This is a genomic window from Gordonia paraffinivorans NBRC 108238 (assembly GCF_000344155.1).
Classification (GTDB): domain Bacteria; phylum Actinomycetota; class Actinomycetes; order Mycobacteriales; family Mycobacteriaceae; genus Gordonia; species Gordonia paraffinivorans.
This window is the reverse complement of sequence record NZ_BAOQ01000023.1, coordinates 1-110,063: the sequence shown is the minus strand read 5'-3', so window position 1 is coordinate 110,063 and position 110,063 is coordinate 1. Positions and strand designations below refer to the sequence as shown.

General features: G+C 68.6%; 91 protein-coding genes, 8 tRNA genes, 6 pseudogenes and 1 riboswitch. Of the genes and pseudogenes, 39 read left to right on the top strand and 66 right to left on the bottom strand.

Features of this window, described 5'->3' with window-relative positions; translation table 11 throughout:
- Window positions 1-25: 25 nt before the first annotated feature.
- Window positions 26-580 carry a YceI family protein gene (locus GP2_RS12175; protein WP_006900809.1) on the bottom strand — a complete coding sequence of 185 codons (555 nt, stop codon included), beginning with the start codon at window positions 578-580 and terminating at the stop codon, window positions 26-28.
- Window positions 581-866: 286 nt separating this feature from the next.
- On the opposite strand from GP2_RS12175, the gene GP2_RS12170 reads away from it, so the two are divergent.
- A complete protein-coding gene (locus GP2_RS12170; protein WP_131735368.1) occupies window positions 867-1,376 on the top strand; it encodes a cupredoxin domain-containing protein in 510 nt (169 codons plus the stop codon).
- 72 nt (window positions 1,377-1,448) lie between these two features.
- Here the strand turns inward: GP2_RS12170 and GP2_RS12165 are convergent, their stop codons facing one another.
- On the bottom strand, window positions 1,449-2,051 hold the full coding sequence (locus GP2_RS12165) for an NUDIX hydrolase (RefSeq protein ID WP_006900807.1): 603 nt from the start codon (window positions 2,049-2,051) through the stop codon (window positions 1,449-1,451).
- A 231-nt stretch (window positions 2,052-2,282) separates the two neighbouring features.
- Here GP2_RS12165 and GP2_RS20945 point away from each other — a divergent pair, with 231 nt between their 5' ends.
- The gene (locus tag GP2_RS20945; protein ID WP_006900806.1) at window positions 2,283-2,924 is read left to right on the top strand and encodes a DUF6928 family protein; all 642 of its coding nucleotides are present in this window, start codon (window positions 2,283-2,285) and stop codon (window positions 2,922-2,924) included.
- Window positions 2,925-2,978: 54 nt separating this feature from the next.
- A complete protein-coding gene (locus GP2_RS12155; RefSeq protein WP_006900805.1) occupies window positions 2,979-3,530 on the top strand; it encodes a hypothetical protein in 552 nt (183 codons plus the stop codon).
- Window positions 3,531-3,537: 7 nt separating this feature from the next.
- On the opposite strand, the gene GP2_RS12150 is transcribed toward GP2_RS12155, so the two are convergent.
- Together GP2_RS12150 and GP2_RS12145 are read right to left on the bottom strand one after the other, a co-directional pair.
- Window positions 3,538-4,596: a hypothetical protein gene (locus GP2_RS12150; RefSeq protein ID WP_006900804.1), complete on the bottom strand. Its 1,059-nt coding sequence runs from the start codon at window positions 4,594-4,596 to the stop codon at window positions 3,538-3,540.
- A gap of 170 nt (window positions 4,597-4,766) precedes the next feature.
- On the bottom strand, window positions 4,767-5,585 hold the full coding sequence (locus GP2_RS12145) for an SDR family oxidoreductase (protein WP_006900803.1): 819 nt from the start codon (window positions 5,583-5,585) through the stop codon (window positions 4,767-4,769).
- Between the two features lie 186 nt (window positions 5,586-5,771).
- On the opposite strand from GP2_RS12145, the gene GP2_RS12140 reads away from it, so the two are divergent.
- Window positions 5,772-6,590 (top strand): GntR family transcriptional regulator, encoded by an 819-nt coding sequence (locus tag GP2_RS12140; protein ID WP_006900802.1) that lies wholly within the window; start codon window positions 5,772-5,774, stop codon window positions 6,588-6,590.
- A 59-nt stretch (window positions 6,591-6,649) separates the two neighbouring features.
- Here GP2_RS12140 and GP2_RS12135 read toward each other — a convergent pair whose 3' ends face one another.
- The 7 genes and pseudogenes from GP2_RS12135 to GP2_RS12100 all read right to left on the bottom strand — a co-directional run bounded on the left by GP2_RS12135 (window position 6,650) and on the right by GP2_RS12100 (window position 10,254).
- Window positions 6,650-7,399 (bottom strand): maleate cis-trans isomerase family protein, encoded by a 750-nt coding sequence (locus tag GP2_RS12135; RefSeq protein ID WP_006900801.1) that lies wholly within the window; start codon window positions 7,397-7,399, stop codon window positions 6,650-6,652.
- A 75-nt stretch (window positions 7,400-7,474) separates the two neighbouring features.
- A pseudogene (locus tag GP2_RS12130) lies at window positions 7,475-8,008 on the bottom strand (FCD domain-containing protein); the annotation flags it as partial.
- A 192-nt stretch (window positions 8,009-8,200) separates the two neighbouring features.
- Window positions 8,201-9,255 (bottom strand): annotated as a pseudogene (gene moaA, locus GP2_RS12120) (GTP 3',8-cyclase MoaA).
- A gap of 46 nt (window positions 9,256-9,301) precedes the next feature.
- Window positions 9,302-9,688 (bottom strand): hypothetical protein, encoded by a 387-nt coding sequence (locus GP2_RS22455; RefSeq protein WP_368077942.1) that lies wholly within the window; start codon window positions 9,686-9,688, stop codon window positions 9,302-9,304.
- A 260-nt stretch (window positions 9,689-9,948) separates the two neighbouring features.
- Window positions 9,949-10,025 (bottom strand) — tRNA-Phe (locus tag GP2_RS12110).
- Between the two features lie 32 nt (window positions 10,026-10,057).
- Window positions 10,058-10,131, bottom strand: a tRNA-Asp gene (locus tag GP2_RS12105).
- Window positions 10,132-10,181: 50 nt separating this feature from the next.
- Window positions 10,182-10,254 (bottom strand) — tRNA-Glu (locus tag GP2_RS12100).
- Window positions 10,255-10,561: 307 nt separating this feature from the next.
- Here GP2_RS12100 and GP2_RS12095 point away from each other — a divergent pair.
- Window positions 10,562-10,634: transfer RNA gene (locus GP2_RS12095), tRNA-Lys, on the top strand.
- A gap of 1,714 nt (window positions 10,635-12,348) precedes the next feature.
- Here the strand turns inward: GP2_RS12095 and GP2_RS12090 are convergent.
- Entirely contained in the window at window positions 12,349-13,251 is a 903-nt protein-coding gene (locus GP2_RS12090) for an alpha/beta fold hydrolase (protein WP_006900797.1), read from the bottom strand.
- Between the two features lie 30 nt (window positions 13,252-13,281).
- Here GP2_RS12090 and GP2_RS12085 point away from each other — a divergent pair, with 30 nt between their 5' ends.
- On the top strand, window positions 13,282-14,199 hold the full coding sequence (locus tag GP2_RS12085) for an alpha/beta fold hydrolase (RefSeq protein ID WP_006900796.1): 918 nt from the start codon (window positions 13,282-13,284) through the stop codon (window positions 14,197-14,199).
- A 33-nt stretch (window positions 14,200-14,232) separates the two neighbouring features.
- Here the strand turns inward: GP2_RS12085 and GP2_RS12080 are convergent, their stop codons facing one another.
- The 4 genes from GP2_RS12080 to GP2_RS12065 form a co-directional block, all read right to left on the bottom strand.
- A complete protein-coding gene (locus GP2_RS12080) occupies window positions 14,233-15,120 on the bottom strand; it encodes a CopD family protein (RefSeq protein ID WP_006900795.1) in 888 nt (295 codons plus the stop codon).
- A gap of 1 nt (window position 15,121) precedes the next feature.
- Window positions 15,122-15,688: a copper resistance CopC family protein gene (locus tag GP2_RS12075; protein WP_006900794.1), complete on the bottom strand. Its 567-nt coding sequence runs from the start codon at window positions 15,686-15,688 to the stop codon at window positions 15,122-15,124.
- Window positions 15,681-16,412 carry a YcnI family copper-binding membrane protein gene (locus tag GP2_RS12070; protein WP_006900793.1) on the bottom strand — a complete coding sequence of 244 codons (732 nt, stop codon included), beginning with the start codon at window positions 16,410-16,412 and terminating at the stop codon, window positions 15,681-15,683. Before GP2_RS12070 ends, GP2_RS12075 begins: the two co-directional genes overlap by 8 nt.
- Before the next feature lie 78 nt (window positions 16,413-16,490).
- On the bottom strand, window positions 16,491-17,012 hold the full coding sequence (locus GP2_RS12065) for a hypothetical protein (protein ID WP_006900792.1): 522 nt from the start codon (window positions 17,010-17,012) through the stop codon (window positions 16,491-16,493).
- Between the two features lie 200 nt (window positions 17,013-17,212).
- On the opposite strand from GP2_RS12065, the gene GP2_RS12060 reads away from it, so the two are divergent.
- Both GP2_RS12060 and GP2_RS12055 read left to right on the top strand, forming a co-directional pair.
- Window positions 17,213-18,058 carry a GNAT family N-acetyltransferase gene (locus GP2_RS12060; RefSeq protein ID WP_006900791.1) on the top strand — a complete coding sequence of 282 codons (846 nt, stop codon included), beginning with the start codon at window positions 17,213-17,215 and terminating at the stop codon, window positions 18,056-18,058.
- Window positions 18,055-19,236, top strand: coding sequence for an alkaline phosphatase family protein (locus tag GP2_RS12055; RefSeq protein WP_006900790.1), 1,182 nt, complete (start codon window positions 18,055-18,057; stop codon window positions 19,234-19,236). Before GP2_RS12060 ends, GP2_RS12055 begins: the two co-directional genes overlap by 4 nt.
- Before the next feature lie 34 nt (window positions 19,237-19,270).
- On the opposite strand, the gene GP2_RS12050 is transcribed toward GP2_RS12055, so the two are convergent.
- A complete protein-coding gene (locus GP2_RS12050) occupies window positions 19,271-20,386 on the bottom strand; it encodes a DNA polymerase IV (protein WP_006900789.1) in 1,116 nt (371 codons plus the stop codon).
- 41 nt (window positions 20,387-20,427) lie between these two features.
- The gene (locus GP2_RS12045) at window positions 20,428-21,165 is read right to left on the bottom strand and encodes a hypothetical protein (protein ID WP_006900788.1); all 738 of its coding nucleotides are present in this window, start codon (window positions 21,163-21,165) and stop codon (window positions 20,428-20,430) included.
- A 318-nt stretch (window positions 21,166-21,483) separates the two neighbouring features.
- On the opposite strand from GP2_RS12045, the gene GP2_RS12040 reads away from it, so the two are divergent.
- The gene (locus GP2_RS12040) at window positions 21,484-22,053 is read left to right on the top strand and encodes an Rv1733c family protein (RefSeq protein ID WP_006900787.1); all 570 of its coding nucleotides are present in this window, start codon (window positions 21,484-21,486) and stop codon (window positions 22,051-22,053) included.
- 85 nt (window positions 22,054-22,138) lie between these two features.
- Here the strand turns inward: GP2_RS12040 and ppsA are convergent, their stop codons facing one another.
- Together ppsA and GP2_RS12030 are read right to left on the bottom strand one after the other, a co-directional pair.
- Window positions 22,139-24,469 carry a phosphoenolpyruvate synthase gene (gene ppsA / locus GP2_RS12035; RefSeq protein ID WP_006900786.1) on the bottom strand — a complete coding sequence of 777 codons (2,331 nt, stop codon included), beginning with the start codon at window positions 24,467-24,469 and terminating at the stop codon, window positions 22,139-22,141.
- A 34-nt stretch (window positions 24,470-24,503) separates the two neighbouring features.
- Window positions 24,504-25,397, bottom strand: coding sequence for a universal stress protein (locus GP2_RS12030; RefSeq protein WP_006900785.1), 894 nt, complete (start codon window positions 25,395-25,397; stop codon window positions 24,504-24,506).
- Window positions 25,398-25,621: 224 nt separating this feature from the next.
- On the opposite strand from GP2_RS12030, the gene GP2_RS12025 reads away from it, so the two are divergent.
- The 4 genes from GP2_RS12025 (at window position 25,622) to GP2_RS12010 (ending at window position 29,471) form a co-directional block, all read left to right on the top strand.
- A complete protein-coding gene (locus GP2_RS12025; protein ID WP_040526880.1) occupies window positions 25,622-26,587 on the top strand; it encodes an AlbA family DNA-binding domain-containing protein in 966 nt (321 codons plus the stop codon).
- 124 nt (window positions 26,588-26,711) lie between these two features.
- Window positions 26,712-27,086 (top strand): VOC family protein, encoded by a 375-nt coding sequence (locus GP2_RS12020; protein WP_006900783.1) that lies wholly within the window; start codon window positions 26,712-26,714, stop codon window positions 27,084-27,086.
- 70 nt (window positions 27,087-27,156) lie between these two features.
- Window positions 27,157-28,413 (top strand): glutaminase A, encoded by a 1,257-nt coding sequence (gene glsA, locus GP2_RS12015; RefSeq protein ID WP_006900782.1) that lies wholly within the window; start codon window positions 27,157-27,159, stop codon window positions 28,411-28,413.
- A gap of 59 nt (window positions 28,414-28,472) precedes the next feature.
- On the top strand, window positions 28,473-29,471 hold the full coding sequence (locus GP2_RS12010) for an alpha/beta fold hydrolase (protein WP_040526878.1): 999 nt from the start codon (window positions 28,473-28,475) through the stop codon (window positions 29,469-29,471).
- A 62-nt stretch (window positions 29,472-29,533) separates the two neighbouring features.
- Here the strand turns inward: GP2_RS12010 and GP2_RS12005 are convergent, their stop codons facing one another.
- The 16 genes from GP2_RS12005 to rplJ all read right to left on the bottom strand — a co-directional run bounded on the left by GP2_RS12005 (window position 29,534) and on the right by rplJ (window position 51,960).
- Entirely contained in the window at window positions 29,534-33,490 is a 3,957-nt protein-coding gene (locus GP2_RS12005; RefSeq protein ID WP_006900780.1) for a DNA-directed RNA polymerase subunit beta', read from the bottom strand.
- Window positions 33,491-33,580: 90 nt separating this feature from the next.
- The gene (gene rpoB, locus GP2_RS12000) at window positions 33,581-37,069 is read right to left on the bottom strand and encodes a DNA-directed RNA polymerase subunit beta (protein ID WP_006900779.1); all 3,489 of its coding nucleotides are present in this window, start codon (window positions 37,067-37,069) and stop codon (window positions 33,581-33,583) included.
- A gap of 345 nt (window positions 37,070-37,414) precedes the next feature.
- Entirely contained in the window at window positions 37,415-38,278 is an 864-nt protein-coding gene (locus GP2_RS11995) for a hypothetical protein (RefSeq protein ID WP_006900778.1), read from the bottom strand.
- A complete protein-coding gene (locus tag GP2_RS11990) occupies window positions 38,278-38,943 on the bottom strand; it encodes a hypothetical protein (RefSeq protein ID WP_040526876.1) in 666 nt (221 codons plus the stop codon). Before GP2_RS11990 ends, GP2_RS11995 begins: the two co-directional genes overlap by 1 nt.
- 88 nt (window positions 38,944-39,031) lie before the next feature.
- The gene (locus GP2_RS11985; protein WP_006900776.1) at window positions 39,032-40,273 is read right to left on the bottom strand and encodes an MCE family protein; all 1,242 of its coding nucleotides are present in this window, start codon (window positions 40,271-40,273) and stop codon (window positions 39,032-39,034) included.
- Window positions 40,270-41,604: an MCE family protein gene (locus GP2_RS11980; protein WP_040526874.1), complete on the bottom strand. Its 1,335-nt coding sequence runs from the start codon at window positions 41,602-41,604 to the stop codon at window positions 40,270-40,272. The genes GP2_RS11985 and GP2_RS11980 overlap by 4 nt, the downstream gene beginning before the upstream one ends.
- A complete protein-coding gene (locus GP2_RS11975; protein WP_006900774.1) occupies window positions 41,604-42,998 on the bottom strand; it encodes an MCE family protein in 1,395 nt (464 codons plus the stop codon). Before GP2_RS11975 ends, GP2_RS11980 begins: the two co-directional genes overlap by 1 nt.
- Window positions 42,998-44,086, bottom strand: a complete 1,089-nt coding sequence (locus tag GP2_RS11970; protein ID WP_040526906.1) for an MCE family protein — start codon at window positions 44,084-44,086, stop codon at window positions 42,998-43,000. The genes GP2_RS11975 and GP2_RS11970 overlap by 1 nt, the downstream gene beginning before the upstream one ends.
- 5 nt (window positions 44,087-44,091) lie before the next feature.
- Window positions 44,092-45,174: an MCE family protein gene (locus tag GP2_RS11965; RefSeq protein ID WP_006900772.1), complete on the bottom strand. Its 1,083-nt coding sequence runs from the start codon at window positions 45,172-45,174 to the stop codon at window positions 44,092-44,094.
- Window positions 45,171-46,502, bottom strand: a complete 1,332-nt coding sequence (locus GP2_RS11960) for an MCE family protein (RefSeq protein ID WP_006900771.1) — start codon at window positions 46,500-46,502, stop codon at window positions 45,171-45,173. Before GP2_RS11960 ends, GP2_RS11965 begins: the two co-directional genes overlap by 4 nt.
- A 2-nt stretch (window positions 46,503-46,504) precedes the next feature.
- Entirely contained in the window at window positions 46,505-47,332 is an 828-nt protein-coding gene (locus GP2_RS11955) for an MlaE family ABC transporter permease (protein ID WP_051997211.1), read from the bottom strand.
- Window positions 47,333-47,388: 56 nt separating this feature from the next.
- Window positions 47,389-48,195 carry an MlaE family ABC transporter permease gene (locus tag GP2_RS11950; protein WP_040526872.1) on the bottom strand — a complete coding sequence of 269 codons (807 nt, stop codon included), beginning with the start codon at window positions 48,193-48,195 and terminating at the stop codon, window positions 47,389-47,391.
- Window positions 48,192-49,409 (bottom strand): ABC transporter ATP-binding protein, encoded by a 1,218-nt coding sequence (locus GP2_RS11945; RefSeq protein WP_006900768.1) that lies wholly within the window; start codon window positions 49,407-49,409, stop codon window positions 48,192-48,194. The genes GP2_RS11950 and GP2_RS11945 overlap by 4 nt, the downstream gene beginning before the upstream one ends.
- A gap of 353 nt (window positions 49,410-49,762) precedes the next feature.
- Window positions 49,763-50,719 carry a hypothetical protein gene (locus GP2_RS11940; RefSeq protein ID WP_006900767.1) on the bottom strand — a complete coding sequence of 319 codons (957 nt, stop codon included), beginning with the start codon at window positions 50,717-50,719 and terminating at the stop codon, window positions 49,763-49,765.
- 239 nt (window positions 50,720-50,958) lie between these two features.
- A complete protein-coding gene (gene rplL, locus GP2_RS11935; protein ID WP_006900766.1) occupies window positions 50,959-51,351 on the bottom strand; it encodes a 50S ribosomal protein L7/L12 in 393 nt (130 codons plus the stop codon).
- Between the two features lie 84 nt (window positions 51,352-51,435).
- Window positions 51,436-51,960 carry a 50S ribosomal protein L10 gene (gene rplJ, locus GP2_RS11930; protein WP_006900765.1) on the bottom strand — a complete coding sequence of 175 codons (525 nt, stop codon included), beginning with the start codon at window positions 51,958-51,960 and terminating at the stop codon, window positions 51,436-51,438.
- A gap of 281 nt (window positions 51,961-52,241) precedes the next feature.
- Between rplJ and GP2_RS11925 the strand changes: the two genes are divergently transcribed.
- From GP2_RS11925 to GP2_RS11910, 4 genes are all read left to right on the top strand, one after another.
- A complete protein-coding gene (locus GP2_RS11925; RefSeq protein WP_040526904.1) occupies window positions 52,242-53,429 on the top strand; it encodes a glycoside hydrolase family 76 protein in 1,188 nt (395 codons plus the stop codon).
- Window positions 53,430-53,644: 215 nt separating this feature from the next.
- The gene (locus GP2_RS11920; protein WP_006900763.1) at window positions 53,645-55,693 is read left to right on the top strand and encodes a CocE/NonD family hydrolase; all 2,049 of its coding nucleotides are present in this window, start codon (window positions 53,645-53,647) and stop codon (window positions 55,691-55,693) included.
- A 160-nt stretch (window positions 55,694-55,853) separates the two neighbouring features.
- Window positions 55,854-57,122, top strand: a complete 1,269-nt coding sequence (locus tag GP2_RS11915; protein WP_006900762.1) for an oxygenase MpaB family protein — start codon at window positions 55,854-55,856, stop codon at window positions 57,120-57,122.
- 150 nt (window positions 57,123-57,272) lie between these two features.
- A complete protein-coding gene (locus GP2_RS11910; RefSeq protein ID WP_040526900.1) occupies window positions 57,273-58,391 on the top strand; it encodes a transporter substrate-binding protein in 1,119 nt (372 codons plus the stop codon).
- Here GP2_RS11910 and GP2_RS11905 read toward each other — a convergent pair.
- Window positions 58,332-59,861 carry a helix-turn-helix domain-containing protein gene (locus tag GP2_RS11905; protein ID WP_006900760.1) on the bottom strand — a complete coding sequence of 510 codons (1,530 nt, stop codon included), beginning with the start codon at window positions 59,859-59,861 and terminating at the stop codon, window positions 58,332-58,334. The genes GP2_RS11910 and GP2_RS11905 overlap by 60 nt on opposite strands.
- A 318-nt stretch (window positions 59,862-60,179) precedes the next feature.
- Between GP2_RS11905 and GP2_RS11900 the strand changes: the two genes are divergently transcribed.
- From GP2_RS11900 to GP2_RS11890, 3 genes are all read left to right on the top strand, one after another.
- Entirely contained in the window at window positions 60,180-62,231 is a 2,052-nt protein-coding gene (locus GP2_RS11900) for a hydantoinase/oxoprolinase family protein (protein ID WP_006900759.1), read from the top strand.
- A 33-nt stretch (window positions 62,232-62,264) separates the two neighbouring features.
- Window positions 62,265-64,277, top strand: a complete 2,013-nt coding sequence (locus GP2_RS11895) for a hydantoinase B/oxoprolinase family protein (protein ID WP_006900758.1) — start codon at window positions 62,265-62,267, stop codon at window positions 64,275-64,277.
- 117 nt (window positions 64,278-64,394) lie between these two features.
- Window positions 64,395-66,017 (top strand): purine-cytosine permease family protein, encoded by a 1,623-nt coding sequence (locus GP2_RS11890; RefSeq protein ID WP_006900757.1) that lies wholly within the window; start codon window positions 64,395-64,397, stop codon window positions 66,015-66,017.
- A gap of 166 nt (window positions 66,018-66,183) precedes the next feature.
- On the opposite strand, the gene GP2_RS11885 is transcribed toward GP2_RS11890, so the two are convergent.
- From GP2_RS11885 to GP2_RS11870, 4 genes are all read right to left on the bottom strand, one after another.
- Window positions 66,184-66,702, bottom strand: a complete 519-nt coding sequence (locus GP2_RS11885; RefSeq protein WP_040526898.1) for a TIGR04338 family metallohydrolase — start codon at window positions 66,700-66,702, stop codon at window positions 66,184-66,186.
- A 10-nt stretch (window positions 66,703-66,712) separates the two neighbouring features.
- Entirely contained in the window at window positions 66,713-67,543 is an 831-nt protein-coding gene (locus GP2_RS11880; RefSeq protein ID WP_006900755.1) for a DUF2786 domain-containing protein, read from the bottom strand.
- Between the two features lie 304 nt (window positions 67,544-67,847).
- Window positions 67,848-68,120, bottom strand: a complete 273-nt coding sequence (locus GP2_RS11875) for an excalibur calcium-binding domain-containing protein (RefSeq protein WP_006900754.1) — start codon at window positions 68,118-68,120, stop codon at window positions 67,848-67,850.
- A gap of 190 nt (window positions 68,121-68,310) precedes the next feature.
- Window positions 68,311-69,264 carry an L-lactate dehydrogenase gene (locus GP2_RS11870; RefSeq protein ID WP_006900753.1) on the bottom strand — a complete coding sequence of 318 codons (954 nt, stop codon included), beginning with the start codon at window positions 69,262-69,264 and terminating at the stop codon, window positions 68,311-68,313.
- Window positions 69,265-69,388: 124 nt separating this feature from the next.
- Window positions 69,389-69,572: riboswitch (cobalamin riboswitch) on the top strand.
- 41 nt (window positions 69,573-69,613) lie between these two features.
- Here GP2_RS11870 and GP2_RS11865 point away from each other — a divergent pair.
- From GP2_RS11865 to GP2_RS11855, 3 genes are read left to right on the top strand one after another with little or no spacing between them, the layout of a single operon-like run.
- Window positions 69,614-70,693: a FecCD family ABC transporter permease gene (locus GP2_RS11865; protein ID WP_006900752.1), complete on the top strand. Its 1,080-nt coding sequence runs from the start codon at window positions 69,614-69,616 to the stop codon at window positions 70,691-70,693.
- Entirely contained in the window at window positions 70,690-71,520 is an 831-nt protein-coding gene (locus tag GP2_RS11860; RefSeq protein WP_040526868.1) for an ABC transporter ATP-binding protein, read from the top strand. Before GP2_RS11865 ends, GP2_RS11860 begins: the two co-directional genes overlap by 4 nt.
- A complete protein-coding gene (locus tag GP2_RS11855; RefSeq protein ID WP_006900750.1) occupies window positions 71,517-72,581 on the top strand; it encodes an ABC transporter substrate-binding protein in 1,065 nt (354 codons plus the stop codon). Before GP2_RS11860 ends, GP2_RS11855 begins: the two co-directional genes overlap by 4 nt.
- Window positions 72,582-72,678: 97 nt before the next feature.
- On the opposite strand, the gene GP2_RS11850 is transcribed toward GP2_RS11855, so the two are convergent.
- The 16 genes from GP2_RS11850 to GP2_RS11775 form a co-directional block, all read right to left on the bottom strand.
- Window positions 72,679-73,638 (bottom strand): 5-oxoprolinase subunit C family protein, encoded by a 960-nt coding sequence (locus tag GP2_RS11850; protein ID WP_006900749.1) that lies wholly within the window; start codon window positions 73,636-73,638, stop codon window positions 72,679-72,681.
- Window positions 73,635-74,579, bottom strand: a complete 945-nt coding sequence (locus GP2_RS11845; RefSeq protein WP_006900748.1) for a carboxyltransferase domain-containing protein — start codon at window positions 74,577-74,579, stop codon at window positions 73,635-73,637. Before GP2_RS11845 ends, GP2_RS11850 begins: the two co-directional genes overlap by 4 nt.
- A gap of 233 nt (window positions 74,580-74,812) precedes the next feature.
- Complete coding sequence (locus GP2_RS11840) at window positions 74,813-76,144, bottom strand: bifunctional adenosylcobinamide kinase/adenosylcobinamide-phosphate guanylyltransferase (RefSeq protein ID WP_006900747.1); 1,332 nt, start codon at window positions 76,142-76,144, stop codon at window positions 74,813-74,815.
- A gap of 13 nt (window positions 76,145-76,157) precedes the next feature.
- On the bottom strand, window positions 76,158-76,973 hold the full coding sequence (locus tag GP2_RS11835; RefSeq protein WP_006900746.1) for an ABC transporter ATP-binding protein: 816 nt from the start codon (window positions 76,971-76,973) through the stop codon (window positions 76,158-76,160).
- The gene (locus GP2_RS11830; protein WP_006900745.1) at window positions 76,970-77,971 is read right to left on the bottom strand and encodes a FecCD family ABC transporter permease; all 1,002 of its coding nucleotides are present in this window, start codon (window positions 77,969-77,971) and stop codon (window positions 76,970-76,972) included. Before GP2_RS11830 ends, GP2_RS11835 begins: the two co-directional genes overlap by 4 nt.
- 101 nt (window positions 77,972-78,072) lie before the next feature.
- Entirely contained in the window at window positions 78,073-78,993 is a 921-nt protein-coding gene (locus tag GP2_RS11825; protein WP_051997210.1) for an ABC transporter substrate-binding protein, read from the bottom strand.
- 108 nt (window positions 78,994-79,101) lie between these two features.
- Window positions 79,102-79,821, bottom strand: a complete 720-nt coding sequence (gene rplA, locus GP2_RS11820; protein WP_006900743.1) for a 50S ribosomal protein L1 — start codon at window positions 79,819-79,821, stop codon at window positions 79,102-79,104.
- Window positions 79,822-79,911: 90 nt separating this feature from the next.
- Window positions 79,912-80,343 carry a 50S ribosomal protein L11 gene (rplK, locus tag GP2_RS11815; protein ID WP_006900742.1) on the bottom strand — a complete coding sequence of 144 codons (432 nt, stop codon included), beginning with the start codon at window positions 80,341-80,343 and terminating at the stop codon, window positions 79,912-79,914.
- Between the two features lie 83 nt (window positions 80,344-80,426).
- On the bottom strand, window positions 80,427-81,260 hold the full coding sequence (gene nusG / locus GP2_RS11810; RefSeq protein WP_006900741.1) for a transcription termination/antitermination protein NusG: 834 nt from the start codon (window positions 81,258-81,260) through the stop codon (window positions 80,427-80,429).
- A gap of 66 nt (window positions 81,261-81,326) precedes the next feature.
- Window positions 81,327-81,794, bottom strand: a complete 468-nt coding sequence (gene secE, locus GP2_RS11805; protein WP_006900740.1) for a preprotein translocase subunit SecE — start codon at window positions 81,792-81,794, stop codon at window positions 81,327-81,329.
- A 39-nt stretch (window positions 81,795-81,833) separates the two neighbouring features.
- A tRNA-Trp gene (locus GP2_RS11800) sits at window positions 81,834-81,906 on the bottom strand.
- Window positions 81,907-82,609: 703 nt separating this feature from the next.
- Window positions 82,610-83,707 (bottom strand): fused (3R)-hydroxyacyl-ACP dehydratase subunits HadA/HadB, encoded by a 1,098-nt coding sequence (locus GP2_RS11795; RefSeq protein ID WP_006900739.1) that lies wholly within the window; start codon window positions 83,705-83,707, stop codon window positions 82,610-82,612.
- A gap of 330 nt (window positions 83,708-84,037) precedes the next feature.
- A complete protein-coding gene (gene rpmG / locus GP2_RS11790) occupies window positions 84,038-84,205 on the bottom strand; it encodes a 50S ribosomal protein L33 (RefSeq protein ID WP_003929651.1) in 168 nt (55 codons plus the stop codon).
- A 93-nt stretch (window positions 84,206-84,298) separates the two neighbouring features.
- Window positions 84,299-84,372 (bottom strand) — tRNA-Met (locus GP2_RS11785).
- Window positions 84,373-84,392: 20 nt separating this feature from the next.
- A tRNA-Thr gene (locus tag GP2_RS11780) sits at window positions 84,393-84,465 on the bottom strand.
- 118 nt (window positions 84,466-84,583) lie between these two features.
- Window positions 84,584-84,664, bottom strand: a tRNA-Tyr gene (locus GP2_RS11775).
- Between the two features lie 227 nt (window positions 84,665-84,891).
- Here GP2_RS11775 and GP2_RS11770 point away from each other — a divergent pair.
- Complete coding sequence (locus GP2_RS11770; RefSeq protein ID WP_006900738.1) at window positions 84,892-85,383, top strand: YajQ family cyclic di-GMP-binding protein; 492 nt, start codon at window positions 84,892-84,894, stop codon at window positions 85,381-85,383.
- Window positions 85,384-85,677: 294 nt separating this feature from the next.
- Window positions 85,678-86,541, top strand: coding sequence for a zinc metalloprotease HtpX (gene htpX / locus GP2_RS11765; protein WP_006900737.1), 864 nt, complete (start codon window positions 85,678-85,680; stop codon window positions 86,539-86,541).
- A gap of 15 nt (window positions 86,542-86,556) precedes the next feature.
- Here the strand turns inward: htpX and GP2_RS11760 are convergent, their stop codons facing one another.
- A complete protein-coding gene (locus GP2_RS11760) occupies window positions 86,557-87,573 on the bottom strand; it encodes a polyprenyl synthetase family protein (RefSeq protein ID WP_006900736.1) in 1,017 nt (338 codons plus the stop codon).
- A 120-nt stretch (window positions 87,574-87,693) separates the two neighbouring features.
- Between GP2_RS11760 and GP2_RS11755 the strand changes: the two genes are divergently transcribed.
- Both GP2_RS11755 and GP2_RS11750 read left to right on the top strand, forming a co-directional pair.
- A complete protein-coding gene (locus GP2_RS11755; protein WP_006900735.1) occupies window positions 87,694-88,992 on the top strand; it encodes a geranylgeranyl reductase family protein in 1,299 nt (432 codons plus the stop codon).
- A gap of 163 nt (window positions 88,993-89,155) precedes the next feature.
- Entirely contained in the window at window positions 89,156-90,166 is a 1,011-nt protein-coding gene (locus GP2_RS11750; RefSeq protein ID WP_006900734.1) for an oxygenase MpaB family protein, read from the top strand.
- Between the two features lie 46 nt (window positions 90,167-90,212).
- Here GP2_RS11750 and GP2_RS11745 read toward each other — a convergent pair whose 3' ends face one another.
- Window positions 90,213-90,920 carry a demethylmenaquinone methyltransferase gene (locus tag GP2_RS11745; protein ID WP_006900733.1) on the bottom strand — a complete coding sequence of 236 codons (708 nt, stop codon included), beginning with the start codon at window positions 90,918-90,920 and terminating at the stop codon, window positions 90,213-90,215.
- 43 nt (window positions 90,921-90,963) lie between these two features.
- On the bottom strand, window positions 90,964-92,118 hold the full coding sequence (locus GP2_RS11740; protein WP_006900732.1) for a glycosyltransferase family 4 protein: 1,155 nt from the start codon (window positions 92,116-92,118) through the stop codon (window positions 90,964-90,966).
- A gap of 128 nt (window positions 92,119-92,246) precedes the next feature.
- On the opposite strand from GP2_RS11740, the gene GP2_RS11735 reads away from it, so the two are divergent.
- Window positions 92,247-92,867 (top strand): Type 1 glutamine amidotransferase-like domain-containing protein, encoded by a 621-nt coding sequence (locus GP2_RS11735; RefSeq protein ID WP_006900731.1) that lies wholly within the window; start codon window positions 92,247-92,249, stop codon window positions 92,865-92,867.
- 1 nt (window position 92,868) lies between these two features.
- On the opposite strand, the gene GP2_RS11730 is transcribed toward GP2_RS11735, so the two are convergent.
- Together GP2_RS11730 and menD are read right to left on the bottom strand one after the other, a co-directional pair.
- On the bottom strand, window positions 92,869-93,441 hold the full coding sequence (locus GP2_RS11730; RefSeq protein WP_006900730.1) for a DUF3592 domain-containing protein: 573 nt from the start codon (window positions 93,439-93,441) through the stop codon (window positions 92,869-92,871).
- Window positions 93,442-93,558: 117 nt separating this feature from the next.
- On the bottom strand, window positions 93,559-95,235 hold the full coding sequence (gene menD, locus GP2_RS11725; RefSeq protein WP_006900729.1) for a 2-succinyl-5-enolpyruvyl-6-hydroxy-3-cyclohexene-1-carboxylic-acid synthase: 1,677 nt from the start codon (window positions 95,233-95,235) through the stop codon (window positions 93,559-93,561).
- 62 nt (window positions 95,236-95,297) lie between these two features.
- On the opposite strand from menD, the gene GP2_RS11720 reads away from it, so the two are divergent.
- From GP2_RS11720 to GP2_RS11705, 4 genes are all read left to right on the top strand, one after another.
- Complete coding sequence (locus GP2_RS11720; RefSeq protein ID WP_006900728.1) at window positions 95,298-95,915, top strand: class I SAM-dependent methyltransferase; 618 nt, start codon at window positions 95,298-95,300, stop codon at window positions 95,913-95,915.
- 86 nt (window positions 95,916-96,001) lie between these two features.
- Window positions 96,002-97,126 (top strand): AbrB family transcriptional regulator, encoded by a 1,125-nt coding sequence (locus GP2_RS11715; RefSeq protein WP_006900727.1) that lies wholly within the window; start codon window positions 96,002-96,004, stop codon window positions 97,124-97,126.
- Window positions 97,127-97,170: 44 nt separating this feature from the next.
- Complete coding sequence (locus GP2_RS11710) at window positions 97,171-98,463, top strand: saccharopine dehydrogenase family protein (RefSeq protein ID WP_006900726.1); 1,293 nt, start codon at window positions 97,171-97,173, stop codon at window positions 98,461-98,463.
- Between the two features lie 159 nt (window positions 98,464-98,622).
- The gene (locus GP2_RS11705; RefSeq protein WP_006900725.1) at window positions 98,623-99,075 is read left to right on the top strand and encodes an Hsp20/alpha crystallin family protein; all 453 of its coding nucleotides are present in this window, start codon (window positions 98,623-98,625) and stop codon (window positions 99,073-99,075) included.
- A gap of 136 nt (window positions 99,076-99,211) precedes the next feature.
- Here GP2_RS11705 and GP2_RS11700 read toward each other — a convergent pair whose 3' ends face one another.
- The gene (locus GP2_RS11700) at window positions 99,212-99,862 is read right to left on the bottom strand and encodes a PaaI family thioesterase (RefSeq protein WP_006900724.1); all 651 of its coding nucleotides are present in this window, start codon (window positions 99,860-99,862) and stop codon (window positions 99,212-99,214) included.
- A gap of 151 nt (window positions 99,863-100,013) precedes the next feature.
- Here GP2_RS11700 and GP2_RS11695 point away from each other — a divergent pair, with 151 nt between their 5' ends.
- On the top strand, window positions 100,014-100,985 hold the full coding sequence (locus tag GP2_RS11695) for a 1,4-dihydroxy-2-naphthoyl-CoA synthase (RefSeq protein WP_006900723.1): 972 nt from the start codon (window positions 100,014-100,016) through the stop codon (window positions 100,983-100,985).
- A gap of 32 nt (window positions 100,986-101,017) precedes the next feature.
- Here GP2_RS11695 and GP2_RS11690 read toward each other — a convergent pair.
- The 3 pseudogenes from GP2_RS11690 to GP2_RS22155 form a co-directional block, all read right to left on the bottom strand.
- Window positions 101,018-101,906, bottom strand: a pseudogene (locus GP2_RS11690) (DUF4012 domain-containing protein); the annotation flags it as partial.
- 137 nt (window positions 101,907-102,043) lie between these two features.
- Window positions 102,044-102,632, bottom strand: a pseudogene (locus GP2_RS22415) (arsenate reductase/protein-tyrosine-phosphatase family protein).
- Window positions 102,626-105,154, bottom strand: a pseudogene (locus GP2_RS22155) (AMP-binding protein). Before GP2_RS22155 ends, GP2_RS22415 begins: the two co-directional pseudogenes overlap by 7 nt.
- 155 nt (window positions 105,155-105,309) lie before the next feature.
- On the opposite strand from GP2_RS22155, the pseudogene trhA reads away from it, so the two are divergent.
- The 6 genes and pseudogenes from trhA to GP2_RS11645 form a co-directional block, all read left to right on the top strand.
- A pseudogene (trhA, locus tag GP2_RS11670) lies at window positions 105,310-105,984 on the top strand (PAQR family membrane homeostasis protein TrhA).
- Window positions 105,985-106,021: 37 nt separating this feature from the next.
- Window positions 106,022-106,534 carry a hypothetical protein gene (locus GP2_RS11665; RefSeq protein ID WP_006900716.1) on the top strand — a complete coding sequence of 171 codons (513 nt, stop codon included), beginning with the start codon at window positions 106,022-106,024 and terminating at the stop codon, window positions 106,532-106,534.
- Window positions 106,535-106,676: 142 nt separating this feature from the next.
- Window positions 106,677-107,717 (top strand): 2-hydroxyacyl-CoA dehydratase, encoded by a 1,041-nt coding sequence (locus GP2_RS21195; RefSeq protein WP_006900715.1) that lies wholly within the window; start codon window positions 106,677-106,679, stop codon window positions 107,715-107,717.
- 20 nt (window positions 107,718-107,737) lie between these two features.
- Window positions 107,738-108,532: an acyl-CoA dehydratase activase gene (locus GP2_RS11655; protein ID WP_006900714.1), complete on the top strand. Its 795-nt coding sequence runs from the start codon at window positions 107,738-107,740 to the stop codon at window positions 108,530-108,532.
- 172 nt (window positions 108,533-108,704) lie between these two features.
- Window positions 108,705-109,505: an SDR family NAD(P)-dependent oxidoreductase gene (locus GP2_RS11650; RefSeq protein WP_006900713.1), complete on the top strand. Its 801-nt coding sequence runs from the start codon at window positions 108,705-108,707 to the stop codon at window positions 109,503-109,505.
- Window positions 109,506-109,530: 25 nt separating this feature from the next.
- Window positions 109,531-110,063, top strand: a 533-nt coding sequence (locus tag GP2_RS11645; RefSeq protein WP_006900712.1) for a MarR family winged helix-turn-helix transcriptional regulator, incomplete at its 3' end; no start/stop codon positions are given.

Here is a 110,063-nt window from a genome sequence, read left to right as displayed (position 1 = left end):
GGGCCGAGCCGGAGTGCGTGCTGGATCAGGCCTGCAGAGCGGCCTCGATCTCGAGGGTGATGGTGATCTTGTCGCCGACGACGACTCCGCCGCCTTCGAGCGGCATGTCGATGTCGATGCCGAAGTCCTTGCGGTTGATGACGGTCTTGGCCTCGAAGCCGGCGACCTGGCCCTGGCCCATGCCCGGGTTGGTGCCGTTGAACTCGAGGTCGAGGTCGACCTTCTTGGTGACCCCCTTGAGGGTGAAGTCGCCCTCGAGCACGTAGTCGTCGCCGTTCTCGCGGACCGCGGTCGACACGAAGGTCGCGGTCGGGAACTTCTCGGCGTCGAAGAAGTCGGCGGAGCGGATGTGCGCATCGCGCTGGTCGTTGCGGGTGTTGATCGAGTTCACGTCGATCTCGGCGCGCACCGACGGGACACCGTTCTCGTCGACGGTGATGGTTCCCGAGAACGTGTCGAAGGTGCCGCGGACCTTGCTGACCATGAGGTGCTTGACGGAGAACCCGATGGTCGAGTGGACGGGGTCGATGGTCCAGGTACCTGCGGGAATAGGTGCCTTGACAGTGGTGGCGGAGGTCATGTTGCGTCCTTCCAGACGAGTCGGGCCGGTCACGGTTCGCATGGGTCTTCGCGACCCATCGACAGATTAAACGGACCGCGGTCCGATTGTATTCCCGATGCCGCCCCCGCCTCCGTGATCCCGGTCACACGACGATGGCCGTCGGCATGCGACGAATCCTCCCGCCTCACTGTTCCCCAGACCGCCCTCCGGTCGATCCACATATCGACAAAGCAGCCACATGCCATTCTCTGCCGCACACACTGGAAACAATGGACCGGAGAATTCCATATAGGAGGTAATGGCCATGCGAATCCGTTTCCGGAGCGCGCTCGCGATGATCGTGGGCCTACTGGCGACAGCGGCGACGATCGTCGCGGTGGAATCACCCGCATCGGCCGGACGGGACAGCGTGCTGGCATATCCACCCCAGGTTCGGGGCCATAACGTGACGGTCACCTTCGCCAACACCACACCGAATCCGAAACTGTGCACCATCGAGGCACTGCCGGTCCCTCGGCAGCCACGGCAAGGAGACCCGACGTTCGACCAGAACCCCGACGACTCCTTCGAGGCCGGAGTCGGCAGGACAACGAGAAACCTCGTGCTCGACCGCGGTCGATACAACATCTACTGGGTGTGCACAGGTTACGAGAGCCTCGATGACGAGTACCTCGGCCGGGGTTGGACGGTGTGGGGCACCAGGCCCCCGGTGCCGATCTCGAGCTACGGGCAGTCGTTCAAGCGGCAGTACACCAGCGACCCGCTACCGGTCACGGTGACCGCGCCGAACTGCTTCCTGGGGGGTATCTGCTGACCGATAGGCCACCAGAAGAAGCCTGAACCGGCGTCGAGCCGATACACGTACGCCGTCCCGGCCACATGCCTCCTATTTCCAGGCGAACACCGGCTGTTCGAACTCGTCGACTCGCGTCGGCCTGTCGCGCAACACGACCTCGGCGAACTGATAGATGACCGCGGCGGTCGGCGCATGCACGAGAGACCCGACGATCGGCAACTGGATCACCGGGCGGTCCGATTGCGGAATGGTCAGGAATCGCGGGGCGACGGCCAATTCCTCGAAGGTGACGAAGAACAACTGCGCGACCTCGGCGGGATTGGGCGTCGGCTCCTGGAATTCTTCCGCCCAGCAGACGATGGGGGTGATGACGAACCCCGAGCGGGTCGGATAGTCGTCGAGGGCGCCCAGCACCGAGTCCGGACCGAGCCGAACGCCGAGCTCCTCGTCGAGCTCGCGCAGCCCCGCGGCGACATGATCCTCCCCCGGGTCGAGTCGACCGCCGGGGAGAGCGAACTGCGCGGCGTGGCGCCGCATGGTGGGCGGTCGTTTGCACAACCAGATGCCCTGCTTTCCGCCCTTCTCGGCGATCACCAGCGCGACCGCCGCCGCCGCGGCGCCCGCGACCTCGACGGGCCGGCGTTCGAATCGCTCGATCCGCTCGGCCGCCACGATCCGATCCAGGTGAGTCACCCCTCCAGTTGACCACGCCCGTGACGCATCACGGGACCCGGCGGACATCCGCCCACGCGCGATGCCGGCCAAGCCAACCCACCTACCCGTAGTATTCGTTTTCGTAATTCGGGGGTTCACGGAAGGCAATTTGCATAGGGTGGGGAGTCACGGGGGACATTCGCCGATCGGGGGTTCGGACGATCCGGGCGCCGACGGCCGTTGCGGTCGCGGCAGGCCCGGTAACCGGCAGTGGGGACCACATACTCGCTGCTGACCTACGACCACGGGGGCGCCCCCATGGTGTTCGGCGCCGAGCCTCAGATCGATGTCGCGGCCACCGACCAGATGGTGGACAGCCTGTTCACCGGCGCCCGGTTCGTCGAGGAGTCCGACCTGGGCGGGCACGCGTGTCCCGACCCGTGGATGGTCGGCGCGGCGGTGTTCGCTGCCGGGACACCCGACGAGGTCGCAGTGCTGGCCTCGGAAGAGGTGGCGCTGGACCGCCCGTCGGAACTCGACCAGACGTTCCTCGTCGCGGCACGAGGCCGCACGACGCGACTGTTCACCATGAGCAGCAGAGCAGCCTTCGGCGCGTTTGCGGCATGGGACGCCACGGGCACCCTGCAACGAGCCGTCAGCGCGTGTGGTGCGGACGGGATCCTCGAAGACCTCGGCGCTCCACTGGCGTTCGAGGACACGGGACCCGACAAGGGGGAGGAATCCGCGACGAGACGCGATTTTCTCGACCCTGTCGGCCTCGTCGAGCGGGCGCTCGCCACCACCGTCGGGTTCGCATACGGGCGTGAGAACAACTGCAGCGCAGTGTCTCCCGGCGACATCCCGATTCGCCTCTACCGTGTCGGCGAGCTCCGCACCGGCATGCGCGGGTGACGCCGGCGTTCGCCGGCCGCGTCAACGCTCGACCGCAGTTCGGGGGACATTTCGATGTGTGACGAGCAGCAACCCGCGAAAAGGATCATCGACTTCTTCGATCCACGGGGCAACACATCCTACGTGGAGACCGACACGGTCGGGATCATCAACGTCACCGCACAGAAGCGGCGGATCCGCGAGTTCCTGGAGCGGGTGCACCTGCAACCCGAGCTGACCTTCGCGACGGTGGATCTGCTGCCGGTCGAAGAGATCGCCGCGATCCTTCGCACCGGGCGCACCGCCTCGGTGCTGCTGGAGATGGCCGACGCCGGCCAGGGGATCCTCGTGCGCAACTGGCCCGAGGACTGGGTGCGGACCCCGTTGGAACCGGATTTCGACGTGCGGGAGTTCATCGACACCGGTGTGACGATCTCGACCGAGGCCAACGCCGCGGTCGTCGCAGCCATGAACTCCGCCATCGACGGTCCCGCGACGCTGTGTGACCTCGAGCGCCGACTCACCGACGACGACCTCGTGGAGGCCTACATGGGCTATCTCGTCGCGTTCCGGGTACGGGTGCTCATGTTCCGCAGGGCCCGCGGGGAATCCGGCGACGATCGCTGAGAAACCGTCACACCCGGACCTGGTCGGCCACCGGCTCTGCCCCCTCCCCCGACGCCGACACCGCCCGCCCGAGGTGGTAACTCACGACGCTGAGCGCGAACAGGCCGATGCCCAGATTGACGAGCCCACCGAATCCCTCGAGCGCGAAGTCGACGAGTGCATTGCTGAGCAGGAAGACCAGTGCGGCGATCCGGAGGGCCCGCAGCGGCCACACCCCGGCGAGACCGCGACTGCGGGCCAGCATCGCGGGGGCCGACACCGCAAGCGTGGCGACGCCGCTGAGGAAGAGAATCCACGTGGCGACGGCGTTGTCGGCGAGTTCGATGTAGATGTCGATGTCGTCGAACCTGTCCTCGGTGAAGACGAAGCTCAGCGAACCGACGACGACGGTGACCGCCGAGAACACGACCAGGCTCCACCCCACGATCGACACCCACCGGGGGCTGCGGAAGAAGTCGGGGATCAGCGCGACCGCCCGGGCACGCAGCGCGATGAGCCGGTCGGGGGTGTCGCGGCTGGATTCGAGGACCGCCCGTATGTGGCCGATGGTGTCCGCGTCGAGACCTTGCTCGCCGGCGGCGGCCAGGTACTCCTCGGCCAGGCGTCGACGACGCTCGGGCAGTCCGTGCGCGACGCCCTCCGCAGCGATCGAGGCGGCGTTGGCGAGAGACTCTGCGGCCGTGGGGCGACGGAAATCGCGGACGATACGGCTGATGAGCAGGATCAGCACCACGAGCACGTACATGATCTCTGCGGACGGGCCGTAGAAGTAGTCGTTGTCGCGGGTGACGAACTTGCCGACCTCGTCGAGGAAGAGCCCGAAACCGATGCCGCCCATGATGACTGCGGTCACGCGCGCACCGGCGCCCAGGAAGAGCCAGCCGGTGATCAGCGCCAGCATCATCAGCGCACCGCCCCACAGCGCGTGGGCGATGTGGAGGGTGCCGCCGCCGACCTGCGGATAGCCCGTGGCGGCCAGGTAGGCGCGGGTGACCAGGATGGTGGCGATCGCGAGGATGAGGAACCACTCGACCGCCGCCGTGCCGTGGGCGCTGCGGATGATCACCGAGGTCGTGCGAGCTCTCATGGGAAGAGTATGGCGGGGCGAGGGGCCGACCGCGCCGACAATCCGTCTGCGGGATCTCGGTTCTCGGACCGGAAACGACGAACACCGCACCACGCCAGCCGGATCGACCGGGGCTGTCGTGGTGCGGTGCCGGGTGTCTGTCGCCTGTCTCAGGCCTCGAGGAGATCGGGGTCGAGGTCCCGCCCGCCGGCCGGGCTGCCGATGCCGCGAATACCGAAACCGCTGTCGGCCCAGAGGCATTCACCGGTCACCACCCGTGCCGCGTCGGAGGCCAGGTACACGAAGCCCTCGGCGTAGTCGCGCGGTTCCGGGATGAAACCGAGCGGGATGACCTCCTCGGCGCCGGGCAGCACCGCGTCGAGCGGTTCCTGGCCCAGGGCCGCCAGGCCCTCCATCTTGGTCCGCGCCACGCCGATGGCGACGCCGTTGACCCGGACCTTCGGAGCGAACTCGAAGGCCAGGCCGCGCACGATGCCCAGGTTGGCGTGCTTGGTGGACACGTAGAGGGTGCCGTCGTCGACCGCGCGGTAGCTCGCGATCGAGCAGGAGAAGATCATGTTGCCGCCGGTGCGCAGAAGCGCGGGCAGCGCCGCGCGGGCACCGAGCAGGTATCCCTTCACGTTGATCGCGTAGATCTCGTCGATCGCCGCCTCGAGCTTGTCGAGCGGGACCTCGGCGAGCGAGAGATTGCCCGCCCCGACACCGGCGTTGCCGACGAACACGTCGAGCTTGCCGAAGGCCTCGACGGTGTCGGCCACGGCGCGCTGGTTGTCGGCGAGGTTCTCCACGGAACCGAGGGTGGTGACGACGTCGTCACCGAAGGTCTCCGCGACCTCGCGCAGGCGCTCCTCGTCGCGATCGAGCACCGCGACCTTCGCACCCGCCTCGACGTATCCTTCGACGACCGCGCGCCCGATCCCACCGGCGCCGCCGGTGACGAGTGCGACCTTTCCGTCCAGTGTTGCCATTCGATGACTCCTCTCAGGCACTGACCGCGCCTCCGTTGATGTCGATGACCGCGCCGGTCGTGAAGGCCCCCTGTTCGGAGGCCAGGAAGAGACGGCTCGATTCTCACCCGTCCGTCATGCCGACTTTTTGTTACTTTGGGGACAATGTTGGATACAACCTGTGCTGGAGCATAGGGAGGAGGCTCTGTGGCCACGAGTGCCAAGACGCGGTCCGGAACCACCGTCGATGAGCTCTGCACGGCACTTCGGGAGCGCATCGTGTCCGGGGAGTACTTCCCCGGACAGCGCATGTCGCAGGAGCAGCTCGCCGCCGAGTTCAAGGTCAGCCGGACCCCGCTCCGCGAGGCGTTCAAGCGCCTCGAGGCCGACGGACTCCTGGTCGCCACCGCCAACCGCGGTGTGCACGTCGCACCGATCAGCAACTCCGACACCGAGCAGAACTATGCCCTCCGCATCCTGATCGAGCCGCCGATCGTCGCCACGCTGACCGAACAGCTCACCGACACCGAGATCGAGCAGATGCAGACCGCGCTGGCCGACATGCGCAAGTACCGCGGCCACCGCAAGAACTTCCAGAAGGCACACAAGGCCTTCCACGACGTGATCCGCGCCCGGTACCCGAAGTCCTTCGCCGACCTCACGCACAACCTGTACACCATGATCCACCGGCATCAGAGCGTGTACCTCTCCCACCAGCGGACCCCGGAGGACTTCATCGATCTGGACCAGGATCTGATCGACGCGATCGTCGAGGGACGGCCGGACTCGGCCCGTCGGATCCTGGAGTTCCACCTCATCGACGCCGCGCTCGGCCTGGTGCTCGACGCCGACCCCGACCACGAATTCGACTCGTTGCTGGTCACGCTCCGCGGCCGCGACATCGTCATCGAACACGATGAGACGGGCCACATCCCGCGCCCGGCACGCATCTACTGGCGCCAGCACGACGACGTCCTGCCGGCACGGACCACGTCGAACCTCATCCTCACCTACGCACCGAAGTAGAACCCAGCCCGAGATGCGCCGCGGTCCCCGGTTCGACCGGGGACCGCGGTTCACACGTGTCAGGGTGCGAGCAACGCACCGGCACGCGGGACGACCGGATCGAGACCGAGCCGGTTGAGGATCCGCCAGGTGGTGGCGGCGGAGGCGGTGACCACCGGGATGTCGAACTGCTGCTGCACGGTGTCGAGCACCGGCAGCGACGGCATCTGCACGCAGGCGCTGAGCACCAGCGCGTCCGCGTCGGAGGTATCCACCTTCTTGACGTGCTCGAGCAGGTTCTGCGGGTCCAGTCGACCGACCTCGAGGTTGTCCGGGACCTCCAGGCTCAGCGAGTCGACGACGCTGAATCCCTCGTGCTCGATGTAGTTGCACACCGTCTCGGTGAGCGGCTTCATGTACGGGGTGACGACGGCGATCTTCTTGACCCCCAGGTGCGCCAGGGCCTCGGTGAGCGCACCGGCCGAGGACAACACCGGGATGTCCTCGCCGCTCTCCTCTTTGGCGACCTGTGCGAGCTTCGGCTCGGAGGTGGCGTGGTAGCGCAGGCCCTGCGACATGATCGCGACCAGGCAGGCGTAGTCCATCACGTCGACGCGCGCGTCGGCCAGCTCCGCCGCGCAGCGCAGGGAGTCGTTGTCCATCGCGGTCAGTTCTTCGGGCGTCACCTTCTGCATGCGCATACGCGAGGAGTGGAAGGTGAAGCGCTCGGGCCGGATCTCCTCGCGGGCGCGGAGCATGGCCGGGATCTCGGTCTCCATCGTGGTGTTGGAGCTCGGAACGATCATCCCGATGCGGAAATTGTTCGTCATTGTGCCTGCCTAACAGAAACTTTCATTACGGACCGACCCTTTTCGGGCCAGCATGGACTTGCGTTGCCCACACCCTCAGACGACCTGCAGGTGCGTGGTCTGGAGTTCTCGGACGACGTCTGCCGGGGACCCGCACCAGGAGATCTGCGCACGCTGCCCCTCCCCCAGTTCGTCCAGCCCCTCCAGCCCGATCGCCTGTCCTCGGACCGCGATCGGCAGCGTGCAGAAACGGTGGCCCGGGTCCTGGGTCGCGATGACGCCCAGCGCGATGTCGAGCAGGTGGAAGGTGAGGATGTCGCGGGCGGCGTCGGCGTCGCCCGCCTCCACGGCGTCGAGGAACTTGGCGTCGGTGGCCGTCATGTCCGAGACCGCGACCGCACGCGAGAAGTAGAGTCGCTGGTGCCGATCGATCTGCGTGAGCTGGGATTCGATCATCGTCTGGAACCCCGTCGGGCACCGCCGCAGGATCACCCGGTGGAAGTCCCAGTGCGCCAACTGGAACTCGCGTGAGCTCTGGTCGCTGGCACGCATGGCCGCCAGCGCCTCGCGCATCTCGCCGACATCGGCGGAATCCACCCGGTCGACGACGGCCGCCACCACCGCGGGTTCAGCGACTACCCGGAGTCCCTGGAGCGCGCGGTCGCACTGGCCGAGGGCAAGAACACCACCTCGACCGACCGGGTGCGTCGCGGCATCGGCTACTCGTCGTCCGCCCGCGCGGTCACGTGTACGACCTCCGACCTGATGCCGGTGGCGGCCTCCGCCGCCGCGAAGTAGTGCACCTCGACCGCTTTCGTGCCCTCAACCACCGATGGCTCCCATACTCCGTTGCGGGGGAACGAAATCCGCTGCCGCGACTCCGTGCCCCGCCCACTTGTTCCACATCGCCGCACGCCACAGGTCGGCGATCTCGTCGTCGCCGGCGCCCGAGCGCAGCGCCTCGCGCAGGTCCGTCTCGTCGTCGCTGAACAGGCACGAACGCACGGTTCCCTCAGCGGTGAGGCGGGTCCGGTCGCAGTCACCGCAGAACGAGCGGGTCACCGACGCGATGATGCCCACCGTCGCCGGTCCGCCGTCGACGAACCATCGCTCGGCGGGAGCCGACGGGTCCTCACGCCCGGCTTCGGTGAGCGCGAACCGCGTACCCAGTACATCCAGTAGTTCCTGTGCCGGAACCATCTGCTCGCGGGTCCACGCCTGGTCGGCGTCGGGGGGCATCTCCTCGATGAACCGCAGTTCGACACCCTCGTCGAGGCACCACCGGAGCAGGTCCGCGGCACCGTCGAGGTTCTCGCGCATGAGGACCGCGTTGACCTTCACCCGCCCGATGTGCCGCTTGGCGGCACGGATGCCCGCGAGGACCGAGTCGAGGCGGTCACGCCGCGTGAGCGCGGCGAAGTGCGCGCGATCGACGGTGTCGAGGGAGATGTTGATTCGGGTCAGCCCGGCCCGCGCGAGGCCCTGCGCGCGGTGCTCGAGACCGACCGCATTGCTCGTGATGGCAAGCGGCACATGGGGAGCGACGCGGGTACAACCCTCGATGATGTCCTCGAGGTCGCGACGCATCAACGGTTCCCCGCCGGTGAAGCGCACCTCACATACACCGAGGCGATGCACCGCGATGCCAACCAGGCGGACGAGTTCGTCCGCGGACAACAACCGCTCACGCGGGATCGCGGGCAGCCCCTCTGCCGGCATGCAGTAGGTGCATCGCAACGAGCACTTCTCGGTGATCGAGACCCTCAGGTCGCGCGCGACGCGGCCGAACCGATCGACGAGACCGTCGACCGGGGCCGGCCGGAAACGTCCGGCATGCGCGTCCGCACGGACGGTATGCCCATCACCACCTGTCCCACGAAGCCACCGCCCGGTCCCTCAGTCTGATTACATCCAGAATTGTATTCAGTTGATTCTCACTGGTCGTCCGGTCTTTCGCAACCGGTGTGCGTCGGGCTCACGACGCCGGCCGGCCGCGGATTGCGGAACCGCCCTGTCACCCGTGTTCACCAGGCATGACGTGGGCACACAGTTCCACGAGCAGGCGGCGGTCCCGGCGTTCACGGCGGGCACTTCGAGGATGTTCTCGCCGTGTTCGTTGCGCAGACTCGGGGTCCGCACCGGGCGTCTTTCGGCACCCTGATCATCGGTGGTACGCCTGCCGCGACCGGCCCTCCTGATCGGCTCCCTCAGCGGGGTGTTGTCGTGGTCGTTGCGGGCGTTGACGTCGGCACCGTACTCGGCCAGCAGCCTGGCCACAGCGACGGTGTCGTCCTGTGCGGCGAAGTGCAGCGGAGTCCGGTCGGCGATGGTCGCGCACGTCAGGGTCTGTGTCTGCGTGCAGCAGCTCCGTCACGAGCGGCTAGTTGAGGGCTGCGTAACGGAGGTTGTCCCGGCCCATCGGGCCGCGGGTGGCCGCCAAGTCGTGTTCTCCCCTGCTGTGTCCGCGGAGCCGGTCGCCTGCCGACATCGAGGAGGTCGTCGTCCGCCGCAGGAGATGGCGGACAAATGAAAACAGCCCCGGAAACCGGGGCTGTTTTTCTGGCTGTATCTGGTGGCCAGGGCCGGGATCGAACCGGCGACCTTCCGCTTTTCAGGCGGACGCTCGTACCAACTGAGCTACCTGGCCAGACGGTGCCGGTGCTGATACCGAAACCTTTGCGACCCTGACGGGGCTCGAACCCGCGACCTCCGCCGTGACAGGGCGGCGCGCTAACCAACTGCGCCACAGGGCCTCGATTTAGTTGTGTCCGACCGACCCTCATCACTGAGTGCCGTCCAGGCGTACCCCCTACGGGATTCGAACCCGCGCTACCGCCTTGAAAGGGCGGCGTCCTAGGCCGCTAGACGAAGGGGGCCGGTCTCGCTTCTCCGCTGGGAGCTCGCATAGCTTATGACAGGTCTTGCGCACAACACAAATCGGCTGGTCAGAGCAATAAACCGGTGGTTTCCGCGAGGCAGCCGGCGAGCGCCGCCAAGGCGCGCGTGGGCAGCATTCACCGTCCCGTCGGAGCACGTTCGCCGGCGCCTCTCGGGGCCCGCTCCGAGCGTCGGAAGTGACCGCTCCGAGGGCGCCAACGCGCCGGGCCGACACACCCGCGGGCCCCCGCTCGCAACTCCTCGGGACGCTGTAAACTCGTCGGCACCCCGACCGGTTCGGGGTACGCCCCTATAGCTCAGTTGGTAGAGCTACGGACTTTTAATCCGCAGGTCCCAGGTTCGAGCCCTGGTGGGGGCACCGCTCCGATCAGGCGATCCGTCGAAGAGATGGGTCGCCTGAAGTGCTTCCATCGCGCTTGGTTGTCGGCGCTGTTTCGGACTCCCGTGGCCATGCCGACGGCTTGACCAACGCCCTCGCACGACCGACGACGCGGTGCGCAACACATACGACCCTGCCTCGCCGAGCGAGTACCGACCCGAGAAGCACGAACTCGATCCGGGCAGGACCGATCAGCCGCCAGGCGTATGTCGGCGACCGAGCGAGCCTCGACCGTGACGAGGTTCACGACCTTGCCGGTCACGGCGGATGGCCTCGGCACCGTCGAGGCTGGCCTGCATCTGTTGACGCCGGTGCTCGGCGACGCGGTTGCGACCTGCCGGAGATGCCCCCGTCCCCAACCTCCACCCACCGTGTCGACGCCGGCGAGCAGGAAGGTTCACATGCGCCGGTCGGCGGCCGCCTCGATCGAGGGCGATGACCGGTTCCCAGAGGGTCGGCCGATTCGCCGACATGCCATCCGACCGATCACGAAGATCGCCCGACCGGAGCGGTGCGACCGCAAGACCAATCCAGCTACTCCGCAACCACGAATTCTCCTTGTGGCACAAACGTTCTCAGCCAGGGGAAAACGAGGACCAGGGTGTGACGCTCCGACGTCCCGACCAACTCCCGCCGACCTACAAACGAGGCACGCTGTGCTTGTCAGACGCTGCGGGTACAACCAAAGTCAGCCGATGCCACATCTGTTCGGCCCACCGACGACGACTCCGCACACACGACGCTTCGGCCTCCCTGCCGGCAATCGTCGGCCGAAGTTCTTGTCAGACCCCTCGTGTACAACGGGTGTCACCGAATTGTCGATGACTGTGCAGCCGACGACGCCGCTCCCTTGAACGCCGCGACCCCCTCGTCCCGCCAGCGTGAAAGCAGCAGTCATGACCAATCTTCTCGAGGAGATCCTCGACCTCCTGATCCAGAAGCGGCCACCGGCCGACGACCCCACCGGTCAAGCCACCCTCACCGCCTGGATCGAGGTCCACGACATCGCAGGACGCCAGATCTTCACCCACACAGCCATACTCACCCCTCCTCCAACAGGCCGGCACAAGACCTCCAAACGCTCGACACCCTCGGCTGCCCACCCACAGCCCCCAAGCGATTCGCACACAACGCCACCCGCCTCGACACCCTCCACACCACCACGGATCGACCATCTCCCTCGGCCACGACCGCCACCCCGGCTCACCCCACCGCCGACGACCCACAACAACGCCCACAAACGGCGCACCAAGACACTCGACGCCAACCGCCTGACCCCAACCCACCGCCCATGGTCGAGTAACACCGTCGTGGCGCGGCGAAGGCCCAGAAGTCAGACCTCGAACGCCGCGGTCCACGCCGGACCGCACACGACCTTTGAGAACTCAACAGTGGAAAGCCAGAGCGCGAGGCCCCATCGGATGCGTTCCCGCCCATCGTCCCGCGAACATCCGCGTCGCATTTCTGTTGGGCGGGAGCGCAACCGGCGAACGCACCCGGTTGTGCGGTGCGGGTCGCCCGTCGGACGAGACGAAGGTGGAAGAGTGCCGCACCGACGACAATCGAAAGTTGCTGCGCGGGAACGAATGGACAGCGGTGCGGGCGACACCCGCCTGCGACGCGAGAAAAGCCCGCGAAGCCGAGTCCTCAGCCGGCCACCCGCGCGTACCAGCGGGACCGGTGAGGCCGACACTCAGTTCGCGCGCGGAACCCCCAACGCAGCCGCACGCGCACTCACCGCATCGAGCGCCTCGGTGAACGGCGGGATGAAGTGTTTTGCGCCGAGCACGCAACACGCGTGCCCTCCGTCCACCTCGAACCGTTGCGCGCCGGGAATCCCGTCGACCAGGAGTTGCTGACGCTCCGGCTCGACGACCTTGTCGCAGATGGAGACCACGACGGAGGTCGGGACGTCGATCTCGTGGAGCCAGTCACGGGAATCGAACTCACCCAACCCGGTGCCGAAGTCGCCCAGGTGTGACAGCGGCGTGGAGAAGAACTGTCGTAGCGCCCAGACCGATGTGTGGGACGTCGTCTTCTCCAAGCTCTTCTCCGACACGCGCGGGACGAGGCGGTACACCGGCCGAAGGATGCGGGCGGTGCGTTCGGACGACTGGCGATGCTTCGGGTCGCGCGTACTGAAGTACGGACCCGTCGAGCACAGCACGAGCCCTGCGACTCGATCCCGATGCCGGCGCCACACGAGCTGGGAGATGCCTCCACCCATCGAGAACCCGGCGGCGATGAACCGGTCGATGCCGAGCACATCGGCGGCAGCGGCCACGTCGTCGGCACAATCGCGGAGATCGAAGCGGTCCGACCTGATGCCGCGACCATGCCATCGCGCATCCATGGTGATCACCCGGTAACGATGGTTGATGGCCGGGATCGTCGGATACCAGCACAGCAGTCCGGTGGTGAGCACCGAGTGCAGCAGGAACACGGCCGGCGCATCCTGAGGACCCGAATCGGTCACATACGCGTGGCCTCGGCCCGGGAGCTCGAGCATGTGCCCTTTCGGGATGTCGTTGGCCGGGTAGGGGTCGAAGACGTGCTGCACCGTGCGCGCGGCGGTGTTGACGAACTCGGGTATCACACCATCAAATTTACGTGAGATGCTGATCACATGATCGACATCGCCCGTCCGAAGATCGAGGGGTCGATCGCCGTTGCAGGCGGTGATCGTCGTATCGGGTTCGCCGAATACGGTTCGGCCACCGGCCGAGCCATCATCTGGCTGCACGGCACGCCCGGAGCACGCCGGCAGATCCCGGTCGAGGCCCGCGGCTACGCGGCCGAGCGGCACGTCCGCCTCATCGGGCTCGACCGTCCGGGAGTCGGCTCGTCGACCCCACACCGCTACGAGAACGTCGCCGCCTTCGCCGGCGACCTCGAGGAAGTCCTCGAGGCACTCGGCATCGAGGACTTCGCGGTCATCGGATTGTCCGGCGGCGGGCCATACACCCTCGGCGTGGCACACGCGATGCCCGACCGTGTGGTCGCCGCGGGGATCCTCGGGGGCGTCGCGCCCACCGTCGGCCCCGACCGCATCCCCGGCGGCGCGATGACGCTGGGCTCGTTCGTGGCACCTGCGGTTGATGGCGCGGGGCCCCAGATCGGTCGAGTCATCAGCGTCGCGCTGCGATTCGCCCGGCCCATTGCCGACCCGGCCATCGGCATCTACGGCCGCTTCTCCCCCGAGGCCGACCGGGAACTGTTGGCGCGCCCCGAGTTCCGGGCCATGTTCCTCAACGACCTGCTGCACGGCGGCCGCCGCGCGATGGAGGCCCCGTTCGCCGACATCGTCGTGTTCGCCCGCGACTGGGGCTTCCGCGTCCACGACGTCCAGGTGCCGGTCCGCTGGTGGCACGGCGACCACGACCACATCATCCCGTACGAGCACGGCGAGCACATGGTGTCGCTCCTCCCGGACGCCAAGCTGTTCTCGCTGCCCGGTGAGAGCCACCTGAGCACGCTGCACATGGCGACCGACATCATCGACGAGTTGCTCGCGATCTGGGATCAGTCCGAGACGCCGAAGTAGTAGCCGCCGGGCGCTCGCACGGGCAGCGAAGCGCTACGGCGCCGTCGCCGACAATCCCGCGGCGAGGCCCAGCACGACTGCCATCAGGACGATCTCGATGACGGCGTTGCGAATGGACGAGTCCTCGGTGGTGCGGTGTCTCTCGACCGCGGGCAGCCAGCGCCGGCGATGCCACATCGCCACCGCGATCAGCACGGCCAGCACCAGCGCCTTGGCGATCAGGATGCGGCCATAGCCCGTCGTCACCAGCGCGGACACGGCGTCGAGCTGGGTGAACGCAGCCGCCACCCCGCTCACCGCGATCACGCCGACCGCCCAGATCGCGTACCGCGAGAACGTCGGCAGGCTGCGCGCCCAGCCGGAACGGCCGCGCACCGAGAGCGCCATCGCGGCGAGCACCCCGCACCACCAGGCGGCCGCGAGTGCGTGGGCGCCCACGAGGACCGGACCGATCGCAGTGTTGCCGGCGTGACCGGCGATCGCCGTGGCGAGCACCCCGATCCCGGCGAGCGCACCGACCACCAGAACCGGGATGTCGACCCCGGTCAGGAGGTCGAGCGCCGCCCACACCACGATGAGCAACCCCACCACCAATGCGACGATCTCCGACGTCCCCGATCCGAGGACCTCGGCGAAATCGCCGGCGGTCACGTCGGGGAGGTCGACACCGGCCCGGTCGGCGGTACGCACCCACGCACTCAACAGCGTCGCCACCACCCACACCCCGGCGAGCGCCCCGATGAGTCGAACCGACGGCTCGGCGTCGACGGTCGGCAGGAACCCGAGACCGAGAACCAGCACGGAGACTCCGAGTGCGAGGGTCGCGGGCAGGGCGACCGGATCGGGACCGTCGGGCCGGGCGAGCAACCAGCTCGCCAGCAACCCGGCGAAGAGCACCGGGAAGCCCGCGACGACCCTCACGTCAGCTGCTCTTGGAGCGACGCGTCAGCCAGAAGACGATGCCGAGACCGATGGCGAGCACCACCACGGCGCCGACGATGTAGTACCAGACGGGAGTTCCGTCGTTCTCGAACGTCGCGGAGTCGTCGGCGAGCGCCCCGGGCCTGCCGTTCCCGGCCACCGTCAGCTCGAAGGTGCGTTGCCCACTGATGACGTGCCCGTCGGCGGATGTGACGCGGTAGTTGACCGTGTACTCGCCGGTCGGTCCGAGCTCTCCTACGGCGACCCGGACATCCTTGCCGTCGACCACCGGTTCCCCGGACTGCCAGAAGTGATTGTCCGGCCCGACCACGTTGACCACGGCGTATGCGCTCTGAATCGGCTCGTTGAAGGTGAGGGTGACCGCCTGCGGTCCGGCCGAGAGGCTCGCACCGTTCTCGGGATCGGAGGAGACCAACCGGGAATGCGCCGAAGCCGCCGGAGCCGACCAGGTGCCGACCACGCCGAGGCATGCGATCGCGGCCAGGATCAGAAGCAGCGGCCGGCTCACCAGCACCGAACGGCGGGACGTACGTGCGGGCTCACGCATCGAATCGTCCGTTCTTCCGCACGACCCTCAGCGCCGCGACGCTGAAGACGACGCCGAGCACGCCGACGAGGAGTCCGATCCCGCCCAGCCAGCGGGCGGCGGAGTCAGCGGTGCTCGAGGAGTCGTTGGAGGATGACGGTGCCGCCTGGGGAGTGGCGGTCGTCGCGGCCTGATGCGCGTCGCCGTGTGCGCCGCTGCCGGTGGCGAGGGTGAGAACCGGCGCAGGACGGTCGGGTTCGGTGCCGTTGGCCGGGGTCGGCTCGTTCCAGTCGACCTTCTCGCCGTCGGCGAAGACCTGCAGGGTCGGCAGCGTGACGGTCTCCTGCTCCGGGAACGGACCACCGGAGAAGCTGAACTGCGCGAACTGGCCGACCGGGATCCCGGCCGATCCGGGATCGGCGGTCCAGGTGATCTCGGTGACACGGTCGTCCTTCTTGGTGACGACCGCTTTCCAGCCGGGGGTGGTCTCCGGCCGCGCCGACGCCAGGCCGTCGCCGGGCATCGTGACGCGCAGCTGGGTGGTCGCCGCGGCGTCGGACTCGTTGGGGACGGCCAGCGTGACGACGCCGTATCCGCCCTGGGTGACGGTCGGCGCGAAGGCGCTGACGTGGGCGGACGCGGCACCGGCGCCGGTCAAGGAGGCGGCGCCGACAACGACTGCGGCCGCGGCGGGCAGGACAAGACGTCGGGTGATTCGGGCCCGCGTCGACGAGGAGTTCTTCATGGGGTTCCTTCGTGGTCGGATTCTGGTCGTCGGCGCCACACGGTGCCGCCGAACCCCCTGGGTTCGACGCTCGTGTGGTCAGAAACCGGCCGGAGGCCCGCGAACTCCTGCACCGCCGACAGCGGGTCCGGCGGCGGCCGGCGACTGAGTCCTGAGAAGCAGCACGGACGCGGGAACGCGGGCGATGGTCGAAGACGTCAGCGACCTGACCACCGAGCCGACGACGGCCAGCAGTTGCGCACCGACGACGATCAGCAAGGCGCTCACCGGGATCGCAACGAGGTGCGTGACCAGCATCCCGACCGGAGCGCCACCGTGCGCCACATGGGTCGCGTCCGCGGCGAGCGCCCCGTGGATTGCGACCTGCGCGGAGGTGAGAACCGCGACCGCCGCTGCCGTAGCGGGCCAGAGTCGTCGTCCTCGCGTCAGGATCTCGAGGAGCCCAGCGGCCACCAGGCCGATCGCCGCCGCCAGCACCACCCCACCGGACCCGGGCATCTCGCCCGAGGCCGTTGCGTGCGCGCCGACGGCGACCGCGGGCACCACTCCGCACGCAGCGACACGCGTGAACGCGTCGGGGGTGTGGGAGGTGCGGGACATGCCGCCCATCCTAGGGAGCGGCCCCACGAGACCGGACCTCGCCCACCGAGTGGCACCGCGCTGTCCTCGGCGTATCCCTCGCGCGACGCATCGAGCCGGTCCCCGCCCGCGACCTCATCCGTGCCGGAGGCGGTGCTGCGGGCTCGCCGGAGTCGGCCAAGCCGGACCGCGCTGTCGACGAGCGGTGACAGAATCGGGGCATGTCGCTCTCACCGGGCCCTGTCGCGGTACGCGAGGTCGAGATCCGCGAGTTGTCGTCGCCGGACGAACTCGAGGAGCTGATCCGCATCTTCGACGACGTGTGGCGGCCCGACCCGACACGACGGCCCGTAGGGGTCGACATGCTCCGGGCGTTGTCGCATTCGGGGAACTACGTGGCGGGCGCCTTCATCGGCGACCACCTCGCCGGGGGCAGCGTGGCGTTCTTCTCGTCTCCGGCCGGTGAGTCCCTCCACAGCCACATCACCGGTGTCACCCGGCGCGGCCGCGGCCGCCATGTCGGGTACCTGCTGAAGATGCATCAGCGACGCTGGGCCCTCGAGCGCGGACTGTCGACGATCACGTGGACGTTCGATCCGCTGGTCGCCCGTAACGCCTACTTCAACATCACCAAGCTCGGCGCGACGCCGACCCACTATTACGAGGACTTCTACGGCGAACTCGGCGACGAGCTCAGCGGCGGGTCGGACTCGGACCGGGTGTTGATGTCGTGGTCGCTGCGCGAGCCGATGCCCGAGAACACCGACGGGGCCGGCAGCGTCGAGGCCCTGCTGGCCGAGGGTGCGGTGTCGGCGATCGACCACTCCGACCGTGCGCGCCCGCTCCCCCACCACGACCGCGTGACACCGGAGGCCTCGGTGGTGGTGCCGGTACCGCGGGACGTCGAGGCGATGCGGGCCGCTCATCCGCTCGAAGCCGCGAGGTGGCGCCTCGCCCTGCGGGACGCGTTGTCGCCGTTGCTTGTCGACGGCGCCTCGCGACGGTCGGTGCGGTTCTTGAGGTCGGGTCATTACGTCTTCGGTCCGGCCGGATCGGGGGTGCGGTGAGCGCCGAGCTGACCCCCGACGAGTGGGCCCGCCACCCACACACGCTGGCCGATGTGTTGCCGTCGGTGTCCGATGCGCTCGGCGCATCCTCCGGACGGTCGACGGATCTTGTTGTGCCACCCGGCGACTCGGTGGTGGTGCTGCTGATCGACGGGTTGGGGGCACTGCTGCTGGAGGAGCACGCCGGGGCCGCGCCGACGCTGCACGAGCTGACGGCCACCACCCTGCGGGTCGGGTTTCCCGCGACCACCGCGACCAGCATCCTGAGTCTGACGTCGGGGACGCCGGGCGGGGTACACGGCATCGTCGGGTACAGCTTCCGGCCCGACGACGACTGCCGCACACGGGGTTCGCGGCGCGTGCTGAACTCACTGCGGTGGAGTCTGGACAATGCACACGGACCGTCGGCGCTCGTCACCTACCCGCCGTCGCTGGTGCGCACCGAGCCGGGAACGCTGGAGGACCTTGCCGACGAGGGCGTGAAGGTGACCTACGTGATGCCCGGCGAATTCCGAGGCACCGGGCTGACACTCGCCGCGTTCCGCGCGCCCGGACGGTACGTGCCCGCCAAGACGCCCGACGAGGTGCGCGACGGCGTCCTCTCCGCGGTGCGCGGCCGGAGTCGCGCGCGCCGCTTCGTGTACGCGTACTTCAGCGAGTTGGACACCGCCGGTCACATCCACGGCCCGGGATCGGAGCAGTGGCTGGACAAGTTGCGCGTCGTCGACCGCCTGGTCACGGAGCTGGTTGCCGAGCTCCCCTCGGGCACAACGTTGCTCGTGACCGGAGATCACGGCATGATCACCACGGACAGATCCGTCGACATCGATTCCGCGCCGGAACTGCTCGACGGCGTCGAGGTCGTGGCCGGTGAGGCGCGAGTACGACACGTGTACACCGAGGCCGGCGCCACTGACGACGTGCTCACGACATGGCGCAGGTTCCTCGGCGACGCCGCCCACGTCGTCTCGCGCGAGCAGACCCTCGACGAGGGATGGTTCGGGCCGGAGGTGACGGACACGATCGCACACCGGATCGGCGACGTGGTCGCCGTGGCCCGCGACTCGGTGACGCTCACCCGTTCGAAGAACGAGGAGTTCGAGTCGAAGATGATCGGCCATCACGGCGCCTGGACGTCCGCCGAGCAACTCGTGCCGCTCGTGGTCGCGACCGGATAGCAGCCGGCGTCACTCCTCGGTCACCAGATCAGCGTCACTCCTCGGTCACCAGATCCAGTCGCACACCGAGTAGCCGGACCGGGCGATCGACGTCGAACCGCGTGAGCAGGTCGGCGACGACGGCCTCGAGTTCGTCGTGGTCGAGACTCGGCGCCGGCAGTTTCCTCGACTTGGTACGGGTGTAGAAGGTCGCGGTGCGAACGGTGACCGCGACGCGGAACGGGAGCCGTTCCTCGGCGACCACCTGGTCGAGCAGTTCACGCAGCAGTTCCGCTGCGGCCGCGCGCATCTCGTCGGGCTCGGTCAGGTCGGTGGCGAAAGTCCTCGACTTGGAATGGGATCGGGCCAGCCAGGGTTCGGCGGTGATCGTCGGGTCCCCTTTGCCGCGGCAGAGCACGTACAGCCAGTTCCCCTGGTGCGGACCGAAGGTCGCGATGAGGTCGTCGCGCGGGGTGGCGATGAGGTCGTCGACGGTCTCGATGCCCTTGGCGGCGAGTTTGGCCGACGTCTTGGGACCGACGCTCCACAGCTCACGGGTCGGCTTGTCCCCCATCAGTTCCAGCCAGTTCCGGTCGTCGAGCAGGAACACCCGCGGGGAGTCGTCGGCATCGGGTGAGGACCCGGGCGGGCGTTTGGCGAACCCGGTGGCCATCTTGGCGCGCTGCTTGTTGTCGGAGATCCCGACGCAGCAGGTGAGTCCGCACCGGTCGAGGACGTCGTGCCGGATCGTCTCGGCGAACTCGCGGATGGCGGCGTCGTCGAACGGTTCAACCTCCGCCCCGGGTTCGCCGACACCGAGGTACGCCTCGTCCCAGCCCCACACCTCGACGGGGTGACCGGTTGCCCGCAGGACGTCCATCACCTCGGCGGACGCGGCGTCGTACGCACCCATGTCCAGCGGCAGGTACACCGCGTCGGGCAGCTTGCGGTACGCCGCGCGCAACGGCATCCCGGCACGCACACCGTGGTCACGCGCCTCATAGGAGGCGCAGGTCACGACCTTGCGCGCCTCGGTGGGGTCGCCGTTGCCGCCGACGATGACCGGGACGCCGACGAGCTCGGGACTGCGCAGTCGCTCGACCGACACCTGGAACTGGTCGAGGTCGACATGCAGCAGCCACCGATGGCGCCGGGCAGCCGAGGTGGTCACCCTGCCGAGGGTAGTGCGGGCTCAGCCGGGTGAACGCCGACTCAGGAAGCGGAGCGGGCCTCGATGTCGCCGAGACCGATCGTCCGGCAAGCGGTCCGCAGCGAGTGCGGGTTGTACCGGACCACCCACAGCTTGGAACCCGGCCCGGGCACGTACGGCTCGAACGACTCACCGGCCTCACCGATCGCGGCCAGGAGAACCGATCGCCGCGCGGCGTCGAAGGACTCCACCGCACGGGACAGTACATCCTCCAGCAACGCGCGATCGCGATGCAGCGGCGGCGGGACGAGATTCAGTGAGGGAGAAGAGGTTCCGCAGTTCGTCGGGTCAGTGACGGCGTGCATCGCGACGAGCAGGAAGCCGACCGCGGCGATCACCTTCGACTCTGTGCTCGCCTGGGCACCCTGCCGGGTCTGCATGGATCGGTAGGCCTGCACCGGCTGCGGCCATGCGCCGGCGAAGGGCGCCTGCCCGCTCCGGCCCACCGCCCCGGGCGCGGCCACTGCCTCCCGCCTCGGCGTCGCGGAGAGTTCTGCGGCGACGGCGTCGGAGTACATGCGACGCAACCGCTCCACGATGGCCCGGTGACGCCGCCATGCCTCGCCGACCTGGTGAAAGTCGTGATTGGTCAGACCGAAGACGGCCGGATTGGTGCCGAGTGCCCGATAACCGGGCAACACGATGGCTTCCTCGATCGCGACCGCCTCGGCGATCGCTGCCGGTTCGGGGAACTTGCGGACGCTTCGCCGCGAGGCGCGCGTCGAGAGAGCGCTGGTCAACTTGAGTCCTCCACACAAACTGCTGGTGCTTCGGAACGGAAATCCCGCCCCTGATGTGTTGACCCCCTACGCCTCGAGCACCCCCTGCGATGCCGTTAACGAAGCGCACGACAAATATAGCGTAGATCACACGATTTGCAGGCAAACGAACGAACAACGCCGCCTGCGCATTTGCCCACTCCTCTTCGGGACGAATGACCCAGTCCTACCCTGGTATCGGGTACATCGGCCCCACCGAGAACCACCTAAGACCCTTGTCGACGCCACCACAGACCGATTGACTGGCATCGAAGGTGATCCGAAAGGAGTCGGGACGTCATGTTGCGGTTCCTCGCCCGCGAATTGCACATGTGGCGCCTCATGCACGCGTCGTCCAACGGCCTCGTGCGCACGACCGATCGGGTCGAGAGCCTCGTCTTGGCGACGGTGTCGCTCGCCGCGTTGGTCGGCCTGATGATCGCGCTGACCGTCGGCGCCGACACCTACGCCTCCCACAAGGAGCAGGTCGACGCCCAGGAGTCACGGCATTCGGTCAGCACGACGGTCGTGGACATACCGGTGCCGACCACCGACGCTCCGCCGCACGTGGTCGTCGAATGGAAGGGCGCCGACGGCGGGAAGTCCACCGCGCAGATCCCGCGAGACCGCTTCGACCGGATCGGCCGGGAACGCGTGGTGTGGCTCGACGACGAGGGCGAAGTGGTGGACCCGCCCTTGACGACCGCCAACGCGGTGGTCGAAGCCTTCCTGGCGGGTCTGGCGATCATCGTGATCACCGTGCTGGGCTGGTGTGGTCTGACCGCGTTCGTCCGGTCACTCGCCGATCGGCGGCGCTACCGCCAGTGGGACCTCGAGTGGCGAGAGCTCGACATCGACAGCCACCGGTGAGTCCCGCGGCGTGCGCGCCCGTCGGCATCCGGGGGTTCCCACCCGGGCCCGGCCGGCCGGATCACCCCGAGTGCGCCCGACCGGATCACCCCGAGTGCGCCCGGGCGGATTCGACGAGCAGCCGACGCTCGGCCCGGGCGACGTGAAGGCGCGTTGCGACCACGGCGTCGGGATTGACCGACACCGAGGTGATCCCCATCCGCACCAGGTGCTCGGCATATTCGGGGTTGACCGAGGGGGCCTGGCCGCACAGTGACGACGTGATGCCGCAGCGGCGGGCGGTGTCGACGATCTGCGAGATGGCGTCGAGTACGGCCGGGTCAGCGCCGTCGAAGAGTTCGGCGCAGGTCTCCGAGTCCCGGTCGACGCCGAGGATCAGCTGGGTGAGGTCGTTGCTCCCGATCGACACCCCGTCGATGCCCGCATCGACGTACGCCGGCAACCAGTACAGCACCGAGGGCACCTCGGCCATGACCCACCTGTGCAGGCCGCGCTGGCGCCCGAGGGGGCTGTCGTCGATGAGTTCGAGGCATCTCTCGAGCTCCCAGCGGGTGCGGACGAACGGCAGCATCACGTGGAGGTTCGGGTGGCGTTCCCGGGCCCGCGCGAGCGCGTTGAGCTCGAGGCGGAAGACGTCGGGCTCCTTGACGTATCGGTAGCAGCCGCGGAACCCGATCATCGGATTGCGTTCCTCCGGCTCGAACTCGCGGCCGCCCTCGAGGTTGCGGAACTCGTTGGTCCGCAGGTCGGTCGTCCGGTACACGACCGGCCGCTTGCCGAAGGGCGCGGCGACCTTGGCCAGGTTGTCGGCGAGAGCGGAGACGAAGGCCTCCGATTCCCCGGCGGCGATGACCGCGCGCGGATGACGTCCGGACAACGCCTCCGACAGCATGAACTCGGCGCGGAGGAGCCCCACACCGTCGACGTCGGTGGCCCCGATCTCGGCGGCGCGCTCCGCCGATCCGAGGTTGACGTAGATCTTGGTGGCGGTGACCGGATCCGAGTGCTGTTGCGCCGGTGCGGCAGTCGCGGGCGAGGCGACCGCCACCTGCGGCGCGGGCGCGCGACCGGCGGTGACCTCGCCCGTCCCGCCGTCGACCGTGACGATCGCACCATCGACGAGATCGGTTGTGCCGGTTCTGGTTCCCACCACGCACGGCACCCCGACCTCGCGGGCCACGATGGCGGCGTGACAGGTGATCCCGCCGCGGTCGGTGACGACGGCGGCGGCGCGGCGGATCGTCGGCAGCCAGTCGGGGTCGGTCATCGGTGCCACCAGGACCTCGCCGTCGACGAGCCGGTGCCCGTCGGCCGGCGAGTGGAGGATGCGCACGGCGCCGCCGGCGATCCCGGGTGCGGCCGCGAGTCCGGTGACGAGCACCTCTCCCTGACCGGGACCCGCCCCGGCGTTCTGATCACCGTCGTGCACTCCGGCAGAGCTCGTTCCGTCGCCGTCGTCCAGCGTGGTGATGGGCCGGGACTGGACGATCCAGATCCGGCCCGCGGAGTCGATCGCCCACTCCATGTCCTGTGGACGCCCGTAGTGCCGTTCGGCATCGAGCGCCATCCGCGCGATCGTCTCCACGGTCTCCGGTGTGACGACGGGCGCGTCCCGGCCCGCCGCCACCGGCTCGCGGTGGTCGTGGCCGTCGCTGCCGCGGACGATCCGGAACTCCTGGTTGCCCAGCGAGGTCGAGAGGATCGAGCAGTCCGCCTTGTCGACGACGAAGGTGTCGGGGGTGACCGCGCCGGACACCACCGCCTCGCCGAGTCCCTCGACGGCCTCGACGACCAGGTGGTCGACGTTGCCGGTGACCGGATCGGCGGTGAACACGATGCCGGCGACCACCGACTCCACCATCTGCTGGACGACCACGGCCATGAGGGGTTCTGCGGTGAGGCCTTTCTGGGCGCGATAGGTGATGACCCGCGGCGAGTACAGCGACGCCCAGCATCGGACCACCGCGTCGAGGAGCTGATCCTGGTCGCCGATGTTGGTGAAGGAGGCGTTCATCCCGGCGAACGAGGCGTCTTTACCGTCCTCCCCGATCGCCGACGACCGGACCGCGACGTTGGTGCCGTCGGTCCCGCCGGGCAGGCTGCGATAGGCCGTGACGGCGGCGTCGGCGACCCAGGGCGCGATCCCCGCCTTGTGCACCATCTCCGCCATCTTCCGGCTCAGCGCGGACATGCGCGCGTCGTCGCCGATCGCGGCCAGTGCCGCCCGGTGCGTCTCCGCCAGTTCCGAACGGACCCCGCCGTGATCCATCGACGCGGCGAACGCGTCGGCGGTGAGGACGAACCCGTCGGGCACCGGCAGCCCGGCCTTGGTGAGCTCACCGAGGTTGGCCCCTTTGCCACCGACGATGAGCAGCTGATCGAGTCCGACTTCTGCAAACCTCAGTACGTAGGCCATGTGTTCTCCACCGCTCCTGTCGCCGATCGCGCCGTCACCGATTTCGCCGGGCGGGCGCGGTGTGGGTGACCATCACCGGGCACGGCGCGAGTTGGATGACCGCCCGGCTGGTGGAGCCGAGCAGGAGTCCGCGGAAACCGCCGCGGCCGCGGCTTCCGACGATGACGAGTTGTGCCGACTCGGCGGCGTCGATGATCTCGGCGGCCGCCGGCCCGACCCCGATGCGTTGCTCGACCTGCACGTCCGGGTAGTCCTCGGAGTGGCCGGCGAGCAGCTCCCCGACGATCTCCTCGGCGTCGCCGCGCAACCGGTCGACGGCGTCGAGCCCCAGCGTCGACGAGGTCGAGATCCCGATGCCGTGGACCGCGACCAGGGTCGTCCCGAGCAGGTCGGCCTGCTGGAAGGCATGCGCGACGGCGTTCGCCGAGATCGGCGACGGGTCCACTCCCACCACGACCGGGCCCGACGTCGGGGCTGGCCCGCCGACGACGACCACGGGGCACTCCGCGTGCGCGGCTGCGTCACCGCTCACCGATCCGAGAAGGAGTCCGCGGGCCCCACCGATCCCTCGGCGGCCGACGACGAGCTTTCCCGCCTCGGCGGAGGCATGCCGCAGCGCGAGTTGCGGTGAGCCTCCGAGGACCTTGCCGTCGACCTCGAGCTCCGGCGCGAGTTCGCGGACGAGATCGACGGCGGCCTCGACGGCGCGCCGGGCGTCGGCCTGCATCGCCTCCATGACGATGTCGGTGGTCATGGCCGCGGTCGGCGCGTAGGCGTACGGAACGCTTCCGACCGCAGAGACCACACGAAGCGGTCTCTTCTCGCGGAGGCAGGCACCAACCGCCCACCGGACGGCCATCTCCGAACATTCCGAGCCGTCGACTCCCACGACGACAGGTGCCAGCGGGTCGGTGAGTGGATGTGACATGGCGATCTCCTGTGTTGGCGATCCGCGCGAGACCCCCGGTCTCTCGGCGTCGACTCCGGTCGGTGTTCTCTTGTGGGTCCATCGTCGTACTTTTCATCGTCACCGTGTGAGAGATGACGGGACCGGAGGCGAAAGTCGTCGGCGGACTGCGTCGAAAGTCCCGCCCCACGGTGCGCCCGCGACCGGGCACCGTCCGGCGGTGTCCGATTCGTCATACTGTCCGGGTGCGAACTGACCTGAGCGTGCTGGCCGACGACGATCGCGGGACCATCGGTGGGTTGGAGTTCGCCGTACCGGTCTGGGCGACCGCCACCGCACTGGTGCTGGTGCTGGCCCTCGCCTGGCTGTTCGGCGCGATCGCCCGGTGGCTGCTGCGTCGCCGTGCGCGCCTCGACGCCACCACGTCGATGGTCCTGTCGATCCTCGGCACCGCGGTCGGCCTCTACATCGCCGGGGCCATCGACCACCGCATGACGATCTGGCACCCGGTCACCATCCTGTTGGGGTTGGTGAGTTCGATCATCGCGGTCGGCGCCTACGGAACCGTCGCGGCCCGCCTGCAGACCCAGACCGACATCTCGGTGCCCGAGCTGATCGCCGCCGGCGAGTCCGAGGCGGTGGAGTTCAAGTCCACCGCCCGGGTCAACCTGCACACCGGACAGCGCGACCCCGCGATCGAGCAGGTCATCGCCAAGACGGTCGCGGCATTCCTCAACTCCGAGGGCGGCAACCTGCTCATCGGCGTCGACGACGACGGCACTCCACTGGGCCTCGACGCCGACTTCACCACGCTGCGCCACCCGGACACCGACCGGTTCGAGCTGTGGCTGCGGGACACCCTGACCTCGATGCTGGGGCAGAGCATCGCCGCCGAGGTCGGGATCTTCTTCGAGATGGTGCCCGTGCCCTCCGATGACAGCGACGAAGAGGCGGACGGCAGCGAAGAGGCGAAGGCCGCGCCCACCGAGGCGCTGGTCTGCCGCGTCGAGTGCACCCCGTCCCCGCGGCCGGTGTACCTGCGTCCCGCGAAGAACAACGCGCAGCCGGAGTTCTGGGTGCGCGCCGGCAACTCGTCGCGGCAGCTGTCGGTCGACCAGGCGGCGGACTACATCATGCATCGCTGGCCCCTCGGCGCCGGGCAGGCGCTGGCCGCCCAGGTGCGCGCCGCGGTGCGATTCTCGGCGGTGTGAGCCCGGCTGCTGCGGGCGCTGCCCGGTGACCCCCGGTCACACCGGATTCCGGAAGCGGACCGAAGCCGTCCTCGATGGTTGGGACAGTGGACCGACATCACCACCGAAGCCACCTGGAGGACCCGTGAACTGGACACTCGAAGTCGTCACCCTGCCCGTCACCGACCCCGACCGCACCAAGGCGTTCTACGAGTCGATCGGCTTCCACGCCGACGAGGACCACACCGTGAGCGAGGAGATCCGGTTCGTCCAGATGACCCCGCCCGGGTCGGACTGCTCGATCGCCTTCGGCAAGGGGATCACCGACCGCGAGCCCGGCACGACCGGCCCGCTCATCATCTGCGTCACCGACATCGAGGCCGCGCGTGAGCAGCTGCTGGCCGCCGGCGTCGACGCGAGCGAGGTCGACATCCAGCCGTGGGGCCACTTCGTCTACTTCACCGACCCCGACGGCAACCAGTGGTCGGCCCAGTATCTGCCGCACCGCGACAACAACTGAGCTGCACCGATCTGGGACCGCACAACCGGGACGACGCGGGCCGACACGGTCGTCACCGCTACGGTTGGTTATGCGATCCCCCATCGACGACTATCTCGAACAGGTCCTCAACGACTACCGCGATACCGACGACGGGGCCGTCATGACCGGCAATCGGGAACTCGAGAAGGCCGACCCGTCGTCGTTCGGGATCGCGCTGGCCACCGTCGACGGCACCGTCTACACCGCCGGAGTCGCCGACGTCGAGTTCTCCATGCAGTCGATCGCGAAGCTTCCCGCCTACGCCCTCGCGCTGCGCGACCGGGGACTCGACGCCGTCCTCGACCGCGTCGACACCGAACCCTCCGGGGACGCCTTCAACGAGATCTCCCTCGAGGCCGAGACCGGGCGGCCCCGCAACGCGCTCATCAACGCCGGTGCCATCGCCATCCACGCCATGGTCGACGGCGGGAACGCCACCGAGCGGGTCGAGCGCATCGCAGATCTCGTCGGCACCCTCGCCGGACGCGAGCTCACCATCGACGAGGACATGTGGGACGCCGAGATGGCCTCCGACGACCACAACACCGCACTCGCCTATCTCCTCCGCTCGGCCGGCAAACTCGACTACGAGCCCGAGGAGGTCGTCGACGGATACGCCGCGCAGTGCGCGATCACCGTCACCTGCCGCGACCTCGCGATGATGGGTGCCGTCCTCGCCAACGGCGGGCTGTCGACCACCAGTGAGGACGACCGGCTGCTCGAGGGCTGGATCACCCGCCACCTGCTCTCGGTGATGGCGACCTGCGGCATGTACGACGGCAGCGGCAGCTGGATGACCAAGGTCGGAATCCCGGCGAAAAGCGGTGTGAGCGGCGCGATCCTGGGTGTCCTGCCCGGCCAGATCGGAGTTGCGGTGTGGTCGCCGAAGCTCGACGATCAGGGCAACAGCGCGCGCGGTGTCGCCGTCTTCGAACGCCTCTCGCACGACATGGAACTGCACATGATGCATGTCGCGCCGTCGGGCATGCCGGCTCTGCGATCGGTGACCGAACACGACGACGAGACCGTCGTCGAGATCCAGGGCGATGTGCGTTTCGCCGGCGCGGAGATCATCGCAAGCCGTGCGTGCCAGGGCTTTGCGACGAAGTCGGTGGTCCTCGACCTCACCCACGTGCGGGTGATGGACGACGCCGCGCGCCGGTTGGTGCGCGAGGTCGCCCGCCGGCTCGAGGATTCCTACGACGCCCGTGTCGAGGATCCCAACGGCCTGATGGACGAGGGCACCGACGACCAGGACACCCCGGACCAGCACGGGACCGGTCAGGGCGACACCGAGAAGCGGTGAGCCCGTCCGCCCTCGACGAACCGCACCCGCGCCGTCCGACTCGGCCATAAACTGTGCGGATGACGGGGAGAAGGTTCCGCGCGCCTGTGATCGCGGTTCTCGCAACGATTGTCGTCTTCTTCGGCCTGGCATCCGCAACGGTCGTGGCCGCGCCGGTCCCCCAACAGGGTGTGGCCATGTCGACGTCCCACATCACCACCGAATGCGCCGGCAAACCCGTTCGGGTCGCCGCCCGCTGGTACTTCCCACCCGGCCGACCCACAGCCCTGGTGTGGCTCCAGCACGGCTTCTCCCGGACCGCGGCCAACCTCGACGCCCTCGCTCGTTCGTACGCGACCGCAGGCTTCCTCGTCGTCGGCCCGACGCTGGACTCGGTCAACCTCGGTGGATGCGCCGTCGCGTACAACATCGCCGACAACGCAGCCTTCGCCCGCACAGTCGGCGGGGTGTTCGGCTCGGGCGCCCAGACCGGCAGTCCGCTCGCATCAAGCCTTCGGCGCGCTCGCGAAGCCGCGCACCGGCCCGACGTGGCGATGCCGTACCGGATGGTCTTCGCCGGACATTCTGCGGGAGGCGAGTTCGTGCTGGTGGCGGCCGACGCGCTTCGCCGCTCGGACCCGGCCGCCTATCGGCGCCTGTCCGGACTCGTGCTGTTCGATCCGGTCAACTCGTTCTTCGGGACGCACTTCACCTCGGCCGCAGCATCTCTCGGCGTCGACGGGCTTCCGATCCGGGTGATCGCCTCGCAGCCGTCGATCTCCAACTCGTTCGAGTCCGGGGTGGCCGTGCTGCAGCGGACGACGCGACAGGATTTCCTCGGCGTGCGCCTGGTGACCGGCATCCACATCGACGCCGAGGGCACCTCGACCGACCTGATCGGGGAACTGTCGGAACTCGCCGCGCCCCGCCCCCGGAACGGTCGGGTCATCCACGCCCTGGCGACCGGATGGTCGTCGGACATGGTGGCCGGCACGGTGACCCCGACCTACTACCCCGGTGGCCGCTACTACGACCTGTTGCTCGCGACGCGAACCGTCACCACTCTCCCCGTGCGCTGAACCCGAACAGTGAAAAGCCCTCGCACTCAACGAGTGCGAGGGCTTTTCAGCCATCTTGCGGCTTACCGGTAGTCGTTGGAGAAACCGTAGTCGTCCAGCGGCACCGCAGCGCCGGCGGGAGCACCGAAGGTGCCGTCCGGGCTGTAGTAGGTGTCGTCGTAGGACGGCACCGCGTAGGCCGCGGCACGCGCCTCCTCGGTCGGCTGGACCTGGATGTTCCGGTAACGGTTGATACCGGTACCGGCCGGGATCAGCTTACCGATGATCACGTTCTCCTTCAGACCGATCAGCTTGTCGCTGCGGCTGTTGATCGCCGCGTCGGTCAGGACACGCGTGGTCTCCTGGAACGACGCCGCAGACAGCCACGACTCGGTCGCCAGCGAGGCCTTGGTGATACCCATCAGGACAGGGCGGCCGGCAGCCGGCTCGCCGCCCTCGGCGACGACGCGGCGGTTCTCCGCCTCGAACTCGGCGCGCTCGACGAGCGAACCGGGCAGGAACTCGGTGGAACCGTGATCGATGATCGTCACGCGACGCAACATCTGACGCACGATCGTCTCGATGTGCTTGTCGTGGATCGACACACCCTGGCTGCGGTAGACCTCCTGGACCTCGTTGACCAGGTGGATCTGCACCTGGCGCGGGCCCATGACGCGCAGGACCTCGTGCGGGTTGGCCGAGCCCTCCATGAGCTGCTGGCCGACCTCGACGTGGTCGCCGTCGGCGAGGAGACGCTCGCTGCCGTCCTCGTGCTTGAACACACGCAGACGCTGACGCTTCGAGATCTTGTCGTAGACGACCTCTTCCGAACCGTCGTCCGGGATGATCGTGATCTTGTAGAAGCGGTCGTCGTCCTCGAGACGCACCCGGCCGGAGACCTCCGCGATCGGCGCGACGCCCTTGGGGACGCGGGCCTCGAAGAGCTCCTGGACACGCGGCAGACCACCGGTGATGTCGTCACCGACGCCACCCTGGTGGAACGTACGCATCGTCAGCTGGGTACCGGGCTCACCGATCGACTGGGCCGCGATGATACCGACGGCCTCGCCGATGTCGACGAGCTTGCCGGTCGCCATCGAACGGCCGTAGCACATGGCGCAGACGCCGGTGCCGGTGCCACAGGTGAGGACCGAACGGACCTTGACCCGCGTGATGCCGGCGGCGAGGCAGGCCTCGATGGCCGGGTCGCCCAGATCGTGACCGCGCTCGACGATGACGTTGCCGTCCGCGTCGACCGCGTCGGCGGCCAGGGTGCGGGCGTACGCCGAGGTCTCGACGTGCGCGTCGCGGATGATCGAGCCGTCGGGCTGCTTCTCACCCAGCGAGACGGTGATGCCGCGCTCGGTGCCACAGTCGTGCTCGCGCACGATGACGTCCTGCGAGACGTCGACCAGACGACGGGTCAGGTAACCCGAGTCGGCGGTACGGAGAGCCGTGTCCGCCAGACCCTTGCGGGCGCCGTGGGTGTTGATGAAGTACTCGGCCACGGTCAGGCCCTCGCGGAACGAGGACTTGATCGGACGCGGGATGAACTCGCCCTTCGGGTTGGTCACCAGACCCTTCATGCCCGACAGGTTGCGGACCTGGGTCATGTTGCCCGTCGCACCCGACTTCGGGATCATCGTGATCGGGTTGTCGTCGGGGTAGTAGTCCTCCATGGCCTTACCGACCTCCTCGGTGGCCTGCTTCCAGATCTCCACGAGTGCGTCGCGACGCTCGTCCGGCGTGAGGGCGCCGCGCTGGAACTTGCGCTCCAGGCCGTCGGCGCGCTCCTCGTAACGCTCGAGGATCTCCTTCTTCTGCGGCGGCACGAGCACGTCGGCCATGGACACGGTGACGCCCGAACGGGTGGCCCAGTAGAAGCCCACGTCCTTGAGCTTGTCGACGGTCTGCGCGACCACGATCATCGGGTAGCGCTCGGCGAGATCGTTGATGATCGCGGCCTGACGCTTCTTCGGCATCTGCTCGTCGACGTACGGGTACTCGACCGGCAGCAGCTCGTTGAAGAGCACCCGACCCAGCGTGGTGATGGTGGTCCACGGCTGGCCGTAGCGCCATCCCTCCGGGAACAGCTCGGCCTCGACCTCGGCCGGCGGGCGCAGCTCGGTCAGGCGCACCTTGATGCGCGACTGCACGGTCAGCTGCCCGCGGTCGACGGCCATGATGGCCTCGGCCGGGCTCGAGTAGACGCCGCGCTCGACGTCGTCGCCGCTGGCCGGCTGGTACTCGCCCTTCGCGCCCTCCTTGTGGGTGGTCAGGTAGTACAGGCCGGTCACCATGTCCAGACGCGGCATGGCGAGCGGACGGCCCGACGCCGGCGACAGGATGTTGTTGCTCGACAGCATCAGGATGCGGGCCTCGGCCTGCGCCTCTGCCGACAGTGGCAGGTGCACGGCCATCTGGTCGCCGTCGAAGTCGGCGTTGAAGGCCTCACACACCAGCGGGTGCAGCTGGATGGCCTTGCCCTCCACCAGCTGCGGCTCGAAGGCCTGGATGCCCAGACGGTGCAGGGTCGGTGCACGGTTCAGCAGGACCGGGTGCTCGGCGATGACCTCTTCGAGGACGTCCCACACCGCGGGGCGCTGACGCTCGACCATGCGCTTGGCCGACTTGATGTTCTGGGCCTGGTTCAGGTCGACCAGACGCTTCATCACGAACGGCTTGAACAGCTCGAGCGCCATCAGCTTCGGCAGACCGCACTGGTGCAGCTTCAGCTGCGGACCGACGACGATGACCGAACGGCCCGAGTAGTCGACGCGCTTGCCGAGCAGGTTCTGGCGGAAACGACCCTGCTTGCCCTTCAGCAGGTCCGACAGCGACTTCAGCGGGCGGTTGCCCGGTCCGGTGACCGGACGGCCGCGACGGCCGTTGTCGAAGAGGGCGTCCACCGACTCCTGCAGCATCCGCTTCTCGTTGTTGACGATGATCTCGGGAGCACCGAGGTCGATCAGTCGCTTGAGGCGGTTGTTGCGGTTGATGACGCGGCGGTACAGGTCGTTGAGGTCCGAGGTGGCGAAGCGGCCACCGTCGAGCTGGACCATCGGACGCAGCTCCGGCGGGATCACCGGCACGGCGTCGAGGACCATGCCCAGCGGCGAGTTGCCCGACTGCTGGAACGCGGCGACGACCTTCAGGCGCTTGAGAGCACGCAGCTTCTTCTGGCCCTTGCCGTTGCGGATGGTCTCGCGCAGGGACTCGGCCTCGGCGTCGATGTCGAAGTTCTCGAGGAGCTTCTTGATCGCCTCGGCACCCATGGCGCCCTGGAAGTACTCGCCGTAGCGCTCGTCGAGCTGGCGGTAGACCTTCTCGTCGATGATCAGGTCGCCCGGGGCGAGCTTGGTGAACTTGTCCCAGATCTCCTCGAGCGCGTCGAGCTCACGCTGGGCGGCGTCGCGCATACGACGCATCTCGCGCTCGGCGCCGTCGCGGACCTTGCGGCGCACGTCGGCCTTGGCGCCCTCGGCCTCGAGCTCGGCGAGATCCTGCTCGAGCTTCTGCTGGCGCTCGGCGAGGTCGGCGTCGCGCTGGTCGGCGATCGCCTTCTTCTCGACCTCCATCTCGGCCTCGAGCGTCGACAGCTCGTTGTGGCGGAGCTCGTCGTCGACCGAGGTGATGACGTAGGCGGCGAAGTAGATGATCTTCTCGAGATCCTTCGGCGCCAGGTCGAGCAGGTAGCCGAGGCGGCTCGGCACACCCTTGAAGTACCAGATGTGGGTGACCGGCGCGGCGAGCTCGATGTGGCCCATACGCTCACGGCGCACCTTCGCCTTGGTCACCTCGACGCCGCAGCGCTCGCAGATGATGCCCTTGAAGCGGACGCGCTTGTACTTGCCGCAGTAGCACTCCCAGTCGCGAGTCGGTCCGAAGATCTTCTCGCAGAACAGGCCGTCCTTCTCCGGCTTCAGCGTGCGGTAGTTGATCGTCTCCGGCTTCTTGACCTCACCGTACGACCAGTTGTGAATATCGTCGGCCGTGGCCAGGCCGATCTTGAGTTCGTCGAAAAAGTTGACGTCGAGCACTTGTTACCTTTCCAGAGCTCTGTTGTCAGTGGGTCGGGCTGCCGGCCGTGACGGACGACCGGCAACCCGGCCCGAGTTGGTGAGGATCAATCAGTTCGCGAGGTCGTCGACCGTGGCCGACTCGTTACGCGACAGGTTGATGCCGAGGTTGGCCGCGGCGCGCTCCAGGTCCTCGTCGTCGGAGTCGTGCATCTCGATGGCCGCACCGTCGGAGCTCAGCACCTCGACGTTCAGGCACAGCGACTGCAGCTCCTTCAGGAGGACCTTGAACGACTCGGGGATGCCGGGCTCGGGGATGTTCTCGCCCTTGACGATCGCCTCGTACACCTTCACGCGGCCCACCACGTCGTCCGACTTGATGGTGAGCAGCTCCTGCAGGGTGTAGGCGGCGCCGTAGGCCTGCATGGCCCAACACTCCATCTCACCGAAGCGCTGACCACCGAACTGCGCCTTACCACCGAGCGGCTGCTGGGTGATCATCGAGTACGGACCGGTCGAGCGGGCGTGGATCTTGTCGTCGACCAGGTGGTGCAGCTTGATGATGTACATGTAGCCGACGGCCACGGGGTACGGGAACGGCTCGCCGGAGCGGCCGTCGTACAGCGTCGCCTTGCCGTCGCCGTTGACCATCACCTCGCCGTCGCGGTTGGGGAGCGTCGAGGACAGCAGTCCGGTCAGCTCCTCCTCGCGCGCACCGTCGAACACCGGGGTGGCGGTCTTGGTGTTCGGCGGCGCCGAGTACATGTCCTCGGGCAGCTTCTCGGCCCACTCGGGGACCCCGCCGGCGACGTCGATGTTCCAGCCCGCCTTGGCGATCCACCCGAGGTGGGTCTCCAGGATCTGGCCGATGTTCATACGACGCGGCACGCCGTGGGTGTTCAGGATGATGTCGACCGGGGTGCCGTCGGGCAGGAACGGCATGTCCTCCTGCGGGAGGATCTTGCCGATGACGCCCTTGTTGCCGTGGCGGCCGGCCAGCTTGTCGCCGTCCTGGATCTTGCGCTTCTGGGCCACGTAGACGCGGACCAGCTCGTTGACGCCCGGGGGCAGATCGTCGTCGTCGTCGCGGCTGAACACGCGGACGCCGATGACCTTGCCGGTCTCGCCGTGGGGCACCTTCAGCGAGGTGTCGCGGACCTCGCGGGCCTTCTCGCCGAAGATGGCGCGCAGCAGGCGCTCCTCCGGGGTCAGCTCGGTCTCGCCCTTCGGGGTGACCTTGCCGACCAGGATGTCGCCGTCGCGGACCTCGGCGCCGATCCGCACGATGCCGCGCTCGTCGAGATCGGCGAGGACCTCGTCGGAGACGTTCGGGATGTCCCGGGTGATCTCCTCGGCACCGAGCTTGGTGTCGCGGGCGTCGATCTCGTGCTCCTCGATGTGGATCGAGGTGAGGACATCCTCCTCGACGAGGCGCTGGCTCAGGATGATCGCGTCCTCGTAGTTGTGGCCCTCCCACGGCATGATCGCCACGAGCAGGTTCTTGCCGAGCGCCATCTCACCGTTCTCGGTGCAGGGGCCGTCGGCGAGGACCTGGCCGGACTCCACGCGCTGGCCCTCGTCCACGATCGGACGCTGGTTGGCGCAGGTGCCGTGGTTCGAGCGCGCGAACTTGCGCAGGCGGTAGGTGTCGCGGGTGCCGTCGTCGGCCATGACGGTGATGTAGTCGGCCGAGACCTCCTCCACCACGCCGGTCTTCGCCGAGACGATGACGTCGCCGGCGTCGACGGCGGCACGCAGCTCCATGCCGGTGCCGACCAGCGGGGACTCGCTGCGCAGCAGCGGCACCGCCTGACGCTGCATGTTCGCACCCATGAGGGCGCGGTTCGCGTCGTCGTGCTCGAGGAACGGGATCATCGCGGTCGCGACCGACACCATCTGGCGCGGCGAGACGTCGAGGTACTCGACCTCGGCCGGGCTGACGAACTTGACCTCGGGGCCCTTCTCACGGACGAGCACGCGCTCGTCGGTGATGCGGCCGTCGTCGTCGAAGTTCGTGTTCGCCTGGCCGATGAGGTAGCGGTCCTCCTCGTCGGCGGTCATGTACTCGATCTGGTCGGTGACGACACCATCGACGACCTTGCGGTACGGGGTCTCGATGAAGCCGAACGGGTTGACCCGCGCGTACACCGAGAGCGAACCGATCAGACCGATGTTCGGACCCTCAGGGGTCTCGATCGGGCACATGCGGCCGTAGTGCGACGGGTGGACGTCGCGGACCTCGAGGCCGGCGCGCTCGCGGCTCAGACCGCCCGGGCCCAGCGCCGACAGGCGACGCTTGTGGGTCAGACCCGAGAGCGGGTTGTTCTGGTCCATGAACTGCGACAGCTGGCTGGTGCCGAAGAACTCCTTGATCGCCGCCACGACGGGACGGATGTTGATCAGGGTCTGCGGGGTGATCGCCTCGACGTCCTGGGTGGTCATGCGCTCACGCACGACACGCTCCATACGCGACAGGCCGACGCGGATCTGGTTCTGGATCAGCTCGCCGACGGTGCGCAGGCGGCGGTTGCCGAAGTGGTCGATGTCGTCGACCTCGACGGGCACCTCGACCCCACCCGGACCGGTCATGTAGGTCGTGGTGTGCGGGTCGGCCTCGTGCAGACGCACCAGGTACTCGACGGTGGTGACGATGTCCTCGCGGGTCAGGGTCGACTCGCCGGTCATCGGGTTGTCGGTCAGGCCCAGCTTCTTGTTGATCTTGTAGCGGCCCACGCGGGCGAGGTCGTAGCGCTTGTCCTTGAAGAACAGGTTCTCCAGGAGGTTCTCCGCCGACTCCTTGGTCGGGGGCTCGCCCGGACGCAGCTTGCGGTACACCTCGAGCAGCGCCTCGTCCTGGTTGGCGGTGTTGTCCTTCTCCAGGGTCGACATCATGATCTCGGAGAAGCCGAAACGCTCGGTGATCTCCTCGTTGGTGTAGCCGAGGGCCTTGAGCAGGACGGTGACCGGCTGGCGGCGCTTGCGGTCGATGCGGACACCGACGGTGTCGCGCTTGTCGACGTCGAACTCGAGCCAGGCACCGCGACCCGGGATCACCTTGACGGTGTGGAGGGTCTTCTCGGTGGCCTTGTCGATGGCGGCATCGAAGTACACACCCGGGCTGCGGACGAGCTGGCTCACCACGACACGCTCGGTGCCGTTGATGATGAAGCTGCCCTTGTCGGTCATGATCGGGAAGTCGCCCATGAAGACGGTCTGCGACTTGATCTCACCGGTGTTGTTGTTGATGAACTCCGCGGTGACGAACAGCGGCGCCGCGTAGGTCATGTCCTTGTCCTTGCACTCCTCGACGGAGGCCTTGACCTCGTCGAAGTGCGGATCGGAGAAGGACAGCGACATGGAGCCGGAGAAGTCCTCGATCGGGGAGAGCTCGGCGAGGACCTCCTCCAGACCGCCGACCGGGTTCTCCTCGCCGCGAGCGATCGCCTTGGCGCGCCACTCCGGGGACCCGACGAGCCATTCGAAGGAATCGAGTTGGATATCGAGGAGGCCGGGGACCTCCAGCGGCTCGCTGATCTTTGCAAACGACGCGCGATGCGGCGCGCCGGGGATTGTTGAGGTGGACTGGCGGTTGACTGCCAAGATGCGTCCTTCCAACACGACGTTATTCACAACCTAGATGTGTGGTGGCTTGATGGGCCGTTCGCTGGTGACACCCTGAGATCGGCGATCACACCAGCACACACAACAAGGTGGCCGTAGAAGGATCGGTAGATGGACAGGAGGCAGCCAGCGCAACGTCCAACAGTAGCAGAAAATAGACGTACTTTGTCAAGCCCGTCTGAGATCGATCTGGAAGCGATGTGCGCGCGGGTGGCTGCCTGCACGTCGATCGCTGGAGACAGACTGGCCCGCCGACGCCCAAACGTCAAGCGGTACGCGCCAATTTCGCGAATCTGTCCCCGACCTCACCGGCCCGGAGGCGGTCTAGAAGGGCTCGACCGCCTCGATCCGCCACGTGTCACCCTCCTTGACCATGGCGAACTGGGCGCGCGGCGCACCGCTGTTGGTGGCGATGCTGTTCTGCGTCTCGCTGATCACCAGGTTCGCGATGACCGACGCGTGCGCGCCGTCACCGCCGCCGGTGAGGTCGCGGACGCCGATCGCGTCGACCCGGCACTCGGCGCCGGTCTTGGTCTGGGTGATCAGGTCCCGCTGGGCCTTGAAGGACTTGTCGAACTCCTCGCGGGCCTTGCCGGTCAGGGCGTTCTGCGCGCGCTTCTGCCAGGCGTCGAGCTCGGTGTACTCGTATCCGAAGATCGCGCAGATACGTTGCTGCGCCTGCGATGTCAGCTGCGACGTCGCCTTGGCGTCGATGAACGCCTTGTCGGAGCCGAGCCACGGCTGGAAGGCCAGTACGATGGCGAGCGCGGCGAGGATCGCCGCCACGCCGGCCAGGATGGCGGGAAGTGCCCACCAGCGACGGTCACCGGTCTGCGACGGGCGTCCGGGCCCGCGGGTCTGGCGTGGCTGCGCGCCGGTGTCGGCACTCTCGGATCGCGGACGCAGCGTCGAGACGCGGGCGACGGGGCGGGCCTTGGGCTTGGACAGGTCGACGGCGCCCGAGGCCGCCGAGGTCTCCGACGGTGATTCGGAGGTCGTCTCCGACCGGGACCTCTCGGTCGTCTCCGACGAGGGCCGGGTGGTGGCCTCGGTCTCGGCGACCTCTGCCCCACCGACCTCGGGGGCCCGGTCCGTCGGGCGGGTGCCGGCGTGACCGGCGATCTTCGGCGTCTTCCGACGCTTCTCCGGCTGCTTCCTACCGGTCGGCTTCTTCGGGGTCCGCGCCATCAGTTGCCCCTTTCCGGCGCCGGTGCGGCGCCCCCGCCGGCATCGGCGTACTCGATTCCCTCGAGTCCGACGACGTTCTCGGCCTTCCAGGCACCGTCGGACTTGACCATGCTCACGTCGAAACCGCGGGTCTGCTCGACCGGCGGCTGGTCGGGCCGCTGCAGGGTGGTGACGACGTAGACGAGGACCTTCGCCTTCTCCTCCTCGGCGTTGACCTCGCTCGGCGCGCTGCGCAACAGGCGGGCGGACAGCTTCGCGGCGTCCGGGCCGGCCTCCGCCAGCATCTCGAGGACGTTCTGTTGCTGCCCCGGCTTCCTCTCTCCGGTGCCGAGGACCTCGTCCTTCGCCTGGCCGGTGAGGGAGGCGTCGACGCGTCGCTTGAACTCGTCGAGGTCGGCCGGATCGATCGTCGTGATGTTCAGGACCGCCTGCTCGGCGGCCTGGGTCGCGTCCTCACGGGCCGTCTCGGTCTCGGTCGCGTCACTCGCGCTGATCGCGAAGACCACGACGCACACGAGCGCCGCGATCACCGCGACGACCGACAGTGCCAACGGGACGACCCGCAGCAACGCCGAGCGTGCGCCGGTCCCCTCCCCCGCGGTCGGGGTCGAGCCGGGCTGGGTCGAACCGGGCGCGGTGCCGGGTTTCTCGGGGGTGCCACTCATCGCAGACACTGTATCGATCACTCCTGAGCGCAGCCCAAATCCCGACGTACCGCACATGCGGTGCGCCGGGACCTGGATGGGCGCGTCGTTACTTGGGCCGGACGCCGAGCAGCGCTGCGAGCTGCGTGGCGATCGGGTTGAGGTTGAGCTTGTCCGGGTCCTTCTTCGGCGTCTTGTCCCACGGCTGAGGGTACGCCGGGTTGGCGTACTGCGCGCGCTCCGCACCGCGGACACCGGTCGGATTGCCGAACGGGACCTTGCAGGTGGCCTCGGTGTTGAACGGGAACTCGTCGTAGTGGACGTCGAAGTTCGGGTTCTTGCGCTTCATCTCCGCGATGATCGCCTGCGTGCCCTCGTAGCCCTTGGTGCACGACACCGGGTTGTTGGTCTCCAGGACGACGCCGAAGTGGATCTGACCGTCGCCCGGCGCCGGCGCGTGGCTGCCCGCCGACAGCGCCGAGAGCATCGCGAAGGTGGTCGACGTGTTGTAGGTGACCGGCTGGATCGTCCGGGCCACCTCGCCGAGGTCCTTCACGACCTTGGAGATGTCGTTGCCGTTCTTCTGGATCAGCTCCGAGATCTGGGTCGCCGACAGCGTGCCGGTGGTGAGCAGGCGCCGCAGATCGGGATCCGACGTCGCGAGGGTCGCGGTGATCAGGTTGATGTTGCGCGACCAGCTCAGGATGGCGTCGGACTGGTCGGCCTGCGTCTCCAGGACCACGTTGGAGTCCTGGATCAGCCCGACCACCTCGGAGAGGTTGTCGACGCCGGCCCGCGACAGCTTGCCCAGCGAGTCCACCAGGCGGGTGAGGTTCTCGCCCTGCCCGTTGAACGCCTTGCCGAGCTCGGTGATGACCACGTTCAGGTCCTCGACCGGGATCGACGAGGTGAAGTCGATCGCCGACTTGACCACGTCCTCCAGCGGCTCGGGCAGCTGGTACTTGGTGATCACGTCGCCGTTCTTCAGGTACGGACCCGACGAGGTGGTCGGCTGCAGGTCGACGTACTGCTCACCGATCGCCGAACGCGACGCGACGACGGCCACCGCCGACGCCGGGATCTTCGGTGCGCCCGAGTTGATCTGCAACTCGACGTCCACGCCGTCCTTGGTCAGGTTCAGCGCGCCGACGGTGCCCACCGGCACGCCGAGGTAGGTGACCTCGGCGTTGCTGAAGATGCCGCCCGAGTCGGGCAGCTCCGCGGTGACGGTGTAGATGCCCACACCCGCGAGCTTGTCCAGCCGCGCGTACTTCGCACCCACGTAGACCAGCGCGACGAGGCCGACGACGACGAACACCGCGAGCTGGATCTTGACGAACTTCGTGATCATCGACCTGCTCCTGAGGATGCCTGACCGGACGTCGAGGGCTTGAGACCCATCGCGGCCAGCGGACCGTCGAGGAATCCCTGTCCGGGGACCGCCGGGGTCGGCATCGGGCCGGTGCCCTGGGCGGTCGAGCGCGAGAACGATGCCGGGTAGGTACCACCCGACGGCGGGGTGTTCGGCCCCGGCCGCCAGTTCGGTCCCGGCGGCAACAGCGTGATCGTCGGCCAGCCGTACCGCGGACCGTTGCCGTCGTAGTACGGGTTGCGCGGGTTGACCGGCACGTTCACGCGGGCATTCGGCGAGTACTTCGGGGTCCCCTGCCCCACGCCGAGCGCCTCGAGCTGGTTGAGCAGGCGCAGGTCGAGCGTCATGAACAGGTTGACCGAGTCACCCTTGACCGCCGGCAGGATCCAGTCCGGGAACGGAAGCGTCAGCATCAGCGGTGCCGCCGTGATCAGGTCCGGAGCGGCCTTGGCCAGCTCGGTCAGCACCGGGCGCAGCGCCTTCAGGTCGTTGATCAACGCCTTGCGGGACTTGCCGAGGATGTCGGTGCCCACCTCACCCAGCTGATCGAGCTTGGTCAGCAGGTCGACGAACTGCGGCCGCTGCTCCTCGAGCACCTCGATGCCCTCGGGCAGCTGCTTGAGGATGCGGTCGATCTGCGTGGTCTGCTTCTCGGCGCGCGCCGACAGGTCGGCGAGACCGTCGATCGCGGTGATGATGTCGTCACGCTGGCGGTTGAGGCCCGCGATGAGCTCCTCGGTCTCGTCGAGCAGGTCACGCACCTTGTCGGTGCGGCCGTCGAGCGCCTTGTTCAGCTCCGACACGATCGGCTGCAGTTGATTGATGCCGCCGCCGGTGAGCAGCATCGCCAGCGCACCGAGCACCTGCTCTATGTCAGTGGCGGTCCGGGTGCGCGACGCCGGGATCGGCTGCGACGGATTCTGCCGCGGCGCGTTCTGGCTGCCCTCGGGCTCGCTGAGCGCCACGAACTTCTCACCGAGCAGATTGGTCTGCTGAACGCTGGCCTCGGCCTTGTCGGACAGATCGACGCTGTTCTTCACCTGGACCGTGACCTGGGCATACCAGGCGTCCTTCGGCACCTCGACCTTGGTGACGCGGCCGACGGGGATGCCGTTCTGCTTCACCATCGACTGCGGCACCAGGTCGAGCACGTCGTCGAACTGGATCTTGTAGGTGCGCGGGTTCGACCCGGTGTCGACGCCGCCAGGGAGCGGGATCGACTGGATGCCGCCGGACATGCAGCCCGACACCATCACCGTCAACGAGAGCACCGCGCCGGCCAGCGCCATACGCATGGACCGTCGGTTCATCAGTTGCCTCCCCGGGGTGCGCTCGTGGTCGGGGTCGCGGACTTCGACGCCGGCGTCTTGGAGGTCGGCGACTTCGAGGACGGCGCCGGCCTCGGTGTCGACTTCCGCGCCGACGACGGCGCGGGCGTGTTGATCTGCGGGTCCGGGTTGCCGGGGACCGTGCCGGGCACCGGGTACTTCTGGAGCTTGTTGCCGCTCATGATGCCGAAGGGCAGCACCGGCAGCATCGGCTCGAGCACCCCGTCGGTGATCTGCTTGCCGACCGCCTCACACTGGTTGATCAACGGACGCAGGGTGTTGGAGAACTGCGTCGCCTGGGGGTTGCCCGGCAGCAACTGCCCGAGGTCGAGCAGGCGGCACTGGGCCCCGATCAGGTCCTGCAGATCCGGGATCGTCAGGCGCAGGTCGAGCGTGCCCGACTCCGCGTTGTAGGCGTTGATCAGGTTGTTCATCGCCAGCGGAAGGACGGTCAGGACCTCCTTGAGGTGGGTCTTCTCGTCGAGCAGTGCCTGCGTGGTCGGCTTGAGGTCGCGGACCGTCTCGCCGATCTGCTCGCGGTTGTCCTCGAGGAACTCCGCCACGTCGCCCAGGGCGATCGACAGCTTGTTCAGCGAGGACGCGAGCTGCTGGCGTTCGCCGGCGAGGAACTGGTTGAACGACGCCATCTGCGAGTTGAACTGACGCACCTGGGCGTCGTTCTCGCGCAGCGCACCGACGAAGGTGTTGAGGTTCTTGACGGTGTCGAACAGGTTGCCGCGCGAATCGCTCAGCGTGGTGGACGCCTTCGACAGGTTCTCGATGGCCGCGCCGAGCTTCTCGCCGTTGCCCTGCAGGTTCGCCGCGCCGGTCGCGACGAGCTCGCTCACCGCACCCACGCGGCCGGTGCCGTCGGTCTTGTTCGCGCCGTCGGGACCGAGGGCGTCGGACAGCTCCTTCACGCTGCGGTAGAGCTCGTCGACCTCCACCGGCACCATCGTCTTGTCCTCGCCGAGGGTGATGTCGCGCGGCGCCTTCGGCCCACCGGAGTAGGCCGGGGTGAGCTGCACGAAACGGTCGGCGACGACCGACGGGATCACCTGCACCGCGCGGACGTCCTCGGGGAGGGTGATGCCGCGGTCGACGGTCATCGTGACCTTGACCTTGTCACCCTGCGGCTCCACCGAATCCACCTTGCCGACGGCCACACCGAGGATGCGCACGTCGGAACCGGAGTAGATGCCGACGGTGCTCTTGAAGGTCGCGGTGATCTTGGTGGTGCCGATGTTCGAGAACGCCCACCAGCCCACACCCGCCACGACCAGCGCGACGATGATCGCGAAGACCGTGACCACGATGTGCCGCGGGGTGAACCAACGGCCCGGGCCGGCGGTCTGCGTCAGATCTGGTGCCGTCATCAGCCTGCCCCCGTTCCGCCGTTGTTCTCCATGACCTTCTTGTTCGGCGGCCGCGTGGTGTTCTGTTGCGGCAGCGCCGGCGGCAGCAGGTTCACGACGACCTGGTCGAACCAGCGACCGTTGCCGAGCACGTTGGCGTAGAGCCGGTAGAACGGCGCCATGTACTTGATCGTGTCGCGGATGTTCTGGTTCTGACGGGTCAGCAGTTCGTTCACGCCCTTCAGTGCGTCGAGAGCCGGCCCGATCTGCTCCTCGTTGTCGCGGACGATGCCGCTCAGCGAGTCGCCGAGGCTGGTCGTGGACGCGAGCAGCGCGGAGATCGACTGCTGCCGCTTGTTCAACTCGTCGAGGAGTTGGCCCGCACCGCCGATGAGGCGCACGAACTCCTCGTTGCGGTCGGCCAGGATCTTCGAGGTCTGCTTGGTCGCGTCGAGGAGCTTCTGCACCTCCTGGTCGCGGCTGGCGATGGTGTTCGACAGTCGCGCCAGGCCTTCGAGCGCGGGACCGGCGTTGGCCGGAGTGCCCGAGAAGGCGTCCGACAGGACCCGCATCGAATCGGCGAGCTGCTTGTTGTCGAAGTCCTCGATCTGCTCGGCCGCCGCGGAGAACGCCTCGATCACGTCGTACGGCGCGACCGTGTCGGTCAGCGGGACGTCGGGATCGGCTGGCTTACTGCCGCGCGGATTCAGCGCCAGGTACTTCTGACCGAGGATCGTCTTGATCTGGATCGACGCCTGGGTCTGGTCACCGATCCAGGTGTCCTGCACCTTGAAGGTGACGTCGACGCGGTCACCGTTGAGTTTCACGCTGTCGACCTCGCCGACCTTCACGCCCGCGACGCGCACCTCGTTGCCGGGACGCAGTCCGGCGGCCTCGGTGAACTTCGCGGTGTAGCGCGCGCCCGCGCCCAGCAGCGGGACATCGGTCAGATAAAAGGCACTCAGGCCCATCATCACCATGATGAGGATGCCGATGGCGCCGATGCTGACCGGGCTGCGCCGCCCCGCGAAACGGCGATGGGGGTGCTGCTCGGACTGCTGTGCGGCGCCGGTCTCACCGGCGTCGTTCGTGCTGTTCTCGTCTGCCATCTGGGTCACCCCCCTGGCTTCTCGTCGGCCCAGCAGCGGGTCGCCGCGCTGGTGTACAGGACATGGTTGATATCGGGCAACGGGACCAGCGGCTGGGTCAGCAGCGGAGACTTGCCGTTGCCGGCGACGACGTCGATGCCGCACAGGTAGAACTGGAACCAGGAGCCGAAGGTGGCGGCCCGTCCGACCTTCTGCAGCTTCACCGGGAGATTGGTCAGGGTCTCCTCGATGTCGTCGTTGCGCTTGTTGATCTCGTCGGCGAGCGACTTCAGTCCGGCGATGTCGCCCTGGATCGACGGTCGGGTCTGCCCCAGGATGTTCGCGGTCACCGAGGTCAGATTCGACACCGAGCTGATCGCCGAGCCCACCGAACCGCGTTGTGCCGCAAGTCCGGTCACGAGCTTCTCGGTGTTGTCGAGAAGACTGGTGAACTGCTCGTCGTTGCGGTTGACGGTGTCGAGGACCTTGGTCAGGTTGCCGATGAGCTCACCGATGACCTTGTCCTTGTCGGCGATCGCGTTGGTCAGGTCCGCGGTGTCGCTGACCAGCCGGGTGATGGAACCGCCCTGCCCGTCGAAGACCTTCATGATCTGTTCGGCCAGCTTGTTCACGTCGTCGGCCGACAGCTGCTGGAACAGCGGCCGGAACCCGTTGAACAGCGCGGTCAGGTTCACCGGCGGGTGCGTCGAGGTGTCGTCGTCACCGAGGCCGAAGGTGTGGCCCTGGGGGACTGTCTTCGACGGGTCGCCGGCCCCACGCTCGAGCGCGAGGTACCGCAGGCCGGTCAGGTTGCGGTAGCGGATGTAGAGCTGGGTGCCATCCGGCAGGCGGTCGCGGTCGACGTTGAACGTCACCATCGCCTTGTTCCGGTCGTAGACCTCGACGCTGTCGACCTGGCCCACGCGGACGCCGGCGATGCGCACGTCGTCGCCCGGGTTGAGCAGGGTCGCGTCGTCGAAGACGGCCTTGAACTTCGCGTCACCGTCGCCGCCGGCGTTCGCGATGGTGATCGCGAGCAGGCTGGTGGTGACGACCGTGACGACCGCGAAGATGATGAGCTTCGTCAGGGGTGCGGCGATCGACTTCATTTGATGTCCACCTTCGCTCCCTGCAGCGCGCCGCCGGCGATCATGGTGACCCAGGTGGGCACCTCCTCCGGCGCCTGACCGGTGGTCGCGCCGTAGATCACCTGCAACTGCTTGCGGTAATCGGGGTCATCGAACGGGTTCGGTTTCACCGTGCCGGCCGGGACGCCGCTGAACTGCGGCTGCGGCAGCTGCTTGACGTTGCGCGGACCCGGGTTGCGTGACGGCGGCTGGTAGCTGCCGTCGGCGAGACCGCCGCCCGGGTACTGCGGGAACGGGCGGCCGTTGGTCGCGGGCTCGTAGCACACGGCGGGAGGATCGAGGTCCATGAAGCGTGGTTCGTCCTGGTTCGGTAGATAGCGGCCACGGGGGTTGACGAACTGCAGGTTCACTCGCACACCCGGGTTCTTGGTGCCCTCGCCGACGATGACGCGCGACTCCGGGATGAGGCCCGCGAAGTTGCGGAACGTGCACACGAAGGTCGGCGACTGCTTGGCGAGTCCGACGAGCAGTTCCTCGGAGTCCACGGCCAGGTCGATCAGGTCGGTGCGGTTCTGCCGCAGCCAGCGTGTGGCGTCGTCGGAGGCCACTCCGAGCGTCGAGATGAGCGTCCGGAGATCGCCCTGCCGCTCGACGAAGGTGTTCGAGGTGGTGCGGAACGAGTCGAGCGCGTCGATGACGTCCGGCAGTGCCTGCGAGTAGGTCTGCGAGAACGTCGCGAGTCCTTCGAGCGTGCCCTCGAGGTCGGGCATGTTCTCGTTGATCTCGCCGAAGATCTTGTCGAGCTCTTCGAGTGTGACGCCGAGCTGCTCACCGCGGCCCGACAGCGCCTGCGACAGCGCGGTCAACGTCGAGTTGAGGTCCTGCGGCGGGATCGCCTCGAGGACCGGGAGCAGCTTGTCGAACAACTGCTGGACCTCGAGCGCGTTGCCGCTGCGGTCGGTCTCGATGGTCGAGCCGTCGTGCAGCGTCGGGCCGTTGTTGTCCTCGGGCACCTGGAGTGCGACGTAGCGCTCGCCGAAGAGGGTCTTCGGCAGGATGCGCGCGGTCGTCTTCGCCGACAGTTCCTTCGCCTTGTCGGGGTCGAGGCCGAGGACGACCTCGACGGACCCGTCGGGCGCAGGCTTCACGTCGCGCACCTCACCGACGACCATGCCGCGCGCCTTGACGTCGGCGTTGGCCGGAAGCGCGTTGCCCGTCGAATCGGTGATCAGGGTGACGTCGGTGAAGTCCTGGAATGTCTTGTTGAACTTCGTGATGGTGGCCGTCAGGAAGAGCGCGACCACGACGAAGAACACCAGGCCGAGCAGTCGTCGGCGCAGCACCTCCATCGCTAACCTCCCACTCGCACGGTCGTGGTGGTGCCCCAGATCGCGAGGCCCAGGAAGAAGTCGAGGACCGCGATCAGGACCAGAGCAGCCCGGACCGCGTGACCCACGGCCACGCCCACGCCCGCGGGTCCGCCCGACGCGTAGAAGCCGTAGTAGCAGTGCACCAGGATGATCACGAAGGCGAATACCAGCACCTTGCCGAACGACCACAGCACGTCGACCGGCGGCAGGAACAGATTGAAGTAGTGATCGTAGGAGCCGCCGGACTGGCCGTTGAACACGGTCGTGACCACGCGGGAGGCGAGGTACGCCGACAGCAGGCCCAGGACGTACAGCGGGATGACGGCGATGAAGCCGGCGATGACGCGCGTGGACACCAGGAACGGGATCGACGGCACGGCCATCGTCTCCAGCGCGTCGATCTCCTCGGAGATGCGCATGGCGCCGAGCTGCGCGGTGAAGCCGCAACCGACGGTCGCCGACAGGGCGAGGCCCGCCACGAGAGGCGCCACCTCACGGGTGTTGACGTAGGCCGACAGGAAGCCGGTGAGGGCCTGCGAACCGATCTGGTCGAGGGCCGCGTAGCCCTGCAGACCGACGACGACGCCGGTGAAACCCGACATCAGCACCATCACGCCGATCGTGCCGCCGATGACCGCGAGGCCGCCCGAGCCGAATGCCACCTCGGCGAGGAGTCGCAGGACCTCACGGGTGTAATGCACCAGCGTCTTCGGCATCCACGCGAGCGTGCGGCCGTAGAACGACATCTGCTCGCCGGCGCCGTCGAGCACCTTCAGCGGCTTGCCCAGTTGCTTGCGGGCCTCGTACATGAAGTACTCGGGCCTGCTCTTGGCGATAGTCACGCCTCCGCCACCATCGGTCACGTCTAGCTTCCCTTCGGCGGGACGACCTGCAGGTAGACCGCAGTGATGATCAGGTTTGCGAGGAAGAGCAGCAGGAACGTGATGACGACGCTCTGGTTGACCGCGTCACCGACGCCCTTCGGGCCGCCCTTCGGGTTGAGGCCCTTGTAAGACGCGACCACACCGGCGAGCACACCGAAGACGGCCGCCTTGAGGGTCGACACGTAGAGGTCGGGCAGCTGCGCGAGCGCACCGAAGGACGCCAGGTAGGCACCCGGGGTACCGCCCTGCACCACGACGTTGAAGAAGTAACCACCGCCGATGCCGATGACGGCGACCAGACCGTTGAGCAGCATCGCGACCAGAACCATCGCCAGCACGCGCGGAACGACCAGGCGCTGGATCGGGTTGATGCCCAGCACCTCCATCGCGTCGATCTCCTCGCGGATCGTGCGCGAACCGAGGTCGGCGGCCACGGCCGACCCGGCCGCGCCCGCGATGAGCAGGGACGTCACCAGAGGCGAGCCCTGCTGGATCACCACCAGCACGCTCGCCGCGCCGGTGTACGACTCGGCGCCGAGCTGCTTGATCAGCGAACCGGTCTGCAACGAGACGATCGCGCCGAACGGGATCGCGATGAGCGCGGTGGGCAGGATCGTCACGCTGGCGATGAACCAGGCCTGCTGGATGAACTCCCGCCACTGGAACGGGCGCACGAAGGTCTGGCGTGCAACGTCGACGAAGAGCTGAACGATGTTGCCGGTCTGGGCGAGAGCACCCGTCCCGGCCTGCGCGATTCGGTCGACGCCACGCATGGTGGCGCTGGTCATTCCTGGGTCGTCCGCCCTTCGTTGCCGTCAGCCGCATGCTGACCGCGCTTGGTCAGCGGGTCTGTCTGCCACTGCTCGGTGGGTGCGTCGCTGCCCCCGTAGTCGATGACGTCGGTCTTGGCGTCCGCGACCGCCACGTTGCCGGCCGGGGCCGCGGTCCACTCGCCACCGGCTGCTGCGTTCCCGCCCGCCATGTTGCTGGCGTGGGCGTCGCTCTCGGCGCGGATGCGGTCTTCCTCTTCCATGCTGCGCAGGATCGCCTCCTGGGCCTGCGGCGGCAGGGTGTGCAGCATCGCCATCACGCGCTCGCGGTGACGCTTGACCGCCTTGCGCTCGGGCATGCCCGGATTCGGCTGCACCTGCGGGATGATCTCGGTGAAGTCCTCCTTGGTGCCGCCACCGGAGATGCCCGCGGCCTGCATCGCCTCTTCCTGCTTCTGGACCGCCTCGTCCTTCTCCTCCGACATGCCGATCGGACCGAAGCGGTCGCCGGCCAGGAACTGCTTGACCACCGGCTGCTCCGAGGTCAGCAGCTGCTCGCGAGGACCGAACATCACCAGCTCCTTGCGGAACAACATGCCGATGTTGTCCGGGATGGTGCGGGCGATGTTGATGTTGTGGGTCACGATCAGGATCGTCGCGTCGATCTGCGCGTTGATGTCGATCAACAGCTGCGAGATGTACGCGGTACGAACGGGATCCAGACCGGAGTCCGGCTCGTCGCACAGGATGATCTGGGGATCGAGCACGAGGGCGCGCGCGAGGCCGGCACGCTTGCGCATACCGCCGGAGATCTCACCGGGGAGCTTGTCCTCCGCACCGGTCAGACCGACCAGGTCGATCTTCTCCATCACGATGTCGCGGATCTCGTGTTCCTTCTTCTTCGTGTGCTCACGAAGCGGGAACGCGATGTTGTCGTAGAGGCTCATCGAGCCGAACAGCGCGCCGTCCTGGAAGAGGACGCCGAACAGCTTGCGGATCTCGTAGAGCTCCTTGGCCGAGCACTTGGTGATGTCGGTGCCGTCGATGATCACCGAACCCTGCTCCGGGTGCAGCAGACCGATCAAGGTCTTCAGGAACACCGACTTGCCGGTACCCGACGGACCCAGCAGTGCCGAGACCTCGCCCTCCGGCAGGGTCAACGTCACATCACGCCAGATGTTCTGCGAGCCGAACGACTTCGTGAGCCCCTCGACACTGACCTCTACACCCACAACTTCCTCCAGACGATCGCTGCCCCCGAATGCGGCCACGGTGTGTCCGCACACCAACCGGTGGCATTTGTGGTTGGGGTCACTGTATCGGAACCGTGACCAACCACAACGTGACCGGTTGACTCAGCGTTTGGCGGGCGCGAAGCTACCGTTCGGTAACCATCGCTGCGTCCCAGAACGATAGCGGATGATTTCTAGTGAGGAAAGTCGGGCCGGAACCGTCCATGTGACCGCCGACGCAAAGTCCCAGGTCACTCTCGCAGACCTCATTTCGGCCGTGCGGACTCGATCGAGATCGCCCACGGTGAGCAATGTCGCAGGCGACCTCGAACCGGAGAAACCAACCGCACGCATCACGCTGCGACGAGTCCGATCCGCGCGAGGGACGGACGGAGAATCTGCGCCAGTTCTCGGCGCTCGAGCGTGGACCAGGTCCAGCGGATCACCACGATCCCCTGCTCTGCGAGCGCTCCCTCACGCCGCTTCTCGCGGATCAGGACGTCGCGCACCGTCTCCCCGTCCCTGATGAGCTTGTCGTACTTGTGCATCCCGTCGAACTCGCCGATGACAAGGCCGTCCCAGTCGAAGTCGCTGCGTATGTCTCCGTAGGACGTCTCGAAGGTGTGCTGCAGACGAGGCAGCGGAATCCCCGCCTCGATCATCTGGGCCCGACTCCAGGACTCTCCGACGCTCTCCGAACGGGCGTCGGCCAGTGACAGCGCACGGCGAGCCACGCCGATGTTGGGAGTCCCCGCACGCGCGTCGACCATAGCCGTCATGACAGCGGGATCGGCGCCGAGCCGAAGCGCCGCATCGAGCACGACGATCGCCTGCTCGAAGCTGCCCGCCATGGCAATGTCGACGGCGGTCCGCTCGAGGCGTGTCACGACGACACCGTCGATTTCAACGGTCTCGGCCGGCGTAAGCGGCCCGTTGTGGACGTGTCGTAGCCCGCGTACGAAGCCGCCGCGGGCGGTGGACTTGGTGAGGTGCACCCGTTCACGATCGGGGTGAAGAGTGTCCAGTCCGAGCAGAGCGGCCGCCGAGAAATGACTGAGTGTGGAGACTCCCCGATCTCGGGCCGAGGTCGCCACCGCGATGGACCGGTATCGATACAGACGGTCGACACCGTCGGCATCCTCCAGCCCCGGAAAGGCAGGAACCCACACGCCGGGCGCGAGCCGCAGCAGACGTCCTCGCCTCACCGCAGCGTTGACGACGTCGTCCGCGATGCCGACACGAAGGGTCGCCTCCCGGCGGATCAGGCCGTGTCTGTCGGCCGGAAATCTGTCTATCGGGAATTCGATCACGGAACTTGGACGCAGAAACTCGTCTATGGGTTTCACATCTATTCCGCGACACAGGGACCGAAGCCGGCCAGATCGATGTCGCCCGCGACACCGCTCTGACACTGCGACACCGATCGAAGTCGCCGTACCGGAACGATGTCGCGGGCGACATCGTCACTGCCCAGGTGAGTCAGCCCCGGATACCACCGAACCCGGGACAGCGAACGCTGCCCCGGGCCCGTGGGAAGTAAGAGAGAGTCTTACTTGAGGGTGATCTTGGCGCCGGCCTCTTCGAGCTTGGCCTTGGCAGCCTCGGCGTCTTCCTTGCTGACCTTCTCCAGGATCGGCTTCGGAGCCGACTCGACGAGGTCCTTGGCCTCCTTCAGGCCCAGGCCCGAGACGACCTCGCGGACGACCTTGATGACCTGGATCTTCTTGTCGCCGGCCGACTCGAGCACGACGTCGAACTCGTCCTGCTCGGCAGCGGCGTCGGCGCCACCGGCGGCAGCCGGAGCACCGGCAGCGGCAACGGCGACCGGAGCGGCCGCGGTGACCTCGAAGACCTCTTCGAACTTCTTCACGAACTCGCTGAGCTCCAGCAGGGTCAGTTCCTTGAACTGCTCGATGAGCTCGTCAGCGGTGAGCTTCGCCATGATCGGCGTCCTTCCTGTCAGTCCCCGTACGGGGGTTGGTTTCACATCCCCGTACGGTTCGGGGATAGCTGTGGGTGCGGCGAATTACTCGCCGGCTTCGTTCTTCTTGTCCTGCAGGGCCGCAGCGAGACGCGCGACCTGCGATGCCGGCTGGTTGAACAGGCCGGCGGCCTTTGCCAAGTTGCCCTTCATGGCACCGGCGAGCTTGGCCAGCAAGACCTCACGGGTCTCAAGGTCGGCGATCTGCTCGATCTCGGACACGGACAGCGGCTTGCCGTCCATGTACCCGCCCTTGATGACCAGAGCCTTGTTGTCCTTGGCGAAGTTCTTGATCGCCTTTGCGGCCACAACCGGCTCACCCTCGATGAAGGCGATGGCGGTGGGACCGGTGAACAGCTCGTCGAGCCCTTCCACGCCCGCCTCAGCAGCGGCACGCTTCACCAGGGTGTTCTTGGCGACGGAGTAGGTTGCACCCTCACCGAGGGAACGTCGCAGCTGCGAGATCTGCGGAACGGTCAGACCACGGTATTCCGTGATGACTGCCGCCGTGGAGCCCTTGAACTGCTCCGCGATCTCCGCAACAGCGGTGACCTTTTCGGGCTTGGCCATACTTCGCCTCCTCTCCTCGTCACTATGAGTTGGTCGGGTTCAACCGAGCGACGGGCCGAGGAGGCGATCGGAGGCTCATACGACAAACGCCCCGGCACACAGGCACGGGGCATCAAGATGCGCACGCCGCGAGGCGTGGGACTCTCAAATCCTCGTTCATCCTGCGTGGGCCGGCGACTGCTGTCGCGCCTTCGTTCGGGAGGTCCCGACGACCGACGGTCTCTGGTTGAACCGATACGACACACGGTTGTGCATCACATCGAGGACTAGGCTACGTGGTCGTGGGGGAACATTCCAAATCGCCGGACGTGCACGACCCCAACGAGCGCGCGCAGGTCGCCATGGACGCGATCACCGCGCGCCACCTGCAACGCGCCTTCTGGTTGCCGGCGACACGCGCCGCCGCGGTGGCGTGGCCGATCGGACTTCTCCGGGCGCAGTTCGGATCCTGGCATTACTGGTGGCACGCGCACCTCGTCGACCTGCTCGTCGACGCGGCGATCCACCGGCCGGGCGGGACCGCATACGGCGATCGCTCGTTCGACCCCGAGGTCGCCGACGACGCCAATCGCCTGCTACGGGGCATCCGGGTACGCAATCTGGGTCGCTGGACGAACAACTACTACGACGACATGGCATGGCTCGGGCTGGCCATCGAACGGGCCGACCGTCACCTCCAGCTCGATCACCGACGCGGACTGCGGGTCCTCACCCGCCGCATGCTCGACGCCTGGGTGCCCGAGGAGGGCGGCGGAATCCCCTGGCGCACGATGGACCGCTTCTTCAACGCGCCGGCCAACGGCCCGGCCGCGATCCTGTTGGCCCGCACCGACCACGTCGAGCGCGCCGTCGCGATGTGCGACTGGATGGACGCCCAGCTCATCGACCCGAAGACGCATCTCGTCATCGACGGACTCCGTCGGCAGCCCGACGGTTCACTGACGCCGGAGACCGGCACCTACACCTATTGCCAGGGCGTCGTGCTGGGCGCCGAACTCGAGGCGTTCCGAGCGACCCGGGACCAACGCCACCTCGACCGCCTCGCCCGACTGTTGGGCGCCGTCGAGAAACACTCCTGCGTCGACAGGGTCATCAAAGGCGGGGGTGGTGGCGACGGCGGCCTGTTCCACGGGATCCTCGCCCGGTATCTCGCCCTGATCGCAACCGACCTCCCCGACGTCGACGGCGCGGGCGATCTACGGTCCCGGGCCGCACGTATCGTCATGACCAGCGCCGATGCCGCGTGGTCGAACCGCACCGAGACCCCACGGTCGACGCTGTTCTCCAGCGACTGGCGCGCCAAGGCCGTCGTCCCCGACAAGAAGGGCGAAACGGCCCGGTTCGTGGCGGGCGCGGTGAACCCGTCGGAGATCCCGGAGCGGGACCTGTCGGTCCAACTGTCGGCGTGGATGGTGCTGGAGGCCGCCGCCGCCGTCGATCTGGCGCTACCGGAACGTGACCTTCCCTAGACCTTCGCACCCGAACCGACGCCGCCCGGTTAGCCATCCGATATGCCGGCTGAGTTATTCTTCATCGACGATGGGTGACGTGGACCACATCGGAGTGCTTCGCGCTGTGGCCCACGGCAACTCACGACCGACACGACGGGGTGTCGGTGTCCACCCGGCCATCACGACCAACCCTTCCGCGGTGCGGCATCACACCCCAGGCAGGGGTATGCACCATGACGTACCAGCTGGATCCGGCGGAGCGGCGCTCGCGCCCGCTCACCGCCCCCTCGCGGCGCCCGTTCGCCTCACCGCACTTCGGCACGCTCCCCCTCGGCGACCCCACGGGCGGCGCCGACGGCATCCGCTGGCGCGAGCAGGTCGACGGCAAGCAGCTGTATCCCCGCGTGGTCGTCGATCGGGACGTGTCGATCCGGATGAGCGACGGGGTCATCCTCAAGGCCACCGTCGTGCGCCCGGCCAACCGGTTCGGCCAGACGGTCCTCACTCCGTATCCGGCGATCATCAACATCAATCCCTACAACCGGGCCGCGATCGACTTCATCGACCAGGCCCTGCATGCGCCCGTCCTCGGCAAGGCGCTGCACACGGCGTCGCGGTCGGTCGACGCGTCGGGCACGGCGCTCGAGGGCCTGACCAACCTCACCAAGACGCTCTCCGGCGGGGTCTTCGACGTCTTCGGGATCAACCGGAACCTGGTGCGCAGCGGTTACGTCCAGGTCGTCGTCGACGTCCGCGGCACCGGTTCGAGCCACGGCCGGTGGGAGATCCTGGGCCTGCGCGAGCAGCAGGACTCGGTCGAGATCATCGACTGGGTCAGCGAGCAGGAGTGGTGCGACGGCACGGTGGGCCTGGCGGGCTGGTCGTATTCGGCGATCAACTCGCTGCAGGCCGCCGACAAGCGCCCGCCGCAGCTGAAGGCGGTCTTCGCGGTCGAGGGGTGCGACGACATCGTCCGCGACATCTACATCACCGGCGGCATGCCCTCGGCGTTCATCCCGGTGTGGCTGAGCGCGGTGAACGCGCTCAAATGGGTGCCGAACCCCTCCCACGTCCTGCGTGACATCCTGCGCGGCGACGCACTGCGCTGGGCGATCGACCGGATCAAGTCGCCGGCCACCGAAATCCCTTCCCTGCTCTGGGGTTTTCTCACCGCACGCGATCCGCGCATCTTCGACGACCCGTACTTCGACGTGCGCGACCCGGTCGTGTCCCGGATCGAGGCCCCGACCTTCACCGTCGGCGCATGGCACGACCTGTTCGGCCGCAGCGCGACCGGCGTCTACGAGCGCCTGCAGATGGAGCCCGGCCGCAAGCAGATGATCGTCGGCGACGGTTATCACCTCGACGTCGGCTCGGGGTTCGGCGGCCCGGCGGCGCCGCCGCGTCTCGACGTCCTCGAGCGCGCCTGGTTCGACCGCTGGCTCAAGGGGCACCGCAACGGGATCGAGTACTACGGCCCGGTGACCATGCTGCAGCAGGGCGGGGTCTGGACCTCGGGTCAGAGCTTCCCCCGCCCCGGGGTCGAGCCGACGCGGCTGTACCTGAGCCCGGAGTCCTCGTCGACCGCCGACCACGCCGTCCACGACGGCTCGCTGGGACCGCGCCCGGCACGAGAGGTCTCGTCGCTGCACATCCGCCCGGACGGTCGCGGCCTGCGGTCCCGGGACATGACCCAGGTGACCGCCGGCGCGACGATGGTCCTCGGTCCCGACTGGTTCAGGGACGCGCGGTTCCAGGAGCGCGGCGGTCTGTCGTTCACCACTCCCCCGGTGACCGCGGCGACACCGATCAGCGGCGCGATGAACCTGCGCCTCAACGTGGCGACCACCGCGCACGAGGCGATCTGGGCGGTGACGGTCAACGACGTCGCACCCGACGGCACCTCGACGGTGCTGACCAACGGCGCGTTGTCGGCGTCGAACCGGGCACTCGACCGCAGCAAGTCGGTGTATGCCTCCGACGGCAGCCTGCTCTCGGCGCACCACTATCTGTCGCGCAAGCGCAAGCTGCCGGTGCCCGCGGACGAGCCGATCCGCATCGACGTGGACCTGGTCCCGACCGATGCGGTGCTGCAGCCGGGCCACCGGCTGCGGGTGGACATCTACGCGGCGAGCACTCCCCGGTACCTGACCGTGGTGCCCGACCTGATCAAGGCCCGCGGCCGTCACCAGCGCCTGGTCCTCGACCCCGAGCACCCGAGCTATCTCACACTGCTCGCCGGTGACGGCCTGAGTTTCGCACTGGAGCAGGTCGGCGTCTGAGCGCACCTGGGCGGCGTCAGGCGGTGCCCCGACCTGCCCATTGGGACACTGCGGTTTGATCGTCTCATTGACACGACCCCTCCGGCGGGCCTACGTTTCTGGTAACAGCCGTAACCAAACTGCCCCGGCATACCAGAACGCACCGATCGGAGTCCGTCCGATGACGACCTCACCACTCGCCGCGTCGGCGCGCCCGGCGAATCCGTCCGCGCAGGACGCCCCCGCCCCGAAAATCCCGGCCCGCCATCCGGACCGCCTGTGCTCGATCCCCATCGGGCTGCGTGTGGTGGGCCCGCTGCTCGGCCTGCGCAAGCCCACCCGGGAACTGTTCACCCATCTCGGCGAGCTGCTGAACGTCGGCGATCCGGACGCCGACCGCCTGGTCGACTGGATGCACTCGGTCGGCATGAGCGCGGCCCGCCCGCTGTTCGAGCGCGCCCTCGAGGGCGGCATCGACTCGGTCCCCGACGCGCCCGCTCCCCTGCGGGAGTTCTTCGAGATCTACGAGAAGGTCCCGGGCTGGGTCAACCGCGAGATCATCGAGGAGGGCGCCCGCGTGATGCGCAGCGGCGGCGCCGACGGCCTGTACATCGCACGCGACGTCGCACTGCTCGGTGGCTATCAGTTCTCCGGTTTCAACCAGACGCTGCTGCGGACCGGCGCACTGGAGAAGGGGTCCAACCGACGGTTCGCCGAGACGACCCAGTGGGCCACCGACGTCATCACCGAAAATGGTTTGCGCCCACAGGGAGTCGGCTACAAGTCGACGCTGCGCGTGCGGCTCATCCACGCCATCGTCCGACGCCACGTCGCCCGAATGGACGACTGGGACCCCGCCGAATGGGGTCTGCCGATCAATCAGACCGACATGGCCGCCACGCTCGTGGGCGCCCTGGTGTCGCCGAGTGTGGGCGCGATCATGATGGGAATCGTCTACCGCCCCAGCGAATACGACGCCGTCGCGCACCTCACCAGGTACACGGGCTGGCTTCTCGGGGTCGACGACGAGTTCCTGCCACGCGACTTCCGCGACGCGATCCGCGTGCTGTACCACACGTCGTACGTGCTCTCCACGCCCGACGAGACGACGCGGCAACTCTCGGTCCCGATGGGCGACGACCCGGACCAGTGGAACTACCGGCGCTTCCCGAAACTGCGTCGCAAGATCGCGCGGTCGCAACACCTTTCGATCACCAGCGGCTTCCTCGGGCCGTCGGCGATGCACACCCTCGGGCTGCCGTTCGTGTTCCCGTGGTATCCGCTGATGCGGTTGCCGATCAACCTCGTCCGATCGGTCGCCGCGTTGCGGCCCGGCGGGCGCGAGCGCGCCGCGATCCGCGGGATGGCCGAACAGCGCGAGTTCATGCGGATCATGTCGGGCGACGACGTGACGATCGGGCATTCGGCGAAGGAGATCACCGGGCACTGACCGCGAACGCAGCCTCCGGCACCGATCTGGTCCGGCGGCGGCACGTCCGGCACCGTGGCGAAACGCACCACAGCAGGCCGAGGCCGTAGCTGGCATAGTGGCACCCATGCAGACCGACCGTGTCAATGGGGAACCGACGTGAAACTCGGGATGCTCTACTCACTGTCGGGTGTCCAGGCCGAGATGGAGCAGTCGATCCTCGACGGCGCAATGCTGGCCGTGCATCAGATCAATGCCCGCGGAGGCGTTCTGGGCTGCGCTATCGAGGTCGCGATCTACGACGACCAGTCCGAGGTCTCCTCGACTGCGCGCGGCGTGGACCACCTGTGCCGGGTCGAGAACGTCGACGCCATCGTCGGCGGGTACACTTCGGCCGCCCGGTTGGCCCTGATACCGGCGATCCACTCCAACTCGACCCTGCTCATGTACCCCACCTACTTCGAGGGTGAGGAGACCGATCCCCGCATCTTCTACTGCGGTGCGGCCCCGAATCAGTACGTCGCCGACTACCTCGCGTGGATCGCCGACACGCTAGGCCGGCGTGTGTACGTGGTCGGATCGGACTACATCTATCCGCGGGTGCTGTCCGAGGCGATCCGCCGGCTCGCCGGGCGGCTCGGGATCGAGGTGGTGGGCGATCGATACAGTCCGATCGGCGAGACCCGGTTCGAGGCGATCATCGATGACATCGCGGCCAAGCAGCCCTCGGTCGTCATTTCCAACCTGGTAAGTACCGACTCGACCACCGCGTTCTACACCCAGTACCATCTCGCGGGATTCACCGCCGAGACCACGCCCATCGCCGCGACGGTCACCACCGAACTCGATCTCGCCCACATGCCCACCGAGGTGAGCGACGGACACTACATGGTCGCGACCTACTTTTCCGGCCTGTCCTCGGGCGTGAACGCCGACTACCGGCGGCAGCTGCTCGAGGTCCGCGGACAGGTCTGGAGTCACGCGGTCCAGGTCGGCGCGTTCAACGCGGTGCACGCCCTCGCGCTCGCGGCGGAGACGGCGGGATCGCTCGACCACGACGACCTGTCGCGCGCGCTGATCGGGATCCGCTTCGACGACAGCCCCGAGGGGGCGCCGTTCTTCTTCCGCGCCAACCACTACAGCGCGCATCCGGCCTACATCGGCCGTGCCGAGCACGGCCGATACTCCGTCATCCGGGAGTTCGACGCGCGGCTGCCTGATCCCTGGTGGTCAGGGAGCGACTTCCCCGCCGCGGTCGACCCGGCCTCGGGCCGCCTCGCCGAGACATAGCGCGAGGTAGTAGTCGGTCCGGTCGGCCATCGTCTGCAGGCCCCGGCCGGTCAGTTTCTCGATCCGCGACAGCCGATAGCGCAGCGTGTTGATGTGGATGCCGAGCTCGTTGGCGGTCGCGCCCGAGCTGCAGTCGAGGGCGAAGAAAGTCTGCAGCGTGGACACGTAGTTCGTGTCCTTCTCCCGGTCGTATGCGGCAACGGGTCCGAGCAGCGACCGGTGAAGCGCCCGGGCGCGTTCGGGATCGCCGGCGAGAAGGGTGGCCGCGAAGGGGACCGGCAGGACCACTCCGACCGACCCAGCATCGCGGGACCGGGACCGCCGCTCGGCCATCTGACGGGCGTTGATCAGGCCTCTCATGAGATCGTCGCTACCGCGGATGAGGTAGGAACTGCCGCCTACCGCCAGACCGGGATGACGCGCGACGAAGAGTTCCTCGAAGACCTTCATCTGCCGGCCGAAGTCACCGCGCGACGGCGCCTGCGGTTCCTTCTCGGTTCCCGTTTTGACCAGGGCATAGGCCGACGACCCGTACGCGGCCGCGATCGTCGACAACCCGGCGGCGGCACCCAGGTCGTGTAGGGCCTCGACGACCCGGGACGGTGTGATGGCCGCCTGCTCGTCGACGATTACCGCAACCGAGTGCACGCGGTCGCCGGACACGTATCCGAACGACTCGACCCACGGCTCCATCGCGGAGGCCGGCAGCCGGGCCTCGAGCAGCTCGCGCACCAGCACCGCCTCTAGCGGCCTACGCATCAGCCGCTGGGCCTTCAGGACGTACGTCGCGGCGTCGAGGTCGTGGACCAGTTTGCGCACCCGGGCCGGCTCCAGCGGCCGCCGCTCCGGATTCGACAGCGCCAGCGCGGCCTTCGACCGGGGCAGGGTGATGTTCAGCGCCGCAGCGATTCCCGAAATCGCATGCATGGCCGCCGCCGGAAGGGCGACCGTCTTGGCCAACAGTCCCAGATCGGGCTCCTGTGACGGCGCCACGAGGACCGCTCCGTCGAGGACCACCGCCCCGAAGATCGAGGACCTGCGGCGCAACGAGTCGAGCAGGTCGGCGATCACGGTAACCGGGTCCGGGTCGGACTCCTCAACAGCCTGCGGCTGGGCCTCGTCGAACAGTGCCCGGATGTCGTCGAACCGGCACCCCTTGGGCAGCATGTAGATCGGCACGCCCTGCTGCACACATGCCGAGACGAACTCCGCTGTCAGACAACGATCATCAGTGTCGACCACCACGGCGCACACTCCACGCCTGCGGATCGCGGCGACGAACGCACCTGGTGCGCCCGCCGCCCGCCAGCCCGTCTCGCGCATACAGACCAGGTTGCCGGCCTTCACCTCCGGCGCGGCCGACGCACACTCGGCGACCCCGGTGACCTCCTGGCGGCGGGTGCGCTCGGCGGGGCCGGGCGTCAACGGCAGCAGACCGAGCCGGTCGGCGACCTCACCCACCGTCGGCATCCGGACCTCCCGTGTGTCGTGGCCCCTCGATTATCGACGCACCCGGCAGATCCCTCCACTCGACAGATCGCCCACTCGACCGATCGCCGCAACGAGGTTTCCGTTGTGTGACAAAACGTTTCGTATCCATTTCGGACACAATCCCGTTACCGGCCCCCAGTTCCGCGTTTGCCCTGGTCGCGCCGCCCCGGTGGCCACCGGGGCGTGCCGGGGTCCAAGGCCGGACCGCACCGGCCTGGCAACTGAGCCAATTGTCTGCTTCCGCCGCAGGGCGTTTCGTAGTGGCGTCCCCGCACCGCCTACCAACGAGGTGTCCATATGACCGAAGCCATCAGCCCGAGCGGAAAGTTCCGGACCGCCGTCGACATCGGCGGCACGTTCACCGACGTCTTCGTCCAGCAACCCGACGGGACCATCCGCACCGCGAAGTACCCCACCCAGAACAACCCGATCGACGGCGTGCTCGCCGGCATGGAGCAGACCGGGGTGGGCTGGGAGGACGTCGAGTTCTTCTCGCACGGCACCACCATCGCCACCAACGCGCTGATCACCCGCCGGTTCCCCAAGGTGGCATTGGTAACCACCGATGGCTTCCGCGACGTCATCGAGATCCGGCGCGGCGACCGCGAGTCATGGGATCCCTACCAGGAGGTCGCCCCGCCGGTGGTCCCGAGGCGTCACCGCCTGACTGTGCGCGAACGCATCGGCTACGACGGCTCAGTCCTCGAACCGCTTGACGAGGACGGCGCCCGCGAGGTCGCCCGCGTCCTGCGTCGCCGCGAGATCGAAACCGTCGCAGTTTGTTTCGTCAACTCCTTCACCAACCCGGTACACGAGAACCGGATGGCCGAGATCCTTGCCGAGGAACTGCCCGGCGTCTCGATCACCACGTCGAGCGACGTCCTGCCAGAGATCTTCGAGTACGAGCGGTTCTCCACCACGGTCACCAATGCCGCGCTCATCCCGATCATCGGCCCCTACGCACGCACTCTCGAGGGCCGGCTCGCCGAGGCCGGTTACGACAACGACGTGCTGCTGCTGCACTCCGGCGGCGGCGTGATGACCCCGGCGATGGCCGAGCGGTACGGTGCCCGACTCGCGGCCTCCGGCATTGCCGCCGGGGCGATCGCCAGCCGGCACATCGCGCGCACCTGCGGCTTCGAGAACTCCATCGGCTTCGACATGGGCGGCACCTCCACCGACGTGTCGCTCACCGACAACGGGGTGCTGGCTACGACCAACATGTGGAGTGTCTCGTTCGGCCACCCCATTTGCTTCCCGAGCATCGAGGTGCTGACCATCGGCGCCGGCGGCGGATCGATCGCCTGGCTCGACGACGCAGGATCGCTGCGAAACGGCCCGCAGTCGGCCGGTTCCGATCCGGGTCCGGCATGCTACGGCGGTGCCGGCGAGCTCGCGACCAACACAGACGCCAACCTGATCTTGGGCACTGTCGGCAAGAAACTGGCCGGCGGTGTCAAGGAGCTCGACGAGTCACTGGCGCGGGCGGCGGTGGCCAAGATCGCCGAACCGCTGGGACTCGATGTCGAGACCGCCGCGCAGTCGATCATCAAGGTCGCCAACGCCAACATGGCCGACGCGATCCGGCTGATCTCCATCCGCAAGGGACACGACCCCCGCGACTTCGCTCTGGTCGGCTTCGGCGGCGCAGGCCCGCTGCACGCCGCCTATCTCGCGAAGGACCTCGGAATCCCGACGGTCATCATCCCCCCGCATCCCGGCGTCACCTCGGCGATGGGCTGCATGCTCGTCGACATCCAGCACGACATCACACGGATGTATCTGGCCGACACCGACAACGCCGACCTCGATCACCTCACTGCGACGTTCGCCGAACTCCGGGAGGAGGGGCGCGCTCGGCTGACCGCCGAGCACGTCGATCCCGACGACATGCTCTTCGAGTACTACCTCGACATGCGCTACAAAGGCCAGTGGCGCGCCATCTCGGTCCCGGTCTCCATGCCGCTGAGCGATCTCGACGAGGTGGTCGCGTCCTTCCACGCCGCCCACCTCAAGGAGCACAACTTCTCCTCAGAGGACTCCGGGGTCGAGATCTACCGGATCTCCCTGCGCGCCATCGGCCTGACGCCGCGAATGGATGCCACCCCGGCCGAGCTGATCGATCCCGCGGACTTCGAGCCGCACCCGCTCGAGGTGCGGCAGGTGCTCTTCCCCGACGAGCAGGCTCGGCTCGCCACCCCCGTCTACGACCGGGCAACGCTGCCCCCCGGTGCGGTGCTGAACGGCCCGTGCATCGTCGACCAGCTCGATTCGACGACCGTCGTACCGCCGGCCACCACGGCCCGGGTGGACGAGTGGGGCAACCTCCTGCTCACTGCGGCTGAATGAACACCCTCTCCGACAGACAAGGAAAACCACGTCATGGCAACCACTCTGGACCCGGTCACCTTCGAGGTGCTCAAGAACGCCTTCATCAACACTGTCGATCAGATGGCCGAGCAGATCCTGCGGACCTGCTACTCGTTCGTCATCTATTCGCGCGACTTCTCCTCGGCGATCTGCGACACCGAGGGCAACACGGTGATGCAGGGCACCGGCGACATCGCCGCCCACGTGGGCACGCTGCACTACACCGCCAAGGCCGTCATCCGGCAGTTCGAGGGTGACATCCATCCCGGCGACGTCTTCGTCATCAACGACGTCTACGAAGGCGGCAGCCACTTCAACGACACCCGCATCATCCGCCCGATCTACTACCACGGTGAATTGCTAGGCTACGCGCAGGCCAACGGCCACTGGGCCGACGTGGGCGGCGCGACGCCCGGTTCGTTCAACGTCAAGGCGCTCGACCACATGGGCGAGGGGCTGCGTATCCCGCCCACCCGCCTGTGGAGCAGGGACCAGTTCCTCGAGGACGTCGCCCACCTCATTGCGAAGAACACCCGCAGCCCGCGCGACGTCATCGGCGACATGCAGGCGCAGGCGGAGGCCACTCGCGTCGCTGAGCGCGAAATCCAGCGTCTGTGCGACAAGTACGGCGTCGATACGGTCAAGACGGCGATGGCCGAGGTCCAGGACTACGTCGAGGACCTCACCCGGGCCAAGATCGCCGCCCTGCCCGACGGTGTGTGGTACACCGAGGACTACATCGATCAGGACCCGGCGCTCGGCGAAGGACTCATCCCGATCAAGACGCGCATGACGATCTCCGGAGACACCGTCCACTATGATCTGAGCGAGTCCCACGCCTCGATCTCGTCGATGCTCAACGCCGGGTTCGGCGGTTCGTTCGCCGGCATCGTCGCCGGCACCAAGATGCAGTTCCCGGACATCCCGCTGAATTCCGGCTTCTACCGGGTCGTCACCGCCGATCTAGGGCCGCTCGGTTCGATCGTCAACGCCGACTGGCCCTCACCGTGCGCAGGCTTCTGCTCAGGTCCGTTCGAGAAGATCATGAGCTCTGTCTTTGAGATCTGGTCCGATATCCAGCCCGAGCGCGCGATGGCGTGCACGTTCAACCTTGAGTACCTGCTCGTCGGCGGCCGCGATCAGCGTGGCGAGGGCAACCCCAACTTCATGTGGTACGACTGGATGATGGGCGGCTGGGGCGCCCGAAACGGCGCCGACGGCTACAACGCCTCGGCCGCGGTGTTCGGAGTCCAGTACGGCACACAGCCTTTCGAGGGTCAGGAACGCCTGGCGCCTGTGCTGACCAGTTGCCACGACCTCGTCCCCGACTCGGGTGGTCCGGGCAAGTACCGCGGCGGCCTAGGCGCCGAAAAGGGTGGAAAGCTCTGGGCGAGCGACAACACCGTGATGTCCTACTGCTGCGACCGGGAACGGTCGGTGACCTGGGGCCTGTGGGGCGGCCTGCCGTCCATCCCGCACGGGGTGTGGCTGAACAAGGGGACCGAGAACGAGCGGTATCTCGGCTCGATCTTCGCCGCCGAACCGATCAGGTCCGGCGACGTCTTCACCCGCCCCTCGGCCGGCGGCGGCGGACTCGGTGACCCGTTGCAGCGAGACATCGACGCCGTACTCGAGGACGTCATCGACGGCTACGTCACCATCGAGCGCGCCGAGAAGGACTACGGCGTCGTCATCAAGGCGATCGATCCCGAGATCCTCGAGTACGAGGTCGATCTCGAGGCGACCCTCGCCGCGCGTGAGTACATCCGCACCCACCGCCGGTCCTGGATGGAACGCGACCCGCACGAGGTCTCTGACGAGTACCGAGCCGGCCTGATCAACGAGATGGACTGCGTACGTCAGTTCGGGGTGATCCTCGACTGGGGCAGCGGCGAGGTCCTGGCCAAGACGACGGGCCAATTCCGAGAGATGTTGCAGCGACGCACCATCGTGCACTGGACCGACGACCCGAACGTCGACTATGTCCCGGGCACCCTACGCGTCTCCGAGACTGCGACAGTCTGAGCCGCCGACCCGGCCGGTACGACCTCTCCTCCTCGACACCCAGCGGCGGGTGGTGGGCAACGACGCCCCCACCCGCCGCCCCTGTATCCCTCACGTCTGCGAAAAGGAACGATCTCCATGACTCTTGACATCTCCTCCTCGAAGTCGGGTGGCGTGCCCGCCCTCGAGGTGACCCACACCGATGACCCGCATGTCCTCGCGCGCGCCGCGGCCGAGGACTATTCGCTGCACATCGTGCCCCGGTCGTGGCGGACCTCCCGGTCGTCGGTGTCGATGGCCTGGTTCGGTTTGATGAGCGCGATGTTCTTCGTGGTCGTCGGCGCCACAGTGTCGCTGTCGGTGGGCGCGGCCGATGCCCTCATCGGTATCGGCCTGTCGGTGCTGGCCTACGGGGCCATCAACTCGGTGGCGGCGAAGTTCGCCAACCAGACCGGCACGAGCGTCTCACTGTTCTCCCGCGTGGTGTTCGGGCGCGCCGGCTCCGCCTTCGCCGCAGCTTTGTTCGGCATCACGATCGCCTACTACGTGGTCGCCGAGGGTGCGATCGTGGCATCCGCGCTGCACGCCTACTTCGGCGGACTGCCGATGGCGTTCTGGGCGTTCGTCGTGGTGGCCTACCAGGCGCCGCTGGCCTGGCGCGGTGTGACGACCTGGCTCGACCGTCTCAACGGCGTGCTCCTGCCGCTGTACGTGCTGGGACTCGTGGGATCGGTCGTGTGGGCAATCGCCGAGTACGGTTACAGCAACGAGTGGCTGACCTACAAACCGGAGACCGCCGCCGACATCGGCGTCCCGGGTTGGTGGTTCTCGTTCGTCATCTATATGGGCGTCTGGGTGGTCACCATGATGGCCTGGGACTACGCCCGGTTCGGACGGCCGCAAGACGCGGCCTTCAATGCGCGCGTCTCGTTCGGCACCCCGTTCTACGTGGTCACCCTGCTCGTCAACGCGGCGGTCGGCATGTTCCTGGCTCAGACCATCACCATCGCCGGCCCACTGTCGGAGGAGTCCGCCATTCTCGGCGTGATCGGGATGATGGGCATCTGGGGCCTGCTGTGGGTGCTGGTGAGCCAGACCCGCGTCAACAGCGGCAACTTCTACCTCGCCTCGACGAACTTCCAGAACTTCTTCGCCCGGACGCTGAAGTTTTCGATGCCGCGCACCTTCTGGGTCGCTGTGGTGGCGGTCATCGCCTACCTGATGATGCTCACCAACGTGCTGTCCTGGATTACCACCTCGCTGCAGTACCAGGGTGTGCTCATCGTCGGATGGGTAGCGATCGCTCTCGCCCACATCGTCTGGATGCGACTGCGCAAATTGGCCCCGGACTCGCTCGAGTTCCGACCGGGTCGGGTTCCGGCAGTCAACCCAGCGGGCGTGGGCGCATGGGGGATCGCATCGGCCATCGGCATCTTGCTCATCCTCGTCGACGAAGGCTCCGGTGCGCTGTGGGCACCCCCGGTCGCCTTCGTCGTCGCCGGCGTCGTCTATTCGGTTGCCCTCGCGTTCTACCGCGACGGTTGGTTCGTCATGAAGCGGCCGTACGACCCGCGCGACGAGGTCGACGACATGTGGGAGGCGCGCGTCCGCTGCCATCGCTGCGGCGACGCCTACATCGCCTACGAAATGGATCGCGACCCGGCGGCCGGTCACGCGCCGATCTGCCTCGCCTGCGCTTCCGATGACCTCGCTTTCCAGCGGGCGGCCGATCGCGAGGCGGCTGCATACCGCACCAGCTGATCTCCGGCACTAGCGGTGAGCAGGCCGTCCCGGGTCCTCGGGGACGGCCTGTCCGCGTGAACCGTCAGCCAATGTCGACCGTCAGTCAGTATCGACCGTCAGCCAATGTCGACCGTCAGTCAGTATCGACCGTCAGCCAATGTCGACCGTCAGCCAGTATCGAGCGTCAGCCGATCCCCGAATCGGCCAACACGACCCGGTACACGAACGCGGCCTCGGGGCCCAGCACCAGCCCGACGAGCTCGATCAGCGTCAACACGAAACCCCGACCGTGGCTTGGCCCCTCCGTGTCGTCTAGGTGATGCGCGACCTCGTGCAACACGACGAGTTCCCGCAATGCCCACCGGCCCTCGGAGTCCGACGGAATCGCGATCTCGGCCTCCACCGGTCCCCCACCGGACACCGGGACCCTGCGCGCGTAGTGGGCCTGTCGTCGGCCACGCCGTTTCCGCACCGACACCGGTTCGGCGGCGCGCGGGAATCGTTCGCGAACGCCGGGCAGGTCCAGCACTCGCCGGACGTAGTCCTGCACGGCGTCGATGGACGCGAAGCGCGCTTCCGCGGGCAGCGTGATCTCGGCACCGGCGAGCTGCACCGTCCTCGATGACGGTGCGTTGTCGAACAGCCGGTGGACCAGCCGCTCGGCGTCGTAGAACGCGGCGCGGCCGGTGTCGCGGGGACTCACGGCCATGCCCTCACGCCTCGAGAGCCCGTCGCGGAGCACCGAATTCATGGTCGGCGCCGATCTTGGCACGTCGCCCCGCCCGGTCGCCTGCGCGCCGCGCGGCCTCGGAATACCCGGCCGACGCACTCGACGGGCGCCAGGTGCCGCGGGCCGTCGACTCGGTCCGATAAAAGTCGCGGACCTCGAGTTCCTTGTTGCGCAGCGCCACTGCCGTCGATCGTTCCGGCGCTCCCGACTCCCGCTCGGCGTCGAGCGCCTCTTCGCGGGCGGCGTCGCGGGCCTCGGCGAGGCGCTTGCCGATACGTTCGGCGAACGCGGACTGGAAGTTCAGCCGTGCGGTGATCGGCGACAGCGGTTTCTCCTCGATGACGCGGCGTGCGCGCCAGCCGGTGCCCTTGGTGACGACCCGCGCGAACGTCTCCCCCTTGTAGGCGCCGGATCGCAGGTAGGCATCGCTGGCGGCGACCATCTGCACGATGAGCGACGTGTACAGCGCCTCGCACGCGTCGATGTCGGCCTCGTACCCGTAGGCGAGGACGAAGGTCGAGTTCGACGCGACGTCGACGGTCACGTCGTTGGCCGCCGCGATGGCGACGAACAGCTGCACGTAGGTGCGCAGACCGCGCTTGCCCGGCTCCCCGATCTTGATCTGACGGGTGATCGGCGTGACCTTCTTGCGGGCGTCGGGGTCGTGTGCGCGGGCCACCGCCAGATCGATCGCGGACGCGGTCGCCAGGCGCTGCGCGGCCTGCATGAAGGCCTCGGCCTCGTGCTCGTTGTCGGTGTTCTCCGCCTTGCGGAGCAGAGCCGAGATCCGGGAGAGCAGCTTGTCGTCGCGCATGAAGTTCAGACTATCTGCGCGCCGAATCGGTTCCCTCGGCCGCGCAGATGGTCGAAAACCTCAGGTCGAGGCGCCCGGAGGGGTGACCGAGCCCGGAGCGTCCCCGGGCAGTGCCCAGCGGGCGATGGCGTCGTCGCCGACCGGCCGTTGCTGCCGGTGCCGCTGGTTCGCGACGATCGTCGGCGATCGGACAGAGACGGCGGACAGAGACGAAGTCGCCCGCGACTTCGATCAGCCCCGGCGATTTCGATCGCTGTCGCCGATCCGGACCGATGTCGTGGGCGACGTCGTTTCGACGCCGGGGTCAGTGCTGCTCGCAGGCGATGCCGTCGCCGTCGCGGTCGCTCTCCGAGTTGGCGTTGTAGAGGTCGGCGTCGACGGTGAAGTTCGTGACCGGGGTGCCCGAGGTCGAGTCGACCGCACCCGGCCTGCCGACACCGTGCGGGTAGTCCTCACGGAGAGCGGTGCAGTTCGGGTAGTCGGTCGCGGCCTGCGCCGGGGCGGCCACCGTCAGCGGCGCGATCATCAGCGCTCCCGCCGCCATAAAACCCAGCACCGTCTTCCGCACAACGCTCATCGTCGACCCTCTTCCACACCGATGCGATCAGGTAAAACCTACCGGCACGCGGCGGGCGGACCAGCATCGGAAGCGAGGATTGGTCCGGTCGAGTGACAGGCACCCGAGCCCACCCGAAGTCGAGGGTCGAGCCCACGATCGCGATGTCCAACCCGCGCGAGCGCACCAACCCGCGATCCTGTCGCCATCCCTACAACCCGAACCTCGCCTGCATCCGGCGCAGCGTCTCCGCCGACGCGAGCAGCCCCTCTCGCTCCTCGTCCGACAGCGGCACCTCGAGCCTGTTACGCGCACCGCCGCGATCGATCACGGTCGGCAGCGACAGGCACACGTCCTCGAGGCCGGGGAACCCGTCGGCGACCGTCGAGACGGGCATGACCCGGTGTTCGTCGCCGAGGACCGCCTCGACGATGCGCGTGGCCGCGAGTCCGATGGCGTAGTTGGTGGCGCCCTTGCCCTCGATGATCTTGTACGCGGCGTGCACCACCTCGTCTCGAATGGCCTCGCGCGCAGCGAAATCCATCGGCGGTCGACCGGGCAGCGGAGTCCACTGCGTCAGCGGGACCCCGCCGATCGTCGCCGACGACCACAGCGCGATCTCGGTGTCGCCGTGCTCGCCGACGATGTAGGCGTGCACGCTCTGCACGGCGACCCCGCAGTGGTCGGCGATCAGGAACCGCAGCCGCGACGAGTCGAGCACCGTTCCCGAACCGAACACCCGATTCGGCGGCAGCCCGCTGACCTCCAACGCCGCGCGCGTGACGACGTCGACGGGGTTGGTGACCATGAGATAGATCGCGTCTGGCGCAACCTCCAGGACCCGGGGCAGGATCGATCGCGTCAGGCCGATTGTGGCCTCGGCCAATTCGAGCCGCGACTGTCCCGGTTTCTGTTTGGCGCCGGCGGTCATCACGACGACGTCGGCACCTGCGCACACCGACATGTCGTCGGAGCCGACGACATCGGCGCGGGGCACGAACTCCAGACCGTGCGAGAGATCGAGGACCTCCGCGGCGACCTTCGCCGCGTTGACGTCCATGAGCGCGATGCTGCGCGCGACGCCACGGATCAGCGCGGAGTACGCGATCGCGGTGCCCACCGCACCCGCGCCGATGATCGCCAGCTTCGTCGGTCGTCCATTCATCGGGTCACCGTCCGCCTCGGTTCGCTTCGGGTCACATCGCCTCGTGGACACAAGGATAGGTGTCGTCGTCGTCCCGCGCCCGACGACCGCCTCGCCGGCGACGCCGCCCGGCGCCGGGGTTGGTACCCTCACCCTCGAGAGCGGTCGCACCCGCACCACGCGGAGGCAAGGGAACCTGGTGGGAATCCAGGACTGGCGCGCAGCGGTATGGGGGACGAGCCCGACACCAAGGCCACTGGGGCAACCCGGGAAGGCGTCGGGCCCGGTCGATCCCGAGTCCGAATACCTGCCGCTCTCCACGAGTCCACCGGCGTCTCGCGCACAGACGCCCAGACCGAGGTAGAAACACGTGTCCCGTCCCCCAGACGGCACGACCGGGGTCGCCGGCGCATCAGCGCCGCGACTTCCGTCGACGCCGCTTGCCCTGATCCTGTCGGCGCTCACGCTGGTGAGCATTGTGCTCGCGACGGCGTTCGGCGCCGAGTCCATCCCGATCGAGGAGGTCGGGCGCACCGTCGTCGGACGCCTGCGCGGCGACGAGGTCGACGCCGCGCACTCGGTCATCATCTTCGACCTCCGCCTGCCACGCTCGATCCTGGCCGCGATCGTCGGCGCCGGGCTCGCACTCGCCGGAGCACTGATGCAGGCGCTCGTCCGCAACCCGCTCGCCGAGCCGTATCTGCTGGGAGTGTCCGCCGGGGCGTCGGTCGGCGCGACGGTGGTCATCACCCTGGGTTCCCTTGCAGCGCTGGGTGTCTGGGCTCTGTCGGCGGGCGCCCTCCTCGGGGCGCTCTCGGCATCGGTTGCGGTGTACACCATCGCTCGTGCGCAGGGGGGCCTCACGCCCCTCCGGCTGATCCTGTCCGGCGTGGTGCTGTCGTCGGCGTTCATGGCGATGTCGTCGCTGCTGGTGTTCACCGCCGCCGATCCCCACGCCGCCGACAACGTCATGTTCTGGATGCTCGGCAGCGTCGCCGGCGCCACCTGGACGAAGGTGCAGATCGCCGGGGTCCTCGTCATGGTCGCCGCGTGCGCGATGCTGGCTATCCACTCATGGCTCGACGCCTACGCGGCCGGCACCGACACCGCGTCGTCGCTGGGAGTGCCGGTGCGCGGCGTTCGCAACGCGCTGTTCGCCGTCCAGGGAGTCCTCGTCGGGGTCATGGTGGCCGTCGCCGGAGGCATCGGCTTCGTCGGCCTGATCGTCCCGCACGCCGCGCGCCTGCTCGTCGGCGCAACCCACCGAGCGATGCTCCCGGTCGCGGTATGCGGAGGCGCGCTATTCCTGGTGTGGGTCGACGTCGTCTCCCGCGTCGCCTCCGCGCCTCGGGAGATGCCGCTCGGCATCGTCACCGGACTGATTGGCGCCCCGGTGTTCCTGCTCCTGATGGGGCGACGCCAGTACGTGTTCGGCGGGGGCACCTCATGACGACGCCCCCGCCCCGAGCGCTGTCGTTACATGCCCGGTCGGTCGGCTGCCGACGCGGAACCCACGTAATCCTCCACGAAGTGAACCTCGACGTCCCGGCCGGCACCCGACTCGCCGTCATCGGACCGAACGGCGCGGGGAAATCCACCCTGCTACGCACGCTGTGCGGTCTCGAGTCCCCGGCCGGCGGCCACGTCATGGTCGGCGACCACGACCTCGCCCGACTTCCGGCGCGGCGTCGCGCCCGCGCGATCGCCGTCGTCACGCAGGACGAACACCCGTCAGCCGAACTGACCGTCGCCGAGGCCGTGGGCCTGGGCCGAACACCGTACCGGTCATCCTGGGCGACAACCAGTTCCGACGACGCCGCGGCCGTTGAGGAGGCCCTGAGCACGGTCGGTCTGGCCGGCTGGCAACGACGGTCGTGTACCCGATTGTCCGGTGGAGAACGACACCGCGTCGTGCTGGCCCGCGCGCTCGCGCAACGGACCCCGATCATCGTTCTCGACGAGCCGACCAATCATCTCGACGCCGCGTGGCGCCTGCGTCTGATGCAGGTCCTCGACGAACTCGACGCGACGGTCGTCGCCGCGATGCACGACCTCGACCTCGTCCTCCGCCATTTCGACGCGGTGGCGGTCGTCGCCGACGGCGGGATCGTCGCCCAAGGGCCACCGCTGGAGGTGCTGACACCCGATCTGCTCGCCTCCGTGTTCGACGTGACCGGCAGCATCGTGCCGCATCCCGAAACCGGGCGGCCGCACCTGTTGCTCAACTCGCCCAACACATCTGAACTGCCGACTCTCAACCTCGAGGAAGTCCCGTGAAGCTCCCTAGCACTCTCATCGTCGTCTCCGCGCTCACCGCCGGACTTCTCGCCGGATGCGGCACCGACGACTCCACCGCATCCGCGGACTCGGTCACCGTCACCAACTGCGGCGAACAGGTCGCCTTCCCCCAGCCCCTCGAGCGTCTCTTCGTCAACGACGGCGGCATGATCGCCATCGCGCTCGCGGCCGGAGCGCGAGACAAGATGGTCGCCGTCAGTTCGTTGGCACGCGACAAGGACGTTCTACGACTCGTCTACGGCCCGGAACAGGTCGACACCCTCAACGAGGTCTCCACCCAACCGCCCACGCTGGAGAACATCGTCGGCGCCAGGCCGCAGGTCCTCTACGCCGGGTACAACTACGGCATGAGCGAATCCCGGGGGATCACCCCGGAGATCCTCGCCTCGCACGGCATCGACGTGTACCAACTTTCGGAGGCATGCCGCCAGGTCGACGGACAGGCCCAGCGGGGCACGATGGACCCGTGGGTCGCACTCGACACCGACCTGCGCAACATCGGCACGATCACCGGTAACCCGGGCCGGGGCGCGAAAGCCGCCGACGACGTCGCCAAGCGCCTCGAAAAGCTCCGCGGCGCACCGCAACCGGAGGTCCGGCCGACGGTCTTCGTGTTCGACAGCGTGTCCGACACCATCTTCACGTCTGGCTCCTTCGGCGGGCCCCAGGGCATCATCGACGCCGCGGGAGCGCGCAACGCCACCGAGGACGTCCGGGACACGTGGACCGCTGTCAACTGGGAGCGGATCACCGTCGCCGATCCCGACCTGATCGTCTTCGTCGACTACCCCGGCCAGAGCGTCGAGCAGAAGATCGAGGCGCTGCGCTCCAACCCGGCAAGCCGGAACCTGAAAGCGGTGCGGGAGAGCCATTTCGTGAACCTGCCGTACGCCATGTGGGTGTCCAGTCCGCTCAACATCGACGCCGCCGAGACGCTTCGGGCGGTGCTCGAGGCGCACGACCTCGCACCCGCGTCGGGCATCACCCCGCCGCTCGACGTCCGGAAACTCGGACTGGCGGGCAACGACTGGCTGAACTGAACACCGCCCCAACGAAAAAGCGCTACTTCGCCCCCCCAGAATCGCGAGTCCCATCTCGCGATTCCGGGGCGAAGTAGGGATTCTTGGAGGGCTCGGGTTACGCGATGGCCCGGATCGCGGTGCGCACGAAGTCGCTGTGCTCGGTCCGCAGTCTCAGCGCGGAGTCGATGTCGACGGCGGTGAACCTCACCTCGTCGGGAGCCTTGACCTGTGCGAGGAGATCGAGGTCGGGCGTGATCACCGTGCCCACCGCCAGCGCGCCGCGACCCGGCACTGCGTCGCGCAGCAGGCAGGTCGGCGCGCCGCCGGTCACCGTGACGGCACCGAGCGGAAAGGCGAGCGGGACCTCGTCGGGCCGCCGGGTGTCCTCGGGGTCCTCCGGTTCGGCGATCTCGAGGGTCTCCCCGACGAGGGAGCAGGACACACGATCGGCGTCCGGCGCCAGTCGGAACTCGCGCTCGGTGAGCGCCCGCAACGACTCCGGGTTCAGCCGGTGCGCCCCGACGCCGAGGACCACGCGGATCTCCTCCGACGCCGACAGCGCCGGGCGCAGACGCATCGGGAGGTGACGCCCCTCCTCGACCGCGCGCGTGCGCTGGCCGATGCGCAGCATGTCCTTCGACCGCAGCGCTCGACCACCGAGGCCGCCCACCCCGGAGCGCAGATCGGTTGCACGACTTCCCATCACGACGGGGACGTCGATGCCGCCGGCGAATGCGATGTAGGAGTGTGCGCCGCCGCGGATCTCGCCGATCCGCAGCTCCGACCCGGCCGGGAGCCACAGTGCGGTCCAGGTCGGGTGGGTGACCCCGTCGACGAGGACGTCGACGTCGGCACCGGTGACCGCGACGGTGCAGTCCGTGTCGGTGGTCAGCGTCAGGCCGGTGAGTGCGGTCTCGAGTGTCGCCGCCTTGGGTCCGTTGCCCACCAGGGCATTCGCGATGCGGTTCGCAAACTGGTCGAGCGCGCCCGCGGGCGGCATGGCCATCGCCATGGTGCCCGCTCGCCCGAGGTCCTGGACGGTGGTGCGCACCCCGGGGTCGACGATCGTGATCACTGCAGCTCTCCCACCAGGGCACGGGCGTATGCGAGGCGATCCGCGGCGAACGCCTGCAGGTCGAATTCGATGTCGGCACGGTTGATCTCGTAGGTGCCCGCCGCACAAGCAGCCGCGATCTCGTCGAAACCCGACGCGTCGATCGGGGTGAACTTCATCACGGTGGGCGCGGGCAGCAACAGCGGCGACCCGTCGGTGCCGAGGCCGTTGCCGAAGTCGACGACCGGCACCGGCGCCCGACCGAGCAGCTGGGCGTCGGAGGGAGCGTCGGCCGGCGCGATCGTGGTCGTGTTGCCGCCGTGCCCGACCGCGCCGGCCGGGGTCTCGGTGCGGGGACTCAGGTACCTGGGCACGCGGAGCTGCATCTCCCGCGGGACGAGCTGCAGGCTCTCGGCGTTGCCGGGCACGCCGCCGGTGAACGTCACGATGAACGGATGCGCGGAGTGTGCGTCGACCAGTTCGCCGACGGTGTCGAAACCGTTGACACGAGCGACGAATTCGAGGTCGGACTCCGCGGGCGAGGGATGCCGGTCGCGGAAGCGCGCGCCGACCTCCTCGGTGACCGGGTCGCCGTAGAAGACCGGGATCTCGATGATCGACGTCTCGAACGTCGGCGCGAACTCGCCGCGTCCGGCGATCGCCTTCTGATGCGCCGCGATGAGCACCGGGATGAGGTCGCGCGGGTCGAGGTCCTCCGGCCGGACCCGAATGGTGTAGCCGGTGTGGGTGGAGGCGACGTCGGCGATGCCGTCCATGTCCAGCGAGGCGAGCGCGGCCACGATCGCCTGGACCTGTAGCGCGGCCTTCACGTCGAAGCCGACCGCGGGGTCGATCACCTCGCGCAGCTGCACGACGACGAACTCGTCGCCGCCGAAGGACAGTCGCGCCTTGCCGGGGAGCATGAAGTACTGGGGTTCCACGGTGGCCACCGCCTGGGTCATCGCAGCTGTCCCGTCCGTCGGTCGTGTCCTCGAATACCTCTGATCGCCAATGCTTTCCTCACACCTCGTCTTGCCGTACCGCGGATCGTCGTCGGTGTTCGCCGGCGGGCGGAGCCCCCACATCGACGCCCGATGGCGAACAAACTCGGCAAGCTTATCGGCAGGGTCGACGTAGGCTGCGTCACGCTCCGCCACCGGCCCCGGCCCGTCCCCCCGTCGGGCCCCGAGGCGTCTCAGCCGATGGTCATCGGCCGCCCGGCGACCATCAGCACGACCTCGTCCGACAGCGCCGCGATCTGCGCGTTCAGCCGTCCGAGCTCGTCTCGGAACAACCGGCCCGACGCGGTGTCCGGCACGATGCCGCTGCCCACCTCGTTGCTGACGGCGACCACGGGCACGTCGCAGGTCCGCCAGGCGTCCAGGAGGTCGGCGACATCGGCCCGCACGGCGTCGAGATCACCGGTCTCCCAGGCGCCGTGGTGATCGATCCGGGCCGCGAGCCAGGTGCCCAGGCAGTCGACGAGGACCGGGCGGGACGCGGTGCGCAGCACTGCGGCGACGTCGGTGTCCTCCACCGTGGTCCACGACGCGGGCCGGCGTCTGGTGTGTTCGGCGACCCGGACCTCCCAGTCGGGATCCCCGTGGCGTGGTCCGCCGGCCGCGACGTAGACGACCTCGGCGTTCCCGGCGAGCATCTCCTCGGCGTGACGCGACTTCCCCGACCTCGCACCACCGGTGACGAACACCCGCCGGGCCGGAGACCGCCCCGCCTCGATGATCTCCCCGTCGCGTCCCGGACGTGCTCCGAACTGCGCGAGCCGTTGCCGTAGACGGGCGATCGGCGGGTTGTGGTGGCCGAGGTGCACCGCGATCACCTCCGTGCGCCCGACGATCGCCCCCGCACGGCGCATCGCCGCGACCATCTCCTCGAAGCCGGCCAGGCCGAGATGGCCGTCGGACAGGTCCCCGCGGTCGCCGAAGGTCTCCTCGAGGAACACCGCGTCGTAGGCCGCATCGGCGACCGCGGAGAACCACGACTGCGGCCACGCCCCCGTGTCGGTCGCCCACAACAGACGCCGCCCGTCGGGCCCGGTCACGTCGTACAGCACCGCGTCGCCCGGGCGGAAGACCCGGTGCCGGGCGGGTAGGACGCGGACCTCGTACCCGCCCAGCGACAGCGCCTCACCCGCCTCGACGGTCCGGAACCGCACCGGATCGTCGGGACCGACCCATGGGCGGCAGGCCTCGATCACATTCGCCGGCCCGATGATCTCCAACCCTCTCGAACCGGGTATCCACGACCGATACAGCAGCGCCGCCGGCGCGAGATGATCGGAGTGCGCGTGGGTGACGAGGACATGCCGCACCGCGGAGAGCGAAACGCCGTGCCGCACCGCGGAACCCATCACGTCGGCGCCGAGGTCGAGGAGGATCGCATCGTCGACGAGCGCCGCGGTCTGTCCCCGATGCTCCCCGCGCCGGCGCGCATCCTCGCAGGAGTCACAGTGGCAGAACGGATTCGGCCAGCCGTCGGCCGCACCGGCGCCCAGCAGGGTGATCTTCATCGTCGCGCAGGCCTCATCGTCGCGCAGGCCTCGACGATCGGACGGCCGCGACCGGTCCGTCGCCGCGGACGGGCAGGACCGCGGGGCCGTCGCGTCGTTCGAGCACCTCGACATTGGCTGCGTACACGTCCCGCAGCCTCTCGGCGGTGAGCACCTCGGCGGGCGGACCATCGGCGACGATACGCCCGCGATCGAGCAGCACCAGGCGCTGTCCGTACTGCGCCGCAGACGTCAGGTCGTGCATCGCCGCGATCACGGTCAGTTCGTTGGCCCGGCGCATCGAGTCGACCAGGTCGAGCACCTGCTGCTGGTGCCCGAGGTCGAGGGCGCTGGTCGGCTCGTCGAGCAGGAGCACGCGCGGCTGCTGGGCGAGCGCGCGGGCCAGCACCACACGCTGCAACTCGCCGCCGGAGAGGGCCGAGGCGTACCGGCCGGCGAAGTCGTGGAGATCCAGTTGGGCGATCACCTCGTCGACCACCTCGCGGTCGGCGCGGGTCGACGGGCCGAAGCGCGACAGGTGCGGTGTGCGTCCGAGCGCGACCAGTTCGCGGACCGTCGTCCCCTCCGGGACCACTGGGCGCTGCGGCATCAGCGCGACGGCCCGCGCGATCTCGCGCCGACGCGCCCGCCCGGGGTCCACCCCGGCGACGTCGATGCGCCCCGTCGCCGGGACGAGCCCGGCCAGCGCGTGCAGGAGCGTCGTCTTGCCCGACCCGTTGGGCCCGACCAGCGACACCCAGGTGCCGGCCCGGATCTCCAGGTCGACGTCGTGCAGGACCTCGACCCCGCCGCGCGAGGCCCCCACTCCACGACAGACGACGGCGGTCACTGCGCCTCCCGCCCGCTGCGTCGGAGCACGACCAGGAAGAACGGCGCGCCGATGGCCGCGGTGACCACGCCGATCGGCAGCTCGGCCGGCGACATGGCGGTGCGCGCCACCACGTCCGCCAGTACCAGGAAGGCCGCCCCCACCAGCAGTGACAGCGGCACCAGCAGCCGGTGTCCGGGGCCGACCAGCAATCGCACCGCGTGCGGGATCACGATGCCGACGAACCCGATGAGGCCGCTCACCGACACCACCGCGGCGGTTCCGAGGGTGGCGATGCAGACGAGGAAGAGCCGGACCCGCTCCGGCCGGATGCCCAGACTCGACGCCTCGATGTCCCCCACGGCCATGACGTCCAGTGTGCGCGCGAACAGCAGGACCACGACGATGCACACGACGACATACGGCAGGACCGCGAGGACCTCCGACCAGCCGTCGGTGGCGAGGCGACCGAGCATCCAGCTGTAGACCTGCCGCAACGTCTCGTCGTGCTGTTGCATCAGGAACGTCTGGATGGCGTTGGCGAAGGCGGCGACGGCCACCCCCGCCAGGATGATGACGACCTCGGTGCGCGCTCCCCCGACGGTGCGACCGAGCGCATAGGTGGCGGCGACGGCCACGAGCCCGCCGACGAAGGCGGCCGGCGGCAGCGCGGCCGTTCCGAGGGCCCCGCCGATCACGATCGCGGTCGTCGCACCGAGACCGGCACCGCTGGAGACACCGAGCAGGTAGGGGTCGGCGAGCGGATTGCGGAAGACACCCTGATACGCCGCGCCGGCGACCGCGAGCATGGCTCCCACCAGCGCGCCGAGCACGATGCGCGGGACGCGGACCTCCCAGAGGATCGTCTGCTGGCGCGTGCTCAGGCCGGAATCGGCGTCGACGAAGGGAATCCGGTCGGCGAGTTCGATCAGGACGCCTTTCGCGGTGAGACCCGCGGGTCCCACCAGCACGGCGAGGAGGCAGACGCCGAAGAGCACGAGGATCGCCGCGGCGACCACTCCTACGCGACGCCCCGTCGTCGTCCCGGCGCTCTCGAAGCCCGGCCGGCCACGGCCCCTCTCGAAGCCCGGCCGACCACGGCGACCATCGACGCCGCCGCTCACGGTGTCGCCTGCACCCCGATACCCGAGACGATGCGCGCCACGTCGCGGACCAGATCGACGACGCGGGGTCCCCACCGGCTCGCGATGTCCTCGTCGAGCACGTGGATCTGCTTGTCGGTGACCGCGCGGAGGTCGCCCCACCCGGCGCGCGCGGCGACCTTCTGCGGCGTCACCCCGCAGCACTGCGAGTCGGCGAGGAAGATGACCTCGGGGTCGCTCTCGATGATGAACTCCGCCGACAGCTGCGGGTAGCCGTCCTGACCGGATGCGATCGAACGCAGCCCGAGCAGGCGGTAGATCTGGCCGATGTAGGTGTCGTCGGTGACGGTGTAGTACGCGTCGTCGAGCTCGTGGTAGTACGTCAGCGGCACCTCGCGCGCCGGGACGGTGGCGACGATCTCGTCGATCTGCGCGCGCATCGACGAGACGAGCTCGGACGCCTCGCGGGTGTGGCCGGTGGCCTCACCCACCATCTCGATCTGTGAGTACGTCTCGTCGAGGTTCTTCGCCGCCGGGAGTTCGAGCACCTCGACTCCGACACGCTGGAGGTTGGCGATGATGTCGTTGTTGTCGTCGGTGAGGACGACGAGATCGGGGTCGTAGCCGAGGATCGCCTCGAGGTTCGGGGTGTAGCCGGACAGACTCGTCCGCGGTGCGTCGGCGGGGTGATCCGACTGGTCGTCGACCGCGACCACCTGATCTCCGGCGCCGACGGCGAAAAGCATCTCGGTGCCGGTCGGGCTCAGCGAGACGATCTTCGACACCTCTCCCGCGTTGTCGGCGGAACCGGAATCCGACGAGTCGGCGCACGCAGCGAGTGCGGCGACGACCGAGACGACAACCGCGACGATCGCGAACCGCCACCACCCGGAACCCGACCGATGACCTGCACCGTGCCCGGACGATCGACTGGACATCTGCACTACCCACCTCCAGGGAGACACCGCGACAAGCATGCACGAGGGGCCCGGCATCTGCGATGCCGGGCCCCTCGTGGGTCTAGGTCGATCTGCGACGAAGCGCGATCACGCCTGGGCGGGCGCTTCGGCGAAGTTCCGACTGACCTGCGGGTCGACCGGGATGCCCGGGCCCGAGGTGGTCGAGATGGTGACCTTCTTGATGTAGCGCCCCTTGGCGGCCGACGGCTTGGCGCGCAGGATCTCCTCGTACGCGGCGCCGTAGTTCTCGGCCAGCTTGGTGGCGTCGAAGGAGGCCTTGCCGATGACGAAGTGCAGGTTCGCTGCCTTGTCGACGCGGAAGTTGATCTTGCCGCCCTTGATGTCGCTGATCGCCTTGGTGACATCGGTGGTGACGGTGCCGGTCTTCGGGTTCGGCATCAGGCCGCGCGGGCCGAGGATGCGGGCGATGCGACCGACCTTGGCCATCTGGTCCGGGGTGGCGATCGCGGCGTCGAACTCCAGCCAGCCGCCCTGGATCTTCTCGATCAGGTCTTCCGAACCGACCTCGTCGGCGCCTGCGGCAGTGGCCTCGGCGGCCTTGTCGCCGGCGGCGAACACGATCACGCGGGCGGTCTTACCGGTGCCGTGCGGCAGGTTGACGGTGCCTCGAACCATCTGGTCTGCCTTGCGGGGGTCGACGCCCAGCCGGATCGCGACCTCGACGGTCGCGTCGGTGTTCTTCGACGAGGTCTCCTTGGCGAGCTCCACAGCCTCCAGCGGACTGTACAGCTTGGTGCGGTCGACCTTCTCGGCCGCGGCCTTGTAGGCCTTGCTCTTCTTGCTCATTGCTCTGTTCCTTCTCCGCACTCACTCGGCGGGGTTTGTGGTGCGGGCCGAGCCGGCCCTCCCACGTCGTCTTTCAGTTGGAGGGCAAGCTCACTCGACGGTGATACCCATCGAACGCGCGGTGCCGGCGATGATCTTCGCGGCGGCGTCGATGTCGTTGGCGTTGAGGTCCTCGGCCTTGGTCTTCGCGATCTCGCGGACCTGGTCCATGGTGACCTTGCCGACCTTCTTCGAGTGGGGCTCGCCCGAACCCTTCTGCAGACCTGCGGCCTTCAGCAGCAGCTTCGCGGCCGGCGGGGTCTTCAGCTTGAAGTCGAACGAGCGGTCTTCGTACACGAAGATCTCGACGGGCACGACGTTGCCACGCTGCGACTCGGTCGCGGCGTTGTACGCCTTGCAGAACTCCATGATGTTCACGCCGTGCTGACCGAGCGCCGGACCGACGGGCGGAGCCGGGTTGGCCTGGCCTGCCTGGATCTGGAGCTTGATGATCCCGGCGATCTTCTTCTTCTTGGGAGGCATCCTTGTTCCTTGATTGTTTTCTTGCGAATCCACGCCCGCTGGAGACGTGAAAGTCTTGGACTGCGCGGTCTACCCGCGCGGCGTCAGATCTTCTCGACCTGGTTGAACCCGAGCTCGACCGGGGTCTCACGACCGAAGATCGAGACGAGCACCTTGACCTTGCGCTGCTCCGCGTTGACCTCGCTGATGGAGGCGGGCAGCGTCGCGAACGGACCGTCCATGACGGTGACCGACTCGCCGACCTCGAAGTCGACCTCGATGTTGCTCGACGCCGCGGCGGCCGCAGCGGCCTCGACGCCCTCGGCGGCCGAGCCGCGCCGGGCTGCGGCCTTCTTCGACTCGGTGCGCGGCATGAGGAACTGCAGGACCTCGTCGAGCGACAGCGGCGACGGCTTGCTGGTCATGCCCACGAAGCCGGTGACGCCCGGGGTGTTGCGCACGGCGCCCCACGACTCGTCGTTGAGCTCCATGCGGACCAGGATGTAGCCCGGCAGCACCTTGCGGTTGACCTTCTTGGGCTGGCCGTTCTTGATCTCGGTGACCTCTTCGGTCGGAACCTCGACCTGGAAGATGTAGTCGCCGACGTCGAGGTTCTGGACGCGGGTCTCGAGGTTGGCCTTGACCTTGTTCTCGTAGCCGGCGTAGCTGTGGATCACGTACCAGTCGCCGGGCGCGCGGCGGAGCTGCTTGCGCAGTTCCTCGCGGGGGTCGAGCTCCTCCTCGGCGGGCGCCTCGTCGGCAGGGGCCTCATCGGCGGCGTCCGCGGCTTCGGGGGCCTCGGAATCGGAAGCGGTGGCCTCGGCGCCCGCCTCGTCGACGGCGGCCTCGGCGGCGTCGTCGGTCACGGCCGCGTCGACATCGGTGTCAGGCACCTCGACGGCGTCGGTCGATGCGAGTTCGTTCTCCGGGGTGCTCACTGCAGCCCACGCTCCTTATGGTTCATTCCGGTCGGCTCCCGCTCGCCCGGCCACCCACCGCGTGGGTCAGCCGAACAACCAGAGGACGCCCTTGGCGAAGGCCAGGTCGAGGCCGGCGATGAACGCGGTCATCACGATGACGAACACGAGCACGACGATCGTGTACGTGATCATCTCGCGCCGCGTCGGCCAGATGACCTTCTTCAGCTCGGCGACGACCTGCGTGAGGAACACCCAGATCCGAACGAACGGATTCCGGCTCTCCTCGGCGGACGCCTTCTTCTTTTTCTTGCGGTCCTTGACGGCCACCGATCCCTTGCCGGAATCGGCGTCTCCGTCGGTGCCGGACACCGTGGACGAGCGACGGCCACGAGCTGAGCGCTTGCCGGACGGACGCAGCTCCTTGGCGGCGCCGGTCGACTGCTCGTCGGCCCCTTCACCGCCAGCGGCAGCGTCGAGCTCAGCCGCAGCCGAATCGGCCGCAGAACCCTCCGCGGCTTCTTTCGCGCGGGCAGCCCGGTCTCGCTTGCTCAACTTCGCGGTCCTCTCGTCAACGTGTGCCCTTCACCAGGGCAGGGGCGACAGGACTTGAACCTGCAACCTGCGGTTTTGGAGACCGCTGCTCTGCCAATTGAGCTACGCCCCTTTGCGACTTCCCCACCGTGGTGGTTCGGTTGCCATCCGACGGATTCCCGGCCTCTCGGCCGATACCGGCGATTCTTCGCCGACAAAACCAACGCGCCACCCTATGGGCAGCGCGCAAGTCCGAATCAATCAGACACTTCAGTGTAGATCACCGGAGCTGCGGACCCAAAATGCACTCCCAGACCCGGTGCCCTCGACCGTACACGACGAGGGCACCGACGCCGCATCCCCTCCGCCCACCAGCGAGTTCGTTGCGCGATCACACGCCGGGATCGCGCGACAGGGCGTGTGCGTCGGTGCCGACGGAGGCCACGCAGCGGGCGGTCCGGCGCCTCGGTGAGCTCGTCGACGAGGGTCGCCGGCAGGTGATCGCTCGGTTCGCCGAGGATCGGCGGGCAGCCACCGCCGTGGGCTCGCGGGGCGCCCGCCCGTCGCGGCTGGGGTCGAGATCCACGAGAGTCGTTGCGTCACCGGTCGGGAACGCGCGGTCGTGACCGTCACGACCCCGCAGCGCCACTCGCGCAGGCGCGCCGTGCGCAGCGCCGGCGCCGCCGCATCGAGATGGTTGGCCGGCTCGTCGAGCAGGAGCAGATCGGCGTCGGGCGCCGGCAACCCGGCGAGCACGTGAACGAGGGTCACCGACGAAGAAGAAGACGGGCGGCGGCGACCGCAATGGTCGCCGCCGCCCGTCACTGTGAGGAGGTTCAGTTGAACTGGATGACCGCCTGGGCGCGGCCGAAGATGCGGCGGTCGCCCTGCTTCGCGGTGATCGCGATGGTGCCGCGGCGCGTCTCCGGATCGAGGGACTTGACCTTGCCGCTGAAGTCCACGGCCGCGCTGTCGTCGGCCGGTACGTACACCGGGCTGGTGAAGCGCACGTTGTACTCGCAGAAAGCGGCCGGGTCGCCGATGAACTCGGAGATGAAGCTGGCTCCGAGGCCCATGGTCTGCATGCCGTGTGCGACGACGTCGTCCATGCCGGCCGCGCTCACGACGTGGTCGGAGAAGTGGATCGGGTTGGGGTCCCCGGCGACGCCGGCGTAGTTCGCCAGGTTGCCGCGGGTCAGCAGGTAGCGCTTGGGCTCCAGCTCCTGCCCGACCGACAGGGTGTCGAAGTCGATCGCGCCGTAGGCCTTCGGCGTCTGTGTGGGATCGGGGAGCTCATAGCGTCCGGCCGGGGCCGTCACGGTGTGGCCGGGGTCGCCGATCTTGTCGATCTTCATCATCACGTGGTCGAGCGAGGCCTCGAGCTCGGGATCGACCTCCAGGCCGGGACGCGCCGCCAGCGACGTCCAGGTGGTCATCACCGGCTCGTCGTACTGGTTCCAGATGACGTTCTTGGTGACCATGAGATCGATCACCTCGGGGCTGGTGACGTGCCGGAACGACTCGAGCGACACGTCGCAGATGAGGCGGTCGCCGACCTTCATCGGCTGGTGGTAGACGAGCCGCTGGTCGGTCTGCATGATCTGCCACATGTCATAGCCGGTGACGAAGTCCTCGAACAGCTTGCGCTGCGCGATGATGCCCAGCACGGAGACATAGGTCGGGGCGGCGATCAGCGTGTCGTGGCCGTACGCCTTGGCGCCTTCCTCGCTCCAGTGGGTGGGATGGGCGTCTTGCACGGCCATGGCGTGCTTGCGGATCTCCTCACGGCCGATCTCGTAGTAGTCGTCGACGGTGTAGTGGAATCCGACCAGCGACGCGGTGTGCGCGGCGATCTCCTCCGGGCTGGGTTTGCGGCCGCCGTTCTTCGCCTCCACGACCCGTTCCCGGAGGTCGGTTCCGCTCGCGTCTGCCATTGACCAGTTGCTCCCTTCGCATGACCGGCCCGTGGCTGTCGGACCGGACTTCGGTGGATCGTCTCGCGACGTCCCACCCGCGCCGCGCTGCGCGTGTCTTCTCGGTGTCATCGGCGTGCGTCGCGGACCTCGTCCGCGGACGTCCGCATGTATCCGGCCGTCCGCGGCCCCGGCGAGGGCATGACCCACTCCGATGTCTCGTTCGTTGTTCGGTTGTGCGGCCCGACTGCGGAGGCGCAAATGTCCCCCAACAGCAAGACGGGCCGCCTCGTGAATGAGGCAGCCCGTTCGCTGGGTCCTTCTACCGGAACCGTCCAGACCGGCGAGGGCCTAGCGGGATTCCTTGTGCGCCTGATGCTTGCCGCAGTTCGGACAGAACTTCTTGATCTCGAGACGATCGGGATCGTTGCGGCGATTCTTCTTCGTGATGTAGTTACGGTGCTTGCACACCTCGCATGCCAAGGTGATCTTGGGGCGAACATCTGTTGAGGAGGCCACTTGGTTGCCTTCTTTCGGGTGGTACGTGGTCGGGTTCGGCAGTTCCCTCAGGGCTTGCGACCCTTGCGCTCGGTTCCGGTCGGACCCGATGTGTAGCGGTGGGGGGACTCGATCCCCCGACCTCACGATTATGAGTCGTGCGCTCTAACCAGCTGAGCTACACCGCCCCGCGGACTGTCGTCCAGCGAGCCCCCTGACGGAATCGAACCGTCGACCTTTTCCTTACCATGGAAACGCTCTGCCGACTGAGCTAAGGGGGCGTGCCCCGGGCATTTCTGCTCGAGAGCCTCAACGAGGTTACACACTCATGTGCTTGCTAGACAAATCGCTGGTCAGAGACCGTCTGTCATGCAGTTTTCATGAACGTTCACCACGTCGTGGCAGGTATAGGATTCGAACCTATGTAGCTTGCGCGACGGATTTACAATCCGCTCCCTTTGGCCGCTCGGGCAACCTGCCGTGCTGTTCTGCCGGCCGCCGTGACGGCCGTTCGAACAACGCCGTGAAGAATACAACGAACCCTACGCACCCGCGCAAACCGGCTGTTCAGAGGCTTGATTTCGGCACCGTGAGGCACCCTCGACAACGCGTCGCATCCCCTGGGGACGCCGTCGGACCGGTCCGAACCCCCGCGCCCGGCGCGTGGGCCGCCTCGGGTCGGCCGGCGATGACATAACCTGTCCGGCATGGCTGATTCATCGTTCGACGTGGTGAGCAAGGTCGACCGCCAGGAGGTCGACAACGCCCTCAACCAGGCCGCCAAGGAACTCTCCCAGCGCTACGACTTCCGTGGCACCAACACCGGCATCGAGTGGTCGGGCGAGGAGACGATCGTCATCACCTCCGACTCCGAGGAGCGCGCCAAGGCCGGCCTCGAGGTCTTCAAGGAGAAGCTGATCCGTCGCGACATCTCGCTCAAGGCCTTCGACGCCGGCGACCCCGTCGCCTCGGGCAAGACGTTCAAGATCACCGGCAAGCTGGTCCAGGGCATCGACTCCGAGCACGCCAAGAAGATCTCCAAGAAGATCCGCGACGAGGGCCCGAAGGGCGTCAAGGCGCAGATCCAGGGCGACGAGCTGCGCGTCTCGAGCAAGAAGCGCGACGACCTGCAGGCCGTCATCGCGCTGCTCAAGAACGAGGACTTCGGGATCGCCCTGCAGTTCGTCAACTACCGCTAGACCTTCCCGAGGCGACCGCTGTCCCCGCTCGGCCCACCCGCCGGGCGGGGACTTGCTCACCGGCAAGGCCCTGCGTCGAGTCCGGCGGCGCGACCGCACCGGATGCGCGCGCCGATCGTGGGCAACGTCGCACCGCGGGAGAAGATGTGATCACGACCGTCCGGAAACCCGGACGGGCGCTGCGTCGTTTGACCGGATGAAGCGTCTCTCGCCCGCCACCGGGGCGAACGGGTCCCCCAGCCCGCCCGGTGCCCGGGCATCCGGTTGAAGGCGCCGCACACACGAGGACCCCCGATGAACCTGAACGGCTTGAAGACCGCGGCCCTGCTCGGCCTGATGTCGGCGATCATCGTCGGCATCGGCGCGATGTTCCGCAGCCCCATGATCCTGTGGGGCTCGGTCATCCTCGCCGTCGGCATGAACGCCTTCGTCTACTTCAACAGCGCGAAGATGTCGCTGAAGGCCATGCACGCGCAGCCGGTCACCGAGCTGCAGGCGCCGGTCATGTACCGGATCGTGCGCGAACTGGCGACCGCGGCGCATCAGCCGATGCCGGCGCTCTACATCTCCCCGACAGAGTCCCCGAACGCCTTCGCGACGGGACGCAACCCGAAGAACGCGGCGGTCTGCTGCACGACCGGCATCCTGCAGATCCTCGACGAGCGCGAGTTGCGGGCGGTGCTCGGGCACGAACTGTCGCACGTGTACAACCGCGACATCCTGATCAGCTCGATCGCGGGCGCGATGGCGTCGATCATCAGCGGCCTGGCGAACTTCGCGATGTTCGCCGGCGCGTTCGGCGGGAACCGGGACGGCAACGGCCCGAATCCGCTCGCCATGCTGCTGGTGGCCCTCCTGGGGCCCATCGCGGCCACCCTGGTGAAGCTCGCGGTGTCGCGGTCGAGGGAATTCCAGGCCGACGAGTCCGGCGCCGAACTTACCGGCGACCCCCTGGCCCTCGCATCGGCGCTGGCGAAGATCTCCGGCGGCGTGCAGGCGGCGCCGCTGCCGCCGAACCCGGACATCGCGGCCCAGTCGCACATGATGATCGAGAGCCCGTTCCGGGCGAGCGACCGCATGGCGAAGCTGTTCTCCACGCACCCGCCGACCGCCGAACGCATCCGGCGGCTCCAGGAGATGGCGCGCGGGCAGCGCTGACGGCGGCGTGCCGGGTCAGCCGACCCGTTCGATCGTGTAATCGACCAGCGACGACAACGCCTGGTGCGCCGGGGTCTCGGGGAGCCCGGAGAGCATTCCGTGCGCCTCGTCGGCGAAGCTCTTCAACTTGGCGCGCGCAGCGGCCATGCCCTCCGAATCGGCCAGCAGCGCGAGGGCCTCGGAGACCTCGGCGTCGTCGGTCAGCGGGCGCGGGGTGCCGTCCGGACGGACCAGCAGCTCGCGGATGCGCGCCGACGTGGCGTCGGTCCCGGCGAGCGCGTACAGCACCGGCAGGGTGTGGACGCCCTCGCGCAGGTCGGTCCCCGGCGTCTTGCCCGATTCCACCGACCCCGAGCTGATGTCGATGATGTCGTCGGATACCTGGAAGGCCACTCCGACGATGTCGCCGATGCGCGAGAGCCGCTCGATGTCGTCGGTGGTCGCGCCGGAGGCCATCGCGCCGAAGCGCGCCGCGGCGGCGATCAACGAGCCGGTCTTCTCCCAGACGACCTGCAGGTAGTGCTCGATCGGGTCGGCACCGGGCTTGGCGCCCACTGTCTCGCGCATCTGCCCGGTGACGAGCTCGGCGAAGGTCTCGGCGATGATCCGGACCGCCTCGGGGCCCAGCGTCGACACCAGGCGCGAGGCGCGCGCGAACAGGAAGTCGCCCGACAGGATGGCGATGCTGTTGGTCCAACGCGCGTTGGCGCTCGGGGCGCCGCGACGCATGGAGGCCTCGTCCATCACGTCGTCGTGGTAGAGCGTCGCGAGGTGGATCATCTCGACTACGGTCGCCGAGGTGATCACGTCGTCGTGGTCGGGGCGCGGGCCGAACTGGGCGGCGAGGATCGCGAACATCGGGCGGAACCGCTTGCCGCCGGCCTTGGCCAGGTGGGTGGCGGCCTCGGTCATCACGTCGTCCCCGGACGAGAGCTCACCGAGCAGCAGGTCCTCGACCTTCTGCAGTGAGGAGCGCACCGTCTCGGCGAACTCATCCGATACCAGGTCCAACCCGGCGAATGTGGACTTCACAGCTGCGCCGCTCCATCTCGTCTGATCCGGAATACAAGTCTGCGCGGAGAGCCGGAGTCTGGCCGTCTCCCCGCCTGCCTGCCGAGCCTATCGGGTCTGGCGTACGGACATACTGTTCGGGTGAGCACCGCATCGTCGAGCAGCCCCGCACCCCGCGACGCCGACTCGTCTCCCGAGGTCGCCTTCCCCGACTCCGCCGACGTGCTGGTGGTCGGCGCGGGCCCCGGCGGCTCGGCGGCCGCGGCCCACGCCGCCGACGCCGGACGCGACGTGGTGCTCGTCGACGCCGCGGTGTTCCCCCGGGACAAGACGTGCGGCGACGGGCTGACCCCGCGCGCCATCGCCGAGCTCGACGCGCTCGGCCTCCGGCCGCTGGTCGCCGACCGCCCGCGCATCGACGGCCTGCATCTCCACGGCTGGGGCGCCGAGCAGCTGGTGCGCTGGCCGTCGGGGCGCTTCCCCGCCCACGGCAGCGCGATCGCCCGCACCGAGTTCGACGACGCGATCCGCACCCACGCGGTCGGCAAGGGCGTCACGATGGTCCAGGGCGCCAAGGCCGTCGGCGTGGAGATGGACGGCGACCGCGTCGGCGCGGTCACCTTCTCCACCGCGACCGGCGCCCACACGATCCGGGTGACCGACCTCGTCGTCGCCGACGGCGTGCGATCCGGTCTCGGCAAAACCCTTGGGCGGCAGTGGCATCGGGATACCGCCTACGGGGTGGCCGCCCGCGCCTACGCCCCGTCGGGCCGGGCCGACGCGAACTGGATGGGCTCGCATCTCGAATTGCGCGGCCCCGACGGCGATCTGCTTCCCGGTTACGGCTGGGTCTTTCCGCTCGGCGCCGCCGGCGGCGGCCTGGTCAACGTCGGGGTGGGTGCGCTCGCCACGTCGAAGCGCCCGGCGCACATGGCACTTCGCCCGATCCTCGCGCACTACGCGACGATGGTCGGCGACGAGTGGGAGCTCGACGGCCCGCCGGTCCGCATCGCCTCCGCACTGCTGCCGATGGGCGGCGCGGTCACCGGCGTGGCCGGACGCAACTGGATGTTGATCGGCGACGCCGCCGCGTGCGTCAACCCGCTCAACGGCGAGGGCATCGACTACGCGCTGGAGACCGCCCGCCTCGCCGTCGAGCTCCTCGGCGCCGACGACTACACCACCCGGTGGCGCGACACCCTCGTCGAGCACTACGGGCTCGCGTTCTCCGCGGCGCGGCGTCTCGCCGGCCTGCTGACCATGCCCCGGACCGTCCCGACGCTCGGCCGGCCCGGGATCCGGTCGGCGCGTCTGATGTCGATGGTCGTGCGGGTGATGGGCAACCTGATCACCCCCGAGGACGCCGACCTGGTGGCCCGCGCCTGGCGGACGGCAGGCCGCGTGTCGACCCGCGTCGACCCGCGGCCGCCGTTCAGCTGAGGGGCCGACCTTTCCACGCTCCCCTCGCGCTACATAACTCGACTTATGTAGATTGGTGCCGTGTGACACACAGCACTATCCGAAGAGACGTTCTGACGCTATCGTTTCATTGCTGTGTGGCACCGACCACATCGTGAGACCACCGTCGACCCAGGAGATGCCGATGTCCGCCGCATCCACGCTCGTCACGCGCGCCATGCGCGCCGTCCAGAACCGGATCGGGGAGCGCTACCGGCTGCGTGGCGAGATCGCCCGGATGGACTCCACCAAGAATCCGACCGAGATCGCCCACGCACTCGCCACCAAGGAGTTCCCGTGGGGCATCAACCAGGCACTGAGCTTCGCGCTGTTCCGCACGTACGCGGTGCCGTCGATCGGCGACCTGCTGTACAAGACCGGCGGCTTCACCAAGGAGACCCAGAAGCGCTACGACGACACCGTCCTGCTCCTCGAGGCCCCGCTCGAATACGGCATCGACAGCCCGCTCGGCCGGGCCGGCATCCGGCGCATCAACCAGATGCACGGCATGTACGACATCTCCAACGACGACTTCCTGTACGTGCTGTCGACCTTCGTGGTCTGCCCGGTCGAGTGGGTCGAGGCGTACGAGTGGCGCCCGCTGACCGATCACGAGGTCCGCGGCATGACCAACTACTACCGCCGCCTCGGGCAGCTCATGGGCATCAAGGGCATCCCGGAGACATACGAGGAGTTCAAGCAGTTCTACGAGGACTACGAGACGGCCAACTTCGCGTTCAGCGCCGACGCCCTGGCCGTCGCCGACGCCACGCTCGACCTGCTGGGCACCTTCCGGCCCTACTCGTTCCTGCCGCGCGCGGTGGTGCGCCGGATGTCGTTCGCGCTCATGGACGATCGGCTCCTGAAGGCCTTCCGCTACCCCAAGCCGACCCTCCCCGAACGCATCCTGGTCCGCGGCGGCCTCAAGCTGCGCGGCCTGGCGATCCGGTTCGTCTTCCCGCCGCGCACCGAGCCGAAGTACAGCCGCCACACCGGCCAGGTCCGCAGCTACCCGAACGGCTACCGCCTCGAGGAACTCGGCACCTTCGCCCCGGGCTGCCCGGTGCCGAGGCCCGCGAAGCGCAGTGCCGCCACGGAATCCGCCGGATGCCCGGTGCCGCACGAGGTCTCGGAGACCGACGCGGTCAGTTCGTAGACGGGGCACGCGGGTGGCCGCCCTCGGCCACCCGCGACCCGACCGATCAGGCGCGCGCCGAGTGGATGGCCGCGATGCCGCCGGTCATGTTCTGCCAGCGCACCTTCGTGAACCCGGCCTCCCGGATGAGGTCGCCGAGCGCGAACTGATCGGGCCACGCCCGGATCGACTCGGCGAGATACACATACGCCGCCGGGCTGCTCGACACCTTCGTCGCCACCGCGGGGAGCGCCTTCATGAGGTACTCCATGTAGACGGTGCGGAACGGTTTGAAGGTCGGGGTGGAGAACTCGCAGATCACCAGCCGCCCACCGGGTTTGAGAACGCGACGCAGTTCCGCGAGCGCCGTGGACACGTCATGGACGTTGCGCAGGCCGAAGGAGATGGTCGCGGCGTCGAAGGAGTCGTCGGCGAACGGCAGGTGGAGTGCGTCGGCCGCGACCTTGGGCACGTCCCGGTGCGCGCCGGCCTTCAGCATGCCGAGGGAGAAATCCGCGGCGATGCAGTGCGCTCCCGATCGCGCGAGCTCGACGGTGGAGACCGCCGTGCCCGCCGCGAGGTCGAGCACCACCTCGCCAGGACGGAGGCCGAGCGCCTTGCGGGTCTTCTTCCGCCACCCGCGGTCCTGCCCGAACGACAGCACGGTGTTGGTGATGTCGTAGCGCTTGGCGACGCGGTCGAACATGGCCGCGACCTCGGCCGGATCCTTGTCCAGACTTGCCCGCTGCGGAGGGTTCGTGCCCGTCGATGCCATGCCGATCAACCTACCGGGCGGCGTCGGCCGGAACGAGGCGAGGTCAGGCGGGACGCCGGAGCCCGTCCGGTCCGGACGGCGGGGCGACCGAGCGATAGTGCCCGACGAGCTCGGCGCACACCGCGGCCCAGGTCCTCGCCCGCACCGCCTGCAGCGCCGCGCGGCCGAACGCCGCCCGCACCGCGTCGTCGCGCAGGTACCCGACGATCCCCGGCAGCTTCTCCTCGAAGTCCTCGACCCCGAGGAGGTAGCCGGTCCGCAGCGGCGCGACCAGGTCGCGCGGGCCGCCGGCGTCGGGGGCGACGACCGGCAGCCCGCAGGCCATCGCCTCCTGGACGGTCTGGCAGAACGTCTCGTGTTCCCCGGGATGGACGAAGACGTCCAGTGACGCGAACGCTCGCGCCAGGGCCGGGCCCCGCAGTTCGCCGGTGAACGCCGCGTCGGGGAGCAGACGCTCCAGTCGGCGGCGTTCAGGCCCGTCCCCGACGATCACCAGACGTAGCCGTGGATCGCCGGACAGCACCGCGAGCCGCTCGACGTGTTTCTCCGGCGCCAGCCTGCCGACGAATCCGCAGAGCAGGGCATCGGCGCGCTCGCCCCGCCAGGCCGCGCGCACCGACTCGTCCCGATGTCCCGGCGAGAAGGTCTCCGCGTCGACGCCACGGCCCCACCTCCGCAGACGCGGCACCCCATGGGCCGCCAGCGCCGCGATCGTGGCCGACGACGGGGCCAGCGTCAGGTCGCACATCTCGTGGAGTCGCCGGGTGTGCCGCCATGCCGCCCGTTCGGCCATCCCGAGCCGGTACGCGGACGCGAATCCCGCGACGTCGGTCTGGAACACCGCCACCACCGGCACGCCCAGGCGTCGTGCCGCGATCGCCCCGGCCGCGCCGATCACGAACGGCGACGCCAGGTGGACGACGTCGGGCGCGAAGTCGCGCAGCACCCGGTACAGCAGCGGAACCGGCACTCCGACCGGCAGCGACGTCACCCGCGGCACGCGAATGGACGGAACGAGGTGCACCGGTGTCCGCCGCCCCACGATCCGCGGACCGGGCGCATGGTCGCGGGCCGCGTCGGGAGCGACGACGACCACGTCGTGGCCGGTGGACTCGAGGTACTCGACGACCCGCAGCACGGAGTTCACGACCCCGTTCATCTGCGGCAGGAAACTCTCGGCGACGATCGCTACTCGCATGTCCCGAGCCTCGCCGCCCCGGACGACCTGCACGTGGTCGGCGGGTGGCGCGCCGGCCGACTCCCGGTGAACATCTCGGCGAGTCGCCCGGCAGCGGCGTCGGCCCCGGCGTCGGGCACAGTGGACCTGTGGCCGACTCCCCAGACCTGTTGCTGCTCAGCCGGTGGCTCACCCCGGTACCCGGCTTCCTCGTCCCCCTCGTGGGCGCGGGTGCCCGGATCGGCTACGTCCCCACCGCGTCGTCGATCTATCCCGACCAGACGTGGCTCGATCTCGACCGCGCCACGCTCGAGGCGCAGGGTTTCGAGGTCCTCGACGTCGACCCCGAACTCGTCTCCACGGCGACCTTCACGCGGGCGCTCGGCGAGATCGACGCGATCTTCGTCGCCGGCGGCAACGTCTTCCACCTGCTCGGGGCGTTACGACAGACCGGAGCGGACCGGCCGCTCGTCCACGCGGTGAGGCACGGCCTGCCCTACATCGGGGCCAGCGCGGGCGCCGCGGTAACCGGACCGGACATCGCTCCGCTCCACCTCCTCGACGACCCGTCGGAGGCGGCGCCGCTGGAATCCACCGCGGGCCTCGGACTCATCGACGTGACGATCATCCCGCACGCGGAGGGCACGGTCGGCGGCCGCGAACGGATCGACCGGACGCTCGCGCAGTACCCCGACCATCCCCTGCAGCTCCTGCGCGACGACGAGGCGCTGGTGTTCTCCGGCGGCCGGCGCAGGATCATCCCGGGTTAGCTCACCGCGAGCTGAGGGACTCCTCGCCGCTCTCGGCGCCGGCCGGTCCGGTGCTCTCGCCGTCGATCGCCGGAGCATCCCCGCCGGCGGCCGCCGGGACGTTCTCACCGTCACCCGCCGGGGCGTCGTCACCGTCCTGAGCCGCCGACTCGGCCCCGCGACTACGCCGGCCGAACTCGGCGACGACGACCATGAGCAGCCCGACGACCGCCCAGCCGGCGAATGCGACGGAGAGTCCCGGGATGATCGCGAGCATCGCGGTGCGGCCGGTGGGGCGTGCGAGATCCGGGTTGTAGGCGGCGTATTCGACGCTGATGCGCTGGCCCTCGCTGAGCTCGGTGGGATACAGCAGGCCGAAGCGCGGACTGTGGAACGACCCGTCCGGGGTCTGGAACGCGACCGCCGCGTGCAGGGGGTCGACGGAGACGACCTCGGCCATCACGGTCGCCTTGCTGGACTCGATGGCCGCGTCGTCCTTGAAGCACCCGACGATGAGCGAGAACGCCATGGCGGTGATGGTCAGGCCGACGACGAGCAGGCCGAGCTGCACGCGTCGCTGGATCACCGGGGTCATGGCGTTCAGCCTAACCGGCCGGCGCCTCCGCGGTCACCGGAGCCATTCCGTCGGCGCCGTACCCCCGGCGGCCATCTACCGGCGGCAGGACGTCGGGGCGGACGGCGGTGCCGGGCGTCAGCGCAGCCGGGCGGCGATCGCCGCGTGTACCGACCGCAGGCGCTCCCGATCGGTGGCCACCTCGATCACCTCGATGCCACCGGCCGCCGGTTCCTCGGCGAGAACGGCCCGCAGGTCGTCGACCCCGACCCGGCGATGCGGGATGTGGAATCCGGCGCACATCGACGCGATGTCGGTGCGGTGCGGGGTCCCGAAGACCCGTTCGTAGGCACCGGCGAAACGGCCCGTGTTGTAGCGCGGGTCGCCCTGCTCGAGCAGTCCGAAGATCCCGCCCCCGTCGTCGTTGGCGACGACGATCCGCAGTGACTCCGGACGTGGCTCGCCGGGCCCGATGATCAGCCCCGTCGCGTCGTGGATGAAGGTGAGGTCACCCATGAGCGCCACGGTCCGCGCACCCGGACGTTCGCGGTCGAGGGCCAGCGCCGCCCCGATCGCGGTCGAGTTGGTGCCGTCGATGCCGGCGACGCCCCGGTTGGACAGCACTCGCACGCCCTCGGCGACCCGGCCGGCGAGTGCAACGTCGCGGATCGGGTTCGACGCCCCGACCACGAGCTGGTCCCCCGGCTCCATCGCCGCGGAGACGGCACGGGCCACGTGCAGGCCGGTCGTGGTGCCGGACTCGTCGAGTTCCGCGGCGACCGCCCCGACGACCTTCTCCTGCACCGCGGCGCATTCCTTGAGCCAGTCCTCGCGCGGCTCGCCGACGGCCTCGATGCGGGTGCCGGTGGCGTAGACGTTGCCCGAGACGTCGGGCCACCGCGGGCCGGTGGTCAGGGCGTAGACGCGCACCTCGGGGTCGGCGAGCAGCCGCGAGACCCCGCGGTGCAGGGTCGGGCGCCCGCAGATGATCGCCTGCTGCGGCCTGATCGAGTCGAGGGCGAGCGGGTGCAGCGGCGTCGCCGGATGCGGGGCGGTCGGCTCGGCCACCGTCGGCACCCCGGCGAGCGCCGGATGCGCGCCGGACCCGTGACCGGACACGACGACGGTGTCGAGCGAGAGGTCGATGGGCAGCGGGACGTCGAGGCGGCCGACCGGCGCCTGCGTCCACGGCAGGCCGCCGGGCCGGCCGGCGAACGAGCCGAGGTCCTCGTCGCCGACCTCGTCCGGGTCCGGGACGAGCGGTTCGCGCAGCGGGATGTCGAACTGGACCGGTCCCGCGTTGCCCGTGCGGGCGCCGCGGGCAGCGGCCAGCACGCGCCCGACCGCCGAGCGCCACTGGCTGTTGGTGTCGAGGTCCTTCTCGGCGAGTCCCAGGCTGATGGCGGCGCGCACCTGGGTCCCGAAGATCCCGAATTGCTCGACCGTCTGGTTCGCGCCCGATCCGAGCAGTTCGTACGGGCGGTTGGCGCTGACCACCACGAGCGGCACCCGGGCGTAGTTGGCCTCGAAGACCGCCGGACCCATGTTCGCGACGGCGGTTCCGCTGGTCATCACGATCGGGACCGGCACCCCCGAGGACACCGCGAGACCGAGCGCGAGATAACCGGCGGAGCGCTCGTCGATGCGGACGTGCAGTCGCAGTCGACCCGCGGCGTCGGCCGCGTGCAGGGCGAACGCCAGTGGCGCATTGCGGGAACCCGGGCACAACACGGCCTCCCGGACCCCGCCGCGGATCATCTCGTCGACGATGACCCGCGCCTGCAGGGTCGAGGGGTTGGAGACCGGTCGTTTCATTCCTCAAGCCTAGGGACTCGAACTGCGGACGTATCGCCTGGGCGCGGCGATACGCTGGCCGCGTGGGATTCTACGGCGACCGCATCCTCCCGCATCTGATCGAGCTCACCTGCGGGATGAGCGCGCTGACGCCGCTGCGTGAACGGGCCTGCGCGCCGCTCGCCGGTCGGGTCGTGGAGATCGGCTTCGGCTCGGGGCTCAACGTCGGGCTCTACCCCTCCGCGGTCGCCTCGGTCGCGGCGGTCGAACCGTCCGACGTGGGGTGGCGGATGGCCGCCGAACGGGTCGCCGCGTCGCCGGTGCCGATCGAACGCGCCGGGCTCGACGGGGAGAGCCTGCCGTTCGACGACGACTCGTTCGACTCGGCGTTGTCGACGTTCACGCTCTGCACCATCCCGGATCTCCCGGCCGCGCTCGCCGAGATCCGGCGGGTCCTGCGGCCGGGCGGCACCTTCGCGTTCCTCGAACACGGCCTCGCTCCCGACGAGAAGGTGCGCAGGTGGCAGCGGCGACTCGAACCGCTGCAGAAACGCGTCGCCGGCGGATGTCACCTGACCCGCGACGTGCGTGCCGAACTCACCGCGGCCGGCTTCATCCTCGGCGCCGTCGACGCCTTCTACGAGCCCGGCACCCCCAGGCCCTACGGCGCACTGACACTGGGCGCCGCGCAGGCGGCCTGATCACGCACACCTACCGGTGTCGCCCGCGTCACCGGTGTTCACACCCCGACCGGCGACACCCGATCCGCTGTCCTAACGTGAGGCCAATGCGTCGCTGGTTGCTGCTGGGTGTGCTCACCGCGGTCGCGACGCTCGCCCTCGAGATCGTCGACGTCGACGCCGCCGCCCTGTTCGCGGGCCTCGTCGTCGCGGCAATCCTCGCGATCGCCGGACTCGCGCCGCTCCCCCGACACCGGCGTCGCGACCCCGCGGACGCGGCCGGCGGCGAGGTCACCGTCGACCCCGCCCCCGACACACCCCCGATCGTGCCGCGGCCGGTGTTCGTCGCCTCCCAGGGCGTGCTGGGCGTCTTCATCGGCACGATGGCCGACAGCCAGACGCTGAGCGGCCTCGGTTCGTCCTGGTTTCCGGTCCTGGTCATCGGCGTCGCGACACTGCTGCTCTCGGTCGCCTGCGGCGCACTGCTCGGCCTGCACCGCGACGTCGACCCGCTGACCGGCTCCCTGGCCCTCGTGGCCGGCGGCGCCTCTGGGCTCGTCGCGCTGACGCGGGAGTTCGGGGGCGACGAACGCATGGTCGCCGTCATCCAGTACCTGCGGGTCGCCCTGGTCACGGTCACCATCCCGGTCGTCGCGTCGGGCGTGTTCGGCGCCACCTCGTCTGCGGTCGAGGAGGTTCCGCCCTCCTGGGCCGACCAGGGCCTCGGCCTTCTGCTGCTGGCGGTGTGCCTGGGTGCCGGCATCCCGGCGGGCCGGCTCCTCCGGCTGCCGGCCGGGGGCCTGCTCGGCCCGCTCGCCCTGTCGACGGTCGCCGAACTCACGGGCATCGCCGGCGACGCCGCGGTGTCGCCGATCCTGCTCACCGTCGCCTACGCGGTCATCGGCTGGCAGGCCGGACTCGGGTTCACGGTGGACCGGCTGCGGGCGATCGGCCGGGTGCTGCCCTTCGCCCTGCTGTTGATCCTCGTCATCGGCGTCGTGAGCGCACTGCTCGGAGTCGCGCTCTCGGCATGGACCGGCGAGTCGATGCTCGACTGCTATCTCGCGACCACCCCGGGCGGGATCTACGCCGTGCTCGCGGCCGCTGTCGGGGCGGGCGGGAACGTCGCCTTCGTCGTCGCCGCGCAGATCCTGAGGGTCTTGCTGATGCTCTTCGTCGCGCCGTTCGCGGCCCGGGCCGCGTCACGACGGCGGGGTGCCGCGCCCAACTGACTCCACGGTCACATGTGAGGTGCGTCCCACGTAAGGTCGAACACATGAGTGGGGAAGACATCACCGAGACCACAGCAGCCACCGGGTCGGGGGACCGCGAGTTCGACGTCGTCGTGTTCGGGGCATCGGGCTTCGTCGGTGAGATCACCGCGCGCTACCTCGCCGACCACGCGCCGATCGGCACGAAGATCGCGCTCGCCGGTCGCAACGAGACCAAACTCGCCGAGGTGCGCCGCAGCCTGCCGCTGCGGGCGCACGAGTGGCCGCTCATCGTCGCCGACTCGAACTCGCCCGCCTCGCTGGACGCGATGGTCGCCCGCACACGCGTGGTGTGCACCACCGTGGGCCCCTACCTCAGGTACGGCGAGGCCCTCGTGGTCGCGGCGGCGAACGCGGGCACCGACTACGTCGACCTCACCGGCGAGGTCCCCTTCGTCCGCTACTCCATCGACAAGGCGCACGAGACCGCCGAGTCGACCGGGGCCCGCATCGTGCACTCATGCGGCTTCGACTCGATCCCCTCCGACCTCAGCGTCTACGCGCTCTACAAGAAGGTCACCGAGGACGGTGCCGGGGAACTCACCGACACCACCTTCGTGCTGAAGTCGATGCGCGGCGGCGTGTCCGGCGGCACGATCGACTCGATGCGGGTCATCGCCGAGCAGGCCCGCGACTCCGCGACCCGTCGCCTGCTGCTCAATCCGCAGGCCCTGTCCGGCGGTCCGGGCGAGGTTCCGCGGGTCAGCCTCTCCGCCGAGCCGAGCGACCTGAACCTCGTCAACGCGAAGAAGGTCGATCCATCGTTGCGCGGCACCCTCGCCCCGTTCTTCATGTCGTCGTACAACACCCGCATCGTGCGTCGTTCGAATGCACTGCTGGACAACGCGTATGGGCCGGACTTCCACTACGCCGAGACGATGAGCGTGGGCGGCATCCCCGCCCTGTCGACGCTGGCGGCGGGTGTCGTCGCGGTCGGGACGGGCGCGTTCCTGGGGGCGATGAGCTTCGGCCCGACGCGACGACTGCTCGACCGCGTGCTCCCCGCGCCCGGCGAGGGGCCGAGCGAAAAGGCCCGCAACAACGGCTATTTCGTGGTCGAGACCTACACCAGGACCGCCACCGGCCAGCGGTACCGCTCGCGCATGCGCGCACAGGGCGACCCCGGTTACAAGGCCACCGCGGTGATGCTCGCCGAGAGCGCCCTCGCGCTCGCGGTCGATCGCAACCGGCTGCCGTCGCGAACCGGCGTGCTGACGCCCGCCGCGGCGATGGGCGACGTCCTCGTCGAACGCCTGCAGGACGCTGGATTCACCATCGAGGCAACGGAACTCACCTGACCCGACCACCAGGGACCGGCACCGGAACGGATTAGCACTCTCCACCCGAGAGTGCTAGACGAGTCGCGAATCCGGAGCTAACCTGGTGTCGGTACAGCTTGTGTGCTGCTCGTCTGAACGGGTGGCGGGCAGCCTGTGAGATACAGGAGGTGAACTGCTGTGCTGCGATTCGACCCCTTCTCCGACTTCGACGCCATGACCCGGAGCATGTTGAACGCCGCATCCGGGACGGCGCGTGCACCTCGGTTCATGCCCATGGATCTCTACAAGGTCGACGACCACTACATGCTGATCGCGGACCTTCCCGGGGCCGACCCGGGTTCGATCGACGTCCGGGTCGACAACGGCGTTCTCACCTTGTCGGCCGAGCGCACCGCCCCGTCCGACGAGGGCGTCGAGTGGCTGGCCAGTGAGCGGTTCTCCGGCACCTTCCGTCGTCAGTTGACCCTCGGCGACTCCATCGACGCCGCGGGCATCACCGCGCGCTATGACAACGGCGTGCTGACGGTGACGATCCCCGTCGCAGAGAAGGCCAAGCCGCGCCGCATCCAGGTGGAGAGCGTCGGCAGCGGCCATACGCAGCAGGCCATCGAGACCGGGGCCAAGAGCTGAGGCGAGCAGACGGCCGGCACACCGGAGCCGGTGTGCCGGCCGTCGTCGGTCATCTCCATCCGAACACGCGATCCCCCGACGAGATCGGGGGATTCGCCGACTCGCCCCCCTGCTCGACGAGAACCGGGGCGCGGCGTCAGGCCTGTCCGGGCTTGAGCTTGATGAACAGGGCGTCCATCTCCGCGCACAGACGATCACCGTCGTGCATGGTGCCCTTGATGAAGACCTTGCGGCCCTCGATCCGGTCGGCCCAGGCGCGCACGCGCAGCGTCGTGTTGAGCGGGGTGATCGAGCGGTACTGGACGTTGAGGTAGGCGGTCCGGCTGACGGCCTGGATGGCGACCGCCGAGGCGTAGCCGCCGAGGTCGTCGAACGCCACCGCGATGTGTCCGCCGTGCGCGGCGTTGTTGCCGCCGAGGTGGAAGTCCCGGAACACGAGGTCGGCGACGACACCGGTCTCGGAGGCCTCGACGACCTCGTACGGGGGCAGGGTGATGTTGCCGCGCGAGGGCAGGTCGATGCGGGTGCCCGCGGGCGAGTGCCACTCGTCGATGCGCACCTTCGCCAGCTTCTCGTTGACCACCGCGAGATGCTCGATCAGCTCGTCGACCTGATCGCCTTCGGGGCACGCGTACCGGGCGTTGTCCATGAGCAGCCGGACCTGCTCGCTGAACTCCGCATAGCGAGGACCGCCGCGTTCGGTCGTGATCGCGGCGTGGGGGCGGAAACCGCCCTCGTGCGGATCCTCCGCCACGGTCTCGGCTGCACGATCGTTTGCTTCACTCACCGGTCAACCGTATAAGAAGACCCGCAGGCGCACCCGAGCCGCCTCGTCGGTGACCGATCGCGCGCTCGGTCGGACGGCGCCCGGGGCGCCGCGACGGCACGAGGTGTCGCCGGTGGCAGGCGCGAACCCCGCCGGTCACTAGTCTGAGCGCATGACCGCGACCGACGACACACGCACCGCCGACCAGCCGTTCGACCCGTCCCAGTGGGCCGAGGTCCCGGGATTCTCCGACCTCACCGACATCACGTACCACCGTCACGTCGGCAAGGGACGCGAGTACGGAATCGTGCGCATCGCCTTCGACCGCCCCGAGGTCCGCAACGCCTTCCGGCCCCACACCGTCGACGAGCTCTACCGGGTGCTCGACCACGCCCGCCGCTCCCCCGACATCGGCACGGTCCTGCTGACCGGGAACGGGCCCAGCCCCAAGGACGGCGGCTGGGCGTTCTGCAGCGGCGGCGACCAGCGCATCCGCGGACGCTCCGGATACCAGTACGCCACCACCCACGACTCCGACGTCGAGTCCGCGGGCGCCGACACCGTCGACGAGGCGCGGGTGAAGGCCGAGGGCGGCCGCCTCCACATCCTCGAGGTGCAGCGCCTCATCCGCACCATGCCGAAGGTCGTCATCGCCGTCGTCAACGGCTGGGCCGCGGGCGGCGGGCACTCTCTGCATGTGGTGTGCGACCTGACGCTCGCCTCCGCCGAGCACGCCCGCTTCAAGCAGACCGACGCCGACGTGGGCTCCTTCGACGCCGGTTACGGCTCGGCCTACCTCGCCAAGCAGGTCGGGCAGAAGTTCGCCCGGGAGATCTTCTTCCTCGGCGAGGCCTACGACGCGGAGACCATGCATCGCATGGGTGCGGTGAATCGAGTTGCTCCGCATGCCGAACTGGAGAACGTCGCGATCGAGTGGGCACGCAAGATCAACGGCAAGTCCCCCACCGCGCAGCGCATGTTGAAGTTCGCGTTCAACCTCACCGACGACGGCCTGATGGGCCAGCAGGTCTTCGCCGGTGAGGCGACGCGCCTGGCCTACATGACCGACGAGGCCGTCGAGGGCCGGGATGCCTTCCTGGAGAAGCGGCCTCCGCGGTGGGACGACTTCCCGTACTACTACTGATCACCGGCGCGTGCAGCGGTGACTCCCCTCGATCACTCCTTCGGCCCGCACGCCAGCACGTCGACCGTCACGGTCGGGTCGTCGACGAGCGACTGGACCGGCACCTCGGCCTCACCCTTCGCGGAGGTCGGTTCGTCGATCTTCAGTGTGATCGTGGCGGTTTCGCCCGGCGCGATGCCGACGCGGGTCGAGTAGTACGGCCGCCCGTGCAGCGTCTGCTCGACGTAGAAGGCACCGCCGTCGCCGAGCGTCATCTCCTTGAGGACCGCGCCCTTGTCGTCAGGAACTCGACGTTGGCGAGATTGGTGCCCTTCTTCACGTCGAGTTCCGTTCCGAGACCGCCCGCCTCGTAGTCGGTGAGGTCGGTCTGTTCGAGGGTGTTGGTGAGCCTGACGGTGATGACCGACTCGCGGGTGTCGCCGCTGCAATCGCCCGAGGTGTAGGAGATTTCGCGGCGTAGGTGGTAGTCGAGCTTGGTGCCCGACGCATTGCCGATCGCGACCTGCAGATACGGGGAGTCGGTGTCGGAGATCTGGTGACCGAGGTTCGTGGTCTCCAGGATCTCCTGCTCCTCGGCGTGGGTGCTGTAGACCATGATCCGGCGTTCGTGGACGCCCCGGCCGAGGGCCTCGAGCAGGTCGCGGGTGTTCGCACCCGAGTTGACGAGCTTCTTCACCACGGCCTGCGAGATGTCCTGCAGGTACTGCTTACGGGCCCGGTTGTCGTCCGCGAACCGCTTGTACGCGGTCGACAGGGTGATCGGCACGACGTTGTCGGCGGTGATCTTCTCCCCGTTCGCCAACGTCACCGGACCGACGACCTCGAGCACGTACCTCAGCGCGATCGGGTCGACGGCGATTGCGCTGTCGAGGCGCTGCCCGGTCTGGGCCTTCCAGAATGGGCGAGCCACGCGATCGCCGCGGCGACGAGCACCACCACGACGACGAGGACCTGAACGGCCCGGTTCCCGGCGATGCGGCGGATCATCGGATCTCCCCTGTGTGCTCGGGCCGTCCGGCGTTCGCGATCGGCCCCGTGTTCTCCGTCGACGCCGTGTACTACGTCGGCGCTGTGTTGTCGGAGGACACCGACTCGGCCGCGTGGTGAGTGGCCAGCCAGGAGGCGACGACCTCCACCTTGGGTTCGATCTCGGCGAAGACCCGGTCGAAGTCCTCGCGGGGACGCCCCATCGGGTCGACGATGTCGAGCTGCGGCGAGTTCGGATCGATCCGTCCGCGGCCGGCGATGACCTCGGGCAGCGGGCCGAGGTCCGACAGCGTGACGAACTCGGTGAGGGTGAAGACCCGCTTCCAGCGCGGGCGCCATCTGCTGGGCGGCGGCCCGGTGTGCGCGGCTCATGCACAGCACCAGATCGGCCGCGGCGAGCATCGGCGGACGCAGGTACCGGGACTCGAATCCGCTCGCGTCATAACCGCGTTCGGCGAGCACGGCCGCGGAGTGCGGATGGATCGGCTGACCGTTCAGGGCGCCCACGCCAGCACTCGCGGAGGTCACCTCCAGCGCCTTCCCCTCGGCACGCATCCGGTCGACGAGCCCGGCCAGCACCCGCTCGCCGGTCGGCGAGCGACAGATGTTGCCCGTGCACACGAACAGGATCGACATCCCCGCTGACGGCTCGGTCACCATTCCTCCTCGAACAACCAGGTCTCGAACGATTCCGCGAGCCGACGCATCACGTCGGGCTCACCCATGCGCGCATGCGTGACCCCGGCGGACACCACGTCCACCCGGGTCCTCGAATCCCCGACCGCACCGGCCCAGCGGCCGGGTTCGGGATTGTCCTCCGCGGCAACGTAGACGACCCTGCCGACGCCCACACCCGCGTCGACGGCACCGAGGTCGTGGGAACGCACCGCGTGCGCCAGCGTCCGGGTCCGTTCCTCGAAACGGCGCAGGGCGTCGGGGTCGTACCGCCGCGCCAGGTCGCGCAGCGGGTGGTCGTATCCGAGCAACTCGTCGTCGGGCACGTCCCGCAGCTCGTCGGGGGCCCGGGAGTCGAGGATCAACAAGGTCGCGACCTCGGCGCCCGCGTCGACGAGTTGTCGCGCGATCTCGTGGGCGAGATTGCCGCCGAGCGACCAGCCGACGAGGTGCTACGGCCCGTCCGACTGCCGCTGCCGGATCGACTCGACATGCAGCGCGGCGATCTCCGCGAGGGTCGAGGGCAGTTCGCGGCCGGCGAGCACCAGTTCCGGCAACTGCAGACCGAGAACCGTCACGCCCGGCAACGCCTCGGCGAACGGCCGGAACGGCTCGACCACGCCGGGCGCCGTGTGGACACACCAGACGATGCGCTCTCGCTCCCCCACTCGCGGATGTCGAGACAGCGGCACCACCCGCAGGTCGGAGATCGGCGCACCGGACGCCCTGGCCTCCAGGAGATCCGCAACCTCGGCGGACGTGCGGTGAGCGAACAGCTCGGCCACCTCGACCCTGACCCCGGTGCGTGTCGACACCTCGTCACGCAGGGCGACGAGGGCCAGCGAGTTGCCACCCAGCGCGAAGAAGTCGTCGTCCATACCGACCTGCGCCCCACCGGACACATCATCGTCATGCCGGCGGAGCACCGCGCGGAACGCATCGCGAACCGTTGCCTGCGTGACGTTTTCGGGCTGTCTCGTCGACGACGACCACTGCGGTTCGGGGAGCCGGCCCCGGTCGATCTTGCCGGCACCGGACAGCGGCAGGTCGTCGAGTTCGACGACGCGGCTCGGCACCATGTGCCGCGGCAACGTCGCCCGGCACACCGCGAGCAGATCCTCGGCGGGAGCCTGCGAGACCACATAGGACACCAGCGCCGGGCCGGCCGGACCGTCCCGCAGCACGGTGATCGCTCGGTCGGCGCCGGCACGCACGAGGACCGCGTCGATCTCGGCCGGCTCGACCCGCTGACCGCGGATCTTGATCTGCCGGTCGGCGCGTCCGACGTAGACGAGTTCGCCGGTGTCGCGGTCCCAGCGCACCAGATCGCCCGTGCGGTAGCGGCGTCGTCCGTCGGGTGCGGCGACGAAGGAGGCCGCGGTGAGCGCTGGGTCCCCGAGATAGCAACGCGCGACACCGGTTCCACTGACATAGAGTTCGCCGACCACGCCGGGCGGCACGTGCCGCAGCCGGGCGTCGAGGATCTCCACACCGATGCCCGGGCGCGGCGAGCCCAGCCGGATCGGCTCGCCCGGGCGCACCGCGCTCGTGGACACGGTCACGGTGGTCTCGGTGGGGCCGTAGATGTTCATGACCCGCGCGTGCGCCGACCACGCCTCGGCGAGATCGGCGGTCAGCGCCTCTCCACCGATGTAGACCAGCCGCAACGTCCGGATCGTCCCCGGCCGCATGGTGCGCAACACCGACGGGGTCGCGGTGAAGACGCTGACCCGGGTGCGGTCGAGGAAGCCGGCGAGATCGTTGCCGCCGACGATCTCGGCCGGCACCACGACGAGGGTCGCACCGGTCGCGAGCGGGAGGAGCATGTCGTGGAAGGTGGCATCGAGGCCGGGGCTGATGGCCGTGCCGACCCGGTCGTCGGAGCGGACGTCGCCGAGGGCGGCCACGCGGTGCACGCCGCGGTGTGGAACGCCGACGATGTTCGGGGTTCCGGTCGTGCCCGAGGTGGTGATGACGTAAGCCAGCGAGTCCGGGGACACCCGCGCGACCGGTTCGGAGGCAACGGGTCCGGCGGGCCGTGCGGGGATGTCCGACGGCCGGATCGGCGTGGCGCCGGCTCCGGCCGGGACCTCCTCGGCCAGCAGCGACTGCACCGCGTCGACGATCTCCTGCCGCCCGCCGTACCCGACCGCGACGTTGACGTTCATTCCGGAGCGGCCCTCGGTGCGGATCGAGGCCTCCTTCAGCCGCTGCGCGACCGGGGCCGGCAGTTGCGCCAGGCTGCCCATGATCCGCACGCGCCAGTCGCCGCCGGAGATCTCCTCCACGATGTCGGGCACGATCTCCATCAGGGCGTCGAGCTCGTCGGAGGCCCGGCCCAGGTTCTCGGTGGAGAGCAGGTAGAGGGTCACCGTGCCGATGCCGAGTTCCGAACACCAGCCGAGCATGTCGGCGATGCGCCGCGCCCCCACCCGGTGACCGTGACTGACGTCCTCGAAGCCGGCCTCGCGCGCCCAGCGCCGGTTGCCGTCGCACATGATCGCCACATGACGGGGCAGCTTCTGGGAATCGGTGAGCTGGATCAGCCGCTGCTCATAGACCCGCAGCAGGCCACCGCGGACCCGATCTGGGAGGAGTTTCACAGGCGTCACTTTACTTGGAAGTCTGGTTACCGGTGAGAAACCTACGGTAGCGTAGGTTCATGGCACTTGTTGTGGACGAGATGATCGAGACGCTGCGCAAACCGCGGCTGCGCGGCGTCATCCACCAGTACGCCGCCTACATCGCCGGCGCGACCCCGGCCGCGCCGGCGATGTAGGCGGCGATCTTGTCCGGCGCTGCGGCGGTGGCCGCGGTCTCGGTGTATGCCGTCACCATCGTGGCGCTGTTCACCGTCAGCGCGGTCTATCACCGGGTGGACTGGCGGACCCCGCGCAGCCGAGTCCGGATGAAACGCGCCGACCACTCGATGATCTTCGTGTTCATCGCCGGCAGCTACACCCCGTTCTGCGTGCTCGGACTGCCCGGCGACCTGCGCTGGTGGGTGCTGGGCATCGTCTGGACCGGCGCGGTCGCCGGCGTCACCGTGAAGCTGTTCTGGCCGGGCTCACCGCGCTGGCTCGGCGTCGCGCTGTATCTCCTGCTGGGCTGGACCGTGGTCGCGGTCGCGCCCAGTCTGCTCGCCCACACCTGGGTCGCGGTGGTCGTGCTGCTCGCCCTCGGCGGCGTCTTCTACAGCATCGGCGGCGTCTTCTTCGCACTGCGCTGGCCCGAGCCCTGGCCCAACACCTTCAGTCATCACGAGGTCTTTCACGCCTGCACCGCGGTCGCCGCGCTGCTGCACTACATCGCGGTCTGGCTGGTCCTGGTCGGCTGACTCCGGCCGGGTCGGCGCGGCCGGTTAGGATTCCGGCGTGACCGCCGACCGCACCGCCGCCCGGGCCCGAGGCGGCCTGATCGGTGCGTCCACCGCGATCACCGGGACGGCCGGCCACGCGCTCGGCCACGGTGCCCTCCCCGGCACCGACGCCCTGATCCTGCTGGTGCTGACCGGCGGCGCGCTGGGCCTGGCCACGGCCGGCGCCCGACGCCCCGGACGGCTGCTGCTGCCGGCCCTGCTGCTGGCCGGGCAGGCCCTGGCGCACCTGGTGCTGGCGCTGACCGGCGGCGGGCATCACGAGCTGCTGCCCGGCCTGTCGATGGCCGCGGCTCACGTGGCGGCCGCCGCGCTGGCCGCGGTCCTGGTCGCGGGCCTGGAGACCGCAATCCTCGGCCTGCTGCGCCGGCTGATCCCACTGCTCGAGGTGGCCCTCGGCCACCCGCCCGTCGGCCCGAGCCGACTCGCGGTGCCGACCGTCGACGGTCCCCGGCCCGACCGGCCCGGTCGCGGCCCCGGCGCGACCCGCGCACCGCCACTGCCGGTCTGACCTGATCCGTTCCACACCGCTCCGGGCCGCTGCGCTCCGGCAGCGGTGCCCTCAGCCTTGGGCGGTCACGCCGCCCTCCCCCACTGCGCTGCCGCCGGCTGCGTCGGCGACCTCGCGCGGGCTTCTCCTTCAAGGACTTGTCATGACCCCTCGTGCCGCAGTGCAGGCACTGCTGCGCCGGCTGCATTTCTACACCGGCATCCTGGTGGCTCCGTTCCTGATCATCGCCACCGTCAGCGGCGGGCTGTACGCCGTCGCCCCCTCCCTTGAGCAGCTGGTCTACCGCGATCAGCTGCACACCGACCAAGGCGGCACCGCGCTGCCGCTCAACGATCAGATCTCCGCCGCCGAGGCGGCCCGCCCCGACCTGACGGTCGCCGCGGTCCAGCCGGCGGTCGAGACCGGCCAGACCACCCGGGTTCTATTCACCGACCCGAGTCTCGGCGAGTCCGAGCGGCTGGCGATCTTCGTCGAGCCGGTCACCGGCCAGACGCTCGGCGAGCTCACCGTCTACGGCAGTGCCGGCGCGCTGCCGTTGCGGACCACGATCAGCGGGCTGTGCAAGGCCGCGCCCACCCCGGCCACCTACTGGGACTGGGTGGCCAGCATCGCCCCGATCAACTTCCTGCCCGGAAATCAGGACCTGGTGGACTACTTCGCCGGCGTCAAGGCCGAGATCGAACAGCGGCTGGTCGACGGGGTCGGGGCGGTGCCCACCGAGAAGTACCGGCTCTACTTCGACGGCATCATGAACTGGACCCAGCTGGGCTGGCTGTCCAAGCGCTTCGCCGAGTTCGACGCGGCGGTGGTCTGCGGCCGCTACACCCACAACTCCTTCTGGCAGGAGCCGCAGCTGATCGACGTCGAGAATCCGCTGCGCGGCATGGCCCAGCACTACCTGATCTGCCCGATCAACCACGGGCTGAAGATCATGCAGGAGCTGCTGGTCCGCGACCTGCAGGCCTTCGACATCGACGGCATCGCCTTCCACTCCTCGCGGACCTGCCGGGCGATGACCAACCCGCAGCAGATTCTGGCCAAGACCGCCGATCGGCAGCTCGGCGTGAAGTCGATGTTCTTCGAGGGCGATGTCGCCGACGCCTCCTTCTACAAAGACGACGTGCTCGAAAGCCGACTGGTCGCGATGCTGGAGACCATCGACATGCAGCGGGCCCGGGCCTGACGACGTGCGGAGTGAGTGACATGACCTGGTACACGATGGGAGTCGACCTCGGCTCCACCACCGCCAAGGCGGTCATCGTCGACGACACCGGCACCATCGTCGCCGCCGAGGTGGTCCAGTTGGGTGCGGTCAGTGCGCGTGCGGTCGGGGTGGCCGTCGACGCGACCCTGGCCGGCGCCGGCCTGCACGCCGGCGACATCTCCCGGACCATCAGTACCGGCTACGGCCGCAAGCTGGTCGCCTCGGCCGACCGGATGTTCACCGAGATCACCTGCCACGCCCGCGGTGCGGCCGCGCTGCGCCCCGGGGTGCGGCTGGTGGTCGACATCGGCGGGCAGGACAGCAAGGCCATCCTGGTGGACCGGGACGGGCTGGTGGACCAGTTCGCCATGAACGATCGCTGCGCCAGCGGCACCGGACGCTTCTTCGAAGTCCTCGCCCGCGCCCTGGAGGTCGAGGTGACCGACCTGGCCGAGCTGGCCCTGCCCGGGGACCGATCGCTGGAGGTCAGCAGCATGTGCGCCACCTTCGCCGAGACCGAGGTGATCTCGCTGCTGGCCCAGGGGGCGGCACCCGCCGACATCTCCGCCTCGGTGCATCACGCGGTGGCGATGCGGACCCTGGGCCTGATCGCGCAGGTCGGTCGGGAAGGGCCGGTGGTGATGACCGGCGGGGTCGCCAAGAACGCCGCCGCCGGCAGTTCCTCTCCGAGGCCCTGCGCCTGCCGATCGAGCAGCTCGACGAGCCGCAGATCGCCGGCGCCCTCGGTGCCGCCCTCATCGCCCGCGACGAGCATCGCAGTAATCTGGCCGTGAGTTCGCCGGACGTCGATCCGGCCGCCCGCAATTCGGCCGGCACCGCACCCCCGACGCCGCACTGTGCAAGCTGTGCGGTTCCGGCCGCACCGACTCCCCTGCCCGTCCCCAGTCTGCCTGTCCGCACCCTGCCGGCCGGCTGAGCCGCGCCACCGTCCCGAGGAGAACCACCATGACCGAGGCCGCCGCCACCGCCCCGGTGCCACCCGAGTTCGCCACCGCCGCCGCGGTCGTGGTCGGCGGCACCGGCGGGGTCGGCCTGGCCACCGCACGCCGCTTCGCCGAGGCCGGCGTCCGGCGGATCGGTCTGGTCGGTCGCAATCCGGAACGCGGCGCGGCCGCCGCCGAGACCCTGCGGCGCCGACACCCCGACCTCGAGGTCTGCTTCGTGGCCGGCGACGTCAACCAGCCGGCCGTCGCCCAGCAGTTGACCGATGAACTCGCCGAGCGTCTCGACGGCATCGACCTGTTGGTCAACTCGACCACCGGATCGGCCAATCCTGCTCTGCTGCACGACATTCCGATCGAAGCAATCCCCGACATCGTCAACCACCAGATGCTCGGACCACTGCTCATGTCCCGCGCGGTGCTGCCGTTGATGCGCGAACAGCGCTCGGGGTCGATCGTCAACATCGCCTCCGACGCGGCCAAGCATCCGACCCCGGGCGAGACGGTGATCGGTGCCGGGATGGCCGCCATCGTCATGTTCACCCGCGCCATGGCCATGGAGGCCAAGCGCGACGGCATCCGGGTCAACGCGATCACCCCGTCGCTCATCACCGACAGCGGGGGCTACGAGCGGGTGATGAGCGAGCCGTTCAGCGCCCGGCTGTTCCAGAAGGCGGCGCGGCTCGCCGCGCTCGGCGTGGCCGAGCCGGTCGACATCGCCGAGCTCGCCTGCTTCCTCAGCAGTCCGGCGGCCCGACGCATCACCGGCCAGGTGGTCAGCCCCAACGGCAGAATCTCAGCCTGACCGGGCCGAATCGTCCCCCACTACAATGACAGCCGACATCGCGCAGCAGAGTGGAGGCAAGCCGATGACCGGGCGACCGGACGAGGACACCGTCGGCTTCACCGGGCGCCGCTGGGCCGAGCTCGGCATGCCGCAGCCGGAACACTTCACCGCGATGAGCGAGGTGCTGCGGATCTCTGCACTGCTGAACAAGTCGATCGACCGCGCGCTCAAGCCGTTCCGCGTCTCCAAGCGCGGGCTGCTGGTGATGATCACCCTGTTCGTCGACCCCGACTCGAGCAAAGCGCTCGGTCAGCTCAGCAAGATCCTGATGGTGCATCCGACCACGGTCACGCTCACCATCGACCAACTCGAGAGCGCCGGCCTGGTGGAGCGCCGCCCGCACCCCACCGACCGCCGCACCGTTCTCGCCTCCCTGACCGAGACCGGACAGCAGACCATGAAGCAGATCGCCGACTCGCTGGCCGAGTCCGATTTCGGCTTTCCCGCTGCCGCGCCGGACAGCGCGCACGCCCTGACCGTCGCACTGCACCAAGTCCGCACCGAAATGGGCGACGC

Excerpts from the sequence above, each read along its gene's own strand:
- GP2_RS12175 (WP_006900809.1), bottom strand. The coding sequence starts at position 580 with ATGACCTCCGCCACCACTGTCAAGGCACCTATTCCCGCAGGTACCTGG.
- GP2_RS12170 (WP_131735368.1), top strand. The coding sequence starts at position 867 with ATGCGAATCCGTTTCCGGAGCGCGCTCGCGATGATCGTGGGCCTACTG.
- GP2_RS12155 (WP_006900805.1), top strand. The coding sequence starts at position 2,979 with ATGTGTGACGAGCAGCAACCCGCGAAAAGGATCATCGACTTCTTCGAT.
- GP2_RS12145 (WP_006900803.1), bottom strand. The coding sequence starts at position 5,585 with ATGGCAACACTGGACGGAAAGGTCGCACTCGTCACCGGCGGCGCCGGT.
- GP2_RS12135 (WP_006900801.1), bottom strand. The coding sequence starts at position 7,399 with ATGACGAACAATTTCCGCATCGGGATGATCGTTCCGAGCTCCAACACC.
- GP2_RS12085 (WP_006900796.1), top strand. The coding sequence starts at position 13,282 with ATGATCGACATCGCCCGTCCGAAGATCGAGGGGTCGATCGCCGTTGCA.
- GP2_RS12075 (WP_006900794.1), bottom strand. The coding sequence starts at position 15,688 with ATGCGTGAGCCCGCACGTACGTCCCGCCGTTCGGTGCTGGTGAGCCGG.
- GP2_RS12070 (WP_006900793.1), bottom strand. The coding sequence starts at position 16,412 with ATGAAGAACTCCTCGTCGACGCGGGCCCGAATCACCCGACGTCTTGTC.
- GP2_RS12065 (WP_006900792.1), bottom strand. The coding sequence starts at position 17,012 with ATGTCCCGCACCTCCCACACCCCCGACGCGTTCACGCGTGTCGCTGCG.
- GP2_RS12060 (WP_006900791.1), top strand. The coding sequence starts at position 17,213 with ATGTCGCTCTCACCGGGCCCTGTCGCGGTACGCGAGGTCGAGATCCGC.
- GP2_RS12040 (WP_006900787.1), top strand. The coding sequence starts at position 21,484 with ATGTTGCGGTTCCTCGCCCGCGAATTGCACATGTGGCGCCTCATGCAC.
- ppsA (WP_006900786.1), bottom strand. The coding sequence starts at position 24,469 with ATGGCCTACGTACTGAGGTTTGCAGAAGTCGGACTCGATCAGCTGCTC.
- GP2_RS12030 (WP_006900785.1), bottom strand. The coding sequence starts at position 25,397 with ATGTCACATCCACTCACCGACCCGCTGGCACCTGTCGTCGTGGGAGTC.
- glsA (WP_006900782.1), top strand. The coding sequence starts at position 27,157 with ATGCGATCCCCCATCGACGACTATCTCGAACAGGTCCTCAACGACTAC.
- GP2_RS12010 (WP_040526878.1), top strand. The coding sequence starts at position 28,473 with ATGACGGGGAGAAGGTTCCGCGCGCCTGTGATCGCGGTTCTCGCAACG.
- GP2_RS11995 (WP_006900778.1), bottom strand. The coding sequence starts at position 38,278 with ATGGCGCGGACCCCGAAGAAGCCGACCGGTAGGAAGCAGCCGGAGAAG.
- GP2_RS11990 (WP_040526876.1), bottom strand. The coding sequence starts at position 38,943 with ATGAGTGGCACCCCCGAGAAACCCGGCACCGCGCCCGGTTCGACCCAG.
- GP2_RS11985 (WP_006900776.1), bottom strand. The coding sequence starts at position 40,273 with ATGATCACGAAGTTCGTCAAGATCCAGCTCGCGGTGTTCGTCGTCGTC.
- GP2_RS11980 (WP_040526874.1), bottom strand. The coding sequence starts at position 41,604 with ATGAACCGACGGTCCATGCGTATGGCGCTGGCCGGCGCGGTGCTCTCG.
- GP2_RS11975 (WP_006900774.1), bottom strand. The coding sequence starts at position 42,998 with ATGACGGCACCAGATCTGACGCAGACCGCCGGCCCGGGCCGTTGGTTC.
- GP2_RS11970 (WP_040526906.1), bottom strand. The coding sequence starts at position 44,086 with ATGGCAGACGAGAACAGCACGAACGACGCCGGTGAGACCGGCGCCGCA.
- GP2_RS11965 (WP_006900772.1), bottom strand. The coding sequence starts at position 45,174 with ATGAAGTCGATCGCCGCACCCCTGACGAAGCTCATCATCTTCGCGGTC.
- GP2_RS11960 (WP_006900771.1), bottom strand. The coding sequence starts at position 46,502 with ATGGAGGTGCTGCGCCGACGACTGCTCGGCCTGGTGTTCTTCGTCGTG.
- GP2_RS11955 (WP_051997211.1), bottom strand. The coding sequence starts at position 47,332 with ATGTACGAGGCCCGCAAGCAACTGGGCAAGCCGCTGAAGGTGCTCGAC.
- GP2_RS11950 (WP_040526872.1), bottom strand. The coding sequence starts at position 48,195 with ATGACCAGCGCCACCATGCGTGGCGTCGACCGAATCGCGCAGGCCGGG.
- rplL (WP_006900766.1), bottom strand. The coding sequence starts at position 51,351 with ATGGCGAAGCTCACCGCTGACGAGCTCATCGAGCAGTTCAAGGAACTG.
- rplJ (WP_006900765.1), bottom strand. The coding sequence starts at position 51,960 with ATGGCCAAGCCCGAAAAGGTCACCGCTGTTGCGGAGATCGCGGAGCAG.
- GP2_RS11920 (WP_006900763.1), top strand. The coding sequence starts at position 53,645 with ATGACGTACCAGCTGGATCCGGCGGAGCGGCGCTCGCGCCCGCTCACC.
- GP2_RS11915 (WP_006900762.1), top strand. The coding sequence starts at position 55,854 with ATGACGACCTCACCACTCGCCGCGTCGGCGCGCCCGGCGAATCCGTCC.
- GP2_RS11910 (WP_040526900.1), top strand. The coding sequence starts at position 57,273 with ATGCTCTACTCACTGTCGGGTGTCCAGGCCGAGATGGAGCAGTCGATC.
- GP2_RS11905 (WP_006900760.1), bottom strand. The coding sequence starts at position 59,861 with ATGCCGACGGTGGGTGAGGTCGCCGACCGGCTCGGTCTGCTGCCGTTG.
- GP2_RS11900 (WP_006900759.1), top strand. The coding sequence starts at position 60,180 with ATGACCGAAGCCATCAGCCCGAGCGGAAAGTTCCGGACCGCCGTCGAC.
- GP2_RS11895 (WP_006900758.1), top strand. The coding sequence starts at position 62,265 with ATGGCAACCACTCTGGACCCGGTCACCTTCGAGGTGCTCAAGAACGCC.
- GP2_RS11890 (WP_006900757.1), top strand. The coding sequence starts at position 64,395 with ATGACTCTTGACATCTCCTCCTCGAAGTCGGGTGGCGTGCCCGCCCTC.
- GP2_RS11880 (WP_006900755.1), bottom strand. The coding sequence starts at position 67,543 with ATGCGCGACGACAAGCTGCTCTCCCGGATCTCGGCTCTGCTCCGCAAG.
- GP2_RS11875 (WP_006900754.1), bottom strand. The coding sequence starts at position 68,120 with ATGAGCGTTGTGCGGAAGACGGTGCTGGGTTTTATGGCGGCGGGAGCG.
- GP2_RS11870 (WP_006900753.1), bottom strand. The coding sequence starts at position 69,264 with ATGAATGGACGACCGACGAAGCTGGCGATCATCGGCGCGGGTGCGGTG.
- GP2_RS11860 (WP_040526868.1), top strand. The coding sequence starts at position 70,690 with ATGACGACGCCCCCGCCCCGAGCGCTGTCGTTACATGCCCGGTCGGTC.
- GP2_RS11845 (WP_006900748.1), bottom strand. The coding sequence starts at position 74,579 with ATGACCCAGGCGGTGGCCACCGTGGAACCCCAGTACTTCATGCTCCCC.
- GP2_RS11840 (WP_006900747.1), bottom strand. The coding sequence starts at position 76,144 with ATGAAGATCACCCTGCTGGGCGCCGGTGCGGCCGACGGCTGGCCGAAT.
- GP2_RS11825 (WP_051997210.1), bottom strand. The coding sequence starts at position 78,993 with ATGTCCAGTCGATCGTCCGGGCACGGTGCAGGTCATCGGTCGGGTTCC.
- rplA (WP_006900743.1), bottom strand. The coding sequence starts at position 79,821 with ATGAGCAAGAAGAGCAAGGCCTACAAGGCCGCGGCCGAGAAGGTCGAC.
- rplK (WP_006900742.1), bottom strand. The coding sequence starts at position 80,343 with ATGCCTCCCAAGAAGAAGAAGATCGCCGGGATCATCAAGCTCCAGATC.
- GP2_RS11795 (WP_006900739.1), bottom strand. The coding sequence starts at position 83,707 with ATGGCAGACGCGAGCGGAACCGACCTCCGGGAACGGGTCGTGGAGGCG.
- GP2_RS11770 (WP_006900738.1), top strand. The coding sequence starts at position 84,892 with ATGGCTGATTCATCGTTCGACGTGGTGAGCAAGGTCGACCGCCAGGAG.
- htpX (WP_006900737.1), top strand. The coding sequence starts at position 85,678 with ATGAACCTGAACGGCTTGAAGACCGCGGCCCTGCTCGGCCTGATGTCG.
- GP2_RS11750 (WP_006900734.1), top strand. The coding sequence starts at position 89,156 with ATGTCCGCCGCATCCACGCTCGTCACGCGCGCCATGCGCGCCGTCCAG.
- GP2_RS11745 (WP_006900733.1), bottom strand. The coding sequence starts at position 90,920 with ATGGCATCGACGGGCACGAACCCTCCGCAGCGGGCAAGTCTGGACAAG.
- GP2_RS11740 (WP_006900732.1), bottom strand. The coding sequence starts at position 92,118 with ATGCGAGTAGCGATCGTCGCCGAGAGTTTCCTGCCGCAGATGAACGGG.
- GP2_RS11730 (WP_006900730.1), bottom strand. The coding sequence starts at position 93,441 with ATGACCCCGGTGATCCAGCGACGCGTGCAGCTCGGCCTGCTCGTCGTC.
- menD (WP_006900729.1), bottom strand. The coding sequence starts at position 95,235 with ATGAAACGACCGGTCTCCAACCCCTCGACCCTGCAGGCGCGGGTCATC.
- GP2_RS11715 (WP_006900727.1), top strand. The coding sequence starts at position 96,002 with ATGCGTCGCTGGTTGCTGCTGGGTGTGCTCACCGCGGTCGCGACGCTC.
- GP2_RS11710 (WP_006900726.1), top strand. The coding sequence starts at position 97,171 with ATGAGTGGGGAAGACATCACCGAGACCACAGCAGCCACCGGGTCGGGG.
- GP2_RS11695 (WP_006900723.1), top strand. The coding sequence starts at position 100,014 with ATGACCGCGACCGACGACACACGCACCGCCGACCAGCCGTTCGACCCG.
- GP2_RS21195 (WP_006900715.1), top strand. The coding sequence starts at position 106,677 with ATGACCCCTCGTGCCGCAGTGCAGGCACTGCTGCGCCGGCTGCATTTC.
- GP2_RS11655 (WP_006900714.1), top strand. The coding sequence starts at position 107,738 with ATGACCTGGTACACGATGGGAGTCGACCTCGGCTCCACCACCGCCAAG.
- GP2_RS11650 (WP_006900713.1), top strand. The coding sequence starts at position 108,705 with ATGACCGAGGCCGCCGCCACCGCCCCGGTGCCACCCGAGTTCGCCACC.